117 protein-coding genes and 2 pseudogenes (2 of these 119 running past the window's edge) are annotated in these 113,669 nt (G+C 55.4%); 49 read left to right on the top strand and 70 right to left on the bottom strand.

The features are described 5' to 3' along the window. Positions 1–71, bottom strand: the start of a protein-coding gene (locus tag H1D41_RS05935) for a recombinase family protein (protein ID WP_228848020.1). The gene continues 562 nt to the left of window position 1, outside the view; 71 of the gene's 633 nt are visible here — the first part of the coding sequence; the start codon lies at positions 69–71; the stop codon falls past the left edge of the window. Positions 72–389: 318 nt separating this feature from the next. Here H1D41_RS05935 and H1D41_RS05930 point away from each other — a divergent pair, with 318 nt between their 5' ends. Beyond that, positions 390–929, top strand: coding sequence for a hypothetical protein (locus H1D41_RS05930; protein WP_228848019.1), 540 nt, complete (start codon positions 390–392; stop codon positions 927–929). 164 nt (positions 930–1,093) lie between these two features. Next, complete coding sequence (locus H1D41_RS05925; protein WP_228848018.1) at positions 1,094–1,942, top strand: hypothetical protein; 849 nt, start codon at positions 1,094–1,096, stop codon at positions 1,940–1,942. A gap of 458 nt (positions 1,943–2,400) precedes the next feature. Here the strand turns inward: H1D41_RS05925 and H1D41_RS05920 are convergent, their stop codons facing one another. After that, entirely contained in the window at positions 2,401–3,756 is a 1,356-nt protein-coding gene (locus H1D41_RS05920; RefSeq protein WP_228848017.1) for a tyrosine-type recombinase/integrase, read from the bottom strand. 300 nt (positions 3,757–4,056) lie between these two features. Here H1D41_RS05920 and H1D41_RS18470 point away from each other — a divergent pair, with 300 nt between their 5' ends. The 3 genes from H1D41_RS18470 (at position 4,057) to H1D41_RS05910 (ending at position 6,278) form a co-directional block, all read left to right on the top strand. After that, positions 4,057–4,278 (top strand): DUF6538 domain-containing protein, encoded by a 222-nt coding sequence (locus H1D41_RS18470; RefSeq protein ID WP_394355387.1) that lies wholly within the window; start codon positions 4,057–4,059, stop codon positions 4,276–4,278. Between the two features lie 417 nt (positions 4,279–4,695). Then, a complete protein-coding gene (locus H1D41_RS05915; protein WP_228848016.1) occupies positions 4,696–5,832 on the top strand; it encodes an Acg family FMN-binding oxidoreductase in 1,137 nt (378 codons plus the stop codon). Then, positions 5,829–6,278 (top strand): MarR family winged helix-turn-helix transcriptional regulator, encoded by a 450-nt coding sequence (locus H1D41_RS05910; RefSeq protein ID WP_228848015.1) that lies wholly within the window; start codon positions 5,829–5,831, stop codon positions 6,276–6,278. The genes H1D41_RS05915 and H1D41_RS05910 overlap by 4 nt, the downstream gene beginning before the upstream one ends. 230 nt (positions 6,279–6,508) lie before the next feature. Here H1D41_RS05910 and H1D41_RS05905 read toward each other — a convergent pair whose 3' ends face one another. After that, on the bottom strand, positions 6,509–7,759 hold the full coding sequence (locus H1D41_RS05905; RefSeq protein ID WP_324250264.1) for an MFS transporter: 1,251 nt from the start codon (positions 7,757–7,759) through the stop codon (positions 6,509–6,511). Between H1D41_RS05905 and H1D41_RS05900 the strand changes: the two are divergent. Beyond that, positions 7,760–9,099, top strand: a pseudogene (locus tag H1D41_RS05900) (aminotransferase-like domain-containing protein). Between the two features lie 92 nt (positions 9,100–9,191). Here the strand turns inward: H1D41_RS05900 and H1D41_RS05890 are convergent. Continuing rightward, positions 9,192–10,220, bottom strand: coding sequence for an alpha/beta hydrolase family protein (locus H1D41_RS05890; protein WP_228848012.1), 1,029 nt, complete (start codon positions 10,218–10,220; stop codon positions 9,192–9,194). 128 nt (positions 10,221–10,348) lie between these two features. Between H1D41_RS05890 and H1D41_RS05885 the strand changes: the two genes are divergently transcribed. Together H1D41_RS05885 and H1D41_RS05880 are read left to right on the top strand one after the other, a co-directional pair. Beyond that, the gene (locus tag H1D41_RS05885; RefSeq protein WP_228848011.1) at positions 10,349–11,347 is read left to right on the top strand and encodes an AraC family transcriptional regulator; all 999 of its coding nucleotides are present in this window, start codon (positions 10,349–10,351) and stop codon (positions 11,345–11,347) included. Between the two features lie 569 nt (positions 11,348–11,916). Continuing rightward, positions 11,917–12,069: pseudogene (locus H1D41_RS05880) on the top strand (IS256 family transposase); the annotation flags it as partial. Positions 12,070–12,368: 299 nt separating this feature from the next. On the opposite strand, the gene H1D41_RS05875 reads toward H1D41_RS05880, so the two are convergent. From H1D41_RS05875 to H1D41_RS05865, 3 genes are all read right to left on the bottom strand, one after another. Further along, positions 12,369–13,826 carry a Hint domain-containing protein gene (locus tag H1D41_RS05875; protein ID WP_228848010.1) on the bottom strand — a complete coding sequence of 486 codons (1,458 nt, stop codon included), beginning with the start codon at positions 13,824–13,826 and terminating at the stop codon, positions 12,369–12,371. An 84-nt stretch (positions 13,827–13,910) separates the two neighbouring features. Further along, a complete protein-coding gene (locus H1D41_RS05870) occupies positions 13,911–14,051 on the bottom strand; it encodes a helix-turn-helix domain-containing protein (protein ID WP_267473598.1) in 141 nt (46 codons plus the stop codon). A gap of 3 nt (positions 14,052–14,054) precedes the next feature. After that, positions 14,055–14,294 (bottom strand): recombinase family protein, encoded by a 240-nt coding sequence (locus H1D41_RS05865; protein WP_228848009.1) that lies wholly within the window; start codon positions 14,292–14,294, stop codon positions 14,055–14,057. A 68-nt stretch (positions 14,295–14,362) separates the two neighbouring features. Between H1D41_RS05865 and H1D41_RS05860 the strand changes: the two genes are divergently transcribed. The 4 genes from H1D41_RS05860 to H1D41_RS05845 all read left to right on the top strand — a co-directional run bounded on the left by H1D41_RS05860 (position 14,363) and on the right by H1D41_RS05845 (position 16,792). Next, positions 14,363–15,253 (top strand): DMT family transporter, encoded by an 891-nt coding sequence (locus H1D41_RS05860; RefSeq protein ID WP_228848008.1) that lies wholly within the window; start codon positions 14,363–14,365, stop codon positions 15,251–15,253. Between the two features lie 131 nt (positions 15,254–15,384). Then, entirely contained in the window at positions 15,385–15,966 is a 582-nt protein-coding gene (locus tag H1D41_RS05855; protein ID WP_107496946.1) for a GcrA family cell cycle regulator, read from the top strand. Between the two features lie 107 nt (positions 15,967–16,073). Continuing rightward, positions 16,074–16,424 (top strand): YigZ family protein, encoded by a 351-nt coding sequence (locus tag H1D41_RS05850; protein WP_228848007.1) that lies wholly within the window; start codon positions 16,074–16,076, stop codon positions 16,422–16,424. Next, a complete protein-coding gene (locus tag H1D41_RS05845) occupies positions 16,421–16,792 on the top strand; it encodes a diacylglycerol kinase (RefSeq protein ID WP_228848006.1) in 372 nt (123 codons plus the stop codon). The genes H1D41_RS05850 and H1D41_RS05845 overlap by 4 nt, the downstream gene beginning before the upstream one ends. Before the next feature lie 5 nt (positions 16,793–16,797). Here H1D41_RS05845 and H1D41_RS05840 read toward each other — a convergent pair whose 3' ends face one another. The 5 genes from H1D41_RS05840 to H1D41_RS05820 all read right to left on the bottom strand — a co-directional run bounded on the left by H1D41_RS05840 (position 16,798) and on the right by H1D41_RS05820 (position 22,856). Further along, positions 16,798–17,988 carry a FliM/FliN family flagellar motor switch protein gene (locus H1D41_RS05840; protein ID WP_228848005.1) on the bottom strand — a complete coding sequence of 397 codons (1,191 nt, stop codon included), beginning with the start codon at positions 17,986–17,988 and terminating at the stop codon, positions 16,798–16,800. A 53-nt stretch (positions 17,989–18,041) separates the two neighbouring features. After that, positions 18,042–20,720, bottom strand: a complete 2,679-nt coding sequence (locus H1D41_RS05835; RefSeq protein ID WP_228848077.1) for a sensor histidine kinase — start codon at positions 20,718–20,720, stop codon at positions 18,042–18,044. Next, positions 20,707–21,024: a hypothetical protein gene (locus H1D41_RS05830; RefSeq protein ID WP_107496951.1), complete on the bottom strand. Its 318-nt coding sequence runs from the start codon at positions 21,022–21,024 to the stop codon at positions 20,707–20,709. Before H1D41_RS05830 ends, H1D41_RS05835 begins: the two co-directional genes overlap by 14 nt. Continuing rightward, a complete protein-coding gene (locus tag H1D41_RS05825) occupies positions 21,024–21,392 on the bottom strand; it encodes a response regulator transcription factor (protein ID WP_228848004.1) in 369 nt (122 codons plus the stop codon). The genes H1D41_RS05830 and H1D41_RS05825 overlap by 1 nt, the downstream gene beginning before the upstream one ends. Positions 21,393–21,494: 102 nt before the next feature. Beyond that, positions 21,495–22,856, bottom strand: a complete 1,362-nt coding sequence (locus H1D41_RS05820; protein WP_228848003.1) for a helix-turn-helix domain-containing protein — start codon at positions 22,854–22,856, stop codon at positions 21,495–21,497. Positions 22,857–23,077: 221 nt separating this feature from the next. Between H1D41_RS05820 and H1D41_RS05815 the strand changes: the two genes are divergently transcribed. From H1D41_RS05815 to H1D41_RS05775, 9 genes are all read left to right on the top strand, one after another. Then, positions 23,078–24,424, top strand: a complete 1,347-nt coding sequence (locus H1D41_RS05815; RefSeq protein ID WP_228848002.1) for a substrate-binding protein — start codon at positions 23,078–23,080, stop codon at positions 24,422–24,424. A 118-nt stretch (positions 24,425–24,542) separates the two neighbouring features. Next, positions 24,543–25,574: a branched-chain amino acid ABC transporter permease gene (locus H1D41_RS05810; protein ID WP_228848001.1), complete on the top strand. Its 1,032-nt coding sequence runs from the start codon at positions 24,543–24,545 to the stop codon at positions 25,572–25,574. A 2-nt stretch (positions 25,575–25,576) separates the two neighbouring features. Continuing rightward, positions 25,577–26,779, top strand: coding sequence for a branched-chain amino acid ABC transporter permease (locus H1D41_RS05805; RefSeq protein ID WP_228848000.1), 1,203 nt, complete (start codon positions 25,577–25,579; stop codon positions 26,777–26,779). Positions 26,780–26,793: 14 nt separating this feature from the next. Beyond that, entirely contained in the window at positions 26,794–27,555 is a 762-nt protein-coding gene (locus tag H1D41_RS05800; RefSeq protein WP_228847999.1) for an ABC transporter ATP-binding protein, read from the top strand. Between the two features lie 11 nt (positions 27,556–27,566). Next, complete coding sequence (locus H1D41_RS05795) at positions 27,567–28,301, top strand: ABC transporter ATP-binding protein (RefSeq protein WP_228847998.1); 735 nt, start codon at positions 27,567–27,569, stop codon at positions 28,299–28,301. Positions 28,302–28,364: 63 nt separating this feature from the next. Next, the gene (acs, locus tag H1D41_RS05790; protein WP_228847997.1) at positions 28,365–30,314 is read left to right on the top strand and encodes an acetate--CoA ligase; all 1,950 of its coding nucleotides are present in this window, start codon (positions 28,365–28,367) and stop codon (positions 30,312–30,314) included. A 307-nt stretch (positions 30,315–30,621) separates the two neighbouring features. Next, the gene (locus H1D41_RS05785; RefSeq protein WP_228847996.1) at positions 30,622–31,695 is read left to right on the top strand and encodes an efflux RND transporter periplasmic adaptor subunit; all 1,074 of its coding nucleotides are present in this window, start codon (positions 30,622–30,624) and stop codon (positions 31,693–31,695) included. A 3-nt stretch (positions 31,696–31,698) separates the two neighbouring features. Beyond that, the gene (locus tag H1D41_RS05780) at positions 31,699–34,749 is read left to right on the top strand and encodes an efflux RND transporter permease subunit (RefSeq protein ID WP_228847995.1); all 3,051 of its coding nucleotides are present in this window, start codon (positions 31,699–31,701) and stop codon (positions 34,747–34,749) included. A 121-nt stretch (positions 34,750–34,870) separates the two neighbouring features. After that, positions 34,871–35,764, top strand: coding sequence for an alpha/beta hydrolase family esterase (locus tag H1D41_RS05775; RefSeq protein WP_228847994.1), 894 nt, complete (start codon positions 34,871–34,873; stop codon positions 35,762–35,764). A 34-nt stretch (positions 35,765–35,798) separates the two neighbouring features. On the opposite strand, the gene H1D41_RS05770 is transcribed toward H1D41_RS05775, so the two are convergent. The 5 genes from H1D41_RS05770 to H1D41_RS05750 all read right to left on the bottom strand — a co-directional run bounded on the left by H1D41_RS05770 (position 35,799) and on the right by H1D41_RS05750 (position 42,101). Further along, positions 35,799–37,301 carry a class I adenylate-forming enzyme family protein gene (locus H1D41_RS05770; protein WP_228847993.1) on the bottom strand — a complete coding sequence of 501 codons (1,503 nt, stop codon included), beginning with the start codon at positions 37,299–37,301 and terminating at the stop codon, positions 35,799–35,801. A gap of 126 nt (positions 37,302–37,427) precedes the next feature. Further along, a complete protein-coding gene (locus tag H1D41_RS05765; protein ID WP_228847992.1) occupies positions 37,428–38,897 on the bottom strand; it encodes an NCS1 family nucleobase:cation symporter-1 in 1,470 nt (489 codons plus the stop codon). Positions 38,898–39,019: 122 nt separating this feature from the next. Next, positions 39,020–40,483 carry a dihydropyrimidinase gene (hydA, locus tag H1D41_RS05760; protein ID WP_228847991.1) on the bottom strand — a complete coding sequence of 488 codons (1,464 nt, stop codon included), beginning with the start codon at positions 40,481–40,483 and terminating at the stop codon, positions 39,020–39,022. Positions 40,484–40,497: 14 nt separating this feature from the next. Beyond that, on the bottom strand, positions 40,498–40,842 hold the full coding sequence (locus H1D41_RS05755) for a barstar family protein (RefSeq protein ID WP_228847990.1): 345 nt from the start codon (positions 40,840–40,842) through the stop codon (positions 40,498–40,500). After that, a complete protein-coding gene (locus H1D41_RS05750) occupies positions 40,839–42,101 on the bottom strand; it encodes a Zn-dependent hydrolase (protein WP_228847989.1) in 1,263 nt (420 codons plus the stop codon). The genes H1D41_RS05755 and H1D41_RS05750 overlap by 4 nt, the downstream gene beginning before the upstream one ends. A 216-nt stretch (positions 42,102–42,317) precedes the next feature. Here H1D41_RS05750 and H1D41_RS05745 point away from each other — a divergent pair, with 216 nt between their 5' ends. Then, complete coding sequence (locus H1D41_RS05745; protein ID WP_228847988.1) at positions 42,318–42,938, top strand: TetR family transcriptional regulator C-terminal domain-containing protein; 621 nt, start codon at positions 42,318–42,320, stop codon at positions 42,936–42,938. A 59-nt stretch (positions 42,939–42,997) separates the two neighbouring features. On the opposite strand, the gene preA is transcribed toward H1D41_RS05745, so the two are convergent. Further along, the gene (gene preA, locus H1D41_RS05740; RefSeq protein WP_228847987.1) at positions 42,998–44,302 is read right to left on the bottom strand and encodes an NAD-dependent dihydropyrimidine dehydrogenase subunit PreA; all 1,305 of its coding nucleotides are present in this window, start codon (positions 44,300–44,302) and stop codon (positions 42,998–43,000) included. 14 nt (positions 44,303–44,316) lie between these two features. Beyond that, positions 44,317–45,651, bottom strand: a complete 1,335-nt coding sequence (locus H1D41_RS05735; protein WP_394355386.1) for an NAD(P)-dependent oxidoreductase — start codon at positions 45,649–45,651, stop codon at positions 44,317–44,319. Positions 45,652–45,927: 276 nt separating this feature from the next. On the opposite strand from H1D41_RS05735, the gene accB reads away from it, so the two are divergent. Genes accB through aat form a run of 3 tightly spaced genes read left to right on the top strand, consistent with a single transcriptional unit; the run spans position 45,928 to position 48,465 of the window. Then, on the top strand, positions 45,928–46,425 hold the full coding sequence (accB, locus tag H1D41_RS05730; RefSeq protein ID WP_228847986.1) for an acetyl-CoA carboxylase biotin carboxyl carrier protein: 498 nt from the start codon (positions 45,928–45,930) through the stop codon (positions 46,423–46,425). A 12-nt stretch (positions 46,426–46,437) separates the two neighbouring features. Beyond that, positions 46,438–47,784 carry an acetyl-CoA carboxylase biotin carboxylase subunit gene (gene accC / locus H1D41_RS05725; RefSeq protein WP_228847985.1) on the top strand — a complete coding sequence of 449 codons (1,347 nt, stop codon included), beginning with the start codon at positions 46,438–46,440 and terminating at the stop codon, positions 47,782–47,784. Positions 47,785–47,823: 39 nt separating this feature from the next. Further along, positions 47,824–48,465, top strand: a complete 642-nt coding sequence (gene aat / locus H1D41_RS05720) for a leucyl/phenylalanyl-tRNA--protein transferase (protein WP_228847984.1) — start codon at positions 47,824–47,826, stop codon at positions 48,463–48,465. On the opposite strand, the gene H1D41_RS05715 is transcribed toward aat, so the two are convergent. The 10 genes from H1D41_RS05715 to H1D41_RS05670 all read right to left on the bottom strand — a co-directional run bounded on the left by H1D41_RS05715 (position 48,408) and on the right by H1D41_RS05670 (position 56,599). After that, complete coding sequence (locus H1D41_RS05715; RefSeq protein ID WP_228847983.1) at positions 48,408–48,788, bottom strand: DUF2155 domain-containing protein; 381 nt, start codon at positions 48,786–48,788, stop codon at positions 48,408–48,410. The genes aat and H1D41_RS05715 overlap by 58 nt on opposite strands. Further along, complete coding sequence (mlaD, locus tag H1D41_RS05710) at positions 48,785–49,237, bottom strand: outer membrane lipid asymmetry maintenance protein MlaD (protein WP_107497140.1); 453 nt, start codon at positions 49,235–49,237, stop codon at positions 48,785–48,787. Before mlaD ends, H1D41_RS05715 begins: the two co-directional genes overlap by 4 nt. Positions 49,238–49,280: 43 nt before the next feature. Further along, positions 49,281–49,655 (bottom strand): NADH:ubiquinone oxidoreductase subunit NDUFA12, encoded by a 375-nt coding sequence (locus H1D41_RS05705; protein WP_228847982.1) that lies wholly within the window; start codon positions 49,653–49,655, stop codon positions 49,281–49,283. An 88-nt stretch (positions 49,656–49,743) separates the two neighbouring features. Beyond that, a complete protein-coding gene (locus H1D41_RS05700) occupies positions 49,744–50,130 on the bottom strand; it encodes a RidA family protein (RefSeq protein ID WP_228847981.1) in 387 nt (128 codons plus the stop codon). Positions 50,131–50,197: 67 nt separating this feature from the next. After that, positions 50,198–51,469, bottom strand: a complete 1,272-nt coding sequence (clpX, locus tag H1D41_RS05695) for an ATP-dependent Clp protease ATP-binding subunit ClpX (protein ID WP_228847980.1) — start codon at positions 51,467–51,469, stop codon at positions 50,198–50,200. Between the two features lie 151 nt (positions 51,470–51,620). Further along, positions 51,621–52,244, bottom strand: a complete 624-nt coding sequence (locus H1D41_RS05690) for an ATP-dependent Clp protease proteolytic subunit (RefSeq protein ID WP_107497143.1) — start codon at positions 52,242–52,244, stop codon at positions 51,621–51,623. Between the two features lie 110 nt (positions 52,245–52,354). Then, positions 52,355–53,404 carry a GGDEF domain-containing protein gene (locus H1D41_RS18395; protein ID WP_324250262.1) on the bottom strand — a complete coding sequence of 350 codons (1,050 nt, stop codon included), beginning with the start codon at positions 53,402–53,404 and terminating at the stop codon, positions 52,355–52,357. Beyond that, on the bottom strand, positions 53,397–53,996 hold the full coding sequence (locus H1D41_RS05680; protein ID WP_228847979.1) for a heme NO-binding domain-containing protein: 600 nt from the start codon (positions 53,994–53,996) through the stop codon (positions 53,397–53,399). The genes H1D41_RS18395 and H1D41_RS05680 overlap by 8 nt, the downstream gene beginning before the upstream one ends. Before the next feature lie 155 nt (positions 53,997–54,151). Continuing rightward, positions 54,152–55,705 carry a trimethylamine methyltransferase family protein gene (locus H1D41_RS05675; RefSeq protein WP_228847978.1) on the bottom strand — a complete coding sequence of 518 codons (1,554 nt, stop codon included), beginning with the start codon at positions 55,703–55,705 and terminating at the stop codon, positions 54,152–54,154. A gap of 201 nt (positions 55,706–55,906) precedes the next feature. Continuing rightward, positions 55,907–56,599, bottom strand: a complete 693-nt coding sequence (locus H1D41_RS05670; protein WP_228847977.1) for an HAD family hydrolase — start codon at positions 56,597–56,599, stop codon at positions 55,907–55,909. A 120-nt stretch (positions 56,600–56,719) separates the two neighbouring features. Between H1D41_RS05670 and H1D41_RS05665 the strand changes: the two genes are divergently transcribed. Both H1D41_RS05665 and H1D41_RS05660 read left to right on the top strand, forming a co-directional pair. Next, positions 56,720–57,169, top strand: coding sequence for a MarR family winged helix-turn-helix transcriptional regulator (locus H1D41_RS05665; protein ID WP_228847976.1), 450 nt, complete (start codon positions 56,720–56,722; stop codon positions 57,167–57,169). A gap of 30 nt (positions 57,170–57,199) precedes the next feature. Next, positions 57,200–60,394: a reductive dehalogenase gene (locus H1D41_RS05660; RefSeq protein WP_228847975.1), complete on the top strand. Its 3,195-nt coding sequence runs from the start codon at positions 57,200–57,202 to the stop codon at positions 60,392–60,394. Between the two features lie 48 nt (positions 60,395–60,442). Here the strand turns inward: H1D41_RS05660 and H1D41_RS05655 are convergent, their stop codons facing one another. Further along, a complete protein-coding gene (locus H1D41_RS05655) occupies positions 60,443–60,727 on the bottom strand; it encodes a DUF3572 domain-containing protein (RefSeq protein WP_228847974.1) in 285 nt (94 codons plus the stop codon). An 83-nt stretch (positions 60,728–60,810) separates the two neighbouring features. Here H1D41_RS05655 and H1D41_RS05650 point away from each other — a divergent pair, with 83 nt between their 5' ends. Then, positions 60,811–62,226: a diguanylate cyclase domain-containing protein gene (locus tag H1D41_RS05650; protein WP_228847973.1), complete on the top strand. Its 1,416-nt coding sequence runs from the start codon at positions 60,811–60,813 to the stop codon at positions 62,224–62,226. A 4-nt stretch (positions 62,227–62,230) separates the two neighbouring features. Here H1D41_RS05650 and H1D41_RS05645 read toward each other — a convergent pair whose 3' ends face one another. The 4 genes from H1D41_RS05645 to H1D41_RS05630 all read right to left on the bottom strand — a co-directional run bounded on the left by H1D41_RS05645 (position 62,231) and on the right by H1D41_RS05630 (position 64,351). Further along, a complete protein-coding gene (locus H1D41_RS05645; RefSeq protein ID WP_228847972.1) occupies positions 62,231–62,731 on the bottom strand; it encodes a periplasmic heavy metal sensor in 501 nt (166 codons plus the stop codon). 4 nt (positions 62,732–62,735) lie between these two features. After that, positions 62,736–63,119, bottom strand: a complete 384-nt coding sequence (locus H1D41_RS05640) for a hypothetical protein (protein ID WP_228847971.1) — start codon at positions 63,117–63,119, stop codon at positions 62,736–62,738. A gap of 4 nt (positions 63,120–63,123) precedes the next feature. Then, positions 63,124–63,714 carry a sigma-70 family RNA polymerase sigma factor gene (locus tag H1D41_RS05635; protein WP_324250261.1) on the bottom strand — a complete coding sequence of 197 codons (591 nt, stop codon included), beginning with the start codon at positions 63,712–63,714 and terminating at the stop codon, positions 63,124–63,126. 85 nt (positions 63,715–63,799) lie between these two features. Further along, a complete protein-coding gene (locus H1D41_RS05630; protein WP_228847969.1) occupies positions 63,800–64,351 on the bottom strand; it encodes an EF-hand domain-containing protein in 552 nt (183 codons plus the stop codon). Positions 64,352–64,547: 196 nt separating this feature from the next. Here H1D41_RS05630 and H1D41_RS05625 point away from each other — a divergent pair, with 196 nt between their 5' ends. Both H1D41_RS05625 and H1D41_RS05620 read left to right on the top strand, forming a co-directional pair. Further along, entirely contained in the window at positions 64,548–64,940 is a 393-nt protein-coding gene (locus tag H1D41_RS05625) for a DUF983 domain-containing protein (protein WP_228847968.1), read from the top strand. 23 nt (positions 64,941–64,963) lie between these two features. Further along, entirely contained in the window at positions 64,964–65,728 is a 765-nt protein-coding gene (locus tag H1D41_RS05620) for an NUDIX hydrolase (RefSeq protein ID WP_228847967.1), read from the top strand. Here H1D41_RS05620 and H1D41_RS05615 read toward each other — a convergent pair. From H1D41_RS05615 to H1D41_RS05605, 3 genes are read right to left on the bottom strand one after another with little or no spacing between them, the layout of a single operon-like run. After that, positions 65,700–66,605, bottom strand: coding sequence for a DMT family transporter (locus H1D41_RS05615; RefSeq protein WP_228847966.1), 906 nt, complete (start codon positions 66,603–66,605; stop codon positions 65,700–65,702). The genes H1D41_RS05620 and H1D41_RS05615 overlap by 29 nt on opposite strands. 36 nt (positions 66,606–66,641) lie before the next feature. After that, the gene (locus tag H1D41_RS05610) at positions 66,642–67,547 is read right to left on the bottom strand and encodes a fatty acid desaturase (protein WP_228847965.1); all 906 of its coding nucleotides are present in this window, start codon (positions 67,545–67,547) and stop codon (positions 66,642–66,644) included. After that, on the bottom strand, positions 67,544–67,777 hold the full coding sequence (locus tag H1D41_RS05605; RefSeq protein WP_228847964.1) for a DUF2061 domain-containing protein: 234 nt from the start codon (positions 67,775–67,777) through the stop codon (positions 67,544–67,546). Before H1D41_RS05605 ends, H1D41_RS05610 begins: the two co-directional genes overlap by 4 nt. 105 nt (positions 67,778–67,882) lie before the next feature. Here H1D41_RS05605 and H1D41_RS05600 point away from each other — a divergent pair, with 105 nt between their 5' ends. Next, positions 67,883–68,743 (top strand): helix-turn-helix domain-containing protein, encoded by an 861-nt coding sequence (locus H1D41_RS05600; RefSeq protein ID WP_228847963.1) that lies wholly within the window; start codon positions 67,883–67,885, stop codon positions 68,741–68,743. Between the two features lie 138 nt (positions 68,744–68,881). Next, positions 68,882–69,187: a hypothetical protein gene (locus H1D41_RS05595; protein WP_107497159.1), complete on the top strand. Its 306-nt coding sequence runs from the start codon at positions 68,882–68,884 to the stop codon at positions 69,185–69,187. On the opposite strand, the gene H1D41_RS05590 is transcribed toward H1D41_RS05595, so the two are convergent. The 4 genes from H1D41_RS05590 to rpmB form a co-directional block, all read right to left on the bottom strand. After that, a complete protein-coding gene (locus H1D41_RS05590; protein WP_228847962.1) occupies positions 69,172–69,621 on the bottom strand; it encodes a low molecular weight protein-tyrosine-phosphatase in 450 nt (149 codons plus the stop codon). The genes H1D41_RS05595 and H1D41_RS05590 overlap by 16 nt on opposite strands. Positions 69,622–69,670: 49 nt before the next feature. Beyond that, positions 69,671–70,180, bottom strand: a complete 510-nt coding sequence (locus H1D41_RS05585; protein ID WP_228847961.1) for a copper chaperone PCu(A)C — start codon at positions 70,178–70,180, stop codon at positions 69,671–69,673. Positions 70,181–70,229: 49 nt separating this feature from the next. Next, complete coding sequence (locus H1D41_RS05580) at positions 70,230–70,586, bottom strand: hypothetical protein (protein WP_228847960.1); 357 nt, start codon at positions 70,584–70,586, stop codon at positions 70,230–70,232. Positions 70,587–70,708: 122 nt separating this feature from the next. Continuing rightward, complete coding sequence (gene rpmB / locus H1D41_RS05575; protein WP_107497163.1) at positions 70,709–70,996, bottom strand: 50S ribosomal protein L28; 288 nt, start codon at positions 70,994–70,996, stop codon at positions 70,709–70,711. 319 nt (positions 70,997–71,315) lie between these two features. Here rpmB and H1D41_RS05570 point away from each other — a divergent pair, with 319 nt between their 5' ends. From H1D41_RS05570 to H1D41_RS05560, 3 genes are all read left to right on the top strand, one after another. Beyond that, entirely contained in the window at positions 71,316–73,343 is a 2,028-nt protein-coding gene (locus H1D41_RS05570) for an AsmA family protein (RefSeq protein ID WP_228847959.1), read from the top strand. Positions 73,344–73,472: 129 nt separating this feature from the next. Then, complete coding sequence (locus H1D41_RS05565; RefSeq protein WP_228847958.1) at positions 73,473–73,733, top strand: hypothetical protein; 261 nt, start codon at positions 73,473–73,475, stop codon at positions 73,731–73,733. Between the two features lie 26 nt (positions 73,734–73,759). Continuing rightward, positions 73,760–74,038, top strand: a complete 279-nt coding sequence (locus H1D41_RS05560) for a hypothetical protein (protein WP_228847957.1) — start codon at positions 73,760–73,762, stop codon at positions 74,036–74,038. 111 nt (positions 74,039–74,149) lie between these two features. Here H1D41_RS05560 and H1D41_RS05555 read toward each other — a convergent pair whose 3' ends face one another. The 5 genes from H1D41_RS05555 to H1D41_RS05535 form a co-directional block, all read right to left on the bottom strand. Next, on the bottom strand, positions 74,150–74,608 hold the full coding sequence (locus tag H1D41_RS05555) for a c-type cytochrome (protein ID WP_228847956.1): 459 nt from the start codon (positions 74,606–74,608) through the stop codon (positions 74,150–74,152). 40 nt (positions 74,609–74,648) lie between these two features. After that, positions 74,649–74,993 (bottom strand): hypothetical protein, encoded by a 345-nt coding sequence (locus tag H1D41_RS05550; RefSeq protein WP_228847955.1) that lies wholly within the window; start codon positions 74,991–74,993, stop codon positions 74,649–74,651. A 91-nt stretch (positions 74,994–75,084) separates the two neighbouring features. Then, positions 75,085–75,687 (bottom strand): nitroreductase family protein, encoded by a 603-nt coding sequence (locus H1D41_RS05545; protein ID WP_228847954.1) that lies wholly within the window; start codon positions 75,685–75,687, stop codon positions 75,085–75,087. Positions 75,688–75,758: 71 nt separating this feature from the next. Next, positions 75,759–76,910 carry a class II histone deacetylase gene (locus H1D41_RS05540; RefSeq protein WP_228847953.1) on the bottom strand — a complete coding sequence of 384 codons (1,152 nt, stop codon included), beginning with the start codon at positions 76,908–76,910 and terminating at the stop codon, positions 75,759–75,761. Positions 76,911–76,991: 81 nt separating this feature from the next. Further along, a complete protein-coding gene (locus H1D41_RS05535; RefSeq protein WP_228847952.1) occupies positions 76,992–77,243 on the bottom strand; it encodes a hypothetical protein in 252 nt (83 codons plus the stop codon). 114 nt (positions 77,244–77,357) lie between these two features. On the opposite strand from H1D41_RS05535, the gene H1D41_RS05530 reads away from it, so the two are divergent. From H1D41_RS05530 to H1D41_RS05515, 4 genes are all read left to right on the top strand, one after another. After that, positions 77,358–78,116, top strand: a complete 759-nt coding sequence (locus H1D41_RS05530; protein WP_228847951.1) for a M48 family metallopeptidase — start codon at positions 77,358–77,360, stop codon at positions 78,114–78,116. 70 nt (positions 78,117–78,186) lie between these two features. Continuing rightward, positions 78,187–78,441, top strand: a complete 255-nt coding sequence (locus H1D41_RS05525) for a DUF6455 family protein (RefSeq protein ID WP_228847950.1) — start codon at positions 78,187–78,189, stop codon at positions 78,439–78,441. 87 nt (positions 78,442–78,528) lie between these two features. Continuing rightward, a complete protein-coding gene (locus tag H1D41_RS05520) occupies positions 78,529–79,281 on the top strand; it encodes a M48 family metallopeptidase (protein WP_228847949.1) in 753 nt (250 codons plus the stop codon). A 76-nt stretch (positions 79,282–79,357) separates the two neighbouring features. Then, a complete protein-coding gene (locus tag H1D41_RS05515) occupies positions 79,358–80,047 on the top strand; it encodes an EI24 domain-containing protein (RefSeq protein ID WP_324250260.1) in 690 nt (229 codons plus the stop codon). Here H1D41_RS05515 and H1D41_RS05510 read toward each other — a convergent pair whose 3' ends face one another. From H1D41_RS05510 to mce, 3 genes are all read right to left on the bottom strand, one after another. Next, positions 80,048–80,317, bottom strand: coding sequence for a hypothetical protein (locus tag H1D41_RS05510; RefSeq protein WP_228847948.1), 270 nt, complete (start codon positions 80,315–80,317; stop codon positions 80,048–80,050). It lies immediately after the preceding gene. Positions 80,318–80,381: 64 nt separating this feature from the next. Beyond that, on the bottom strand, positions 80,382–80,675 hold the full coding sequence (locus H1D41_RS05505; RefSeq protein WP_228847947.1) for a DUF1467 family protein: 294 nt from the start codon (positions 80,673–80,675) through the stop codon (positions 80,382–80,384). Next, complete coding sequence (gene mce, locus H1D41_RS05500; RefSeq protein WP_228847946.1) at positions 80,675–81,079, bottom strand: methylmalonyl-CoA epimerase; 405 nt, start codon at positions 81,077–81,079, stop codon at positions 80,675–80,677. Before mce ends, H1D41_RS05505 begins: the two co-directional genes overlap by 1 nt. 192 nt (positions 81,080–81,271) lie before the next feature. Here mce and H1D41_RS05495 point away from each other — a divergent pair, with 192 nt between their 5' ends. Then, positions 81,272–81,988: a response regulator gene (locus H1D41_RS05495; RefSeq protein ID WP_228847945.1), complete on the top strand. Its 717-nt coding sequence runs from the start codon at positions 81,272–81,274 to the stop codon at positions 81,986–81,988. A gap of 256 nt (positions 81,989–82,244) precedes the next feature. Here H1D41_RS05495 and H1D41_RS05490 read toward each other — a convergent pair whose 3' ends face one another. After that, positions 82,245–83,636 (bottom strand): multicopper oxidase family protein, encoded by a 1,392-nt coding sequence (locus tag H1D41_RS05490; protein ID WP_228847944.1) that lies wholly within the window; start codon positions 83,634–83,636, stop codon positions 82,245–82,247. Between the two features lie 127 nt (positions 83,637–83,763). Then, positions 83,764–85,548: an aspartate--tRNA ligase gene (gene aspS / locus H1D41_RS05485; RefSeq protein WP_107497402.1), complete on the bottom strand. Its 1,785-nt coding sequence runs from the start codon at positions 85,546–85,548 to the stop codon at positions 83,764–83,766. A gap of 227 nt (positions 85,549–85,775) precedes the next feature. On the opposite strand from aspS, the gene H1D41_RS05480 reads away from it, so the two are divergent. Then, positions 85,776–86,438 (top strand): outer membrane protein, encoded by a 663-nt coding sequence (locus H1D41_RS05480; RefSeq protein ID WP_228847943.1) that lies wholly within the window; start codon positions 85,776–85,778, stop codon positions 86,436–86,438. Between the two features lie 26 nt (positions 86,439–86,464). Here the strand turns inward: H1D41_RS05480 and H1D41_RS05475 are convergent, their stop codons facing one another. The 7 genes from H1D41_RS05475 to H1D41_RS05445 form a co-directional block, all read right to left on the bottom strand. Further along, entirely contained in the window at positions 86,465–87,100 is a 636-nt protein-coding gene (locus tag H1D41_RS05475) for an aminotransferase class IV (RefSeq protein ID WP_228847942.1), read from the bottom strand. Beyond that, the gene (locus tag H1D41_RS05470; protein WP_228847941.1) at positions 87,073–88,191 is read right to left on the bottom strand and encodes an aminodeoxychorismate synthase component I; all 1,119 of its coding nucleotides are present in this window, start codon (positions 88,189–88,191) and stop codon (positions 87,073–87,075) included. The genes H1D41_RS05475 and H1D41_RS05470 overlap by 28 nt, the downstream gene beginning before the upstream one ends. A gap of 70 nt (positions 88,192–88,261) precedes the next feature. Beyond that, positions 88,262–89,302, bottom strand: coding sequence for an ACP S-malonyltransferase (locus tag H1D41_RS05465; RefSeq protein ID WP_228847940.1), 1,041 nt, complete (start codon positions 89,300–89,302; stop codon positions 88,262–88,264). Next, entirely contained in the window at positions 89,303–91,489 is a 2,187-nt protein-coding gene (locus H1D41_RS05460; protein ID WP_228847939.1) for a dehydrogenase E1 component subunit alpha/beta, read from the bottom strand. It lies immediately after the preceding gene. Positions 91,490–91,578: 89 nt separating this feature from the next. Further along, entirely contained in the window at positions 91,579–92,793 is a 1,215-nt protein-coding gene (locus H1D41_RS05455; protein ID WP_228847938.1) for an acyl-CoA dehydrogenase, read from the bottom strand. Positions 92,794–92,796: 3 nt separating this feature from the next. Continuing rightward, the gene (locus H1D41_RS05450; protein ID WP_228847937.1) at positions 92,797–94,005 is read right to left on the bottom strand and encodes a pyridoxal phosphate-dependent aminotransferase; all 1,209 of its coding nucleotides are present in this window, start codon (positions 94,003–94,005) and stop codon (positions 92,797–92,799) included. 2 nt (positions 94,006–94,007) lie between these two features. After that, positions 94,008–95,072 carry a saccharopine dehydrogenase family protein gene (locus H1D41_RS05445; protein WP_228847936.1) on the bottom strand — a complete coding sequence of 355 codons (1,065 nt, stop codon included), beginning with the start codon at positions 95,070–95,072 and terminating at the stop codon, positions 94,008–94,010. 113 nt (positions 95,073–95,185) lie between these two features. On the opposite strand from H1D41_RS05445, the gene H1D41_RS05440 reads away from it, so the two are divergent. The 3 genes from H1D41_RS05440 (at position 95,186) to H1D41_RS05430 (ending at position 99,206) form a co-directional block, all read left to right on the top strand. Then, positions 95,186–96,088, top strand: coding sequence for a LysR substrate-binding domain-containing protein (locus H1D41_RS05440; RefSeq protein ID WP_228847935.1), 903 nt, complete (start codon positions 95,186–95,188; stop codon positions 96,086–96,088). 172 nt (positions 96,089–96,260) lie between these two features. Beyond that, entirely contained in the window at positions 96,261–97,775 is a 1,515-nt protein-coding gene (gene amaB, locus H1D41_RS05435; protein ID WP_228847934.1) for an L-piperidine-6-carboxylate dehydrogenase, read from the top strand. 144 nt (positions 97,776–97,919) lie between these two features. Continuing rightward, a complete protein-coding gene (locus H1D41_RS05430) occupies positions 97,920–99,206 on the top strand; it encodes a glycosyltransferase family 87 protein (protein WP_228847933.1) in 1,287 nt (428 codons plus the stop codon). On the opposite strand, the gene H1D41_RS05425 is transcribed toward H1D41_RS05430, so the two are convergent. Next, positions 99,176–99,865, bottom strand: a complete 690-nt coding sequence (locus tag H1D41_RS05425) for a CPBP family intramembrane glutamic endopeptidase (protein WP_228847932.1) — start codon at positions 99,863–99,865, stop codon at positions 99,176–99,178. The two genes, H1D41_RS05430 and H1D41_RS05425, sit on opposite strands and share 31 nt — an antisense overlap. 349 nt (positions 99,866–100,214) lie before the next feature. Between H1D41_RS05425 and H1D41_RS05420 the strand changes: the two genes are divergently transcribed. Together H1D41_RS05420 and carB are read left to right on the top strand one after the other, a co-directional pair. Continuing rightward, complete coding sequence (locus H1D41_RS05420; protein ID WP_228847931.1) at positions 100,215–101,435, top strand: hypothetical protein; 1,221 nt, start codon at positions 100,215–100,217, stop codon at positions 101,433–101,435. A gap of 265 nt (positions 101,436–101,700) precedes the next feature. Next, entirely contained in the window at positions 101,701–105,036 is a 3,336-nt protein-coding gene (carB, locus tag H1D41_RS05415; RefSeq protein WP_228847930.1) for a carbamoyl-phosphate synthase large subunit, read from the top strand. Positions 105,037–105,114: 78 nt separating this feature from the next. Here the strand turns inward: carB and H1D41_RS05410 are convergent, their stop codons facing one another. The 7 genes from H1D41_RS05410 to H1D41_RS05380 form a co-directional block, all read right to left on the bottom strand. Beyond that, complete coding sequence (locus tag H1D41_RS05410; RefSeq protein ID WP_228847929.1) at positions 105,115–105,720, bottom strand: hypothetical protein; 606 nt, start codon at positions 105,718–105,720, stop codon at positions 105,115–105,117. A 518-nt stretch (positions 105,721–106,238) separates the two neighbouring features. Continuing rightward, the gene (locus tag H1D41_RS05405) at positions 106,239–106,796 is read right to left on the bottom strand and encodes a F0F1 ATP synthase subunit B (protein WP_228847928.1); all 558 of its coding nucleotides are present in this window, start codon (positions 106,794–106,796) and stop codon (positions 106,239–106,241) included. 4 nt (positions 106,797–106,800) lie between these two features. Further along, a complete protein-coding gene (locus tag H1D41_RS05400) occupies positions 106,801–107,355 on the bottom strand; it encodes a F0F1 ATP synthase subunit B' (RefSeq protein WP_228847927.1) in 555 nt (184 codons plus the stop codon). Positions 107,356–107,434: 79 nt separating this feature from the next. Further along, positions 107,435–107,659, bottom strand: a complete 225-nt coding sequence (locus tag H1D41_RS05395) for a F0F1 ATP synthase subunit C (RefSeq protein WP_107497195.1) — start codon at positions 107,657–107,659, stop codon at positions 107,435–107,437. A 49-nt stretch (positions 107,660–107,708) separates the two neighbouring features. Further along, positions 107,709–108,464, bottom strand: a complete 756-nt coding sequence (locus H1D41_RS05390; RefSeq protein WP_228847926.1) for a F0F1 ATP synthase subunit A — start codon at positions 108,462–108,464, stop codon at positions 107,709–107,711. Between the two features lie 2 nt (positions 108,465–108,466). Then, positions 108,467–108,829: an AtpZ/AtpI family protein gene (locus H1D41_RS05385; RefSeq protein ID WP_228847925.1), complete on the bottom strand. Its 363-nt coding sequence runs from the start codon at positions 108,827–108,829 to the stop codon at positions 108,467–108,469. 198 nt (positions 108,830–109,027) lie between these two features. After that, positions 109,028–109,924, bottom strand: coding sequence for a LysR substrate-binding domain-containing protein (locus H1D41_RS05380; RefSeq protein ID WP_228847924.1), 897 nt, complete (start codon positions 109,922–109,924; stop codon positions 109,028–109,030). Positions 109,925–110,027: 103 nt separating this feature from the next. Here H1D41_RS05380 and H1D41_RS05375 point away from each other — a divergent pair, with 103 nt between their 5' ends. Further along, positions 110,028–110,222, top strand: coding sequence for a hypothetical protein (locus H1D41_RS05375; RefSeq protein WP_228847923.1), 195 nt, complete (start codon positions 110,028–110,030; stop codon positions 110,220–110,222). 79 nt (positions 110,223–110,301) lie between these two features. Further along, positions 110,302–110,655 carry a DUF4377 domain-containing protein gene (locus tag H1D41_RS05370; protein WP_228847922.1) on the top strand — a complete coding sequence of 118 codons (354 nt, stop codon included), beginning with the start codon at positions 110,302–110,304 and terminating at the stop codon, positions 110,653–110,655. On the opposite strand, the gene H1D41_RS05365 is transcribed toward H1D41_RS05370, so the two are convergent. From H1D41_RS05365 to H1D41_RS05350, 4 genes are all read right to left on the bottom strand, one after another. After that, positions 110,639–111,526, bottom strand: coding sequence for a DMT family transporter (locus tag H1D41_RS05365; RefSeq protein ID WP_228847921.1), 888 nt, complete (start codon positions 111,524–111,526; stop codon positions 110,639–110,641). The two genes, H1D41_RS05370 and H1D41_RS05365, sit on opposite strands and share 17 nt — an antisense overlap. Positions 111,527–111,679: 153 nt before the next feature. Then, positions 111,680–112,693: a putative phage abortive infection protein gene (locus H1D41_RS05360; RefSeq protein WP_228847920.1), complete on the bottom strand. Its 1,014-nt coding sequence runs from the start codon at positions 112,691–112,693 to the stop codon at positions 111,680–111,682. 38 nt (positions 112,694–112,731) lie between these two features. Next, the gene (locus H1D41_RS05355; RefSeq protein WP_228847919.1) at positions 112,732–113,166 is read right to left on the bottom strand and encodes a BrnA antitoxin family protein; all 435 of its coding nucleotides are present in this window, start codon (positions 113,164–113,166) and stop codon (positions 112,732–112,734) included. 157 nt (positions 113,167–113,323) lie between these two features. Continuing rightward, the gene (locus tag H1D41_RS05350; protein ID WP_228847918.1) at positions 113,324–113,557 is read right to left on the bottom strand and encodes a hypothetical protein; all 234 of its coding nucleotides are present in this window, start codon (positions 113,555–113,557) and stop codon (positions 113,324–113,326) included. 111 nt (positions 113,558–113,668) lie between these two features. Between H1D41_RS05350 and H1D41_RS05345 the strand changes: the two genes are divergently transcribed. Further along, position 113,669, top strand: partial view of a LysR family transcriptional regulator gene (locus H1D41_RS05345; protein WP_228847917.1) — a 1-nt sliver only. 857 nt of this gene lie beyond the right edge of the window; only 1 of the gene's 858 nt is visible here; its start codon straddles the right edge of the window (only 1 of its three bases is visible, at position 113,669); its stop codon lies beyond the right edge, outside the window.

Here is a 113,669-nt window from a genome sequence, read left to right as displayed (position 1 = left end):
TCGGCTTGAGTGATTTGGTGTTCGAGTGTTTGATCCCGGGTTGAAACTCGTGCGTATAAGATTGTCTGCAAATTGCCTCCATGGATGTCCGTATGATTCCTGTCCGTTTATATCAGTGTCCGTAAGGAATTTGAACGTCTAACGGACATTATTTCGGGGAAGTGTGGGATGTCCGCTACGGCATACTCTAACGGATACCCCGCTTATCTAATCAACAAGATAGTTGGTGGGGATATTGAGTAAAAACACGCCATCACCATATTCCCACAAACCATTGCCTACCCCCGGGGATTTAAGTTGAAAAAACGCGATTTTATCTCCCTTACCCAAGTTCGTTCGGTCCTGTCATTTGTTGAGCATCAACGTTCAAACATGAAAGGAATGAACAAATGAAACACACAAATACACAAACGCATGGTACGCCAGAATCTCGTAATGAACTGCGGATGAAAGCCCTTCCGATGCTCCTGGCATTGGAACTGGCAGAGATGGAAACATGCCATTCACCTGAGGAACTCATCTCTCACGAAGACCTAGAAACCGCAATGGTAGAAAAGCTTGGATTGGAGCCAAGTGAACTGGGGGGCTATTCTTTGGCCCTTTCCGGAGAGATTAACCAGTTGATGTATGCATGGAACTGGCAATGTTTCACCTTTGATGGAGGTATGCTAGAGCTTTATGCCCGACCTGAAACACAATGGGCACGTTCTTTTACCCTCTGGGGCAATGACAGACTTCTACAATCTGGTCAGTGTTTTCCAAGAGACCATGAATGCGTTGCAGTAGGTTTTTGGGAAAGCGATTTTGCCGAACCGTTCCTTCAAGAACACGCTTATGACGCTCTGGACTGTCGTCATGAAGCGGGCATGGATGTAGTAGTGATAAACTCATACCTAAAAGCCCACATGATTTCACACCAGCTTAGCTGATACCAAACGAGGACTGGCCGTGCAGTGATCACTGCACGGCCAGTCTAATATGCAGTTCACTCATTCAGACATCAGCCACACTTTGTTTTTAACCAATTGTCGTTGTGGAACCAGTATAATTGCCGTTAGACATAGGGAAATTTACTATATTTGGTTTCTTCTAAATGACTGAAAAAATTCTTGCTCTGAATGTGCCGACCGACTTTCTGATCCACGTAGATTTCGCGAAGCGTAACATCACGCTCCAAGATAGGTTTCGCAGGTTCGACAGAGACGCGGACGGCTGGGCATTAAAACGCTATGAAAAATGTTTGCGCTTGTTAGGCAGGGAAACCGATGCGGCCCTTGCCCTCAGGTTACTGGAAATCGAATGCCGATTTGTCGCTTTGCTGCGAACGGTCGATCATAGCGTTCCCGTCGCACCACTATTCAAAAAATATTCATCCCTCGCAAGAGCTACTCAAAAACGTGTCGAGGTGGATGGGGAGGATGATTACGTCGCTCAGTCCCTTGGGTATGATGATGTCCGGGCCGTTCCTCATACTCTGGACGATTTTCGCAACGCATCAACTTTGGCCGAGAAGGCCCTAATAGCCGACCTCATCACCGAGGATTTCGCGATGGCTGCGGCTGAATTGGCTAAGCATTTTAATTACAAGCGACAGATGTTCGGTCGAGGTGCAGCCCGGACCTATTCCCTGATATATGCGGTGTTAGCTTTGGTGGCACCGTTCGAGGCCCACAGCCCCACTGGTCATGTTGCCGCTGTGACCATTTCAGCGGATGGCTCTCGTCATGAAGGGGCGTTTTTAGATTTTGTCTTGGCGTTCACGTTTATTGTAGATGCAGGCACCATTGGGCTACGCCCAACAGACGGGTTCAATGAACGTGTCCGAAAGATTGCCCAGAAACGTGCGGTTGATGTTGATCTTGTTGCCCTGTTGGATCGCGAAAACATCGATGCAGATGTCATGCTGGATTTCATGGCTCGAGCCGATGCATTAAAGTCGTAGTCGGCACCAAATATTATCACTCTGGCAAGCTTAATCATTCACCGCAGCGTCGCGGCGTTTGTCAGGGTTTGTTCGGTCAATATCCACCATGAAAGGGCGATACTGATCTAGGGGTTAGGTGCAAAATGGGGGAATTCATGAAAACTCGGGAATTCACCCATCGAATGCTCCAAAAACTGTTAACTATTCCAGAAGAGCATCCGCGTAGTCCAAGAAACAAGGGGCCTCAAGGCTGACATCGGCGGACCAGTTCTTTACTAAGGCCAAAGTATGAAGGAAACGATCACCTATGGTAGTACCAAGTTTGATCCATTTATTTGGCTTCTGAATGACCTTGATGACCCCTGACCTCCACACATGTAGAAACCACTCAGCATAAGCTTTGTCATTCTTATTTCGTTTAACCCATTCAAGACGCTCAATCAGCAGAAGCTCTTCAATACGATCATGATCAATTTTCACTCCGGTGACGGAAAGAGGCTTCCCCATGGAAAATGATTTATTTCGCTTAGACCATGTTGCAGCCAAACGGGCATGTGCCACTGTGGCCTCTTCACGTTGCTTTGATTTATCAAGCTTGATCTCAACCTTATCCATGGCTGCGTATTCCAGATATGCCCCATCAGATCACGTCTAATGCGCTCATCCACTGTAGGTTCTTCCAACATCCTGTCTTCGAAGGAGTGACGGAGGCCATAAAGGGTGTGTTTAGGTGTTTCCTTGAGATTGTTGTTACGAAAGTGCTTGTTCACGATGCCAGACAGACTGGCTGATGAGTTTGCATAACGCGGAAACCCATCAGGAAACCCTCGCAATGCCTCCAGCGAAACACCCGTGACTGGAATGATGCGTTTGGCGACCCTGTTTTTTAGCTGATGCCCGTCATAGGGTTCAATTGCTATATGGGGAATGTTGTGCGTAATGCGGATATCTTCGCGCCGTAGTCCCGCTAACTCCGATGGTCGTGCGCCCGTATTTATCATCAGTAACACGATACATCGTGCCTCGTCGTTCAAACCATCCAGTGCGCCATCGGCCAGAATCTTCTCTTTGATCCATTTGTCGCTGAAAGGCAGGCGTGTTTCACTGCCATCGTCTTCGAATGAGAGATCGGAGAGCGGAAGATTTAGTCCAAGTCGTTTCTTGGTGTTAACTGTGTTTAGAACAGCACTCATGTGGGTGATGTCCTTGTTGGCGCTACCGGCAACAATTTCGCCATCTTGGATGCGGGAGGCAAGCCAGTCCCTGAAATCCAAAGTGTCATCTGGTTCGATATCGGAAAGCTTCTTGTCGCCAATCACGCCGATCAGGTTTTTAATGGCCTTAATGCGAGGATTACGCCACTTCCGTATTTGGTCATCAGATTTTCCAAAAGTCTTATCTTTGGCTAACTTCCAGTACATTTCCAATGCTTGCGAAATGGTCAGGCTGGGTTGTTCTACGCCGCCAAGCAACGCAGCCGCGTCTTGCGTTTGTAGCTTTCCGTTTTTAACTGGGACAGCATCGATCCTGTCCAGCATTTCGACGGTGGGCAGTGTTGCTACACGATGGGCGGGTAGGAATTTGAACCCACGTGCTGATGCAAGTTCACGTGCAGCATCGATTTTTTCTTGAATGTCATACGTATCACCAGCGAGTTGAGCCTCCCAAATCGCCAGTTGATGCTCCCAGACTTCTGGGGCCTTACGATTGGCCTCACTTTCGCTATCGGTATGAAGGTTGAGCCAGACCTGCGCTCGTTCATCCACCGCTGTATATTTCTTCGGAACACGTCTAACTATGTAGAAGATTTTATTCCGTTTAGTTAGCTTCATGCTAGAATGCCTGACGATGCAATTGTTTAGCATAATGTTTAGCATAATGTTTAGCAAATCTGCAACCTTGAGACGTTTGTTGCTAGGTGAAATACTTACAACCAATTGAAATTATTAAATATTCATAATTTCAGCTAGATAAAAATTGAATCCCTTCGTCTCCGCCATTTCACAAAAGCGGCCTTTAAATACTGGTAACCCTTTAAAATAAGGGTCAATCTCCCTATGTGTTACTGTTGGATGCTACAGTACACAACAGGAGAGCACATGTAGATACGGGTCGCCCCCCCCAAACCGTTCTTGCGCCGAAAGACCTGGTTTATCCGGGTACAGGTGCCGAAAGAGATGCAGGAATCCGTGGGGCGCAAGGAATTCTGCAGGTCGCTGAAGACGACGAGTCATCGTGAGGCGATAGCCAGAGCGCCTGATGTCACTGCAGAGATCAGGACCGAGATCGAAAACCTGTACTACCGGTCTCAGCAAACCCGCAGGACGATAACGCGACTTACCGACCGCGAATAGGCTTCTAAACGGGGAAAAAGCCTTGTCAGAAGAGGAACTCGCAAATCATCTTCACGCAAAGGCGAACGAATGGATGTTTTTGCAGACACGGGTAAGTTTGGTGTTTGCATGGCGGATCCTTCGATCCGCCATGCCCTCCCACAACGACATCCCGACGGTGACCGGTTCAGCTTATCACGTGAAGCTGCACTGCATCAGAGGTCTGCAAGGAGCCCTGGGTGACAGAGGCTGCGGTGCGTTTCAATGACCGATTTGCCAAAACGAAATAGAAATCGTCGCACTACTTAAAGGTGAATGCGACAACCCGGGGAGATCACTCATTTCCCTCTGAACGACGATTTTTTAGAATAACTCAAGCTCCCTTTACTAGTTCCATATCGTACTATATAATTCCACATAGAACTATAGGAGATTACAATGAACCGTAGAAACTTTCTCAAAATATCCGGCGGGGGCGTTATCCTTGCCGCTGGCGGTGCTGGTCTTTTTGCTGCGACCCGCACGCCGAACGATGCTTTGAAGCCTTGGGAGCTGGTCGGCAGCTATGACGACCCACGCAAAAATGCGCTCTCGCACGCCATTCTCGCGCCAAACCCGCATAATCGGCAGCCGTGGATCATCAGCCTTGACGGCGATGACGGGCTCACATTGCATTTCGACACCGAAAAGCAGTTGCCGCACACCGACCCATTTGATCGACAACTTACCATTGGTCTCGGCTGCTTTCTTGAGCTCATGCGGATGGCTGCGAACGCCGATGGCTATGATGTCGACGTGACGTTGTTCCCTGAAGGTGAGAATATGGAGGGGCTGGACAATCGCCCGATTGCCCGCGCCACGTTCGCGGAAGGGACGGCTGTGCGCGATCCGCTGTTCGATCACATGCTGAGCCGTCGCTCCAATAAGGAGCCATATGATACGTCACGTACAATCCCGCCCGAAACTCTCGCACGGATATTGACCGTTGCCCGTCAAACCCAAATCGGAGGTTCCATCGACACAGATGACATCACCTACTGGCGGCAGCTCACTACACAGGCACTCACAATCGAAATTGAAACACCCCACACCTTCAAGGAAAGCGTAGATTTGATGCGGATCGGCAAGGCAGAGATCAACGCCAATCCTGATGGTATCGATTTTAGCGGCGCGTTATTCGAAACCCTTGCCATTACAGGCGTTATGACACGGGAGGCGTTGCTGGACACATCTTCGACCGGGTTTGCGGAAGGAATGAAAGCTGTTCTTGCAAATACGAAATCGGCAATGGGGCATCTGTGGATGGTAACGCAAACCAACACCAGGCGCGACCAAATTGCAGCCGGGGCGGATTGGCTGCGGGTCAACCTTGCCTGCACTGCTGAGGGTTTAGGCTTCCAACCGCTAAGCCAGGCGCTGCAGGAGTATCCGGAAATGGCAGAACTTTACGGCGAAACGCACGAACGCCTTGCTTCGGAAGGCGGAACCGTTCAAATGTTGTCGCGGATCGGGTATGGCCCGGAAATTGCGGTCAGTCCTCGCTGGCCGATAGAGGCAAAGATCGGAACAGCGTGAGTGAAGACAACGACAATGCGGATGAAGTCTTCGGCTTCTTTACGGAAATTGGAATTATTAACCAGTTGTCGACGGCCATGTTCGCCAAGAGCCTGCCCGACGGTGTTCACCCATCGCATTTCGCAATCCTGAACCACTTGGCACGCATGGGCGATGGAAAAGCGCCCATGCGGATCGCATCGGCCATGCAGGTGACAAAAAACACGATGACCCATTCGCTGAAAGTGCTGCAGGATCGTGGGTATATCGAAGTGCAGCCCGACCCAGAGGACGGTCGCGGAAAACGGGTTTTCTTGACCGAAACCGGACGCGCCTTTCGCGAAGAGGCAATTGCTCTGGTAGCTAAGGAACTCAGGCATGTGATCGGTGCTGATCAACGCGCGATCATGCATCGCATACGTGGCGATTTGAAGCAGATGAGAAAGCACCTCGACGACAACAGATAGCGTCACTTTGAGTATGCTCAGGGTGGTCCAACATCGTGGTAGGTAATCCGTTTCTGGCCGGCGTCACGTTCATCCTGGGACCAGCCTCGGCCGACGGCCGTGTCGCCCCCAATAGTCGACCTCCGACTGCAAAAAATGCTGCGCCGTGTACGAAGTTCCGGATTGGGGAATGTGGCTGACCGACTTGTCTAGGCCGCAAATGTCCGGTTGGGGCCGTTTTCGTTTTGAGTTTACCGGAATGCCGGAGCAGATCGGACTGACCATCGCTTCCACATCAAAACGATCGCCATTGTCGATATGATCTGAGCCAGCGCGAAGATAATCAGAGCCATCAGGAGGCCGAACCAATCAGCCAATGCGCCGCTGGCAATTACGGGCAATGAGAAACCGAAATAGGCATAAACGAACAAACCTGCTGTGGCGCGCGCCCGGTCAGTTGGGGCGCGCAGGGAAACCTCGGCCAGTGATGCGAGATATGTAAAACCGTAGCTTGCGGCACTGGTGATACAGGTTCCTGCCAGCACCAACACAAGCGCGTTCAACCATACGCCAGACAGCAGGATAAGAAAGCCAAGTGGAATGAGAACAAACCCCAATGCGAGCGCTTGATTATTGGTCATGCGGCGGGCCATGGGCTGGCACAAGAAACCAGCAAATATCGCCAAGAATATCACAAGACCAGTCCACCCGCCCAGATCGTTTTCAGCCAGTTCCAGTGGCACAACAGCGATGGTCATGCCTGTCGTGGACCACGCCAACGCCATGGCCGCCCCAAACATCCAGGTTCCGGCTGGGAAAACTGGTAAGCGTAGAATTGAGACTTTCCTAGGAAGGTCGACACGGGGCAGTCCGAAAGCAATCAGGGTCAACATCGGAGCCACGCCAAACAGAGCCAGGTAACTATAAGGCATAAGTGTGGGCCCCTGGATACCCAAACTTATACCCGTCGCCAATGCACCACCGCCGAATCCAAGGGATGTGGCGGATGTTACAATCAGTGCCGCAGTGCGGGCCCGGTGCTCCCCAAGAATTTCAGTCATATAGGCGGTTCCTGCCGTGGTCGCGAGCCCCGTTCCCACACCAAGCAAGACCCGCGCAATAACAAGGCTCGACCAGCCCGGAATATGCACCAATAACGCGGTTGCAACCACACCAAGAACAAGCGCCAGGGCAATTGGCACCCTGCGCCCAATGCGGTCAGACAACCCGCCGAGCAACATTAACGTCGGCATCAGCCCCCCGACATATGCTGCAAAGGCAACCGTCACCGCCGTGGCCCCAACGTTACTTTCAACTGCATAGACATCATAAAGCGGGGCCTGAAGATTAACGGCGAATGTGACAGTAAACAGACTCAGGGCAAGCAGCAGAACGGAAATTGGTCGTGGCATCGGGGGAACCTCAAAGATTGACTTAAGGTTGGATTGGCATGAGATGTATTTGCATGACAATTTTTTAATTGCACTAAATACAGTGAGCATATGGCAAAAGCACGATATATCCAGTTGGCAAACATGCTTGGAACGTCGATCCAAAATGGGAAGCTGGCCCCGGGAACCAAACTGCCAACGCACCGCGCGTTTGCAGAACAGTTTGATATTGCCCTTGCTACGGCAACCCGGGTTTACGCGGAACTTGAACGTCGTGGCCATGTGATCGGAGAGGCTGGACGTGGCACCTATGTACGTGACCCAGGACTGCCCATGGCACTTGGCGTTCATCAGACGGCGCAGGATGGGCTGGTCGATCTTGTTTTCAATATGCCGGGCGAAACCGCGGATGCAGACTTTTTACGCGCAGGCTTACGGCAACTCGCGACGGCTGGCGATCTGGAGGCGATGCTGCGCTATCACCCACATGGCGGGCGGCTCCACGAACGTAAGGTCATCGCCGCTAGCCTCAGACATTCCCTTGGCCCTATTGATCCCGAGCATTTGCTGATCACATCAGGCGGTCAGCATGGTTTGGCGATCACCGGGTTTGGGCTATTCAAACAGGGCGACGCGATTGCTGTGGATGCCCTGACCTATCCCGGGTTTAAATCCGTTGCTGCGCTGCAGGGAATTGATCTTATCCCCATTCACGGAAAATCGGGTGTCATGGACCCTGATGATCTGGATCGTCAATGTAGGGTGCAAAACCTTCGCGCCGTCTATCTGATGCCGACCGTCCACAATCCATTGGGATCTGTCATAAATGCGCAAATCCGCGCACAGCTGATTGATGTCGCAAGACGGCATGATCTGCTCATTATCGAAGATGCAGCCTATGCGTTTTTAGAACCAGATCCGCCCCCCAGCCTGATCGCCCTTGCGCCAGAGCGAACCATCCATGTTGGCGGTTTTCTAAAAGCATCGCAACTGGTTTGCGCCTTGGTTATGTCATCGCACCTGAGCACCATTTGGTGTCACTGCTTGAGGCAATACGCGCGACAACCTGGAATACGCCCGCTTTGATTTCCGCACTGGTGACGGGATGGATAGAAGATGGAACGTCAGAGCGTTCCGGGGCGGCGCGCCGGGACAGCGGTGCAAAACGGCAGAAAGTATTGCGAGAGGCCTTCGGCGAAATTCCGATTGCCTCACATCCCAATGCCGGTTTTGCATGGGTGCCCCTCAAACCCGGCCTTCGGGCTGAGCCAATCGTTGCGCACCTGAAAACACAAGGTATCTCGATATCCGGCGCCGAAGCATTCGCAACGAACACAGCCGCACCGCAAGCCTTACGCCTCGCCTTTGGTGGCCTGCCGCAAAATAAGCTGCGGGATATATTCGAAACGGTTGCCACAGCCATCATAACAGCACCTGCCGAGCAAGTTTAGTTGTACAAAGGCCCACTCAGTAAATCGCACTATATTCCACATCAATGACCGCTAAAGGGCCGATCCAGTAGAACGACCCTGCAAAGCTGGATTTAAAGGTTCGAGAACTCAGTTATAAATTTTACGATCTCGAGATGTACTGCCTCACGGTCTGTGCTGGCTGGATCTGTGCAGATGGGATCCTCGCCTTCTTCTGCCAACATCCCTTCAGCGCCGTCATGGCAAGATGCGAGGAAAGTGAAGTGATTGGCTGGCGCGATTTCTGTATAAGACGCATTGGACAAACGCGATTGAAGCGCGCTGCCATTGTCGCTGACATCTGCCGCATGTAATCGGTCATCCCTTCCCAGATTGATAAGCCCGACTGGCAAGTCCATATCAGCAATACTGTCATCTGTGGCCACATAGGTGAAGGCCGGATCAATCGCGATAGCCGCGCTCACCCGTGTGTCACGCATATCCGCTTCAAAGCCCCCCGGCAGGTTTTCAAAGTCGACGTCACCTTTGCGAAAGAACGCGCAATCAGCGTAAATGACGTCACCGCTGCCATTGCAATACGGCGCATAGGCATTTGCATCCAGACGCATCCCGGCAAGGTTCAGCGCAGTTGCCCCGCCAAGGGAAAACCCAACGGTGATGATGCGATCCAGATCCACCCGTGAGGCAAAATAAGGATCTGCCAGAAGCGCATCCAATGCGGCGGACAGATCTTCGGCGCGGGCATCAAGCATAACAGAGCGTCGTGGTGATGAATCACCTGATGTGCTGCCCTGATGATTGACGGACAAAACCATTGCCCCCCGTTGCGCCAGAGCCGAAGACAGCCAGGATACCGTATCCATGTTGCCCCCAGACCCGTGGGAAAACAAAAACAGAGGGAATTTACCTTCGGTCACTCCGGCGCCAATAAAGGCTGGTGTGCCCCGGAAAATGGGGTTGTTACCAATTGGAGCGACATAGGTCTGGCTGCCGGCCGGATACCAGAGAGAGGCCGCGATGGGATAAGCGCGATGTTCTGCGCGCACATCCAATCGATCATATCCCGCGATGGGGCTTGTGGTTTCGGCAAATGCAAGGGGGGCGGCACACAGGGCCAATGTGGTGAAGATAGCCGTTTTCATAACGTGTTCCTTTTGTTGCGATACCTGTGTTTCGCGCCATTAGGAAAAACATGCGTCCTTGAACCGGTTTGAGGTCGTTTGAAACCGGATTTGGGACTAGGCTTTGATGAAACAACATAGGATCGGCCATGATCGCGCTTCCCATCCCCTTAATCGTATCCTTCACGACCTTTTATCTGCTGATGCGAATGATACTGCGGGGCACTCGGTTTTATCTTTTCATTGGGTTGCTGGGGGCCTGTGCGGTGCAAGGCGTATTGATTTCACTGGTGCATCATTATGGCGTCAAACAGCTTTTTCTGTTCCTCCCCATCACGGCGTCACTGATCCCACCCCTGGCCTGGCTTGCTTTTCGGCATTCTCTGATTGCGCCCTTTCGCTGGCCGCTGGATAGCATTCATCTTTTGGTGCCAGTGTTCACCGTGTTTTGCGTCTTGTTTGCTCGCGTCACTGTTGATGCGGTCCTGTCCTTGAATTTCACCCTTTATGGAGGGGCGATATTATGGGTCCTCAGCCGCAATGACAGTCTGCCTTTAGCGCGTTTGGATGCGGGGCAGATCCCGGTTTTTATCTGGCGTGCGCTCGCGATTGCCCTTTTGTTGTCTGCTGCAACCGATGTACTGATTGCCACGGCAATTGCCTTTGGTTATGCAAATTTCATGCCTTGGATCGTCAGCAGCTTTTCATCGTTCTCCCTGCTGGCGATTGCCATACTTGGGCTGATAGGCGAAAGCCTTGCCCCGCCAAACGATCAGCAAGAACCCGTCAAACATACTAAGATCGAAACCCGCCGGGATCAGGATCTGATGGTGCGCCTGGATGAGGTAATTCAGAACGAAACACTATACCTTGATCCGGATCTGACCCTGACGCGTTTGGCGAAACGGTTGCATGTACCAATCAAACAGCTGTCGAGCACAATCAATCGTCACACCGGGGAAAACGTGTCGCGCTATATCAATGCTCATCGTATTCGCCATGCCTGCGCTCTAGTGCAAGCCGGAGAAACGATCACAAGATGTATTTACGCCAGCGGGTTTAACACCAAATCAAACTTCAATCGGGAATTCCTCCGTGTTACAGGAGCCACTCCCCGCGACTGGCAACAGAAACATTGTCCAGAATGAACGACCGCTTTGATGAAGCCGCACCGCAGCAATTGCTGGAATGATCAACGGCAGGTTTGGGCCGATAGTAGACTGGTTAATTGTATGCCCCCTAAGAATAGGGGCAGATCTGGTGGCCCTTTTTTGCAATGCAGGCTGTGCGCGAAACTGTTACTCAAAGCTGTTTAGACTTGTAGACGACGGCCACATTGCAGTCCACGGAACCTGTAGTCGGACCGAAGCGGAGGAATTAGCTGAATTAGCCTCTGCGTAGCCGGCGAATGTGTCATCAACAGGAACGTAGGCGTCGTACCAAAGGGTCACGCTAAACATATTGAACTCGTCTCCACGGTCTCGCAAAGGAAGCTCTCGTTCGCTTTCAAATCGATAACGCCCCAGTGTTGCATGATAGAAAAGCTCATTTTTATGAGCCGCGGGATACCCTCTAACGACAAATTCCATGGTGCTTTCTGTGGCCCAACTCCAAGTTCGATCCTCAAACTGGATTGGGCGGCCGGTCCCATCGCCGCCAACATCGGAAAGATCTGAGAATTTATATGGGCTTCCGTCACGCGTCACAATTCCTGTACCTCAGTCGCAAAACCGGCCTCGCCATGGCCTTCAAATTGATGATCTCAGCGCAAGGCAAATGGTGCAAACTCGACGGCGCGAACCGAATGCCTGAGATCATTGAAGGGGTGGAATTCAAGGACGGGATCAAACACATTAATCAAGCCGCCTGATCAGACCGTCACCGACTTTCGGGCATAGCTCAGTTTTTTCCGGTCCATGGTCATACGTTTACTTCCTGTGAACCTATTCCACTCTTGTCCCGGCCTTACTGTTCACATGTTATCTGGCTTTTCGCCTGAAAGTCACGGAGTTTGTTGTGGGCACGCCTTGGCCCGCTCAAGAACACCTTAATCCGCAAAGGCTTTACATCAATTTGCCTACACTGTCGCGACGAGAGAAGGGGAACACCGAATATCAGGATCAGGTGCGGAGGTATAATACCTCCACACCTGTTTAGAAAAACGCATTCTCAGCCCTGGGGTGAAAACAGATGTTGGCCCAGTAAGACACCATCGGCATGTTTCAGACTGGTTCGGGCTGATGCTCCGCAGCCAAATTGAATGTTTTCCAATTGCGGGAATAATTCCAGAAGCTCATCACGTGTTTTTGTATCCAGTGCATCCAGGCTTTCTTTGCCCGGATTAAAACTTTCCGTTAGAGCGCCCTCTGCATAAATGATTTCATGGTTATCAAACATGACGTGATAGTATTCAACCATTTCACCTTCTTCGCGGACGATTGAGCTGTCATTCAACAGAGATTTTGCTGTCGTAAGGACTTCTCCTTCACCGAACAGTAACTCCGCTTGCCAACTCGAGACGAGAACCCTGTGCTGGGGGGAAACCCTCAGATCAGAGGTATTTCCTAACGTGCCTTTACGGATCAGGATCGGTGCCAGATGGCCAGCGGCTCGCCGGATAGAGGAATGAATCCAAAGGATTTTCTGAAATCCATTATCTTTGGTACGTACCAGAATATTCGACCGAAGATCTTCAACCTTCATCATTCCGTCGATGGTTTCAATTCGGGTGCCTTTTACAAAACATAGAGCCGCTGGGGAATTCAGGCCTAAAGTTCCGGAATATCCGCCATACGCGCTTTGACCCGCACTAATACCAGTAATGCTAAACGATCTCATCACTTTGCCCAGCTCAAACCCGGTTGTGGGAGATAAACTGGGATCAAGGGAAGGGTTCGTTGACAGCAAAACTATACTACCATCCGCCAGCTGAATCGCACGAAGTCTGCTGACAGAGCTGGTCGTCCCATCAGCATAAGTTGCAGTTCCATCCAGAAACAAAACATTGGCAGAAGTGTTTTCGTTCACACTTGTCGTTGTCCCGGTAACAAGATTGGTGAGTGTGATAGCTTCGCCATTAACGGATGCGCCACTGTTATCTGAATCAATATCTACCCGATATCTGTCATGACCGTCAAAGGCTAGGATTTCACCGACACCAATTGTAGTACCCGAATCTAAAACAACGGTTGTAACTTCTCCGCCGGAAGCGATATTATTTTGCCCGGCGACGGAAGATCCCGCTTCAGATCCTAAGCCACTCGCGGAAGATGTGATCCCCTGAGTCCCTGCATATGAGCCGAAAAATATTGTAAAATCGGGTGTCGCATACAGATGCAGGGAAGCGATTGATTTCGATGTGTCAATGCCAGACGTCGAAACAGGGTATGGCGGTGATGTGTGTAACAGAATCATCCGGCCATCAGAGAGATTGAGACCCCGTAAAGTTGAAAACGTATCAGTTGTACCATCTTCATACGTAACTTCGCCCGACAAGTTGAAAATATTGCCAGCGGGAGTTGTAAAAGTGGTGTCGCCCGTTGCCTGATTGGTTAGCTCGATTACTTCGTTATTGCCAGGACTCGGAGCGCCAGGCACATCGTCTCCGTCTATATCCGCAATGAACATGTCGTTTGCGCTGAAATTAATTACTGCATTCGGTTCAACTGAAGCTGCGGAATCGATTACAAGTGTAAGAAACGCGACATAGAACTATGCTTGGGATCTGACGCGCATGATTGTTTGCCTACTGGTTTCGAAATGGCGTGCGATGGCTGAGATTGCCTCGCCGTTTTTGATTTTTTCCTTCACTTCCACCTGCTGATCCGCTGATAGGGCTGATGGCCGCCCCAAAAGCTAACCTTCAGCTTTGGCACGGGCGAGGCCAGATTGCGTACGTTCGAGGAGCAGATCACGTTCGAACTGAGCTACAGCGTTAATGACGTTCATCGTCATCTTCCCAGCTGAACTGGTGAGGTCAACGCCACCCAATGCGAGGCAATGAACGCGGATGCCTATTTCTTCAAGTTTTGCGACGGTGGTGCTGACATCGATGGCGTCACGGCCGGGTGGGCAGGCGCGTTCCAGCTTCCTCATTCATAAAAACACTTGCGCAGAAAAAATCCGAAAGCATAACAGACAGGAACATAGCATAAGGCTGCCCCATGCTTCACCGTCTGTCTCCGCAATTGACATCTATCCTGTTTATGTTGCTCGCGTCCTTTCTCCTGGCAGGAACAAGCATTCTGGCGAAAACCCTGGGACAAGGCGTGTTTTCCCCGGATGGTAACGGACTGCACGTGTTTCAGATCAGCTTTGGGCGCTTCGCCTTTGCGTTTCTGGCCATCGCAGCCACGGTGGCGATACTACGCCCGAAGTTCGGCCCGCTGGAAATCCCCCTGCATGTCGCGCGCACAATGGCAGGCTGGAGTGGCATAACCCTTGCGTTCACGGCTCTGATCTGGATTCCACTGCCTGATGCCCAGGCGATCAATTTCCTCAATCCTGTGTTCGCAATGGTCTTTGCCATCCCGATCCTCGGGGAACGGGTCGGACCCTGGCGCTGGCTGGCTGCTGGCGTATCCCTTGCAGGTGCCCTGATTCTTTTGCGGCCCTCTGGCGCCAGCTTCCAGCCTGCAGCATTCTTTGCGCTCGCATCTGCAGCGATTACCGGATTTGAAGTCATCCTGATCAAACGGTTAAGTGGACGCCAGGCACCCTTACAGATCCTGTTCACAAATAATGCCCTGGGATTCTGCATCGCATCTCTTGCCGCTTTGTTCGTCTGGTCTGCGCCTGCGCCTGCGGAATGGGGGGGCATGGCTGCGCTTGGCCTGACAATGATCTGTGCACAGGCCTGCTTTATTCAATCCATGCGTCGCGCAGAAGCAAGCTTTGTGATTTCAGTTTCACTGTCTTCCCTGCCCTTCGCAGCGTTAATGGATTACTTCGCTTTCAACGCAGTTCCTGACCGGATCAGCCTGATGGGTGCCGCGATTATCCTTTCGGGCGTGCTTCTGCTTTTCTTCCGGGAGATGCGGGCGAAATCGACATAGAATTTAAATTCACCCAGAGTCCTTGTATCCGCCAGCCAGAGCGGTAAAATAAGCGATCTGTAATTCCTGCGGCCCCTGTCGGCAACCTTCACCACAGGCCCCGCATCACACGCGAGATAAAGGAAGACTGCATGTCCTGGACTGACGAGCGCGTCGAAATTCTGAAGAAAATGTGGGGCGAAGGCCAGTCGGCTTCTGTCATCGCAAAAGAGCTCGGCGGCGTGACCCGTAACGCAGTCATCGGTAAGGTACACCGCCTGGGCCTGTCTAACCGTGCAAGCTCCACCAAAGCCGCACCGAAGAAAGAGGCCGCTGCAAAACCTGCAGCCAAGCCTAAGGCCGCCAAGGCAGCACCAAAGCCCAAGGCTGAACCTGCTTCCGAAGGCCCGGCGACACAGTCTGCCGCACCGCAACCAACTGCGACACCGGCGCGCCGTGCAATTATTCCTGCGGGCCAGCCTCTGCCACCGCAACCTTCCGCAAATGAAATCAGCCCCGAAGCGCTGGCTTCTGTGCGTGAAGTGGAAAAAGGTGCAAAGAAACTGTCCCTGATGGAACTGACCGAACGCACCTGCAAATGGCCGATCGGTGATCCGGCAACGGATGAGTTCTGGTTCTGTGGCCTGGCCACGCAAACCGGCAAACCATATTGCGAAGCCCATGTCGGCGTCGCCTTTCAGCCGATGACCAGCCGCCGCGACCGCCGCCGCTGATCTCTGTGAAGATCTAAAAATCAGCCCCGGGCCGGACACGGTTCCGGGGCTTTTTCCTGTCCTGTCGGGGCTTCCCCTTTTCACCGCATCACGATACACCCCTGGGAATGGAAATTTTTGACGGCATCATAAATGACCGCGGCAGTAAATATGCGGTCTCCGGCGGAGCGGTGAACAGCAAGGCTGATGCTCTGGCCTTTCTGAAGCAGCTGAAGCGTCGGAAGAAATTCGCCAAAGCCACCCACAACACCTGGGCCTGCCTTCTGGATGACGGGCCGCTGAAGAACGATGACGGTGAAAGCGGCGCGGGCATGGTGATTGTCCGCATGCTGGAACGGGAAGAACTGCGCAATCATATCGTTGTCGTCACACGCTGGTATGGCGGCACAAAACTGGGTGGCGATCGTTTCCGCCGGGTGCAGGATGCCGTAAATCACTATATCGGGGAACGATCATGAAGAACTGGCTGAACGCGCAATGGGACCGGTTTAAATGGCGCTGCATCTGGTCCTGGGAAGGTTGGGTCAATTGCTGGCAGGAAGAACACAGCCTGAAACAATGGATTGTGGCCAATGCGGTTTCCATCCCCTTTGCTCTGCTCTTACCCTTAACCGGTGGCGAACGCGCCGTGATCCTGGCCCTGGGGGTTCTGGTCCTTGCGGCAGAACTGTTCAACACTGCGATTGAGCGCTGTGTTGATCTGATCACACAGGAAAAACATGATCTGGCGAAACAAGCCAAAGATCTTGGCAGCGCAGGTGTCGCCGTAACCGCCCTTGCGGCAGGTGTGGCATGGGCTGCCATTCTGGTCCGACTGTATCTCTGACCCGACTACTCCGCCGTCAAGGCTGGCAAATTTGGTAAATCCGGCAGATCAGGAAGACCCGGCGCAGCGCCGGCATCAGGTAGCCCTGCAGGCAGATCCGGCAAACCTGGCAATCCTCCCCCTACGGGCAGATCAGGTAAATCCGGCAATCCCTGCTGAACACCAGACGGACCATCTGGCACAGCCATCCCCGGCAGATCCGGCGGCAGGTTTTCCCCTGCAGGCGCCACAGGGATCTGAGGTGGCGAAGAAACCGGGGATCCTCCTCCAGACCCGGCCACCCCGACAACAGGTGGCGGTTCTGACCCCCGCGAAGTAACCCTGATCGCGCGCTGACCCGCCGCCTGTCCAAGCCTGGCAGTTCCCACAATGCGCGCACCACTGTCTTCAATTACAAGCTCTTCAAGCTGCCGGCCAGGAATGCTCATGACCTGCCCTTCCTGCAATGACATCAGCCAGGACAACGGTACGCGCTCCCTGTGTAAAACAGCATTCAGCTGTACAGTACTGCCCAACACAGCCGAACGCAGCCCGCTCTGCCAGTCCTCATTCTCGGGGCCAACTTGTCCGCCCGTCGTCGCATGTCGCACGGAATCCGGCAGGGCCAGCCACATCATCCCGGTTTTCGCACCATCGCCGAGTTCAACTTTGCAGGCATAAAAAAGGTAACGGGTTTCTTCCAGCGTCATCGCAAGCTTACGCCGATCATTTACTTTGCGGGCAAAGCGATAACCATAGAACCAGGGACCACGCCCATCTGCATCAAGCAGCAGTTCAAGCACGTCAAACACGCGATCAATAAAGGGTTCACACATCTGCCCATCCGTGATCGTCCAGGCCCGGACAACCGCAGGGGCAGAACTGACCTGCCCCGTGGTTTGCACCTCAATCAGTGCCGCCAGCAATTGCGGATCAAATCCAGCCAACCCCTGCGCGCCATCCCGCGCCTGAAGGATGGTTAAAAGGCAGTCCTCGGGAATGCCTTCCATCATGGCCTGCGTTTCCAGCACACCTTCCTTAGCTTCCTTAACCGTCAGCCTCATATTCATCTCAAGCTCAGCGGCTTTCGGCAATGCGGCCTTCAGGGCCAGAACCGGGTTCATGCGTTTCGCTGACCCCACAAGACGACGTGAAGCGATCTTGCGAACCACAGAGATTTCATTTTCAGTGCTTGTGATACTGTCTGCGTCTGACATCGGCCTGCCCCTGATAAACAAGCCTATCTTCGGGGAAACTGGTTACCAAAGCGTTAGGATTTCAACGGCACCACCACCCGAAACGCCGCACCACCCTGCTCAGGCAGATAGGCAACAGAACCACCAAGGTTGTTCATAATTTCACGGCAAATCGCCAGCCCCAGCCCTGCCCCACCTGCCCGCGCATGATCCGTCAACCGGGCAAATTTTTCAAAAACCAGGGGTTGCTGATGGGATGGGATGCCGTCCCCATTATCGGTGAAATCAATCCACACGTCATTCCCTTGTTTCTGGATCGCAACCTCAAGCACCGGATCGGAGGCTGTGCAATATTTCCGCGCATTGGAAATCAGATTGATGAACACCTGACTCAACCGATCCCCATCGCTGATCAGATCCACATCCTCCTGCACAATATTACGCAGAATGCGGATCGGAACATCGTCTTGCGGCGCAAGGGCTGCACTGACGGCGCGGTTCAGAACGTCGTGCAGGTTCACAGGTTCCATATTCAGCGCGACCTGTCCGTTTTCCAGCACGGACAGATCCAGAAGATCATCCAGAAGCCGCGTCAGGCGCAGGGTTTCATCATGAATGATCGACGCATAACGCGTCTGATCCGCGGGCGTCAGCGCATCCATATCCCGCAAAATTTCAGAAAACGCCCTGATCGACGTCATCGGCGTGCGCAGCTCATGGCTGATCTGGGACAGAAAGGCATCCTTTTGTACGGACAGCCGTGTCAGTTTCTCATTCGCCTCTGACAACTGTTTCGCAGTATGGCCCAGCTCGGCAGATTTGGCCTCCAGCTGGCTGGAATATTCCATGATCTGCGCAGCTTCATCCGCCACCGCCATCAGATCCTGTACAGATACCGACGCGCCCTCCGCGATCTGCCCGATCATCGCATGGGCCGTGGCAGAGCCGACAGAACCGGCCAGCTCGCGTTCCAGCCGTTCCAGAAAGGCGGGGGAACTGTCTGGCAGATGGTCAAGTTTGCCCTGCGCCCGTGCCTCTGCTTCAAACAACCTCTGTGCCTGCTGCGCCCCGAGAATTCGCTGAGACATCACCAGCAGATCTTCCGCCCCGGCCCCGGCCGTTGTCCAGCCACGCGGGCCCTGACTGTGTTCAAATACATTCACGAACTGCACCCCCTGAAGACGTTCCAGGGGTTTGGGGAAGGTAAAGAGAGAAACCGCAAAGAACACCAGTGAGTTCAGGAACATCGACCAGAAAATCGCATGCACCACCGGATCAAGGCCGCCCGTGCCAAACAGCGCCTGTGGTCGCAGAACCGACAGGCCGAACAACCCGTCCTGCATCACCGATTTTGACAGCACGCCTGCCCCACCGATGGACGGCAGGAAAAGCGTATAAAGCCAGATCGCAAAGCCCGTGATCAGACCGGCAGCAGCAGCCACTTTCGTCGCCCGTCGCCAGAAGAGACCGCCCAGCATCACCGGCAGAACCTGCGACACACCTACGAACGAAATAAGGCCAATGGACGCCAGCGCAGCGCCTCCGCCGGAAATGCGGTAATAGAGATAACCAAGCCCGACAACCACCATGATCGACACCCGCCGCGCAGTCAGAACCACCTGACGCAGATCCCCGGATACCGTCGCGCCGGGCGCGCGCAGCGACACCCAGACCGGCATCACAATATGGTTCGAAACCATAGTCGACAGGGCAATCGCAGCGACAATCACCATGGACGTCGCAGAAGAAAACCCCCCAAGGAAACTCAGCAATGCGAGCCCATCCCAGCCTTGCGACAAGGGAAGTGTAAGTACGAAAAGATCCGGGTTAGAGCCTTTGGGCAGCAGTTCCAGCCCCATCACTGCGATGGGCAGAACAAACAGGCTCATCAACATCAGATACAGCGGAAAGGCCCAGCCCGCCATGGCGAGGTTTCTTTCATCCGCACTTTCCACGACCATAACCTGAAACATACGCGGCAGACACAGGAAGGCCGCCGCCGACAGAAAAATCAGTCCCGCCCAGCGCCCGGGGCGGATTTGCCAATCGGCAATCGGGCTGGCATCCATGCGGGTCAGAATATCTGCCGGTCCATCTGCAAGCCCCCAGACCACAAAAGCACCAACAGACAGCAGCGCGACCAGCTTTACAATCGCCTCGAAGGCAATCGCGGTCACAACCCCGTGGTGGCGTTCATTGGCGTCAAGGTTACGCGTGCCAAACAACACTGTGAACAACATCAGGCCCACCGCGACCCAAAAGGCGGTTGAAGCCAGGTCCACCTGCATAAACCCTGCCGACATGTCCCGCGAGAAGACCGAGAACGACAAAGTAACCGACTGAAGCTGCAGCGCGATATAAGGCGTTGTACCAACCACAGCCAGCAGTGTCACAAGCACGCCCAACAGGTTAGATTTACCAAAGCGTGACGAAATAAGATCCGCGATTGATGTAATCCGCTGCGCCCGGCCAATGCGTACAAGCCGCCGCAAAAGCCACCACCAGCCGACCATCACAAGGCTTGGCCCCAGGTAGATCGTCACAAATTCAAGCCCCGTGCGCGCAGCGTTCCCCACGGCACCATAAAACGTCCAGGCCGTACAATAGATCGACAGCGACAGCGTATAGACCAGAGGAGAACGCAGAAATTTCAGACGTCCGCGCGCGGCCTGGCGATCCGCATAAAAGGCGATACCAAAAAGAAAGGCCACATAGGCAAAGCAGACCGCAATCAGGATATTAAAGCTGACCATCATCCCGCCCGTCTGTATCTGATGTCTCTGGCTGGCTCAGCAGGCGTGACAACCAGACCGATAAAGCAATCAGCACGCACCAGGCGGCAAAGACATAAATCATCGCTCCGGATACCGGCAGGCTTTCACGGCCACTGGCAATCAGGATTGGCAGGAAAAACAGGATCACGCCCAGAACCGGAACAAGATTGCCCGCATCCATTGCCCGTTTCCGCCGGTAACTTTCCCATTCAAGAAACAGGCGCGATCCCGGCCCGCGCACCAGGGGATCTTCTGGCAATTTTCCGTCGGGCTTCTCGTCCATCAGGCCTCTGCCAGTTCACGCACCGCGTCCAGCATTTCCGTGTTGGAAAACGGTTTGGTCATGAAACGTGACACGCCGTATTGTTCAGCCATTTCACGATCTTTACTCTGGCCGCGTGCCGTCAGCATCATCACCGGCAAATGCCGCGTATCTTCCGCCGCACGCAGATCCCGCAAAATATCAAAACCGGATCGTTTCGGCAGCATCACATCCAGCACAATCAGATCCGGCCGGTGTTTCGCCACGGCATCCATCGCCGTATCTCCACGGCCATGGGTTTCCACCCGCCAACCATCCCGGGCCAGCAGAAAGCGGATTGCCTCAACAATATTTGGCTCATCTTCGATAAGCAGTACCGTTTTTGCCACTTGTCCTCCCCTCGCTCTCTCCCCAGAGCGATTGTGCCTGAATGGTCTGCTTTGTCGCAGATCATCGCCGGTGGCTCACTATTGTCAGAAAAAGCCGCTCTGTCAAAAGGCAACTTCGGTCTTTTGACGGCTGAGGATTGCGGCCTCACGCCGCGCCGGGCAGGCAGCTTGCAGACAGATACGACAGCTTGCCCCGGCATCGATGAAGGGTGGGGCAGTGTCAGAACCCTCTGCCAATCCTTGTGGGATCAGCAACATATATGCCTGCCGCAACACCGGTGCGCCCAGTTTCTCAGGCAACGTCTGCACCCCGCAGGACAAAGCCGTAAAACGCGGCACATCTTCAGAACCGCGCCCCTGACTTTGAGAAACATCATGCACCAGCATGCTATCGGGCCGCGCAAGGGCCTCAAACAACGGCCAAAGCGCGCAGGCCCCGTCAAAACGCGGCACGCTGAATCCTTCGGGGGCCTTACGGAAAGTCAGGTTTCCCGCACCATCACAGCCGACCAACCCGATCCCGCCTGCGGGCGATGTGGCAGGCAGCATTGCAAGACGATGCATCACTTCGGCAATCGGCTGGCGAAAACGGGACGCCAGCGCCAGCGGATCCCAGTTGCACTCAGCCGCCGCCTGCAGAAAAGCACCAAGCGGCATCTGTACGGCCCGGATGCGGTATTCTAACAAATGGCGCATCATGCGGGCACGGGTGCCGTCAGATCGCAGATCCTTACTGTCCCGGACAATTTCCTGCGCGATATCCTGAACATCTGACGCAGGCGTGTCAGGCTGCTCCAGGGCCTCAAAATGCCAGGAATGTCGCGCAAAACAGGCGTCGATCTCTTCTCCGGCGGAAGAGATCCCCTGATCTGGCCGCCCTGCCCCATCCAGATACTGCACAAGGCTTTCCGCGCTTTCGGCCAGACGCCGGGCGTCTTCATCAATGTTTTTCTGAAACCGCTCTTGCCAGACTGCATCCAGATTTCCACCTCCGGCCAGAATACCGGAACTCGACCGGATCGCCGTCACAACCGTCAGAACTTCATGCAAAGCATCGGAAAGATGCGGATCATGTGTCAGCCGGTCAGACAAGATTTCAACTGTCCGTTCAAGTTCGGTCACACGTTTCTGACTGTGCGTCAGATGCTGGGCCCATCCCGGAAAGCGACTTGCGAAATCCCCGACACGATCAATCTCTGCGATGCTTTCAACTGCACCATTGCGCAGCTCATTCAACAGCGCACTCTGCGTGTCTTCAGACAATTGCGACGGGTCAATTGACAGCACCGCAGCAATATCCACCAGAAGCTTGCCCGCGATTCTGCGGCGGTTGTGTTCAATCAGGTTCAGATAAGATGCCGATATCCCGGCCCGCTGCGCCAACACCCCCTGCCGCATACCCAGATCCATACGCCGCTGCCGGATCCGCGCCCCGGTTGAGTAACCTGCCTCCTGTTGCGCCATACCTAACCCTCTGTTTTCCTTTACCCCACGTAACAAATTTACAAACATTTTACAACATTCCGCACCTGCATGACGATTTATTTACATAAATTTCTTTTTATATAAGCCACTTATTGCGAAATTTTCATACCGCAAGCGATAATACATCACGCCTGTAAAGGCAGCATTCCGTGCGGCGGAGGAGCCGACATAAGAATGCGAACCATAAATGGGAGGAATACATGTCTAAACTTCTGACGACCCGCCGCAGCGTTCTGCGCACTGGTGCCGCCGCTGGCGCCGGTCTGGCGATGCCTACGATTTTCACCGCGTCTTCGGTTGCGGCCTTTACCAATGACCCCACCGGATCTTCTGTAACCCTGGGCTTTAACGTACCACAGTCCGGCCCATACGCCGATGAAGGCGCGGATGAGCTGCGCGCCTATGAGCTTGCTGTTGAGCACCTGAACGGTGGCGGCGACGGCGGCATGATGAACACCTTCAGCTCTAAGGTGCTGGACGGCACAGGTATCCTTGGTAAAAAAGTTGAATACGTTACCGGCGACACCCAGACCAAATCTGACGCGGCGCGCGCATCTGCACGTTCCATGATCGAAAAAGACGGCGCTGTGATGATCACTGGCGGGTCTTCTTCGGGTGTTGCGATTGCGGTTCAGGGCCTGTGTCAGGAAGCTGGCGTGATCTTTATGGCCGGTCTGACCCATTCCAACGACACAACCGGCAAAGACAAAAAAGCCAACGGTTTCCGTCACTTCTTTAACGGATACATGTCTGCGGCTGCGCTTGCACCTGTTCTGGCAGCACGCTACGGCACCGACCGGACCGCCTATCACCTGACAGCTGACTATACATGGGGCTGGACGCAGGAAGAATCCATCGCAGCGGCAACCGAAGCCCTGGGCTGGAACACCGTTGAGAAAGTGCGCACGCCACTGGCATCGACTGATTTCTCATCCTACATTGCACCGGTTCTGAATTCCGGCGCTGACGTTCTGGTTCTGAACCACTACGGCGGTAACATGGTGAATTCCCTGACCAACGCTGTGCAGTTTGGCCTGCGCGAAAAGGTTGTGAACGGCAAGAACTTTGAGATTGTTGTGCCGCTGTATTCCCGCCTGATGGCGCGTGGTGCGGGTGCAAACGTGAAGGGCATCTTTGGATCCACCAACTGGCACTGGTCCCTGACTGACGAAGGGTCTCAGGCCTTTGTGCGCAGCTTTGGTACAAAATACGGCTTCCCGCCAAGCCAGGCAGCACACACTGTTTACTGTCAGACACTTCTCTATGCGGATGCGGTTCAGCGCGCGGGTTCTTTCAACCCATGTGCAGTTGCAGAAGCGCTGGAAGGCTATGACTTTGACGGTCTGGGCAACGGTCCGACACATTACCGCGCTGGCGACCACCAGTGTTTCAAAGATGTGCTGGTTGTGAAGGGTAAAGAGAACCCTGAAAACGAATTCGACCTTCTCGAAATCGTTGAAATCACACCACGTGCGCAGGTTGAATATGCGGTTGATCACCCAATGTTCGCCGGTGGCGATCTGGGCAGCTGTAACGGCGGCGCATAAGTTTCCCACCCCGCCGCACTGAACCTCCGCGGCGGGCACTTCAAGACGGAGCCAGGCACGCCTTTATGTCCTGGCGCGCGGGCTCCGTCCCTTTTTTCCAAATTCCGGGTGGCATGAGATGGACGTGATCCTTCTGCAAATTCTCAATGGTCTGGATAAGGGATCGGCATACGCGCTGATTGCCCTTGGCCTGACCCTGATCTTCGGCACACTTGGCGTTGTGAACTTTGCCCATGGCGCATTGTTCATGATCGGTGCCTTCTGTTCCGTAACCTTACAGCGCATTCTGTCGTGGTCTTTCGAAACCATTGACCCAGATAAGACCGATTTCCTTGGCAACCCTGCCACGGTGAAGACGCCCTATGTGGTGGAATGGTTCGGCGAAAGCACGGGCCTTGCGATCATCGACTGGTCGGTACCGCTGGCGATCTTGTTTTCGATCCCGATCATGATTGCCTTTGGTTTCATTATGGAACGCGGGCTGATCAAACATTTCTATAAACGCCCCCATGCGGATCAGATCCTTGTGACCTTTGGTCTGGCGATCGTTCTGCAAGAAGTGATCAAAGCGTTCTACGGTGCCAACCCGATCCCGACCCCAGCGCCTTCTGCCTTTACGGGCAGCTTTGATTTCGGCCTGCTGCTGGGTTTTGCTGAAAACACGATCATCTACCCCTACTGGCGCATGGTTTACTTTGCCTTCTCGCTGGTTGTGATTGGCGGCGTCTTCAGCTTCCTGCAGTTCACAACCTTCGGCATGGTCGTGCGTGCAGGCATGGCAGACCGTGAAACCGTGGGCCTGCTGGGCATTGATATCGACAAGCGTTTTACGTTCATGTTTGGCCTTGCCGCCGCCGTCGCAGGTATCGCGGGTGTCATGTATGCGCCGATCAATTCCCCGAATTATCACATGGGCATGGACTTCCTGGTTCTCAGCTTTGTGGTGGTGGTTGTCGGCGGCATGGGCAGCTTGCCTGGTGCGGTTCTGGCCGGGTTTATGCTGGGCATTCTCGAAAGCTTTGCGTCGATGAACATCATCAAAAGCTTCATCCCCGGTATTGACCAGATCATCATCTACCTGGTCGCAATTCTGATCCTTCTCACGCGTCCGCGTGGTCTGATGGGTCGCAAAGGTGTGATGGAGGAATAATCATGCTTGGTCTTAATCAACGGGACACTAAGTTCCTTCTTATCGTGATCGCGCTGACATTGTTCACCCCGATCCTTCTGCAACCCTTCCCGGCGGACAGTGGCCTTGCACAATTCAACGCGGGCTATCCTGACCTGATGCAACGCTTTGCGATCTTTGGGATCTTCGCCATTGGATTTAACATCCTCTTTGGTCTGACAGGCTATCTGTCCTTCGGTCATGCAGCCTTTCTGGGTGTGGGTTCTTATTCCACCGTCTGGATGTTCAAACTGTTGAACTACAATGTGTTGCCTGGTCTTGTGCTGGCGATCATCGTGTCCGGCCTGTTTGCCCTGCTGATTGGTTATGTCAGCCTGCGTCGCTCTGGGATCTACTTTTCGATCCTGACGCTGGCTTTCGCACAGATGAGCTTTAACCTTGCGTATTCTGTGCTGACCCCGATCACCAACGGTGAAACCGGTCTGCAGGTTTACAACGACGATCCGCAAATCCTGATGGGCGAAAACGGCATCACCACGACGCATTTCTTCGGCCTCAAGATGAACGCAAGCCACATTATGGATGTCGGTCCCTGGCAGTTTACCTTTAACTTTGGTTACTACTTCTGTGCTGTCATCGCGATCCTGGCGTTCTATCTTAGCCTGCGCATCTTCCGGTCGCCTTTCGGCATGATGCTGCGCGCGGTGAAATCGAACCAGCAACGCATGAATTACACGGGCCTGTCTTCACGTCCTTACACGCTTGCGGCCTTTGTGATCTCTGGCATGTATGCCGGTCTGGCTGGTGGTCTGCTGGCGTCCATGGACCCGCTGGCCGGTGCGGAACGTATGCAATGGACCGCCTCTGGTGAAGTCGTTCTGATGACGATCCTTGGCGGTGCTGGCACCATGATGGGGCCAATCCTTGGGGCGGGTTTCATCAAATATTTTGAGAACATCTTCTCAAAGATCAACGATCAGGTTCTGCATGGCTGGTTCGCCTTCCTGCCGGATGGTCTGGAAAATGCATTGGTCTGGCTGCTGCATCCGTTTGTCGGCAAGGGCTGGCATCTGACATTGGGCATTCTGTTCATGCTGGTTGTGGTGTTCCTGCCAGGTGGTCTGGTGGAACTGGGACAACGCATCCGCAACATGTTCCGCAAAAAACCGAAGGCTGACAATGACGGAAGCCATAAACCGCAACAAACGCCACATGTGGCCGAATAAGGAGGGCTGATCTTATGGGTCTTCTCGAAGTCAAAGACGTTGGCAAGCGGTTTGGAGGTCTCCAGGCACTGTCAGATGTGAACCTTTCCGTTCAGGAAAACACGGTTCACGCCATCATCGGGCCGAACGGGGCGGGCAAGTCCACGCTGCTGAACTGCCTGATTGGGAAACTGATCCCCGACACGGGTTCTGTCACCTTTCAGGGGCAATCCGTTCTGGGGCGCAAACCGCATGAAATCAACCAGATGGGTATTTCACGCATCTTCCAGACCCCGGAAATTTTCGGGGATCTGACGGTGCTGGAAAATGTACTGATCCCCTGCTTCGCCAAGCGTGACGGATCCTTCCGTATGCATGCTTTTGAAACGGTTGAGGCCGAAAAAGACCTTAACGAAAAAGCCGTCGCCATGCTGGAAGACGTCAACATGCAGGACAAGCTGCAGATGCAAGCCTCCAGCCTGTCGCGCGGGGATAAACGGCGGCTTGAAATGGCGATGTCACTGGTGCAGGATCCAAAGCTTTTGCTGCTGGATGAACCGACTGCGGGCATGGCGCGTGCCGATACAAACAGCACGATTGATCTGCTGAAAGAGATCAAGGAAAAGCGCGACATCACCATGGCGATCATTGAACATGATATGCATGTGGTGTTCTCGCTAGCAGAACGCATCACGGTTCTGGCCCAGGGCACGCCGCTGGTGGAAGACACGCCAGACAACATCCGTGATCACCCCAAGGTGCGTGAAGCATACCTTGGCGAAACCCAGCAGACATAAAGGACGCGATCATGTCAGTAAAAGCAAAAACCGCATCCGCACCCGCCTATTTCTCTGTCTGGGATCTGCACGCTTATTATGGCGAAAGCTATATCGTGCAGGGCGTGTCTTTTAACGTCCACGAAGGTGAAATCCTGGCATTGTTAGGCCGCAACGGGGCGGGCAAAACCTCCACCCTGCGCGCCATTTCCCGCCTTGATGACCCGATGGTCACGCATGGCGAAATCTGGCTGGACCACCAGCATCTTCACAGCATGAAAAGCCATGAAGCCGCCAAGGCAGGTATGGCACTTGTGCCCGAAGATCGCCGCATCATCCAGGGCCTGACGGTGGAAGAAAACCTGCAACTGGCGCAGATCGTTGAACCTGTCGGCTGGTCGCTGGAACGTCTTTACGATCTGTTCCCGCGTCTTGGGGAACGTCGCAAGCAAGAAGGCACCACGCTGTCAGGCGGCGAACAACAGATGCTCGCCATCGCGCGTGCCCTTGCACGTGATGTGAAAGTCTTGCTGTTGGATGAACCTTATGAAGGCCTGGCCCCTGTTATCGTTGATGAAATCGAGAATACCCTCAACATCATCAAAGAACAGGGCATCACCACCGTGATCGTGGAACAGAACGCCGTGCGCGCGCTGAACCTGGCTGATCGCGCGGTGATCCTTGATACCGGCAGCGTTGTATTTGATGGTTCAGCACAGGAAGTGCTTGATAACGAGGCGCTGCGCGCTGAATATCTCGCTATCTGACCGGAAAACAATTCCGGCAGCGGGGGCATGTTCCCCCGCGCCCACAACAGGGAAACGGAAGAAATGACTGATAAAATGTACCCTCCTGCGGCGGATTTCGCTGCAAACGCCCATGCTGACAAAGCGTCTTACGAAAAAATGTATGCGGAATCACTGGCGGATCCTGATGCGTTCTGGGGCGAACAGGGCAAACGTATTGACTGGATGAAGCCTTATACAAAGGTGAAAAACACCAGTTTTGAACCGGGCAACATTGATATTCGCTGGTATGAAGACGGCACGATGAACGTCGCGGCCAACTGCATTGACCGTCATCTGGCGGAACGTGGCGACCAGACTGCGATCATCTGGGAGGCCGACAGCCCCGACACACCCGCACGCCATATCAGCTATAAAGAGCTGCATGACAACACCTGCCGCATGGCGAATGTGCTGAAGGATCTGGGCGTAAAGAAAGGCCATCGTGTCATTCTGTATCTGCCGATGATCCCCGAAGCCGCCTATGCCATGCTGGCCTGCGCCCGTTTGGGTGCAGTGCATTCCATTGTTTTCGCAGGATTTTCCCCGGATGCCCTGGCGAACCGAATCAATGATTGTGACGCGCGTGTCGTGATCACAGCGGACGAAGCCCCCCGTGGCGGTCGTGTGACGGCGCTGAAATCCAACACCGATGCGGCCCTGCTGCACTGCAAAGACAGCGTGAAAATGCTGGTCGTGAAACACACCGGCGGCCAGACCACCTGGACCCAGGATCGCGACTATGATTACAACGCGCTGGCGGCGGAAGTATCCGCCGATTGCCCTGCGGAAGAAATGAACGCCGAAGATCCGCTGTTCATTCTTTACACATCCGGTTCCACCGGCAAACCAAAGGGCGTTGTGCATTCTTCCGGCGGCTATCTGGTCTATGCGGCAATGACGCATCAGTACACGTTTGATTACCACGATGGCGATGTGTTCTGGTGTACTGCTGACGTGGGTTGGGTCACGGGCCACAGCTATATTGTCTATGGTCCGCTGGCCAATGGCGCGACGACTTTGATGTTTGAAGGTGTGCCAACCTACCCAGACGCAAGCCGTTTCTGGCAGGTCTGTGAAAAGCACAAAGTCAATCAGTTCTACACCGCCCCAACAGCCATTCGTGCGCTGATGGCGTATGGCGAAGACTTTGTTACCAAATGCGATTTGTCCGATATCAAGGTTCTTGGCACCGTGGGTGAACCGATCAACCCAGAGGCCTGGAACTGGTACAATGACGTGGTTGGCAAGGGCACAAAACCCATCGTGGACACCTGGTGGCAGACCGAAACCGGCGGGCATCTGATGACGCCGCTGCCGGGGGCGACGGCGACGAAGCCGGGGTCTTGTACGCTGCCGTTCTTTGGCATTACGCCTGTGATGCTGGATGCCACATCCGGTGAGGAAATCACCACGACGGAAGCCGAAGGCGTGCTGTGTATGCGGGACAGCTGGCCTGGTCAGATGCGCACGGTTTATGGCGATCATGAACGGTTCGAAAAGACCTATTTCAGCGACTATAAAGGCTATTACTTCACCGGTGATGGCGCGCGTCGTGACAGTGATGGCTACTACTGGATCACCGGGCGTGTGGATGATGTGATCAACGTGTCTGGACACCGTATGGGCACCGCCGAAGTTGAGTCAGCTTTGGTTGCCCACGCCAAGGTCGCAGAGGCTGCGGTTGTTGGCTATCCCCATGATATCAAAGGACAAGGCATCTATGCCTATGTCACGCTGATGAACGGGGTAGACCCCACGGATGAGCTGCGCAAAGAGCTTGAAAAATGGGTACGCACCGAAATTGGCCCGATTGCAAAACCGGACCTGATCCAATGGGCACCGGGCCTGCCAAAGACCCGTTCCGGCAAGATCATGCGCCGTATTCTGCGCAAGATTGCTGAGGATGATTTTGGTGCCCTTGGGGACACATCTACACTGGCGGAACCGGCCGTTGTGGATGATCTGATCGCGAACAGGATGAACCGCAGTTAAGGCGCGACACATCCAAATGAGAAACCCGCCGCTCCTCTCCCCGGCGGGTTTCTTTTTGCCTGTATTCAGGCGTATTTTCCCCATGCACACTCCATGCACATCTTATGCACATTCCATGCATATACGCAGAACGCCCCATTTACCCTTTCAAAACTGCACAACCGGTTTTTCACCCCTGCACCTAACTGAACTTGACAGTTCACTTTTTCAGGCGCAGAGACTGGACAAACGCGCGAAGTTGCACCACTCAAGGTGGATTGCTACGCTATGAGCGCACCCCTGGTCTTGTTTTCGCAAAGGACAGCTTATGAATTCTGCACTCTCCCGCAGCACCTCGATGCTTTCAGCCGGGGCAATTGCCCTGACACTGGCACTTCCCCTGCCCCTTTCTGCGCAGGAGGCTGAAGCAAAGATCCGTCCCGCGCGTCTGATCGAAATCGCTGAAATTGATCCACTGACGCACATCAACCTGCCTGCGGTGATTGAACCTGCAAAGGAAGCGACACTGACCCTTCAGGTTGGCGGGGTTCTGACCGAACTGCCGGTGATCGAAGGTCAACCGGTGGCGGAAGGGGATCTGATTGCCCAGGTGGATCGCACGGTTCTTCTGAACAATGTTGCCCAGGCACAGACACAGTTTGAGAATGCTGAACTGGAATTCACCCGCGCCGAAAGCCTGCTGCCGCAACAGGCGATTGCGCAAAGCACCTATGACCAGCGCAAGGTGCAGCGCGATATTGCAGAACTGTCCTTGCAGGCGGCGCAGAAACAACTGGATGACGCCACGCTGAGTGCACCGTTTTCAGGTGTGATTTCATCGCTGAATGTCAGCCAGTTTCAGACCGTTTCGCCGCAAACTGCAGTGGCCACCCTGCAAAGCAATGACACATTTGAAGCCATCGCCCACCTGCCTGCCCGCGCGTTGCAGAACCCGGATCAGATTGACGTGCAGCGTACAGAAATCATCCTGGATATTGCACCTCTGAACCCGATCACCGCCGTGTTCAAATCCATTGACCCGCAGGCGGACCCGGCCAGCCAGACCTTTGAAGTGCGTTTCTCTTTTGATGCGCCGTCCGATTTCCTGGTGCTGCCGGGCATGACCGGCGAAGTGCAGGCCGATCTGCTGTATACCGGGAATGCAGCCAGCAATTTCAATGTGCAGGTGCCACTGGCTGCCGTGCAATCCGCCGCGGGCCAGACATTTGTCTGGATCGTTGATACGGACACAATGACCGTTTCCCGCCGCGATATCACAGTGGCCGAAGCCATTGGTGCCAGCCTGCCGGTTGTTGAGGGTCTGGAAGCCGGTGACACGATTGTTGGTGCGGGTGCCTCTTACCTGCACGAGGGTCAGCAGATCCGCCGGTATGAGGATTGATCCATGAGCATCGCTGAATTTTCGATCAGGAACCGCCTGATCGCCGCCATTGTGATCCTGGGCAGCCTTTTGGGTGGCTGGATTGCCTATGAAAAAATGCCACGGTTTGAAGACCCGGAATTCACCATTCGCACGGTTGAGGTTTTCACCCAATACCCAGGTGCAACCCCGGAAGAAGTGGCGAATGAAGTGTCTGAAGTGCTGGAAAGTGAATTCCAGCAGATGCAGGAAGTCGAAGAAGTCCGGTCTGTTTCCACAGATGGCCTGTCACGTCTGTCGATCGACATTAAGTTCGATTTCTCACCCAATAAAGATTCCCTGCAACTGATCTATACCAAGATCCGCAACCGCGCCCGCGATGCCGCGCGTCAACTGCCCCCCGGCGCAAGTGATCCCATCGTAAATGACGATTTCGCGGATGTGTACGGGCTGTATTATGTGCTGACCAGCGACGGGTTTTCCCCGCGCGAGATGCATGAATACGCCAAGAACCTGCGCCGCGCACTGCTGACTGTCGATGGTGTTGGCAAAGTGTCGATCCAGGGCGCTTTGAACGAAGCGATCTATATCGAATTCAGCCAGGAACAGATCGCGGCAGCCGGTACCTCTGTGGATCAGATTTTTAACCAGCTCAGCAAACATTCTTCGGTTGCTGCTGCCGGTGAGGCCAGCCTTGATGGCCGCCGCCTGACCATTCAGCTGCCCCCCACAACCGAAACCATCACTGCACTGGAAAATACGATTGTGTCTGTTGGCAATGATGGCCGTGTGCTGCGCCTGCGCGATATGGCCAGCGTGACCCGCGGCTATCAGGACCCGCCCCAGCAGCTGATGCGTTATAACGGCCTGCCTGCGCTTGGGATTGGTGTATCTGCCGTTTCCGGTGAAAACATCGTGCGCGTGGGCGGTCTTGTGAACGCACGACTGGCCGAAATGGAAAGTGAACGCCCGATTGGTCTGGAGCTTGAAACCTATTACGACCAGGCCGGGATCGTGGATCTTTCCGTGAAAGATTTCGCCGTCAACGTGGCCATGGCGCTGGCGATTGTTCTGGTGACCCTTGGCATCTTCATGGGCATTGGCCCGGCGGTTGTCATCGGTGGCGTGCTGGTCCTGACCATCGCGGCCACCCTGACGGTGATGTATCTCTGGGGCGTGCCGATGCACCGGATTTCCCTTGGTGCGTTGATCATTGCGCTGGGGATGCTGGTGGATAACGCGATTGTTGTGACTGAGGGCATTCTGATTGGTGTGAAAGCCGGGAAGAAGAAACTGGACGTTGCGATTGATATTGTCGCGAAAACCAAATGGCCCCTGCTGGGTGGCACGATTGTCGGCATCATCGCCTTTGCGCCCATTGGCTTTGCGCCCGGGGCAACTGCGGAATTCACCGGCGATCTGTTCTGGGTGATCTTTATCTCGCTGTCTTTCAGCTGGATCTTTGCGATCACCGCTGTGCCCCTCTTTGCTGATATCCTGTTTAAGGAAAGCAAAGGCGAGGTTGAAGTGAAGCCCGAGGGCGTCTTCATGCGTGGATACAAAGCCTTTATGGTTGTCGTTCTGCGCCTGAAATACCTGGTTCTTGCCGGCGCTGTCGGGGCCTTTGTTCTGGCGGTCATGGGCTTTGCCTATGTGATCCCGGGCTTTTTCCCGGCCTCAACCAGCCCGCAGATTGTGGTTGATTACCGCCTGCCGGAAGGCGCGGATATTCAGCAGACGGACGCAGATATTCAGGTGATCGAAGACTTCGTCGGCGGACTTGAAAACGTCAGCGATGTGCATGCTCTGGTTGGATCGGGCACATTGCGTTTCATGCTGGTTTATGCGCCGGAAAGCGCCAATGCGGCCTATGGGCAGCTGTTGATCAAAGTGTCTGAATATGAAGCGATTGATCACCTGATCCCGGAAATCCAGACCTGGCTTGATCAGAATATGCCGGACAGCCAGGCAAAAGTCTGGCGCTTCCAGCTTGGGCCAGGTGGCGGATCCAAGATCGAAGCCGAATTCCATGGACCCGACCCAAAGGTTCTGCATGAACTGGCCGCCGAAGCGACCGCAATCATGGCCGCCAACCCGGATGCGATTTCGGTGAAAACCGACTGGTACAATCCGGTGCCTGTGATTGAACCCGTGATCAATGAAGTCCGTGCCCGTCGCCTTGGCATCACCCGCGAAGACATTGCCAATGCGATCAATATCAGCTTTTCCGGTCGCACCATGGGCACCTTCCGGGATGGTGACACGCTGATCCCGATTATTCAACGTGCCCCGGAACGGGAACGCCGGGGGATCGACAGCATGGGTTCCATCCAGATCGCAAGCCAGGTCACGGGGGCCACTGTGCCGCTGGATCAGCTTGTGGATGGCTATCGCACGATCTGGCGCGATGCGATGGAAATCCGCGTGAACCGCGTGCCGGTGATCACCGCGCAAAGTGACCCCGCCTCCGGTGTGCTGGCGGGCGATCTGCAGAAGGCCTTGCAGGCGGATATCGAAGCGATCGAACTGCCCGCCGGATATTCCATGAAATGGAGTGGTGAATTTGGTGACAGCGCCGAGGCAAATGAAGACCTTGCCTCAACCATCCCCGTGGGTTTTGTCGCGATGGTTCTGACTGTGGTTCTGCTGTTCAACGCGATCCGTCAGCCAGTGCTGATCTTCCTGACCATGCCTCTGTCGATCATCGGGGTTGTCATTGGCCTGCTTGTGATGGGCGTGCCGATGGAATTCATGGCGATCCTGGGCGTGTTGTCCCTGTCCGGCCTGCTGATCAAAAACGCGATTGTGCTGGTCGATCAGATGGATCTTGAGATTGGCGAAGGCATGCCGCGTTTTGATGCGGTAGTCGACAGTGCCGCCAGCCGGGTGCGCCCGGTGATGATGGGGTCACTGACCACGGTGCTGGGGGTTTTGCCGCTGCTTGGGGATGCGTTCTTTAAGTCCATGGCGGTGGTTCTGATCTTTGGCCTGAGCTTTGCAACGCTGCTGACGCTGATCGTTGTGCCCGTGCTTTATGTGATCTTCTTCCGCATTAAGGCGACCGAACGCGCCTGATCCGCATACCAACACACAAACGCCCCGGAGATTGTAAAACCCCCGGGGCGTTTTCTTATGGTTTTCAGGCGAATTGAAGGGTAACCATTCAACCATAAGAAATTTCACATGAGCATTTTCCATGATCACCCCGCTGCGCCTTGCGACCCTGCTTGTCCTTCTGACAGCCGCGTGGCTTGGGATATTCAGAAGCTATATCTTCCCGGAGCTTGCGGATCTTGTGCAGGAAACCACCTGCGGTGCCCCCGGCCAGGCCTGCCCCCTGATGGATCGCAACTACAACGCGTTGATCCCTACAGGCGATGGCCCCTTTCCCGTGGTCGTGTTTTTTCACGGCTCTGCCCTGACTGGCAAAGACATCATCACGCGGGAACATCTGGTGCGCCCCTTCATTGAACGCGGCTATGCTTTTGTGGCCCCCACTGCGGGGCTGGTCAGATATGGCGATGGCGGTATGAGAACCGGCTGGCGACATGATGGTACGAACGGAAACAATAACGACTATGCGTTCATACAGGCTCTGCTCAATGATGTGACGGATCGCTTTCCATTGGATGACGCCCGCATATTGATCGCAGGGCATTCGAATGGCGGGATTTTCTCATGGTATCTGGCCTGCGCGGATATCGATCCCCGCCTGACGGCTTTCGCCCCGGCCTCAGGCACGCCGATTGTCAGGTACCCGGGCAATTGCCAGACAGATGTGCCGGATTACCACCTGATGCATACCCATGGCTTAAGTGACCCGGTTGTGCCTTTTGAGGGGCTGCCACGCCAGAACGGATATCAGGGATTTGTTTCCACAGAAGAGGCAACTTCAACCCTGGCGCAACGTGCCGGATGCGTCGGGGCCATCAAGACCAGTGCAGGGTCGTTTCAGGCGACCAACTGGCAAAGTTGCCGGGAAGGGCTGTATATCGGCTTTGCAACATATGACGGCGGGCACAGCATCACGCGTGCATGGCCGGATTATATCCTGGACTGGTATGAGGCCCTGCCCGCCGGAAATTTCTGAAGTTTCCGGGACGTTTTCTTTCAAAGAAAACGGGTCACAACCGCGCGCGTAGTTCTGTTTTCAGGACTTTACCATAATTGTTCTTCGGCAGTTCCGGCACAAAGAGGTAATCTTTGGGACGTTTGAAACGGGCAATGTTGTTAAGACAGTGAGCCTCCAGCACCGTCACATCAGACCTTACGCCAGGCGCGACAACCACAAAAGCCACCACCTCCTCGCCCCATTCCGCGCTCACGCGGCCAACGACAGACACCTCATGCACAGAGGGATGGGTCAGCAGGCATTCCTCAACCTCACGCGGATAGATGTTTGAGCCGCCGGAAATAATCATATCCTTGCTACGATCCTTAAGGGTCAGATAGCCATCTTCATCCAGCGCCCCCATATCCCCGGTCATCAGCCAGCCGTTCACCAGGGTCTTTTCCGTCGCAGCATGGTTGCGCCAATACCCGGGCATCACCGGCAGGCCCTGCACCATGATCTCGCCTGTCTGACCCGCTGGCAGGGGCCTGCCAGCGGTGTCACCAATCATGACATCCACAATACTCTGGGCGCGTCCCACAGATCCCAGCCGTTCCCGCCAGCGGGAATGGCTGCGATCCGCCACTTCACAACGCGACAAAGCCGTGATCCCCATCGGACATTCACCCTGACCATAGATCTGCACAAAGACCGGGCCGAAGTGATCCACCGCTTCAATAATATCGGCGTTATACATCGGGCCACCGGCGTAAACGATTGTACGCAGGCCTTCACCTTTGCGACCGCAGGCCTTTGCTGCATCCAGCAGATAGCGCACCATGGTCGGGGCCATGAACATCTGGACCGATCCGAAATGCGCCGCCAGGTCCAGGGTTTCGCCTGCATCAAATCCACCGGACAGTGGGCAAACATGGCGGGCACCGGCGCGAATATGCAGCATGGAGTAAATCCCGGCCCCGTGTGACATGGGCGCGCCGTAGATCACCGCGTCTTCCGCACGGACCTCATCCACATCATTCGTGTAGGCCAGCGACATGGCCGTCAGCATGCCGTGGGTCATCATCACCCCTTTGGGCTGGCCCGTGGTGCCGGAGGTGTAGAACAGCCAGGCAAGGTCATTCGCCCCGCGCGGGGTGATGGGCAGGGGATCAGCGGAACAAAACCCGGTGAACCGATCTGAGGTCACATCCACCAGAGCCACATCCGTGACCTCGCCCAGCGCCTGTAGCAGATCAGATGTCACACAGCACAGCTTCGCCCCGGCATTTTCCAGGATCCAGGCCGCTTCGCGTGCGTGCAGTTTATTGTTGATAGGCACAATCGCAGCACCGGCAATCCAGGCGGCGTACTTCACCACCAGATATTGCGGGCAGTTCTTCACAAAAGTCGCGACACGATCACCCGGCGCTACGCCCATATCCCGCAGACTGTGGGCCAGACCAGCCGCCCGGGCATAAAACGCCCCGTAATCCGCAATCAGATCCTGCCCCAGAAACAGGGCCGGGCTTTGCGGGTGTTCACGCGCCGTGCGCTCCAGCCAATGTGCAAGGTTCATGATGTTGCCTCCTCCTCTTCCCCGCTGCGATCATGTCCCCGCGCGACCAGCCCCGCAACCCCTGCGCCGCAACGTAAAACGCGGCACCCAAGAGCACCGCGTTTCATAAGGTTTATAAAGACCGGTTTACTTGCCCAAGGCTTTCGCCAGCACAAGATACGCCGCACCTGCAACAAACAGACCCACGAACCAGGCATAGGTGTAGATCGTCGCAAAGATACCTGTCGCCGGATCCGCCAGCCCAACAGAACCCAGGAAGCCCGGAAGGTTCGGCAGAATACCGATGATCAGCGCGCCCATTCCGGCCCAGTTGATACCGTCACCATAGATACCGGAACGACGGAACAGATCGCCGACGTTCAGCTCTTGCTTGCGGTGGATATAGTAATCCGCCAGCATGATGCCTGCGATCGGACCCAGCAGCGCGGAATAGGCAATCAGCCAGCCGATGATGTGGTTCACAAGGATCCATGGGAACATCACCAGACCAATCGCCGCGGTGATATAACCACCTTTACGCAGGTTGATTTTGCCCGGTGCCAGGTTTGAGAACCCATGCGCAGGCGCCACAACATTGGCCGCAAGGTTGGTTGTCAGGGTTGCAACGATCAGCGCAAACAGCGCGATGATCACGGCGAAACCGCCCATCTTTTCGGTCAGGGCAATCGGATCCCAGATTGGTTCGCCAAAGATCACCACGGTCGCAGATGTCACCGCAGAGGCAATGAACGCAAACAGCGCCATTGGGATCGGCAGACCAATCGCCTGGCCTTTGATCTGATCCTTTTGCGATGCCGCATGACGGGTGAAATCCGGGATGTTCAGGGCAAGTGTCGCCCAAAAACCAACCATGCCCGTCAGGCTTGGCCAGAAGACGCCCCAGAACTGGCCTTCTTTTTCACCACCGGGATCAAACGCACTTGGGGTCGACAGCATTTCGCCAAAACCACCGGCGCTGACCCAGGCCCAGGCCAGAAGGGCAAAGCCCATGGCCAGCAGGAAAGGTGCCGCATAGGTTTCCAGCCAGCGGATGGATTCTGTGCCGTTTTTGATGAAATACAAATGCAGCGCCCAGAAGGCGAGGAAGCAGATAAACTGCCCGAGATTGATACCAAGGAAGCCAATAATGTCACCATCAATCGCACCACCGGTCAGCTTGTTGATGATCACATAGATCGCAGAACCACCAACCCAGGTCTGAATGCCGAACCAGCCACAGGCCACAATGCCCCGCGCCACCGCCGGAATTTTCGCGCCAACAGGGCCAAAGCTTGACCGCAAAAGAACCGGAAACGGGATACCGTATTTCGTGCCCGCATGGCCGACAAGCACCATAGGAATAAGCACGATGAGATTGGCCAGCAGGATGGTCATCACTGCCTGATCCCAGCTCATGCCTGCGCCAATCAGATAAGACGCCAGCAGATAGGTCGGAATACAAACAACCATCCCCACCCAAAGTGCGGCGATGGACACCCAGTCCCAATTGCGCTGTTCGCGCGTCGTTGGCAACTGGTCTTCATTATAAAGGTCACTGTCCAGCCCGCTCAGGCTGGCATAGTGGATCCCCTCTTCCACTTCATAACTGTCACTCATGTTTCTCCTCCCGAGATGCGGCCTTTGCGGCCTGATTTATTTTCTGTCCTTCTTATTGCAACTGCCCGCCCGTTTCCTCCCGGCGGACAGTTGATTGGTATTCAGACCGGGGGGATCTCTCCTCAGATGCCCGCCGGAATGTTCATGGGATCGCGCTGAATTTGCTTCGGCGCGGTCAGTTCTTTCCATTTGCTCAGCGCAACGTTCGCGCTTGGGAACGCCGGGCGCGGCACGAATCGGCCACGGCCTGGCTGGGGCTGGCTGTTCTGCCCCCAGGCCCAGATCACATCGCCACGCGACAGGGTGTAACGGGCCTGGGCTTTGACGTTGAAGCCCTCAAACACGTTGTAATCCAGCACAGAATGATGGTTCGCCTGTGAAATGGTTTTAGAAATCTTCGGATCCCAGACGACGATATCGGCATCCGCCCCTTCAACAATCGCACCCTTTTTCGGATAGATGTTCAGGATCTTCGCCACATTGGTTGAGGTCGCTGCAACAAATTCATTCGGCGTCAGACGGCCGGTTTCCACCCCTTCGGTCCAGAGCACGGCAAGACGTTCTTCCAGCCCGTTTGACCCGTTCGGGATCAGGCAAAAGTTGTCCTTGCCCATCAGTTTTTGTTCGCTGGTGAAGGCCGCGTGATCGGTTGCAACAACCTGCAAAGACCCGCTTTGCAGACCGGCCCAGAGACTGTCCTGATGTTCCTTATTGCGGAAGGGCGGCGACATGACGCGGCGGGCGGAATGCATCCAATCGCCTTTGAAATACTCGCTTTCGTCCAGCGTCAGAAACTGAATCAAAGGTTCGCCATAAACGCGCATACCTTTTTGGCGCGCACGGCGGATGGCTTCATGGGCCTGCTCACAACTAACGTGCACGATATACAAAGGCACGCCGGCGGCATCGGCAATGGTGATCGCGCGGTTGGCGGCTTCGCCTTCAAATTCAGGCGGGCGGGAATAAGCGTGGCCTTCCGGGCCAGTGATGCCTTCGGCCATAAATTTCTGCTGCATTTCTGCGACAAGATCACCGTTTTCCGCATGCACCATTGGTAACGCGCCAAGCTCGCGACAACGCTTGAAAGAGGCGAACATTTCATCGTCCTCGATCATTAAGGCACCCTTGTAAGCCATGAAGTGTTTGAAGGAATTGACGCCCATATCGACCGCGTCTTTCATCTCGTTAAAGACGTTTTCATTCCAGCCGGTGATCGCCATGTGATAGCCGACGTCGGAACAGATCTGCGGCGCAGATTTACGGTGCCATTCATTGATCGCGTTCTTGATGGAGCCATCTTCGCCAGGCAGGCAGAAATCAACAACCATCGTCGTACCACCACAGGCCGCGGCCCAAGTGCCAGATTCGAAGGTTTCCGCCGCAGTCGTCCCCATGAAAGGCATTTCCAGATGCGTATGCGGATCAATCCCGCCGGGGATCACATAGGCCCCTTCCGCATCAATATATTCATCGCCCTTCAGATCCTCACCGATCTGCTTGATGATTTCGCCTTCGATCAGAACATCGGCTTTATAAGTGCGATCCGCCGTGCAAACCGTGCCGCCCTTGATTACTTTCGTGGTCACTTTGTTTCTCCTCCCTAATCGTAGAAAGCGAGCGCAATAAGCGGGTTCAATCCCGGTTCAGTGCATCTGTAATTCACAAATGCACTACATTCCAAAAGATCGAGCCATTGCTTCGGGCCAGCTTTCTTGAAGTATTTATAATTTCTGATTTTGATCGTCAGAACGTTACCACGCGCCACGTGAATTTTCGTCATTCCAGCATTGGGTTCGTCGACAGACGTCATGCAATCAATCCAGGCGTCCATATTCCGCCCATAAAAGTCGGGAAAACCCATCACGTTCGCAAACGTATCGTGAAAACCGTCGCTTCCAACGAGTTTCTTCCCGTCTAATTCTATGACCACACTCTTTGCTGTCACCCAACGATCCCCGCCGTTTCCACCACCGCATGCAGCAGCACATCCGCACCGGCTGTGGCCCACTCTTTGCTGATCTCTTCAGCCTCATTATGGGACAACCCGTCCACACAGGGACACATGATCATCGCGGTGGGGGCAACATCATTGATCCAGCAGGCATCATGGCCCGCACCGGAAATAATATCCATGTGGGAATAGCCCAGACGTTGCGCCGCATCACGTACAGCACCCACGCATTTTTCATCAAAGGCAGGCGGGTTGAATTGGCCGACGATTTCACATTTGAAATCAACGCCGATCCCCTCGCAAAGGCCCGGCGCGCGGGCGTTGAATTCATCCACCATACCCTCAAGCTTATCTAAAAGATGCGTGCGCATATCAACGGTGAAGACCACCTTACCCGGGATCACATTGCGGGAATTCGGATAGACATCAATATGTCCGATCGCCCCCACCGCACCCGGTTGGTTTTTCATCGCGATTTCATGCACAAGTTCCGTCACAAGTGCCAATCCACGCCCAGCATTTTTGCGCATATGCATGGGGGTTGAGCCGGTATGGCTATCCTTGCCCGTGACCGTACATTCGATCCAGCGCAAGCCCTGACCATGGGTGACAACGCCGATGTCTTTCTTCTCGGCCTCAAGAATTGGGCCTTGTTCAATGTGCAGCTCAAAAAACGCATGCATTTTACGTTCACCCACAGGTTCGTCGCCGCGCCAGCCAATGCGTTTCAGCTCATCCCCGAATTTTTTACCTTCGGCATCCTCAATGTCATAGGCCCAGTCTTCCGTATGACGACCGGTAAACACGCCAGAGGCCAGCATGGCAGGCGCAAAACGTGTGCCTTCCTCATTGGTCCAGTTGGTGGCAACGATGGGATGTTTTGTCTTGATGCCAAGATCGTTCAGGGTGCGGATCAGTTCCAACCCGCCAAGCACCCCGAGAATACCGTCGTATTTACCGCCCGTTGGCTGTGTGTCCAGGTGGCTGCCCACATAGACCGGCAACGCATCCGGATCGGTGCCAGCGCGCTGCGCAAACATATTTCCCATGGTGTCGACACCCATGGTGCAGCCCGCATCTTCGCACCATTTTTGAAACAGCGTGCGGCCCTCGGCGTCTTCATCGGTCAGGGTCTGGCGGTTGTTGCCACCCGCCACGCCCGGCCCGATCTTCGCCATTTCCATAAGGGTTTCCCACAGGCGGTCCCCGTTGATTTTCAGGTTCACACCGGGTGCGATTGCGTCTGCTGGCATGGTTTCTCCTCCCCCGCTTGCTATGTGGACAGTGGCCAGAACGGGGGCTGAGCAATGCTTATGTTTCAGACCCCATTTTGACCAAATGGTCAGGATCAAGCTATCACGGCGCTGTGATCAGTCAATAAAAAGCGCGCCCAGACGGTGTATTTTTCCACCACCTTGCATTAAGAGCCGCCGACAGGCATAAATTTATCAGTGAATAACAGGCTTACAGTGACAAAATCAGCGGATAAAAACGGCAAAACCCGGATACAGCGCGAAAAGCGTAAACAGATACTTGAGGCCGCTCTGGATGTGTTTTCGCAGTTTGGCTATCGCGGTTCAACCATTGATCAGATCGCGAAAGCTGCGGGTCTGTCAAAGCCGAATCTTCTGTATTACTTCCCTTCCAAAGACGCGATCCATGCGGAACTGCTGTCGGGCCTGATGGACAGCTGGCTGGATCCGATGCGGGCCCTGAATGCGGATGGCGACCCTAAAGAAGAGATCCTGTCTTACGTGCGCCGCAAACTACAAATGAGCCGTGATTTCCCCCGCGAAAGCCGGTTGTTTGCCAATGAAATCATCCAGGGCGCGCCACGCATTCTTCCCGCGATTGAGGGAGAACTGCGCGATCTGGTTGCGGAGAAATCCGCGATAATACAAGGCTGGATTAATACGGGTCGGATTGCCCCGCTTGATCCGCAACACCTGCTGTTTTCGATCTGGTCGCTGACCCAGCATTACGCTGATTTTGAGGTCCAGGTCCGCGCGATTATGCCAAGTGAAGAACGGGTTTATCCCCGTGCCGAAGAACATCTGGAAACTTTGTTTACCCGGATGCTCTCCGTTTAGGGCCCATTTTCTTTGAAAGAAAATGACCCGGAGTTTTTGAAAAACTCCGGGATGCTTCACTATTCCGCTGCCGTTGCAGACGGATTGTTGGGGTGTTGCGTCCAGTTGCCGTAATCTGGGCTGACCGGCGTGTTGGTGCGTTCATCCATCATGCCAGGCTCCAGTGTTTCCATGGTGATACAGCCTTCCACCGGACAGACGTTCACGCAAAGATTACAGGCCACGCATTCGCTGTCATCCACATCAAACACACGGTCCTCTGACATGGTTATCGCCTGATGCGAGGTATCTTCGCAGGCCGCATAACAACGACCGCAGGAAATACAGGCATCCTGATCAATCCGCGCTTTGGTGACATGGTTCAGGTTAAGATACTGCCAGTCGGTGACGTTTGGCACAGCTTTGCCTGAGAATTCATCGGTGCTGTAATAGCCCTTTTCATCCATCCAGGCGGACAGGCCTGCGGTCATTTCTTCAATGATCCGGAAACCATAGGTCATCACGGCGGTACACACCTGCACGTTGCCTGCGCCCAGCGCCATGAATTCCGCCGCGTCACGCCAGGTGGTTACGCCACCGATTGCCGAGATCGGCAGGTTTGCGGTTTCTGCGTGTCGCGCAATTTCCGCCACCATATTCATCGCGATTGGCTTCACCGCCGGGCCGCAATAACCGCCATGCGTGCCTTTGCCGTCAATCATCGGTTCGGGGCACATCGCATCCAAATTCACAGAGGTGATTGAATTGATCGTGTTGATCAAACTAACCGCATCTGCCCCGCCCCGCATTGCGGCTTCGGCCGGGTGAATGATGTTGGTGATGTTTGGCGTCAGCTTTACGATCACCGGCATGCGGGTGTTTTGTTTGCACCAGCGGGTCACCATTTCGATGTATTCCGGCACCTGGCCAACAGCCGCGCCCATGCCACGTTCCGCCATGCCGTGGGGGCAGCCAAAGTTCAGCTCGATCCCGTCCGCACCGGTTTCTTCCACCACGGGCAGGATCGCTTTCCAGGCCTCTTCTTCGCAGGGCACCATCAGGGACACCACAACCGCGCGATCCGGGTAGTCATTCTTGACCGCTTTGATTTCGCGCAGGTTCTGCTGCAGGGGCCGATCTGTGATCAGCTCGATGTTGTTCAGGCCCAGCAAGCGCCGGTCTGCACCAAAGATCGCGCCGTAACGCGGACCGTTGACGTTGACCACGGGCGGGCCTTCGGAGCCCAGAGTTTTCCAGACAACACCACCCCAGCCCGCTTCAAAGGCGCGGCGCACGTTGTATTCCTTATCCGTCGGCGGGGCCGAGGCCAGCCAGAACGGGTTGGTGGATTTAATGCCGACAAAATTTGATCTCAGATCAGCCATATCGTTTTCCTCCCTCAGCCCATCAGGCTTTTGTTGATATCTTCCGCAGCATCCCGGCCCTCGGCCACCGCTGTCACGGTTAGATCGTCGCCACCGGATGCACAATCACCGCCAGCCCAGACACCGCTAAGGCTGGTCGCGCCGCTGTCAGTCACAGCGATCTTGCGCCCTTCCAGTTTCACCCCCTCAGGTGTTTCACCCAGTGTCTGACCAATGGCCTTGAAGATCTGATCCGCTGGCAGGGTCACGATTTCGCCGGTGCCTTTCAGGCCGGATCCATCATCCGTGGTGTATTCCAATTCAATGCCTTCGCATTTTCCGTTCCCCAGCACGCGTTTGGGCTGGGTGTTTTCCAGAATGCGCACGCCATGTACGGCGGCGAGATCCTGTTCAAAACCAGAGGCCCCCATTTTATCGCGGGTACGACGATAGGAAATTGTGACGTTTTCTGCGCCGAGCAGTTTGGACTGCACGGCGGCATCCACCGCTGTCATGCCGCCACCGATGACCACCACATTGCGCCCAACGGGCAGTTTTGCCAGATCATCCGCCTGGCGCAGATCAGAGATAAAATCGACCGCGTCACGCACGCCGTCTTTGTCTTCGCCATCCGCACGCAGAGCATTCACCCCGGCCAGACCGATAGACAGGAACACGGCGTCATAGTCACTTTGCAAGGTGGCCAGATCCAGGTTTTCACCCAGACGTTTGCCATATGTCAGGGAAATCCCGCCGATAGACATCAGCCATTCGACCTCACGCGCGGCGAAATCATTGGTGGATTTATAAGCGGCAATACCAAATTCATTCAGGCCACCCGCTTTGGCGCGACCATCAAACATATCAACGTCGTGACCATGTGACGCCAGACGATGCGCACAAGACAGGCCCGCAGGTCCGGCGCCAATCACGGCGATTTTTTTGCCGGTGCTTTCAGCGCGGGTAAAAGGCTGATCCGCGTGGGACATCAGGCTGTCGGTCGCAAAGCGTTGCAAACGACCAATTTCCACGGGCTTGCCTTCGGCGGTTTCCCGGACGCAGACCTCTTCGCAAAGGGTTTCGGTTGGGCAGACCCGCGCACACATGCCGCCCAGGATATTCTGGCTGAGAATGGTTTTCGCTGCCTCATCCGGCATGCCCGCCTGGATCTGGCGAATGAACATCGGGATGTCGATATCTGTCGGACAGGCCGTGGTGCAAGGCGCGTCATGGCAGAAATAACATCTGTCCGCCGCCACCAAAGCTTCATGCGGGGCATAGCCCGGATGAAGGTCGCTGAAGTTGTCCTCATATGCGCCGTCTTCAAGGCGCGCCGGGGCTATGCCCGGAGTCATCTGGCTGTTTGGCATCGTGGCCTCCCCGCTGGATTTACAGTTCTCCTCTGACAAAAATCGTGACACAGGTTCAATTTTTTATCAATTGGTAAAATTTACATATTCCGCCGCAGCGCAGCAATTACACGGAATGCCCATATTTATAGATAGTTGAGGAAAAACAGGCGAAATTCCCCCGCTGACCTATGGGAAAGCAGGGTTTGCAGCCGGGCTGTTGTAGCGTATAAGCGGCAGAGAATTGAAAGCCTGCGACAGTAAAAATGCGGGCGAAAGAGGAAACCGGGGACACCCATGACAAAAGATAAACATAGTTCTGACGTTGAATTCATCCGCGCTCTGGCGGAGCTTCTGGAAGAAAACGACCTGAACGAACTGCAGGTTAAGCGCGAATACAGCGACCACGATCACCTGAACGTCCGGATCAGCCGTGGCGCACAACAGATCGTTACACAGATCGCCGCACCTGCTGCCGTTGCGGCCCCCCTTGCGGCTGCCCCGGCTGCAGCACCTGCCGCCGCCGCAGCTGCTGCGGAAGAAGCTGATCCGGCAAACCTGCCTGGCGCTGTGACATCCCCAATGGTAGGCACCGCTTATCTGGCGGCTGAACCTGGTGCTGCACCTTTCGTGACCGTCGGCCAGACAGTTGCTGAAGGCGACACTGTTCTGATCGTTGAAGCTATGAAAACCATGAACCACATCCCGGCACCGAAATCCGGCACCGTGAAGCGCATTCTTGTCGCAGATTCCGATCCTGTGGAATATGGCGCGCCACTGATGGTCATCGAGTAAGGCGGGTCAGGTATGTTCAAAAAAATCCTGATCGCAAACCGGGGTGAGATTGCCCTGCGTGTGATCCGCGCCGCGCGTGAAATGGGCGTTGCCACTGTGGCTGTTCATTCCACCGCTGATGCGGATGCCATGCACGTACGGATGGCGGATGAAGCCATCTGTATCGGCCCGCCCCCGGGCACAGACAGCTATCTGTCTGTTTCTTCCATCATCGCAGCCTGCGAAGTCACCGGTGCCGAAGCTGTGCATCCGGGCTATGGTTTCCTGTCTGAAAACGCTGGCTTTGTGCAGGCGCTGGAAGACCATGACATCGGTTTTATCGGCCCGACAGCGGAACACATCCGTATGATGGGCGATAAGATCACCGCGAAAGACACCATGAAGAAGCTTGGCGTGCCTTGTGTGCCTGGGTCTGACGGTGGTGTGCCTGATTACGAAACAGCCAAAAAGATCGCGGATGACATGGGTTACCCTGTGATCATCAAGGCAACTGCCGGCGGCGGTGGCCGTGGTATGAAGCTTGCGAAAACGGCTGATGATCTTGAGGTTGCTTTCCGCACCGCACGGTCTGAAGGCAAATCTGTTTTCGGCAACGACGAAGTTTACATCGAAAAATACCTGACAACCCCAAGCCATATTGAGGTTCAGGTCTTTGGCGACGGCAAAGGCAATGCGGTACACCTTGGTGAACGCGATTGTTCCCTGCAGCGTCGTCACCAGAAAGTGTTCGAAGAAGCCCCGGGCCCCAACATCACCCCGGAACTGCGCAAGCAGATCGGTGAGACCTGTGCCAAAGCTGTTGCAGGTATCAACTATATCGGCGCGGGCACCATCGAATTCCTGTATGAAAACGGCGAGTTCTATTTCATCGAAATGAACACCCGTCTTCAGGTGGAACATCCTGTAACTGAATGCATTTACGGCCAGGATCTGGTGCGTGAACAGCTGCTGGTTGCTGCGGGTGAACCGATGACCTTTGGCCAGGATGATCTGGTGCTTGATGGCCATTCTATCGAGGTCCGGATCAACGCGGAAAAGCTGCCGAACTTCTCGCCCTGCCCGGGCAAAGTGACAGCATTCCACGCGCCTGGTGGCCTGGGTGTGCGTATGGATTCAGCCCTTTATACCGGTTATTCCATCCCACCTTATTACGACAGCCTGATCGGCAAGCTGATTGTGCATGGTCGTGATCGTCCGGAAGCGCTGGCACGTCTGAAACGCGCCCTGGGCGAGCTGATCATCGATGGTGTCGACACCACTGTGCCGCTTTTCCACGCACTGCTGGAAGAAGACGATGTTCTGACCGGGGATTACAACATCCACTGGCTTGAAAAATGGCTTGAAACCAATATGGGCTAAGGCCTTCCCGGCCCGCCCCGCATAAGGAGCGGGCCACACATGTCCGAGGACATCACAGCGCATCTATTGCTGAATGCCTATGCAAATGGCGTCTTCCCCATGTCCGAAAGCCGCGATGATCCGGAACTTTTCTGGGTCGATCCGCGCATGCGGGGTGTGCTGCCGCTGGACGATTTCCACATCTCAAAAAGCCTGCGCAAACATATCCGTCGCGGCGGGTTTGATGTGACGCTGAATGGCGATTTTGAAGGTGTGCTGGAAGGTTGCGCTGACCGGGATGACACCTGGATCAACGACACGATCCGCAGGCTTTACTGTGAGCTGCATGAAGCCGGGTTCGCCCATTCTATCGAGGTCATCGCAGATGGCGTACTGATCGGCGGGGCCTATGGTGTTTCCCTTGGCGGGGCGTTTTTCGGGGAAAGCATGTTTTCGCGCCAGGTGAATGCATCAAAGGTCGCGCTAACCTATCTGACGGCACATCTGACGCGCTGCGGATTTACCCTGCTTGATACCCAATTCATCACCGACCACCTGGCAAGCCTTGGTGCGGTTGAGATCCCGCGCGCGCAATACCACCGGCAACTACAGGCAGCCCTGGATACAGATGCAGATTTTCTGGCTTATTCAGATGCGCCGGACACAGGTTCCGTGCTGCAACGCAGCACCCAGACGTCGTAACGCGGGTGATCCAGCGCATTCAGCGCGGGGGAAGACGCCACCATCCAGCCCGCAAACAACTGTGTGTCATCGCGCGAATCAGTGATATTCAGATAAGCCCAGGCATCGCCAGACGGGTTGCCTGTGGGAAAGCGGCATTCTTCCAGAGTCACATTCAGACGTCCGAATTCCGCTGTTGCGCCATTGTTCAGTTCAATATCGCTGAGGTTGCCATTGACCTTATCCAGCCCGCGCAGCACGCCTCCCGCGCCCAGTGACGCTTCCTGTGCGGAAGCGAAAGAGGCCGTCAGAGCAAAAAAAAGCGCAGGGATAAGGTTTTTCATTCGCCGCCGTCCCCGGCCACGAATTTCACCAAGAGGGAAATCAGACTGACAGAGCCTTGCGTATCTTCGATCTCGCCGCCTGCTTCCAGATTGAAGGGCGAGCCGCCTGGGATCAGTTCAACAAAGTTCCCACCCAGTAGGCCTTCAGACGAAATCAGGATGGATGTGTCTTCTGACAGCTCAATACCGTCCTGCACCGCGATCTGAACATCTGCGCGATAGTTCTGCGGGTTCAGTTCCATGCCGGTGACTGTGCCGACTTTCACGCCAGCAAGGCGCACGTCGGTCCCCACACTGATGCCCTCCGCAGAACGGAAACTGGCGGTCAGTGCGTAATCACTGCCAGAAGCGGCGGAAAGGCCTGCGACCTGCCCCATATAGAAAAGGAAGCCAACAGCGGCGGCCAGCACGATACCGCCGGCCAGAACTTCGGATTTATTCTCAGACATTGCTGAACCCTACAGATTTACTGATAATTATTCAGGTGACGGTTTATTCAGGTGACCAGGCTTCGTAATCGCGACGATCCGCTGGCTTTGCCTGACGCAAAGAGCCCGCAGGCGCATAGGCCAGTGCGGTACCGGTCAGGTTTTCCTGATGTTCTTTTTCCCAGGGCTTATGTTCCAGCGGCTTGTCTGTCGGCGGCTCATCCCAGGTGTGATGCAGCCAGCCGTGCCAGTCAGGGGACACCCGGGATGCTTCGGGTTCACCGGCATACATGACCCAGCGGCGCTTATCATCCCGGGTGCGGTAATAGACATTGCCCAGCTCATCTTCGCCAACCTTCACGCCATTGCGCCAGGTAAACAGCTGAAAGCCGACAGTCTGACCACGCCACCATGTAAGAAGCGAAAGAATAAAGCGCATAATGCCCTCCGGGTTTGGTTCTCTTTCATATGGACCATCTGCCTGCCAGGGTCCAGTCACTTTGCGATTTCACGCAGGGTCGGCGATATTATGGCAACCGTGCGGTGACTTCGATTTCGATCTTCATTTTCGGATCAATCAGCCCGGCGACATACATGGTGGCCGCCGGTTTTGCCTTTGCAAATGCTGCACGCAACAGAGGCCAGCAAGGTTCAAAATCCGCACCATCCGGCAGGATATAACGCACCCGCACCACATGATCCAGGCTGCTGCCCGCCGCCTTCAACGCCTGATCAATATTGTTCAGCGTGTTGCGACACTGGCTTTGCACATCATCCGGCAGGGTCATGGTGCCGTAATCCATACCGGTTGTGCCCGACACAAACACCCAGCCATCCGTCACAACGGCGCGGGAATAGCTGACGGCAGCCTCAAATGTGGAACCCGAAGTGATATGCGTCACATCTGTTGTCATGATTCGCCCCTGCGACATAAGAAAAGCCCCGCGTCACTTTCGTGCGCGGGGCCTGGTATCTGGTTGATCAACCGGCGCTGGCCGGTTCTTCCTGTTTGGCGTCGCCATGCACCAAAAGCGGTGCCGCCTCGGAATTGACGGCCTCTTCGTTCACAACGACCTCTGCAACGCTTTCCAGCCCTGGCAACTCAAACATGGTATCCAACAGGATGTTTTCCATGATGGAACGCAGGCCACGGGCACCGGTTTTGCGGGTAATCGCCAGGCGGGCAATTGCAACCAGGGCTTCGTCGGTGAACTTCAATTCTGTTTCTTCGATCTCAAACAGACGCTGATATTGCTTCACAAGCGCGTTCTTCGGCTTGGTCAGGATGGTGACAAGCGCGTCTTCATCCAGATCCTCAAGCGTCGCAATCACTGGCAGACGGCCAACGAATTCCGGAATCAGACCGAATTTCAGCAGATCTTCCGGTTCGAGATCTTTGAAATGCTCGCCTACAGATTTTTCGTTTTCTTCACGTACATCCGCGCCAAAGCCCATGGCAGACCCTTTGCCACGTTGCCCGATAATCTTATCAAGCCCGGCAAATGCGCCGCCGCAGATAAACAGGATATTTGTGGTGTCGACCTGCAGGAATTCCTGCTGCGGGTGCTTCCGGCCACCTTGCGGCGGAACAGAGGCCACAGTGCCTTCCATGATTTTCAACAGCGCCTGCTGCACGCCCTCACCAGATACGTCACGGGTGATGGACGGGTTGTCGGACTTGCGGGTAATTTTATCAACTTCGTCGATGTAAACGATGCCGCGCTGCGCACGTTCCACGTTGTATTCAGACGCCTGCAACAGTTTCAGAATGATGTTCTCAACATCTTCACCAACGTAACCGGCCTCGGTCAGAGAGGTGGCATCCGCCATGGTGAACGGCACATCCAGAATGCGTGCAAGTGTTTGTGCCAGAAGAGTTTTACCACAACCGGTCGGACCAATCAGCATGATATTGGATTTGGCCAACTCAATATCGCTGCCGTTTTTGCTGGCGTGATTCAGACGTTTGTAATGGTTATGCACCGCAACAGACAGCACGCGTTTCGCATGGGCCTGACCGATGACATAATCATCCAGAACCTGACAGATTTCCAGCGGGGTCGGCACGCCTTCAGATGATTTCAGACCGGCAGATTTTGTTTCTTCACGGATGATATCCATGCAGAGTTCCACGCATTCATCGCAGATAAAAACCGTTGGGCCGGCGATCAGCTTGCGCACCTCATGCTGGCTTTTGCCGCAGAAGGAGCAGTAGAGAGTGTTCTTGCTGTCGTTACCAGAATTATTCGCCATCTTCATCCTCTGAGGCTTTTGCCCCGTTGCGGCCCTTTTGAGCCCCGGTGCGTATTTCGCCCGGCCGGAGCGCCCTTTACATGAGTTTAGGGCACCCCTTGATCTTCTACAATCGCAAAATCATCACTTTCCAATGATCCTGCGGTCAGGGTTAATCAGCCGATTTATCGCGGTTTTCCACGATTTCGTCGATCAGACCCCATTCTTTTGCGTCTTCTGCGGACATGAAGTTGTCACGTTCCAGCGCATCCACAACCGCTTTCATCTTTTGACCGGTGTGTTTCACGTAAATCGCGTTCAGACGATCTTTCAGTTTCTGCGTTTCCTGGGCGTGAATCATAATGTCAGTTGCCTGGCCCTGGTATCCGCCGGATGGCTGATGCACCATCACGCGGGAATTCGGCAGGGAATAACGCATACCGGCTTCACCAGCGGCCAGCAGAAGCGACCCCATGGACGCGGCCTGACCAACACAAAGGGTAGAAACCTTTGGCTTGATGTACTGCATCGTGTCGTAGATCGACAGGCCGGAGGTCACAACACCGCCGGGGCTGTTGATATACATGGAAATTTCCTTGGTCGGATTTTCTGCTTCAAGGTGCAGAAGCTGCGCGACGATCAGGCTGGACATGCCATCATGCACCGGGCCGGACAGGAAAATAATCCGTTCCTTCAGCAGGCGTGAGAAAATATCATAGGCCCGTTCGCCGCGGGATGTCTGTTCGACAACCATAGGAACAAGGGTGTTCATGTAGAATTCATGTGGATCGTTCATCAGTACCTGCCTGCTTCTGTCACTTGATCGATAGAGCTATAGTCTTAACAGAGTCTTAGTATCGACCAGACCCGGCTGCAAGGGGCGCTGTATTTTTCGCATGCCAGCAACTAGTGGCGGGTTTCGCGAGACGGGGGCGCATTGGCCATTTCTGCCTGGGTTGCCGCCGCCAGATGTTCGGACCAGACCGTGGCTTGTGCGCGGCCTTTATGCTTGGACGCATAAAGCGCCACATCTGCATCCGCCAGCATCCGTTCCGCCGTGGGGGATTTATAGAAGTCAGAAACCGTTGTGCCAACCGACCCGGAAATTCGGCAGGTTTCCCCTTCAAATTCAATGGGCTGTTCCAGTTTCGCAATAATACGATGCGCGATATCGTTCAGGCGTTCCGTATTGGTCAGCCTTGGAAAAAGCAGTACAAATTCATCCCCCCCGGCGCGCGCCACCATGTCCCCTTCACGAGTTTCGTCGCGCAGGATTTTGGCAACGATCTTTAACACATGATCACCGGCGGCATGGCCCAGGGTGTCATTCACATCTTTGAAATAATCCAGATCAATATGCATGAGACCAAAACGTTCGTTCCGCTCCATCAGGTCTGCCAACTTCAGATCCATCCCGCGTCGATTGCCAAGCCCCGTCAGCATATCTGTCGTTGCCTGCGCCTCAGCCACGACGCGCGCACCTTCCAGCCGCCCGTTCAGCTGTCGCAACTCATCCAGCACAGCGGTTTTTGCTTCCACCAGAAACAGCATCTCAACAGCAAGATTGGTTGGTTCAAAATCAGCACTGGTCAGATTGTAATTTTGCACCGCTTCGATCACGGAGATGCCGAAAGACATATTTACGATCAGATCTTTACCGTCACCCGCCCCGACAGCCAGGGCCTTGAACCGGCCAGCAGGGTCATGGCGGAAGGTCAGGTGCAACACCCGCCCCGTGGCCTTCTGCAGCGCGGTGACTGAATTCACGCCGCCCGGACGTCGGACCTCAAAGACCTCAAGAAAGCGCATGCCTTCCAATGACGCATCGCCGAATATCTTCTGAACCGTCGGCCCGGCATGCGTGATATGACCGGTTTCGCTGACGTGAAGGTTCATTGGCATAAGCTGATCAAGCGCCTCCATATCCTGCAACTGCATTTCATTTTCCTCAGCCATGCGCAGCCTCCGCATCAGATCCCAGCATGAAGGAACGGCCTTCGGCGAAATCCGCCTCCACAACCTCGATGGAAATCACTTCGCCGTATTTGGTAACCCCCTGATGATCCATGAAAACAAGGGCCCCGTAATCATCCGCCATGCCGCGCAAAAGCCCCATGACAACATAACCAAAATCCGGATGTTCCCAGGCGGAATGAAGACTGAAACGCCCACTGGCATGTTCCTTCAACGTCAGTTGCGGCACGATAAGTTCGGGCACAGCAAGGCGCACGCGTTCGTGTAATTCATCAAGGGAGTGCAGAAAATCGGCGAAAGTCACACCACTGAAACGCAACAAACGACGAACAGCCCCGATTTTTTCATGGCTGACCAGATAGGTCCCGATATCTTCCATCACTTCCTGGCGCGTCCGGCTCAGCACCAAAGCGAGGGCGTCGAGCACCTGATAGCTGACATCATCTTCATAGCTTAGCATCGCTTCGAATCCGACATAGCCGGTATCCGCCCGTTCCATCACCTGCGCCCAGACCTGTTCGCCATAGGTATCGCGGGTAAAACACTGAATTGATCTGTTAATCAGCCCATGCATAGAAAACCCCTTTTCCTGGGATCACAGTCGCAGAGACCTGTTAACAGGAGCCTTAATTTTCAAGGGTCTGTAAAGGTTGAACTACTTTTCAGATCTGGCAGTCACAGACAAAAAAGGCCGCAGTAAAGCGGCCCTTTTCCCGGATTTACAACAGATCAGAAATCGGTTGGCGCACCGCCCTCGCGTTTGCGGCGTTCAACAAATTCGCGCAACTCATCCGCAATCGCCACATCCATCGCAGGTGCCTCAAATTCCTCAAGGATCTGCTTATAGGTGCGATGGGCACGTTCGGCCGTCCACATGCCGCCGGTTACTTCCCAGGCCTCAAAGTTGCGCCAGTCAGACACAAAGGGCTGATAGAAAGCAGTTTCATAGCGTTCCTGGGTGTGGTCAATCCCGAAGAAATGCCCGCCAGAACCAACCTCTTTGATCGCATCAAATGCGATTTCATCCGGTCCCGCAGCGGTGATCGCGGGTTCCATATAGCGTTGGATCATCTGGATCACTTCGCAATCCATGATGAATTTTTCGGGGCTTGCGATCAGACCGCCTTCCAGCCAGCCCGCCGCGTGATAAACGATGTTTGTGCCGGATTGCACAGCAGACCAAAGCGCGTTTGAGGTTTCCCACATCGCCTGCCCGTCCGGTACGTTGGCCGCACAGGAGCCGCTTGCGCGCATCGGCAGTTTGTAGAAGCGCGCCATCTGGCCGGTCATCTGCGTGGCGCGCATATATTCTGGCGTGCCAAACGCCGGTGCGCCGGATTTCATATCGACGTTTGAGGTGAATGTCCCGATCACACAGGGCACGCCCGGGCGCACGTATTGGAACAGGACAATGGCCGCCAGGGCCTCGGCAATAGACTGCGCCACAGCGCCTGCCATGGTCACAGGTGCCATCGCACCCGCCAGGGTAAACGGCGTCACAAAGATCGCCTGACCGCGACGTGCAAGGCGCAGACAACCATCAATCATTGGTTCGTCATGCTTCAGGGGCGAGGTGGAGTTGATGTTGGTGTACATATGCGGACGGGCGTCGAATTCCTCATGCGTCATACCACCGGCAATGCGCACCATTTCCATCACGTCTTCAACGCGCTCTTTGCCCAGAGAATAGGCATGCACGACTTTATCGGTCAGCAGCAGCTTGTCATGCACCACGTCCAGGTGACGGACCGATGCATGCACATCCACAGGTTCCACAGGATAACCACCTGCGAAGTGGATGCAGTTGAAATACTGGGTCAGTTTCAGCAGATTGGCGCATTGTTCACGGGTGCCCGGGGTTTTGCGACCCTGTTCGATGTCGTAATAATTCGGGGGGGAAGACACATTGCCGAACAGCATGGTTTTGCCGCCCACGTGAATTTGTTTATCCGGGTTGCGCGGGGTGATGTGAAAGTCGGATGGGGCATGGGACAGCATCTCCATCACCCATTCACGATCCATCTTCACGTTTTCGCCGTCAACTTTGCAGCCCGCTTCTTTAAAGATCTCAATCGCTTCCTCATTCAGGAAATCAATGCCGATCTCTTCCAGAATACGCATAGCGCCATCATGAACGGCCTCCACGCCTTCCGGTGTCAGAGGCTCGGTCGGGCGGTCAATATTCTGCGGCAGACGCCAGGGCATCTGGTCAATCGCTGCGGCCTCGCGCCGGGTGTTGCCTGCGCGGCCACCCGACCGTTTTCTGCGTTTGGGATCTGCCATGTTGCGCTCCGTTCATAACTGTTGCGAACAGAAGACCCGCTGCGTCACGCCAAATCGCAGACATTCGCGACAGAAAATGTCGCTTTCAAAATCCGAAGCTGCGCTTTTCGCCGCTTAAAATTCTTATGCGCAACATCCGGACAACCCCGGCAGCGCCACGAAAAAAGGGCAGAGTGATCTCTGCCCTTTTAAAATTCTGGATTATTCTGCCAGCCAGGCCGGAATGTGGCTGATATCCGGCAGGACAACATCCGCGTAAGGGGCAAGCTCTTCCGTCGGTGCAACGCCCGTCAGCACTGCAATGGTTTTCATGCCCGCCGCGCGGCCGGATTGCAGATCATGCAGACTGTCGCCCACCATGGCGCAACGCGCGGGATCAACGCCCACATGTTTCGCAAAAACAAACAGGCCATCCGGCGCGGGTTTGGGCACATGGCCGCTGTCCGCACCAAGCACCAGGTCAAAGTCATCGCGCACCCCGGCATGGGTCAGATTCGCATAGGCTGGTTCCAGGGTGTCATTCGTACAAACACCCAGCTTCATCCCCATATCGCGGAACGTTTTTAACAGCGGTGGCAGAGGCGTGACCTCAACCGGGATCACCTCTGTCGCGATTCGATTAATGGTTGTGTAAAGTTCATCCGCATCAAAATCCGGACGCAACTCCCGCGCTTTGGCAACGATTTCATGCGGCGTGCCTGCGATGATCACAGATCCGGGCTGAAACTTTCCGGTTTCCGCATCCACGCCCATATGTTCGCCCAGCGCCTTGGCTTCTTCCGGTGTGGCGGTGATTTCCGCCAACGCCCGCACGGCCCACTGCCCCCAGGTGCCTTCAAAGTCAAATAATGTGCCGTCCTTATCAAACAGCAGCGCCCCAATATCTTTTGCCATTCGGCTTCCTCCTCTTCCGCCCTGATGGGCGGTCTCGTTGGGTGAATCTTTAGGTTGTACCGGGACGTCTTGCCAGAATTATCTTGACCGATCTGCATTTAATTGACATTGTCAATCACCATGACTGAACCCTATGACCTTCACGCCTCTCTTGGCTATCAGATTTCTGTAACCGCGCGGCAGCTTGAACGCGGTTTTGAAAATCGCCTGAAAGAAATCGGCCTGACCCGTATCACCTGGTGTATTCTGTTGGCCGCCGGGCCGCAGAGATTGTCACAACCTTCCGACATCGCGGATTTCGTTGGCATTGACCGCACCGCAACCTCGCGCGCATTGCGCCAGATGGAAGCGGGCGGGTTGATCGAACGGCAGGGTGGCGACAAAGACAAGCGCACAACCCGCGTGGGCCTGACGGCAGAAGCCGAAAAACGCCTGGATCTCGCCAGCCAGTTCGCAGCCAGCAACGCCGCACATTTCGAAGATAAACTGACAGCAGGGGAAAGCACGCAGTTGCGCGCGCTCCTTTCAAAATTGCGCACGGGTGAAGACGACCCGCTGCAACGTCTCTGACCCCACACAGCCAGCCGAAAGATCCGATCCATGGGCAAGCTCTTTTCCTATAAAAACCGTCCCTTTCATCAGGGCGCTTATCCGCTTGAGAAACTGACACGTGTTGTGCGCGCTGAAAGTGCCGATCAACTTGCGCCCCAGGCCGGGCTTTCCTTCCGTCGCCCGGATGATCCCCTGTCGATTGTCAATGCGATGCAGGAATATCAGGCGATGCTGGATGCGACGCGCGAAGGGCTGGTCAAAAAGGAAATCGCAGAGATCCCAGCAGATTTGCAGGAACGCAGCGGCCACCTGAAAAGCTTTGCGTATTTCTGTGACACACCTATGGCCGGTGTCTGTGCGATCCCGCAGGGGGCCTGGCTGCCGGAACCCATTGAAAACCCAGATGTGGCGCGGTTGGGTAATAAGCTTGAAACCATGCAGGTGAAAACCCTGGCCGCTGGTGTTGATGTGGTGATGGCCAACCTGCGTGAAGCCCTGCGCACGCCAAACCCTGACTGTCACCATCACAGCCACGCGATTGTTATGATGTATGACCATCAACGCGATCCGCGTGTGGATGAAACCGGCAGTGACTGGATCCGGGATGCCCATGAACAGCGCGCCGCCCTGCGTGGGATGGAAAGCGCTGTGACGCTGGCCAGTTATATCCGCTCCCTTGGTTATGACGCCCGCGCGCATTCCATGGCTGCGACGGATGTGCATCTTGATCACCTTGCGCTGGAAAGCGGGCTGGCGGCGATGGATGATGGCCAGCTGACGAACCCGTTCATCGGGCGGGACTTCACGATTTCCGTTGTGACAACCACGCTGGAAATGGCCCCGGATCAGCCCATTGCACCGGGGCAAAGCGGTGGGATGTCCTGGACGCAGGGGCTGGGCAAACAGGCGAAGAACGCAAAGAACCGCGATCCATACGCCAAACGCGATTACGTGAAAGGCACGCATCCGTTTGAAACGCTGAAACGGGTGGAAGATACGACCACTTATATTGACGCCGTGAATGTCGCCCGCGTGCCAAAACGCGCAAATATGTTTGCGCGTTCGCTGTTTGGTGACCTTGGCAAACATGTGCAGGACGGGGCGAAGAACGGGAATTTCATGCGCAAATCGGCGTCTGCATTTGCCTTTCGCCCGTCTCTTGGGGCGTTTATTCTGTTGCAGGATGGCGAAGCGGCAGAGGTGCATCCGTCGACCCTGGACCCCGATAAAAACGCCACCAATATCAAAGCTGCGCTGTATTGGCTGGGCGTCGACGCCTGCGGTCTGTCGGCCTGCCCCGATTACGCCTATTATAGCCATGACGCCGCCGGGCAAGTGATCACGCCTTACCATGACAACGCCATTTCCATGGTGATTGATCAGGGCCACGAAACCATGGAAGGCGCGTCTGGCGACGACTGGATCGCCTGTGCGCAATCGATGCGGGCCTATCTGCGGTTTTCCCTGTTGGGCGGGGTTCTGGCCGAACATATCCGCCGCCTGGGTTATACCGCGCGTGTGCATAGCGTGATGGATGATGAGGTTCTGCACCCGCCGCTGTTATTGCTGTCCGGTCTGGGTGAGGTATCCCGCATTGGCGAGGTCATCCTGAACCCCTTCCTGGGTCCGCGTCTGAAATCCGGCGTTGTCACCACCAATATGCCGATGACCCACGACAAGCCGATTGATTTCGGCCTGCAGAAGTTCTGCGAAGCCTGCAACAAATGCGCCCGCGAATGCCCGTCTGGTGCCATTACCGCCGGGCCAAAGCTGATGTTCAACGGCTATGAAATCTGGAAATCCGACAGTCAGAAGTGCACGACCTATCGCATCACCAATAAAAACGGGGCCATGTGCGGGCGTTGCATGAAGACCTGTCCCTGGAACCTTGAAGGCCTGTTTAAGGAAGAACCCTTCCGCAAACTCGCCATGACTGCGCCGGGATCTGCGAAACTTCTGGCAAAGCTTGATGACTTTGTTGGCAATGGCGAAGTCGTTCCCGGTAAGAAATGGTGGTGGGATCTTGAGATGCTGGATGACGGGGCCTACCGCGCCCCGGCCGCGCCTGTGAATGCGCGTGCGCTACAGAAAAATCTGGATCTGAAATATGAAGATCAGACCCTGGCCGTTTATCCTGCGCCGCTTGCCCCGCCACCCTGGGGCTGGCCTGCGCCGATGGATCGGGAGGCCGGCATTCAGGCTTATGGCGAAATGATCGCAGCCGACGAACACAAAACCCGCCGCGCGCAGGGCCTGCCGCCGGAACATATCTACACCGCGGACCAGGCGGAAAGCCCGGTGATGCAGGTTGTGATCTCTAAGGCTGAGAAAATGACCGAAGGCGTGACGAAATATGAATTCAGCCTGCCCGATGGATCCGACCTGCCGCCTTTGACGGCGGGTGCCCATATTGACGTGGTGGTCGCGCCAGAGTTCTTCCGGCAATATTCCCTGTCCGGCAATCCTGCGGATCGCAGCAAATATCAGATCGCGGTTCTGCGGGAAGACAGCGGGCGTGGCGGATCAAAACTAATGCACCGGATCTTTGAAGAAGGGCGCAAGGTCTTTATCTCGCACCCGATCAACCACTTCCCACTAGCGGAAGACGCCAGCTTCACCTTCCTTATGGGCGGCGGCATTGGCGTGACCCCCATGATCGCCATGGCGCATCGCCTGCACGCCCTGGGCAAAGATTTCGCCCTGCATTATTCCTGTTCCAAACGCGCCAATGCGGGTTTCCTTAACGATCTGCCGAATATGCCTTGGGCGGATAAAGTACACCTGCATTTCTCAGATGAAGACACCCGCGCCGATCTGAATGCCCTGCTGCAATATAAGCCGGGCATGCATGTTTATACCTGTGGGCCGGATGCCTATATGAATGGCGTGATGGACGCGGCAGAGGCCGGCGGTTTCCCGGAAGAGGCGCGCCATCTGGAATATTTCGCCGTGCCCGACGCGCCGGACTATGAGAACCACGATTTCACTCTGAAACTGGCGAAATCCGGTAAGGTGATTGAAGTCAAAGCAGATGAGGCCCCGACCGACGCCATCCTGGCCGCGGGCGTGCATATTGACGTGAAATGTTCCGACGGTCTGTGCGGGGTCTGCAAATGCGGGCTGATTTCAGGCGAAGCCGAACATCGCGATTTTGTGCTGTCCAATAAGGAACGCGAAAACGCGATTATCCTTTGTCAGTCCCGCGCGGCCAAACCAGGCGGCGTGCTTGAGGTGGATCTCTGAAACAGGAGAATCACCCCAAAACGTGGTTACCCATTTATGGTGAGTTGATCAGGTCCAGTTAACAATTTCACCACCCGGAAGACTCATCCGGGCCTGCATCAACCGTTCATAGGGTAGATTCTGCCCGTCACAGAACTGCGTGACCCAGGCGTCATCCATCAGGATAAAATCCAGAACAGATCCGAGAAACTCAGCGTTTCCAGCCTGTTGACGGATGTCTGCCTCCGACGCGCCGGAAGCCCCAAGGAAGACCGGAAGCAGGTCTTCATTGCCCACCAGCCAGGCCAGAACCTGTAAACCAATTGTCTCGGCGGACTCCCGCGTCATCGTCATTCTGTTAACCCTTGTGAAAGCTTTTTTTAAGTATTCTGCCGGAGAAGAGATCAACAGTAAATTCGAAATAGGTGAGAAACAGTATGGCAGGACGCATCCTCATTGTTGACGATGTAGCGACCAATCGCATTATGCTGAAGGTCCGCCTGACGGGTGCCTGTTATCACGTTTCTCAAGCGGGCACCGGCGCAGATGCGCTGGAGATTGCCAAAAGGGAAAACCCGGATCTCATCATCCTCAGCCATGAGCTGCCAGATATGTCAGGTGACGCTGTCTGCGCACAACTGCAGAAAGACCCGCTGACCCGGGATTGCCCGGTGGTTATGTCGATTACCTGCAACAGCGCAGAGGCACGCATCGCCGCCCTGCGTGCAGGTGCGCAGGATTATCTGCCAAAACCTCTGGATGAAATGACGCTGCTTGCACGTGTACGCAGCCTGCTGCGTGCCCGGGAAACAGAAAATGAACTGCGCCTGCGCGATGATACATCCCGCGAACTGGGCTTTGCAGAGATTGCGTCTGACTTTGTAAAACCTGCCAATGTCGCCCTGATTGCGCCAGGCGGGGATGCGGTATCCTGGAAGGCTGCCCTGGCCTCTGTGGACAGTCGGCACAACACCCGGGTCATTGCCCCGGAAAACGCACTCTCCTGGCCTGCGCCGGCCCGGGAGGAACCGAAAGGCAGCGATACCGGGAAAGCCCCGGATGTGTTTGTCATTTCGGGCGATCTGACACGTCAGGACGAAGGATTGCGTCTGCTTTCGGAACTGCGCTCGCGTCCGGCGACCCGCCATGCAGGGATCATCATGGTTCTGCGGGAAGGCGCCCCACAACAGGCAGTGATCGCACTGGATCTGGGTGCAAATGATCTGATCACCGGCGGTTTCACCCCAGAAGAACTGAAAATCCGCATTGATGCCCTGGTCACCCGCAAGCGTCGTTCTGATCAGCTGCGTAATTCTGTACGTGACCGGTTGCGCCTTGCGATGCAGGATTCTTTAACGGGCCTCTATAACCGCCGGTATGCTTTCACACACCTGACACGGATCAGCGAACATTCCCGTACATCCGGCCATTCCTTCGCGGTGATGATGATGGACATTGATCGGTTCAAACAGGTGAACGACACCTGGGGGCATCAGGTCGGGGATCAGGTGCTTTGCGCGGTGGCACATCGCCTGCGGGATAATCTGCGCGATGTGGATCTGATTGCGCGTATCGGGGGCGAAGAATTCCTGGTGGCTATGCCGGATACGACGATGGATCAGGCCCGGGGCGCGGCAGAACGCCTGCGCCGTCTTGTTGAAGAAATTCCCATTGTTCCCGCGCCGGGCATGGAACCAATCCACGTGACCCTGTCGATTGGTGTGTCTATGGGGCCTGGAGGCCAGGGCAACCAACAGCACCCGGAAGGCTTGTTGCAACAGGCAGATCAGGCACTTTACGCGTCAAAGAATATGGGGCGCAATACCGTCAGTTTCTGCCGGTCCGCTGCGTAACACTTTATCGGCGTTGGCGGCGCCGGCGTTCTGCAAGGCGCTTGACTTCTTCAAGATAGGTCGCCCGTTCAGCCTCAGTCATCTGGTCAATCACTTCTGTCAGCGCCGCAGCGCCGCCTGTGAGGCGGCCTTCTGATTTATCGGCCTGCTGGTTCAACACGGCTTCGAACCCGGCCGCGTCAAAAGGCTCAACCGACAGAAGCAGAAGGATATCCTGAAACTGCTGACGTCGACTTTCCGCGCGGGTCACACGATCACCCGGATTATGGCGTTCAAAAGCATCGCGCAGCTGGCTGCGATGGCTGTCCGGCAGCGCCCGGATCAGGGTCACCGCCCCGCCCGCCGGATGGTGATCACGCCCATAACGGTCCCCATCCCAGCGCATGATCATCGCAGTTGCTGCGGCAATCACCAGCAGGTTCAGCGACAGGGACACCCCAAAAAGAACCCTGATCCAGGGGCGCATTTTCTTTGGTTCAGAGTCTGTTGTGCGTGTTTCAGTCATAATCTCAGCTCCCGCCCAGCAGGGTTTCAAATCCGCTGGTCAATCCATAGTCAGAGGCCAGCGCCGCGCTGTCATATTCGCCCGTGCCTGTCACCGCAAAATCAGCAAGGGCCGATGGGCCTACAACCCCGATCCAGACCCCGGCCACCGTCGCCACGGCCATGCCCGCCAGCGAAGGCCAGCCCCCGACAGCATCCAGCAGGGCTACATGCCAGGGGCGGCGCGCAGCGGGCTGTACAACGGGGGCCTGTGCATCCTGGACATCAAATGCATCATTCAGCATCCGGGCCATAAAATCACCTGAGGGCTCAGCATCGTGCGCAGGCGCACGGGCAGCATCAAAGAAGCCCTGCAGCATTGCGTCATCTGACTGATGTGGATTTGTCATTTTGTCATCCATCCTGAAACCCCAGTTCATCCTGTTTCTCTGCCAGCACTTTTGCAAGGGCCCGTTTGCCCCGTGCCGTCAGGCTTTCCACCGCTTCAACACGCGTGTCCAGTGCCGCGGCAATTTCCGGGTTTGAGAACCCTTCAATATGGCGCATTTCCACCGCCAGACGCTGTCGCTCCGGCAAAGTCATCAGCGCCGCATTCAATGCCACCAGCCGTGCCTGATGCTGCAACTGTGCTTCTGCCCCGGCATGTGTCTCGTCCACAACCTGCGACAAGTCATCATCTCCAGCCTGACCATAGTCTTTCCGACGTCGGAACCAGTCAGTGCAAAGGTTCGACACCACCTGATACAGCCAGGTCGAAATACGGGCGCGCCCTTCCTGCCAGTCCGGCGCGGTTTTCCAAAGCCGCAGCATCGCATCCTGGGCGATGTCTTCCGCAACAGAACGATCCCCAAGCCGCCGCATGGCATAGCCAAAAGCAACAGGGGCAAAACGCTGTGTCAGCACGCGAGCAGCGTTGCGGTCACCCGATGCAAAATGCATCAGAAGCCGCGCTTCATCTTCCGCCGTGTCACAATCAAAAGGCATTGCCATTCCTGAACGCTAATCCTGCCTGCCTGGTTTTTCAATCTGCCCCGGGGGAAGTAAAGCCCCCCGGGGCGGTCCGCCGCAATTAGTCCTGGTGACGGCCGTTACGCCCGCGGCGTTCCTGCATGTGTTCTTTCGCCGCTTCGAACTCAGCTTCACTGATGGAACCATTGTTGTCCTCATCAAAGCGTTCCATGAAGCTTTCGCGGTCATCATCATCGCCACCCCGGTGCCCCTGCCCGTGTTCCGGCAGCTCATCCATGGACAGCATGCCGTCATCATTCGCATCAAAACGATCAATCATGCGCGAGGCACGGCGACCGGCGCGGCGACCACCGGCTTCTTTGATTTCATCTTCAGACAGCAGGCCGTCATTGTTGGTGTCGGTTGTTTCAAAACGCTCGGTGCGTTTGGCGGCACGATGTGCGGTGAATTCAGCCTCGGTGATTTCGCCATCGCCATTTGCGTCAATGTCAGAAAAGGCAACCGGTTCACGGTCACCATGCGGACCAGCAGCAACCGGACCAACAGCCGTGATCATCAGGCCAAGGGCAATTGCACCGGTTGTCGCCCACAGGCGGGTTGCATCAGAAGTCAGTTTACCAAAGCGTGTCATTTTCATTGTCTTACCTTTCATTCATCAGCGCCGCGATGCTCTCTCTGTGGCGCTTTCATAAGGTAAAACGCAGCCCGCCAGATTTTCCGTCGCAGAAGTTTAAACTTTTTCAGAAATTGTTTTTCGCAGGACCAGGGCTGCGACATTCACACCCTTCGCAATTCCTGTCGTGATGGGCTATGTGATGCGTCAGCTTAGAGATCCTGAGGAAACGCGAATGACAGATTCAACAAGCATTGCCGATGTCGCAGACGAACGTCCGATCAAGCCCGCCCTGCTGCGTGGCTGGCGTCGTCGTTGCCCCAACTGCGGTTCAGGGCCACTGCTGCAGGGTTATCTGAAGGTACGCGACACCTGCCCCAACTGTGAACAGGAACTGCATCATCACCGCGCAGATGACGGCCCGGCCTATCTGACGATTTTGATTGTCGGCCACCTGATGGTGCCGCTGATCATGTTCGTTTTTGAAACCTTCCGCCCGGAACCTCTGGTGCTTGCCACAATTTTCACCGTGGTCTGTGTTGCAATGTCCCTCTATCTCCTGCCAAGGTTGAAAGGAATTGTAGTCAGCTATCAGTGGGCCAAACGCATGCATGGGTTTGGTGACTGACACCACCTGTGCAGGAGAAGGCAATGACCATCGACAAAACGGCGATTCGCAACGCCTCGACTATCATTCTTGTGCGCCCTGCCCCTGATGGGGATGCGGGGAAGGCCCGGGTTCTGATGGGCCAGCGCGGGGCGAAGGCGGCCTTTATGCCGAATAAATTCGTCTTCCCCGGCGGTGCCGTAGATGCTGAGGATGCTTCGGTGGCTCTGGCCGCCGAAATCCCGGAACCCTGCCGCACCCGCCTGGATGAGGATGCCGACCCCGGTCTTGTCAGCGCATTGCAGGTCGCCGCCGTGCGCGAACTCTGGGAAGAAACCGGCCTTGTTCTTGGTCAGCCTGGTCAGATGGAAAACCCCTCAACTGACTGGCAGACCTATGCAAAAACCGGTTTTGCGCCTTCAGGCGATGCGCTGAAATTTGTATTCCGCGCCATCACGCCACCAGGCCGCCCCCGCCGGTTTGATGCGCGGTTCTTTATGGCGGATGCTTCTGCGCTGCATGGCGACCCTGATGATTTTTCCCACGCCAGTGATGAACTATCTTCACTTCAATGGATCGCCCTGAATGACGCACGCGGCTTTGATCTGCCTTTCATCACCGAAGTCGTTCTGGCAGAACTGCACATCCGCCTGTCCGGTCAGAAGCGTGAACCCGGCGTACCGTTTTTCCGCAATGATGATGAAGAAAGTCTGTTCCTGCGCCTGGGTGGCTCCCGTCCGCTGGATGTTCAGATGGCCGATAACAGTCTGACCGGCCGTTTTACGTCACAAGGATCAGCAGCAGAATAGAAGCGGTGATCAACCCCATCGCCGCCAGTTCCCGTCCACTGGTTTTTTCCTTAAACACCACAAGCCCCGTGATAAAGCTGAACAACAGTTCAATCTGCCCGACCGCTTTCACATAGGCGGCATTTTGCAGCGTGAAGGCTGCGAACCAGCAGAAGCTGCCGATCATCGACGTGATCCCCACAAGCCCGGCCACGCGCCAGTGCCGCAGAACTTTGGTGATCTCGCCACGTTCGCGCCAGGCCAGCCAGACCGCCATAATCAGCGCCTGATAGCTGGCAACAATCGCCAGCGTCGTACCCGCGGACAACACCACATCATCCAGACCAAGTGACCGTGACGCACCACGGTAACCAACAGCCGAGAACGCAAACAAAACACCAGATCCCAGACCCAGCGCAGAGGCGCGGTTAAACAGACGTTGGGACCAGTGCGTGACCTTGCCCTTTGGCGGATCAGACAGCAAAATCACCCCCCAGAAGCCGATGCCAATGGCGATCAGGCCCGGGGTGGTCACGGCCTCGCCCAAAACGATGAATCCCACCAGTGCGGTCTGCACGACTTCGGTTTTCTTAAATGTGATGCCAACAGCAAAGTTGCGTTCCGCAAACAACGCGACGACGCACATAGTTGCCAGGATCTGCGAAAGCCCCCCGATCAGCGCATAAGGCCAGAAAACGGAAGGGATCGCAGGCAGCGCCTGATCACTGATCCGCGCATAAAGAAAGATCAGCACACAGACCAGCGGCGCGGAATAGATAAAACGCGAAAACGTCGCCCCCGCCGTGCTGAAACTGGTCGATTTCAGGTGCTTCTGCAGCATAAAGCGCAGATTTTGCGAAAAGGCGGCGGCGATTGATATCCAGATCCAGGCTTGCATGAACGCTTACTGCCAGCCGCGCTGTTGAATGTCGAGTTAATCCTGGTCTTGCGTCCACAGCGGATGTGGCACCGGGTCTTTGCGGGCGAAGAAATAACGCCGGAAAACCTCACCGTAGGAAGTGTAAAGATAGCCATCATTGCGGGCGAGATAGCGATCTTTATTCTTCCTGTAATAGTCCCACAAACGATACCACGGCACCGCCGGATGCATGTGATGCACCACATGCAGATTGTTGTTGAGAAACAGAAACGCCAATGGCCCCCGGTCTTCAATAATCACGGTGCGGGCACGTGCCCGTTCATGCGCCTGATGTTCCAGGAAGGTGCGGATTTTCAGGATTGAGAACCCAAAATAGGCCGCCAGAAAATACAGGCCTAGCGGCATCTGACCGTATGCGATCAGCCAGGTCAGCACCATGACAACACCCGGAATATGCCAGAGCCAACCCATCAGAACAACGCGATCCCCCGCCCGGATCGCACGCAGATCAGAGGCAGCGAAAAAGATCACTGACAGGCCCGGACCAAAAATCAGACGTCCCGCCAGCGTGTTGTTCATCAACAGGATTTTCTGCTGCCAGGCCGGGCGTTTCGCCCAAATCTCCGGATCCTGAAAGTTGCTTTCCGGGTCATCATAGGGATCGGTCAGAATGGAGTCCTGGTGATGCGCCAGATGGGTATCACGAAAACGCTGATAGGGAATGAACAGGCCAGGCGCTGGGAAAACCGTGGCCTCTGACAAGAAACGGCTGGCGAATGGATGGCCATGCAGAATTTCGTGCTGAAGCGATGAATGCAGAGTGATCGCCAACATCGTCACAACAAACCCCAGCGGCAGCCAGAGCGCCGACAAATATGTCGTGCCCAGGCCCCAGGCCATGTAGCAGAGAATCAGCAGCGACAAAGTCGGCCATTCAACACGGGGCAGATTTTTTTTCATTCCAGGCCTTCTTTCAGGTCTTCGCTTATGGGGATGCGCCCCCAGCTGATCCGGTTCCAGGCCCGTTCAAACAGGATGTAAACGGTAAGCCCGATCAGGGCGTTCACAACCGCCATCGCCCCGCCAACCGCAATGGACCCTGTGAACAGAAATCCAACAACAAGCATCGAAAACAGACCAAGAGCCTGCCAGAGAATTGCTTTTGTCCAGGTGCGTTTCGGGGTGTCCATCAGTTTCCGGATCTTTGTTTCTTTTGTTTTTCCTCGCATGAATTCACGACTTCGGGTATCAGGGGCTTGGTAAACAAAATCCAACAAAGTTGTATTTTTTAAACAATGCAGAATAAAATTGACAAACGTGCCCGCGCCCTGCTGTTTCGCCAGCGTCTGGGCGAAGCCCTGAAACAAACCCAGCTGAACCGCAGCAGCCTGGCGCTGGCTGTGGGCGTGGATCGTTCTACCATTTCGCAGCTTTTGTCCGGTGACGGTCCACGCCTGCCCAATGCTCAGGTGGTCGCGGAATGCGCCTCTGCGCTGGGGGTCTCTGCTGACTGGTTGCTTGGGCTGACAGACCGGCATGAACGCACATCAGACCTGCTGGCGTCTTCAGTTCAGATGACCGCCGCCCCCCGCGCCATGGTTGATGAACAGATCCTTGCCTGGCACCAGGAAGCCGCCGGTTACAAAATCTGCCATGTGCCCGCGACCATGCCGGATGTGCTGAAGACCCGTGAAATGCTGCGTTGGGAATATGCCCCACAACTGGCCCGGACCGCACGTCAGGCGATTGGGGCTGCCGAAGACCGGCTGAATCTGATGCGTCAGAACCTGTGGGATTTTGAAATCGCCATGCCGGTGGATGAACTGACAGCCTTCGCCCGCGCCGAAGGTTATTATCACGGGTTACCCGTAGAACATCGCCTGAACCAGATTGATCACATGCTGGAGCTGCATGAGAGATTTTATCCGAAACTGCGGATCTATCTGTTTGATGCCAAAAAACTGTTTTCCGCACCGGTCACAATCTTCGGCCCCTTGCAGGCGGTGATCTACCTGGGACAAAGCTATCTGGCCTTCCGCGACAAGGAACGGGTAGAATCGATCCGCAACCATTTCGACAGCCTGGTACGGGAAAGCGAATATGACAGCCGGCAACTGGCAGACCGCCTGAAATCGCTGCGTGATTCGATCCGTTAACCAGCGGTATTCGGCCACAGCACCCGGGGCACAAAATCTGGTGGATTGAATTTTCCACAGATCTGATTCATAGTTTCCTCAGATTTTACACATATCCAAGAGGGCAGAAGCCCCGTGGTGTAAGCAAAGAGGCAAGAAATGAACCGTATATTTACCCTGGCGCTTGTCGCCACTGTTACTTCCAGTTCCACCGTTTTCGCGGGCACAATTGAAAACGCCTGCAACCGGTCTGATCGCGATGCCGCAAACCGCCAGCTGTGTGGCTGCATTCAGGATGTTGCTGATCTGACGCTGGAAAATGGCGATCAGCGCATGGCCGCATCTTTCTTTTCTGATCCGCACCGCGCACAGGAAATTCGCCAGTCAGATCGCGCAAGCCATGAAAGCTTCTGGCGCCGTTACAAGAACTTTGGTCAGACGGCTGAAACTTACTGCCGCGGCTGATCTTTCAGCGCATCAACAAAAGCATCGGCGGCCTGCCGGATCAATTCAAAGGCCGCCGGATAATCCCCCGTGTGCCAGGGGTCTGCGATTTCCGACACAGTCGCGCCGGGCATATAATCCATAAAACCTTCCATCTTTGCCGTGGCCCCGATCGGGCGCAGCCTTTTCAATTGCGCCAGAACGTCATAATCCATGGCGATGATCAGATCAAAATCCTTAAAATCACCTGGTGTGATCCGGCGTGCCTGAAGGTCTGACATATCAACACCCTCTGCTTCCACCAGCGCCCGCATCGCAGGCGTCGGCGGCGCAGTCACACGATCTGCCGAGACACCCGCACTGTCGGTTTCAATATGAGGGCAGGTATGACGCACAAGCGCCTGGGCGGCGGGGGAACGGCAGGTGTTTCCGTGACAGACAAAAAGAACGCGCATTTTTCCCCCAAAGAATCAGAGCCCGGCACTGCGAACCCTGAAAGATATATCAGTGGCTGTGACCTTCGTCAGCTTCACCCTCATCACCGTTTTGATCCCCATGGGACATCGCGCCGTGATCGGGCTGACGTTCCAGATCAACCGGGATCTGAACTTCAACCTCACCGGCGTTTTCAAACACCAGCGTTACAGTCACGCTGTCCCCATGGTTCAGGCTTTCGTTCAGCCCCATGAACATCACGTGATCCCCGCCGCGCGCCAGCATATGGGTTTCGCCGGCAGGAATGGCAAAGCCGCCCTCGACCTGGCGCATCTGCATAACGCCATTGTCGCCTTCAATATGGGTATGCAGTTCGGTGCGTTTCGCAACATCAGAGCGCACATCAATCAGGCGATCACCGCTATCACCGTGGTTCATGATCTGCATAAAGGCGGCACCGGCCATCGCAGACGGGCTGGCAGCGCGCGCGTAGGAATCATGCACCATAATGTCCTGGGCAAAAGCAGGGACAGCAGTCAGGGCAAGCGCAGCAGCGCCAAAGAAAGTTTTCAGTTTCATAGTCTTATTCTCTGTTTTCGGGGATAGCCCCCGGAAGGATTGGGAAGGGTTACAGAGAATATTCAGGCGGCCCCCGGGCAGGCACGGCCAGGTGACATGCTGGCTGATAGGACTGCGCGTGAATGGCCGTAAAGCGGACAGCTGTGACACGGGAAGGGCTGCGTACCTCCGGCAGACCTGGGGCCACCAGATCCATGAACGACAGGGCACAATCCGGGCAATAATGCACAGGACCAATGGGCTGATTGTCAGAATCGACGTTGATGACCTTCAGGCCATAACCGGTACAGATCACAATCTGCCCCGCCATCATCGCATGGCCCCGCGCCACAGCCATCTGTGCGCTGGTCACGAAGATCAGCGCAGACAAAAGCCAGGCAAGGGATGTGGTCAGATGCCGTTTCATAGGGGATGTGTAACGGGGTTTTCTGGCAGGGAAAAGCGCGACGCGGGGACGCAGCGATGTTCTGCCAAAGAAAAAGCCCCGCCAGATGGCAGGGCTGATCTCATTCGCATGTCAGCGGGCGCTTATGCAGCAGCCTGTGCCTTTGCGATGTCTTTTTTGATTTTCAGAGCGTTTGCAGACAGCTCAACATCTTTTGCTTTTGCCAGGAACGCGTCCAGACCACCACGGTGATCAACAGTACGCAGCGCTGCAGCAGAGATGCGCAGGCGGAAGCCACGGTCCAGTGTTTCGGACTGCAGAGTAACTTCGTTCAGGTTCGGCAGAAAGCGACGCTTGGTTTTGTTGTTAGCATGGCTGACATTGTTGCCAGACATTGGGCCTTTTCCGGTCAATTCGCAACGGCGTGACATATGTGTCTTCCTTGTCTTCTGGAGGGGCGATCTGCCGCCCGCGATCTGTTAAGGCCGCGGAATCTCCGTGCCCATAAATTCATCTGCTGGCTCTTAATGGGAATCACCGGGGGCGTCAACCGCTCCCTGTGAATTCACAGCATATAAGCCTGCGTCCGGGTGTCATAACAAAGCCGCGGGGCAGAGGAAAGGGCATTTCTGATAACATACACCGAACGGGATAACGGGCGACAGATTGCCGAAGCGGGCCGAACACGCTTGTTCCCCGGTGTGCAGATGCTTAGATTCAAAGGAAATGAATGGTGTAAGGGACGGTTTTATGCGCTGGATTGTCAGGTTTTTCGTGTTTTTGGTTGCGGTCATCGGGATCGCCATTGTCGGGCTTCTTATGATCCCGGGCGAACGGATCGCAAAAATTGCCAAAGAACAGTTTGAGGCTGCCACAGGCCGTCCGATAGAAATTTCTTCTGACGTCAGTACCACGATCTGGCCGGTTCTCGGTGTCCGCACCGGCCGGGTCGAGATCGCCAACGCCCCCTGGTCTGATAATGGCCCGATGCTGGCGGCGGATGAATTGCTGGTCGGCGTAAACGCCCTGTCCCTTCTCAGCGGCAACATCGACATCCGCCGGATCGAAGCCGTCGCCCCCGAAGTTCTGCTCGAAGTTCGCTCCGATGGCACACCGAACTGGGCCTTTGAAGGGGTGACTGCAGCGGAAGGCACATCAACTGGTGGGGACAGCAGCGGTGGCGCAATCCCGGCCTTCACCGTCGGCAAAGGCATTGTGTCGGATGGCTCTGTGCGCTGGCTGGATCACCAGACCGGCACCGATGTTGCCCTGAATGACGTGAACATGGAACTGCGCCTGCCAGACTTTAACGGTGAAGGTTCTGTGCAGCTTGATCTGACGATGAATGGCGTGAAACAGGTGCTGGATGCGAAAATCGCAGAATTCGGCCCCTTCCTGAACGGCGCGGTCACCACCCTGTCTGCCAATTTGTCTGTCGGCGGATCCACTGCGGGCTTTACTGGCCGGGGTGGCTGGCTGCCGCTTTCGCTGGAAGGGCAGGTTAACGCTGACTTTGGTGACATGGCCTCTGTTTACAGAACCGCAGGTCAGACCCCGGCTTCCGTACCGCGTGGGTTTGGGCAGACCATCACTGCAAACGGCAACCTGACCGTGACAGAACAACAGACCATCCATCTGCGCGGCGCAACCCTGACACTGGATCAGAACAGTCTGACTGGTGACATCGACGTGGCCCTGGCCGGGGACCGCCCCGATGTGACCGCAAATCTCACCGCCAATGCCCTGGATTTCTCAAGCCTTGCGGCCTCTTCCAACGGCGCGGCACCCGCCAATGGCGCATCCGGCGGCACAGGCTGGTCCCGCGATGTGATTGACGCATCCTTCCTGTCCACCGCCAATGCGAGTGTGAATTTCAACGCTGAAAGCATTGATCTGGGCACCCTGAAACTTGGCCCGACGCGCACCTCAGCCGAACTAAGCAATTCCCGCATCGAATTCACGATCAACCAGATCGCCGCCTATCAGGGCGCTGTGTCCGGGAACTTTGTGATGAACAACCGCAGCGGCCTGTCCATGGGCGGCAACCTGAACTTCAGCCAGATCGCCCTGCAACCGGCGCTCAGCGATCTTGCTGGTTATGAACGCCTGATTGGCAACGCCGATTTCCAGATGAGCTTCCTCGCCGTCGGCAACAACATGCATGACATTATGAATGGCCTGTCCGGCAGCGGGCGCTTTGCCATTGGTCAGGGCGAATTGCGGGGCCTGGATCTGGCCGGAATGCTGCGTAATCTTGATCTGTCCTTTGAGGGCGAAGGCAAGAAAACGATCTTTAACGAGGCCGGCGCAAGTTTCACCATCGACGGCGGTGTACTGCACAATAATGACCTGGCCCTTGTGGCCGATCGCATCCGTGCGGATGGGGCCGGACAGATTGGTCTTGGCGCACAGACACTGGATTACCGCGTCACCCCTGCCGCCTTCCTGTCCGGCGATGAAAGCCAGGGCATCACCGTGCCGGTGATCATTGAAGGCACCTGGGCCGATCCAAAATTCCGCCCGGACCTTCAGGCGCTGATTGATCAGAACCTGGCTGAGGAAAAAGCCGCGCTGGAAGCCCGCCTGGCCGAAGAACGTGCAGCGGCAGAAGCCCGCCTGCAACAGGAACGCGAAGACCTCGAAGCCCGCGCGGCTGAAAAGCTGGAAGAGGAACTGGGCGTCACTCAGGAAGAAGGCGAAGACCTGCAAGACACATTGCGCCGAGGCCTCGAGAACGAAGCCCGCGACGCCCTGCGCGGCCTCCTCGGCGGCAACTGACACCACCATCCACAAACAAAAACAGGCCGGGCATCCCACCCGGCCTGTTTTGCGTTCATCTGTTGTTGCGCTAATGATACCATTGGCGAACCAGCCGGAAGCGCCGGAGGAGGCAATAGGAGCAATAATGTGATTGAGCACGAAGGCTTGCTGATTATAGTCGGTATGACAACCGTAATTTCCGCAATCATTTTAGCAACCGCAGCAATGAAGATTGCAACCTACTATGCAATCGCCCGCATTATGTTAGTCTCAAGTATACTAGGTAGCATATTTCTTGGAGAGATGCATGTTTCAGGCCGCTATGGAAACCTGTTCTGGCCAACAATAGTTTACTTTGGGGCAATTGCACTCGCGCTGATTGCCGCTTACCGGATCCGCACCAAGTAACGGCAATACACGTATGGGATGCATCGATGATTGAGATAACTCGCGAATATGCAAATTGGATACTAGCCCTGCCCACGGCGCTTATATTTTCAGGTGTACTTCTGGCGGTCTCCAGGATGAAACCTGAGTACCATGTTCTGGTCGGTCGTCTGATGTTAGTGCCTTACGTTGCAGGCATAGTACTACTTGGCGAACTGAATATTACCGGCCAATATGAAGATCTCTGGTGGCCGGGAATAACCTATTTGACTATTTATTTGGTCGTTATCTTTTATTCGTGGCATATTTGGGAAAATAATACGTAAAAGGCAGCACCGGACTAAGCTCCGCTGTAGCATCGCGATCTGGCACAGATCTCGATTCAGCCCACCTTTTTTCCAAACCAGGCCGGGCATCCCACCCGGCCTGGTTTCTGTTCAGCCCCCGGCTTGACGCGCTTCATAGGGTACGCGGACTTCATCGGGCCATTGGGACTGGATGTAATCCAGCACCTCGTTGATTTCCTGATCATTCAGCACGCCTAGGAATCCCGGCATATCTGTCGGGTAGTCCGGGTCTCCAATCATCTCGGCCACGCCGTATTTCGTCAGGTTAAACAGCGTCGCGCGGTCATGGTGCCAGGTATGGCCGGTTTCATCATGGGGTGGCGCGGGCAGACGTCCATCCGGCCCGCGTTCGCGCCAGTTCGCCTGCCCTTCCAGATTGGTGCCGTGACAGGCCGCGCAGAAGGATTGGTACAGTTCCTGCCCGGCGGATGAGCTGGCGGGTTGCGCGACGGTAAGGGGCGGGGTTTGCACCGCACCAGCGTCAGAGCTATCCAGGGTCAGATAAAGTGCCACAGCCGCCAGACTGGCAGAGATTACGATAAGTTTCATATGGAATAGTCCGTTTGTTGTGTGAAGTGAGAGGTGAAGCTCAGATCACACGCGGCGGCCCATGGGGCGGCGGCCCCTCCCACCCGGACAAAAGGGAATGCGCCAGCGGTGTAACATCCCCGGCGTTCAGATGTTCCACCGGGACATTTACCGGTTCCCGCATCACAACACAGATCGCGCAACCCGCCATATCATGCCCTTCTTCCCCGCCTTCACAGCCGGTCACATCAACAACCATCCCGGCCATCTCTGAAGGCAGCGCACAGCCTGGCAGATCAGCCGCACACAGCTGGCTTGCAAAGATCGTCAGAAGAAGTGCGAAGAGAATTCTCATATCCCCGATATAGGTCGGGGTCAGGAAAACGACAAGCGCCCCGAAATGCATCGGAGCGCTGCAAATGTCCCTGGACGCCACTTTAAAGTTTGTAAATTCTGGCCTTCCGGCACTTTAAAGAATTTACATTTTCAGGTCGAAATCAGGCCGACACCCATTCGGTGATCTCTGCCAGATCCGGGCGTTTGCGATCAGACGGCACGGCCCCCTCACTTCCCAGGTGGATATATCCGGCCACATAATCATCGCCCTCAATCCCCAGGCCTTCGCTCAGGAAGCCCTTGTGAAACGCTGTAAATCCGGTCAGCCAGTTGGCGCCCCAGCCGGATGCCTGCGCCGCGTTCAGAAGGTTCATACAGACTGCACCTGCCGACAGATCCTGTTCAATCCGCGGGAAATCATTGCATTCTTTATAAGTGCAAACCACTGCCACAACCAGGTTCGCATTGCCAAAAAAACCGGTGATATTGTCGATCTTTTTCTGTTCAATTCCAGCAGCTTCGCCATATTTCGCAACCAGGGGAGTCAATCGTTGCAGGGCGTCGCGTTCCAGCACAATAAAGCGCCAGGGCACCAGCATTTTGTGATCCGGCGTGCGGGCGGCGGCCTTCAGGATGGTCTCCAGGTCGTCCCGTGACGGCACAGGGGCCTGAAGGCTGCGCACCGGGCGGGAACGCCGCGTCTGCAGAAAGTCCAGCACAGCGTCATTGCGTGTAAGGGGTTTGATTTCGATCTCATCGCTCATCGCGCGTATCCTTTTCACTTCATTGCAGAAAACTGCAACATGTCATCTGGCTGGCTTACCGCTGGCGCTGTTCACTCATCCGCCAGAAGCATCTGAGCCATCTCATCAATCAGCCCTGAAATAAATGCGTCAAAACGACGTGAAGGTTGACGCGCCTTCACTGTCGCGCCCAGGGGATCTTCCACCGTAATGCTGCTGCCCGACAGTTCTTCAATCACCGCATGACCACAGAAGGGCACGTAAGCTTCGGAATAGCCGCCTTCATGCACCAGCAGAAGTTTACCGTCGCACAGCGTCTCGGCGGCCACTTTCACCTGACGTGTCATCAGGCGGAAAGTTTCTGCCGAACAGGACATGCGTGACAGGGGATCCACGGCGGCAGCGTCATAACCACAGGCGACAATGATCACATCGGGGTTATGGGCTGTAATGACGGGCAGAATGATCTTTTCCATCGCCTCAAGATAACTGACATGACCCGGCCCCGGAGGCAGAGGAATATTGATGTTTTTGTTCAGCCCGGCGCCCTTGCCGCGATCGTCCAGATCACCGGTGTCCAGCGGATAGTTATATTCCTGATGGATGGAAATCGTCAGCACATCATCACGCTCATAGTAGATCGCCTCGGTGCCATTGCCGTGGTGCACATCCCAGTCAAGAACCACAACACGTTGCGCCAGCCCTTTCGCCTGTACCGCCTCAATCGCGATGGCGATATTGTTCAGCAGGCAAAACCCATTGGGCCAGTCCGGCAGGCAGTGGTGCCCGGGCGGGCGCGAGAGAGCATAGGCGTTCTGCACCTCACCCCGCATCACCGCTTCAAGCGCGGCCTTCGCCAGCCCGGCTGACAGCGAGGCCAGATCAAAGCCCCCACGCCCAAACGGCGTGCGCAGGCCCAGCTCGCCCCCACCTGTGTCAGACATCTCGCGAAAAGCCGTGACATAGGTTTCGGGGTGCACCCGCAGCAGGTCTTCTTCCGTGGCCGCAGGCGCAGACCGCACATCAAGTTCCGCCAACAGGCCAGACACTTCCAGCAGGTTCTTCAGACGCCGTTTTGTTTCAGGGTTCTCCGGCAAACCACCCGCCGCCAGAGGTTGCACAAAACCGCCCATCGGGCCACCCACAGGCAGGGTCAGCGCATATTGCCCGCCCGTATGCCAGAAACAGCGTTCATCATGGAAAAACCCGGTTTTCGGGAGCCGGTTCTGGGGCTGGCTGGTCATATGCCATATCTCCTGTCAGATTTGCGCCAGACTGGCAAACTGCCCGGGATTTGACCAGAGGAAAGAACACCCTGCGCAGGCTTACCCCTGCCCGGGCGTGTCATCCGGTATCAGACGATAGACCCCTTCCGGCAGGTCAAGCGCGGCGGCCAGATCCCGCAACTGCGCCATAGAAAACGTGACCTGTTCCACCCGATTGGTCTGTGGGTTCAGCTGTTCAACGGTCACACAGCTGGCAAAAGCGTTAATGGTGATGTCTTCCTGACGATGGCTGGCGGGTTCATCCACAAGGGTGACAACGGTGGCATCAAATTCGTGTTCAATGGTAAACATATCTTCAGGATGCGGCGCCCGACCCGCTCGCGCAAGGGAATTTTGAACTTGCGCCCTCCGGGTCAAAGTCTATCGTTCGCGGAAGTATAGCGTTTAAATCAGACAGGGTTTCACATGTATTACCGGCTTTTCATGCTGCTTGGCCTTATCGTCAGCCTGGGGGCGTGCGTCAGTGAGGTACCGACAGGCCAGACCAACGCCACCGTGACGGGCAGTAAGCCCGCACCGGGCAGTAAACCTTCTGCCGGGGATGGCGCGACAGGTTCGCGCGGCGTGCCTGCGGAACTGATCCCGGCGTCTGACCGGGCCACCCCGACCTATTACGCAATCGCCCAACGGATTGAACCCGTGGCGCGCCGCCACTGCCGCGCCGCCGGACTGCCAAACTGCAACTTCACCTTCCTCGCAGATATTGCCCTGGGCCGGCCGTCAAACGCCTGGCATACACGCGACGGCACCCGGCCAATTGTCATTGTCTCGCTGCCCTTCTTTGAAGAAGTCGAAAACATTGATCAGCTCGCCTTTGTTCTGGGGCATGAGGTGGCGCATCACATTCTGAACCACCAGCCCCGCGGACGGGTTGATATTGAAACCTCTGCTCTGACAGAGGCGCTGGATGCCCATCGTGAAGGAGGCAATGTGACCGAAGCCCATCAGCGCGGGGCTGTGGCCGGGCGGCTGCAATACAGCCAGGAATACGAACTGGAAGCAGATGCACTGGGTGCACGGATCGCCTGGGAATCGGGATTTGATCCGGCAGCAGGGGCCACCTATTTTGCCCGACGCCTGAATGTACCAAGCCCTGTGCATTCGACCCATCCGCCCAATGCCGCCCGCCTTGCCGCCGTGCGCCGGGTGATTGCCGGGTTCTGATTTGATTCAGATCAGGGTTTTCCTTTTGCACCCGTGCCTGACTGGCAGACGTAAAAGGGAGACCCTGACCATGTTTGAAAAATATGACCGTCACGCAGAACTGTCCGGCAAAATGGCCGGGAAACTTGGCGTGGATCTGACTGAAAAATACCTGGAAGGCAAAATCAGCGCCCAGTCCCTGCGTGGCACAGTCATGCAATGTATGCGCTGCAAGAAACCAGGGACCTGTGAAAAAATGCTGGCGGGTCTTGAAGATGCGGAACTGGTGAAGGCACCGGACTATTGCGAAAACCGGGTCATGCTGGAAGCGTTGCGCAAAAGCTAACCCCGGGCGCAAAGACATTTCACGGCCATTGTTCTGCGGGGCTTTCCTTTTATAGTGACGGAAAGTCAGAGAATCCGGAGAGTTAAAGTGCGCCGTACCCTATTTGCGATTATGTCCGCCCTGCCGTTTTTAGCGGGCTGTGTTGATGTCGAACAGACATCCCAGACCAACAACAGACCCACATCCCCTGCCCCGGTACAAACCGGCGAAAGCGGGGATACGGCTGCGGAACGCATTGCTGCAAAGAACCCTCATCTGATCCCGGCCCGACGTGGATCCCGGCATTACAGAACGGTGCTGGCCCGTATTGAACCTGTGGCCGAAGCCGAATGCCGCGCCCGTGGTGTCAGCCGGTGTGACTTTGCTTTCCTGGAAGACATCAATCCTGAAGCCCCGGTCAATGCCTTCCAGACGCGCGATGGCAATCAGCCTGTGGTGATCATTACACGGTCACTGCTGAATGACGTGCGTGATCCCCATCAGATCGCCTTCATCATCGGCCACGAAACCTCACACCACATCCAGAACCACCTGCCCCGCCAGCAGCGCAATGCCCAGGCTGGCGCGATCTTTGGGGCAATTCTGGCCAACCAGATCGGCATCAATGTGAATGATGGTGCACAAATCGGCGGATTCTTTGGATCCCGCAGCTATAGCCAGAACTTTGAACTGGAAGCTGACAGCCTTGGGGCACGCATCACCCATAACGCAGGCTATGACCCGGTTAAGGGCATTCAGTTCTTTGCCCGGGGCAGCAACGGACGCCAGCCGATCTTCGCAACCCACCCGCCGGATGCGAAACGGATCGAAAATGTCGAGGCCGTCGCAGCCGGTCTCTGATCCGAAACGCCCTCCCCTTGCGGAGGGCGTTTTTCTTTCCCATATCCTTGGCAGGACTTTTAACCGGGACAGTATCGTGATTTTTTCAGACTTCAGTAAAACCCTGGCTCAGGCCGGTGACCGCCGTTTTCGCCGGGTGATCTTCCTTGGTATCCTGCTGGCCTTTGCGCTTCTGGCGGCGGTGTATGGCGTTCTGATCCTGATCCTCAGCCTGCTGACCCCGGATCAGATCATTCTGCCCTGGGTCGGTGAGATCGGCGGCATCCACGAAGTCCTGTCCTGGGCGTCCTTGCTGATCATGCTGGTCTTATCCGTCTTCCTGATGGTGCCTGTGGCCTCTCTGTTCACAGGTTTCTTCCTGGATGAAGTTGCAGACGCCGTGGAAGAAAAACACCACCCCCACCTGCCGCTTGTCCGCCATCGCAGCCTTGCGGAAAGCACCGTGCAATCCCTGCGGTTTCTCGGGGTTCTTCTGGCGGCAAACCTGATTGCGCTGATCTTCTGCCTGCTGCTGCCACCTCTGGCACCCTTCATCGGCGTGGCTGTGAACGGATACCTTCTGTCACGCGAATATTTCACCATGGTCGCGGAACGCCGCCTGCCCCCTGAAGACGTACGAGCCCTGCGCAAACAGCACAGGGCTTCGATCTGGTTTGCGGGGTGCCTGATGACAGTGCCCCTGATGATCCCCTTGTTCAGCCTGGTGATCCCGGTGCTTGGCATTGCCACCTTCACCCATATGTATCACCGGTTGCTGCAGCGATAGTTATCCACCCTGCCCATTGTCCAGCCCACGGCAAAGACCTTCGGTGAAGTAGTATTCACCGCCTGCCATAGCGACCAGGACCACAACACTGACAGCAATCAACAGAATACGCTGTTGTCTTAGAAAGATTGCAGCAAAAAGAACGACCGTCAGAACAGCCAGACCGTACGGGACCAGATCCTGAAAAGGGTCCATACACAGTTGGAAATCTGTCCTGTAGCCATCCGGAAACCCGCGAAACATCCTGGCCTGCAAAAGCACAAAAGCCATTGCAGAGGTCCCTAAGGCACATCCGCCCAGAACATATCGCCTGAGAGTTTCCATCAGCGTAAGATCAGTAGTCCTGCAGCACCTCGGGTTCCGGGTTCATCCGGTTCTGAAAATCAAAATCCCGCACGGTAACAATTTCCCAAACGATGATCCAGAACAGGATCGCCCAGATCACCCCAGCAATCCCCGTCGTGATCAACGCCCGTTTCTTCAGCTGTGGATCAACAGGCGCGCCCGCATGGGTGCCACGCAGAACCTTGCCGTCTTCGCCCTGGGTTTTCAGGCGCACGGGCAGCACACAAAGGAACGTCATGAACCACACAACGGCAAACAGAACAATGGCAGAGGTAATCGCCATCAGACCTGCTCCAGCTCCACAAGGCAGCCGTTGAAATCTTTCGGATGCAGGAAAAGAACCGGTTTGCCGTGGGCACCGATTTTTGGTTCGCCCGTGCCCAGAACACGCGCACCTTCGGCTTTCATTTTGTCACGTGCTTCCAGAATATCATCCACTTCGTAACAGATGTGATGAATGCCACCGGCCGGGTTTTTCTCAAGGAAACCATTGATCGGGGAATCTTCGCCCAGAGGATACAGCAGTTCGATCTTGGTGTTCGGCAGTTCAATGAACACCACAGTCACGCCGTGATCCGGTTCATCCTGCGGCGCGCCGACATTGGCTCCCAGTGTGTTCTTATACTGCGCACTTGCAGCTTCCAGATCCGGCACTGCAATTGCCACGTGATTCAAACGACCGATCATAACTTTCCTCCGCGCTTAGGTTTCATGCGTTATGACGATGCACCCGCCACCACGCAAGCACCAGTCACGCGCATTTGGTCGCGGTTCTGGCATTTTGCTCTAAATACGCGCAGGTGAATTAACGATGTATTCACCCGACTCACGCCAGTCTGAATGCAGTTAGAGAATTCCCCAACCCCGAAAGGAAAGGAAATGGATGACCTGGAAAGCCTGATGGCCGCGCAGATTCCCACCGCAGAACGCCCGCTTGCCGGCCTGACCGTGCTTGTCGTGGAAGACAGCCGATTTGCCTGCGAAGCCATGCGACTTTTATGTCTGCGATCCGGTGCGCGTATCCGACGTGCCGATTGTCTGGCCTCTGCGCGCCGTCATTTGCAGGTCTACCGGCCCTCTGTGGTGATCATTGATCTGGGCCTGCCAGACGGATCCGGCGAAGATCTGATCCGCGAAATGAACAGTGCATCCCCTCGCGTTGGCGTGCTTCTGGGCACGTCGGGTGATCCGGGCGGGCGCGAATTGGCACTGGCTGCCGGGGCAGATGTTTTCCTTGAAAAGCCGATTACAGGCCTTGCCGCCTTTCAGGAACTGATCCTTTCTGCCCTGCCGGAAAACCGGATGCCGGATGGCCCGCGACCAATCAGTGAACATCATGTCCACCCCGATCCAATCGCCTTCCGTGATGATCTGGCTCATATCGCCACCGTTCTGAAAGATCAGCCAGATGAAGAAACTCTTGATTATGTTTCACAATTTCTGGGCGGACTTGCACGCAGTGCGGCCGATAAAGATCTTGAAACCGCCGCCAGAACCCTGGCACGTCACCGCCGCGCCGGGCAGGCTTTCGGCCCTGATCTGAACCGGCTGAACGGGTTGGTACAGGACAGAATCGCCGCGACCGGCACGATCTGAACTGCCGGACCCCGAGAGGACAGATCACGCCCATATTTTCGCCTCATTTCCATGGGAGTCTGAACAGGAACAACAGATTCCCAAACGGGCCCGATATGCAGCGACTTATGAAAACTCTGTCAGATGAAAGCGGCAACACCACGCTGGACTGGATCTGTCTGACCGTTGGTATCGTTGCCTTTGGCTTTGCCCTGATCTCGGCCACCATTCTGTAAGTCTCTGAGGCACCGGATCACGGTGCCCCAAACTGTCCTTGTCAGACCACTTCGATATAACCGGCAAGCCCGGTTTTCTGATGTTCAATCACATGACAGTGGAAGGCCCAGTTGCCGGGATTATCCGCAACCAGCGCAATATCCAGAACTTCATCTTTCAACAGCAACGCCGTATCCGTCATATTCGGAATGACCGCGCGTTTGTTGGAGCGGATCGGGCGGAAGGTCAGCCCATGCAGATGGATCGGATGCAGGTTCGGGCTTTCATTGCGCAGGCGCAGAACCACGGTTTCACCCATGTTTAAGGTCGCCAATGGCCCCACGCCCTTCGCCGCATCCCCAGCCCAGGGCTTACGGTTGATGGACCAGAACGTATAACCCAGCGTGCCACAAAGCCCATTGTTTGGCAGATCCCCTTCAGGCGACCAGCCAAAAACAAATTCTTCAACCCGAGGGTTGGACAGATCAGGTTCGGCCAGGGGATTACGGGGCAGCGGCGCAATTTCCGCAAGATCACGGCCAGCATCCGCACCAACCGCCCGCAGCACCGCCATTTCACGTGTACCGCCCGGCACCCGCGCCATCAGCTTCACGTCCTGACCCTCAGTGGAAGGCATGCGCAAAGCCACATCCATCCGCTGACCCGGGGACAGCAAAAGCGGCGCATCTGGCGAGATCGGATAAGGCACCGGGTAATCCACCGGATGCCCGTCCCATGCAATGATCTTCCCCTCCGCGCCTTCAAAATACAGCTTATAAATCCGCGTTGTGTCCGTCGCCGCCACCCGCAGGCGCACAAGGGATCCTGCCTGGTGATCGCTGCGTTGCACATCCTGCCAGTTCACCGCCATCACCGTGCCATGGGTGCCGCCACGGGCCGCGCCACGGCCCGTATAAAGATCAATAAACTGTCCGTCGTCATTCAAACGGAAATCACGCAGGTTCAACACTTCTTCACTGTCAAAACCGGGATCTTCCGCCTCTTCCACCACCATCACACCGGTCAGACCCAGGGCCATCTGGGTCATGGTCATGCAATGCGGGTGATACCAATAGGTGCCGGCATCCGGCGGGGTGAATTCATATTGAAATGTCTCGCCCGGACCGATGGGGAATTGCGTCAGGTAAGGCACGCCGTCCATCGCATTCGGAATACGCAACCCGTGCCAGTGCATGGCGGTGTATTCTTCCATGGCATTTTCCACAGGTAAGATCGCAGGCACGCCTTGTTTCAGGCGAAGAACCGGCGGTGGCGCATCAGCAAAGGTGCTGATCATGCCTTCGGTAATTTTCCCGGGCATCAATCCATATTTCGCGGGCTGCACCTTCAGCGGATGCGTGATCGGGGATGCCCCGCCCGCAAACAAAGCCCCGCCGCCGCCCATAAGCGCTGCGCCAGCAAGTGAAGTTTTCAGAAAGTCACGTCGTTTCATTTGCCATCTCCGTCAAAAGCGCCGGCTGGCTGCCTCCCGGAAGATACATCGGGAACGGAGAGGACTGGCTGCGACAGGGGCAGATCATCACCGCCCCCGTCGATATTCAATGCGACAAAATCGCGTATCAGCTGTCCTGCGGGATCACACGCAGGTTCAACTCGCGCAGCTGTTCGCTGGCCGGGTCAGATGGTGCGTTCATCATCAGATCTTCCGCACGCTGGTTCATCGGGAACATGATGACTTCACGGATGTTCTGCTGATCCGCCAGCAGCATCACGATGCGGTCGATCCCTGCCGCACAGCCACCGTGGGGCGGGGCGCCGTAGTGGAAGGCGTTGAACAGCGCACCAAAGCGGTTCTTCACCTCATCCGCGCCATAACCGGCAATTTCAAATGCTTTCAGCATCAGGTCAGGCTTGTGGTTCCGGATCGCACCGGACACAAGTTCATAGCCATTACAGGCCAGGTCATACTGATAACCCAGAACATCAAGCGGATCGCCGTTCAGCGCATCCATCCCACCCTGCGGCATAGAGAACGGGTTGTGTTCAAAGTCGATCTTGCCGGTCTCTTCGTCTTTTTCGTAGATCGGGAAATCCACGATCCATGCAAAAGCAAACCGATCTTTGTCGATCAGGCCAAGCTCTTCACCGATCACGTTCCGCGCACGGCCTGCAACAGGTTCAAACGCCTTAGGCTTGCCCCCCAGGAAGAAGGCCGCATCGCCCACACCCAGCCCCAGCTGCTGACGGATCGCTTCTGTGCGTTCCGGGCCAATGTTTTTCGCCAGCGGGCCAGCAGCTTCCATGCCTTCGCCCTGATCACGCCAGAAGATATAGCCCATACCGGGCAGACCTTCCTGTTGCGCGAATTTGTTCATACGGTCACAGAACTTACGAGAACCACCTGTCGGCGCAGGAATTGCGCGGATCTCAGTGCCTTCCTGTTCCAGAAGCTTCGCAAAGATTGCAAAACCAGAACCAGCGAAATGTTCAGACACAACCTGCATCTTGATCGGGTTCCGCAGGTCTGGCTTGTCAGACCCATACCAAAGCGCCGCGTCGCGGTAAGAAATCTGCGCCCATTCACCCGGCGCATCGACCTTGCGGCCACCGCCGAATTCTTCAAACACACCGGCGATAACCGGCGCGATTGTGTCAAACACATCCTGTTGCTCAACAAAGGACATTTCCAGGTCAAGCTGGTAGAAATCCGTTGGCGAACGGTCAGCGCGCGGGTCTTCGTCACGGAAACACGGTGCGATCTGGAAGTATTTGTCAAAACCAGAAACCATGATCAGCTGTTTGAACTGCTGTGGCGCCTGTGGCAGGGCGTAGAATTTGCCCGGGTGCAGACGGGACGGCACGAGGAAATCGCGCGCACCTTCAGGCGAACTTGCTGTGATGATCGGCGTCTGGAATTCGCGGAATTCACGATCCCACATGCGCTTACGGATGGAAGACACAACGTCAGACCGCAGCACCATGTTCTTCTGCATCTGGTCACGACGCAGATCAAGGTAACGGTGCTTCAGACGGGTTTCTTCCGGGTATTCCTGATCACCGAACACCATCAATGGCAGTTCCTGCGCCGCGCCCAGAACTTCCAGATCGCGGATGAAGACTTCGATTTCACCGGTCGGGATGTTGGCGTTCACAAGGCTTTCATCACGCGCCATGACGTTGCCGTCGATGCGGATACACCATTCAGAACGGACCTTTTCCAGCTCCGCAAACACAGGGCTGTCCGGGTCGGCCATCACCTGGGTGATGCCATAATGGTCACGCAGGTCGATAAACAGCAGACCGCCATGGTCGCGGATACGATGCACCCATCCGGACAGGCGGACATTATCGCCCACATTGGATTTGTTCAGTTCGGCACAGGTCTGGCTGCGATATGCGTGCATTTCGGACATCCCCTTCAGGGTAAAAGTATCGGCGTATTTTTCACTGGCCTGATACACAGGACGCAGGCACAAAAGTCAAGCAAACAACAACAGACCCGGCCTGAGAACACAAACACCAGCGATGAGGTATTTTTGTAAACTCAAAAATGAACCCGAAAAGTCCAATTCGCGCCGCATTCCTTAATTAATTCTTAATGATCGAAATAATTGTTGTGCAGGACTAAGAAATGAAGCGTCAGATTATCAAAGCAATACTGTTTTTCACAGCTTTAAATACTGCAGCGGAAGTTACTGCGGCTGACTGGAATGGTTACTACGGTGGCATTGTCGTTTCATCGCACACTGGTCATGATGCACCTGTAGATGGCGGCAACTCTCCTGCTGTTGCCGGAGAGGACTATCCCGTCAGTGGCACTGCCCTCGGCCTTACATTCGGTCGCAACTGGCGATCCGGAAACTGGGTCTTTGGTGCCGAAGCAGATATCAGCACATCAAATGCATCCGGTTCTGGCGATGGTGGCCCCAACTGGGGATGTGGAGTAAACAACGATTGCAGCACGGACATAAAATCTACAGCATCTCTGCGCGCACGTGCCGGCATCTTGCTTCAGGAAAACATCCTGTCCTATATTACCGCAGGAGTTGGCTCCGCGAGACTATACAACGAAATTGACGGTCATGCAGCCGACTGGAGCGGCGATACGACGGCCAACGGACTTACAATGGGTTTCGGCCTGGAATATCAGACAGCGAACCGTGTGAATTGGAAGATTGAACTTCTCAGAACCAACTATGAAGATTCCCGGATTTCCGTTGGGAATGGCGGCACCGGCTACCGAAACGATCTGTCCCTCACAGAATTACGCTTTGGTTTAAACTATCGGTTCTGAGGCAATCATCTAAACGTGCAGGTTCCTCAGAAACCTGCCGGAATCAGCCCGCGCAGACTGTTTCCGCAGAAAAGCCGTCCCTGATGCAGGTCTTCGGCACGCAGACGGGCAACTTTTGCCTTACCTTCAGCCAGAAGTTCCGCCCGCAAAATACCCGGCAAAGCCCCCGCAGACACCGCGGGCGTCAACAGAATGCCCGCGTCGTCTTCAACAAACACATTGGTGATGGTCCCCTCAGCGACATGTCCCCGACTGTTGAGAAAAATCACTTCATCCACGCCAGCGAGCAGGCTCGCGCGGGCCTTGTCATAGATCTGACGTTCCGAGGTTTTCATACCGCGCCAGGGGGATTTCTCATCAAGTGTTTCGGCCGCGATAGCAACCTTCCAGGAACGCGCCATTTCGCCCACCGGCGCAGTGGTCAGCTTCAGACCATTCCGCGTCAGGGAAAAGCGGCAACGCAGATCCACATTACCCGTAATTTCCGCCGCCATCTCCCGCGCTTTCGGGGCCGAAAAATCAAACCCCAGCTTGCGCGCAGTCAGACACATGCGGCCTACATGACGTTCCAGACGCGGCATCTCACCGGTGGCCAGGCGACCAAAGGTTTCAATGACTTCCAGGTCTTCCGGAATCAGATCTCCGCGTAGCGTGCTTTCCACAGGGCTTCCTCATATTCGCTCGGCGCGGTGCTGTCCCAGACGACACCGCCGCCGACATTCAGACGCACACGCCCCTGATTAAACAGGCTGAGCGTGCGGATCGCCACATTGAAACTGCGCCGCCCGCCCGGGCCGGACCAGCCAATCGCACCACAGTAAATCCCGCGCGGATCACCTTCCAGATCGTCAATGATCTCCATTGCGCGGATCTTCGGCGCACCGGTAATGGATCCACAGGGGAAAAGCGCATGGAAAATCTCAGACAGCCCCTGATCCGGGGTCAGTTCCGCGCGTACCCGGCTGACCATCTGATGCACGGTGGCATAGGTCTGCACCCGGAACAGCTCCGGCACTTTCACTGTGCCCGGCAGCGCCACACGGCTGATATCATTGCGCAGAAGATCAACGATCATCAGATTTTCCGCGCGGTTCTTTTCATCATTTTGCAACCATTTGATCCGGGCCGCATCCTCTTCCGGCGTTAGCCCACGCGCGATGGTGCCCTTCATGGGCAGGGTTTCGATCACGCCGCCTTCGGTGCGGAAAAACAGTTCGGGCGAACGGGACAGAAAGGTGGCCCCGCCCATATCGACATACGCCCCGTGCTTCACCTTCTGGCGGTCGCGCAACATGCTATACAGCACCTTCGCATCGCCAGACATCTCGGCATCCATCGGAAAAGTCAGGTTGATCTGGTAACAATCCCCCTGGCCGATATAGCGCTTCACCTCGTCAAAAGCCTCGCGATAGCGTGCAAGGTTCCAACGCGGCGCGGGGACCGTCAACGCAGCAGGCCCGGCATCTGACGCGCCGCCCGGCTGAGGTTCGTCAAAGACGCCAAAACACAAAAGAGGCGTATCGCGTTTCGCAGGCATGCGGTCGCGCAATTTATCAATCAGCGCATAGCCCAGCTCATAAGACGCATATCCCGCCAGCCATTCCCCGGCGGCCTCGGCCTCATTCAGCGCGGCCATAGCCCCAGGCACGTCTTCAGGTGTCTGCGCAGAAATGATACGTTTGGGCCCACGAAACCAGGTTCCGCCTACGTCCTGCCCCAGCGGGCCGTCATCAAAGAAAATCTCACCCTGCACGGCGCTTACCTTTCTGCTGCCGCCCCCTCATAGCGCGAAAGGACGTACCCGCAAGATGATAATGCGACGCTCAGCCAGTCACAAGCGCCCGCTGATCTTCACGCCCCATCGAAAGCAATCGTGGTGTCGCAGACTGTTCCACCTGGAACCCCGCCTTGTCAGACATGCCACGCCAGTTCGCGGACAACAGGCTTTGCGCCACCGCACCGCCCAGCGTGCCACCAGGACCCAGCACAATAAAGACATCCGGCATAAATTCCCGCGCTGCCACACGGATGGCCGCGGTGAAATCATAGGGCTGATAAATCTGATGGCCCAGGGTATAATCCCAAAGCGCCCGTTGGTTGCAGGCCTTCGGAGCCCAGATCGCCCCGCGACCATCAATCAGCGACACATCCGGCTGACCAAACAGATCGGCACCCAAACGCGCCCGCCCCTGTTCCGCCACGGGCTTCTGTAAATGCGTGTGAAAACCCGCGTGATTGGGCAAACGCATAGGAAAGCGATCGTCCAGACGCGGCATTTCACGTTCAAACGCAACAAGCCCCGCTTCATTTCCGGCCAGAACCAGCATCCCGCCCAGATCAATCGACAGGCCCAGAATATGATCTGCCCGCGCAGAAATATCCGCACATTTCGCAAACACCTCATCCCGGCGGCCCGGAATTTCCACCCAGTTGTCATCGACAAAAGGATAGATGATCTGTCCGCCGATCAGGTTTTCCTGCATCAGCGTGCCCATGGTGTTCACCACTTCAAACCCGCCCGTGGGCGACAGCGCACCACCACAGGCCAGCGCAATATACCAGCCCATCGAATTGCCGGTCACAGCCAGAGTATCGTATTTATCCCGATCAATCGCCTGATAATCCGCAAGTGCTGCCGCATAGATCAGCGGCGAGGCATGATCCCCGCGCGTGTGTTTACTGCCCTGAAAGCGTTCTGCGCCGTCCAGTGCGGTCACCGCTTCCTGCCCGGTTTGCGCGCGAAACGCGTCAAACTGCGCAAACATGTCGGCTTTATCCGCGTGGTGGCGAGCAATATAGCCAAGTTCCGCCTTATTATACGTGCCCCGTCCAGGTGCAACGACGACTGCAGTTTGTTTCGCCATTTACTTGCCCTCCCACAGCTTAATCGCTGCATCCGCAATGCTGTCACTTGACGGCATGGTCGCGGCATAAGCCGGCCCCGTCGCGATGAAACTATCCTCAGCCGCGATCCGCGACGAAGGCAAATCACAGCGCTCGTGCAACATCGAAAGCAGCGCTTCCGATTGGCTGCCCGTGGTACGACATTCATCAACAACCAAGACCTTTTCAGCCCCCCCAAGCGCATTCAGAATCCCGTCCACAGGCATCGGTGCCAACCAACGCATGTCAATCACACGCGTCTGAATACCTTTTTCAGCCAGCACCTTAGACGCATGCTGCGACAGGTAATTCCCGTTGCCATAGGTCACAATCGCCAGCGCACCATCCCCTGTCACGCCGACCTCGCCCAGCGCGATTTTCTCATCCGGTGCCGGGTACATATCCATCCAGGCACTGTCCTTGGCGTCATGCAAATCGCGCATTGGGTAAAGCGCGATGGGTTCTATAAACACCACAACCCGCTGCTCAACACGTGCCAATCGCACACATTCCCGCAGCATCTTTGCCGCATCCGCGCCGTGGCTTGGGCAAGCGATAATCACGCCGGGAATATCGCGCAGAACCGCAAGCGAGTTGTCATTGTGGAAATGCCCGCCAAAACCCTTTTGATAGCCAAGCCCTGCAATCCGCAGCACCATCGGGTTGGTATACTGGCCGTTTGAGAAAAAGCTCAGCGTTGCGGCCTCGCCCCGGATCTGATCTTCAGCATTGTGCAAATAGGCCAAAAACTGGATCTCCGGCATCGGCACAAATCCATTATGCGCCATGCCAATCGCGAGGCCCAGAATGGATTGCTCATCCAACAGCGTATCAATCACCCGGTCCGGCCCGAAACGATCACAGAGCTTCTGCGTCACGCCATAAACGCCGCCCTTGGCCCCAACATCTTCGCCCATCACGGCAATTTCGCGATGTTCCAGCATCAGATCGGTCAAGGCCCAGTTGATCAGGCGCGACATCGGTTGCGGCTCGCCCATCGCGCGCAAGTCGCTTTTGCCAAAGGCGTTCTCACGATCCGCAACCGCAACCCCATTGCTGGGCGCACAATCACGCGCCGGCGGAATGATACTGGCCATCACATCTTCAGCGGTTTTCAAACGTGGCCGCGTCACAACCTGTTCTGCCACCCGCGTGCATTGCGCTTCGGCCTCAAGGTAAATCGCCTTGATCTCATCCGCCGTCAAAACACCTGCATCCCGCAAAAGCCGCGCCGAATGCATCAATGGATCTTCGGCCTCCCAGGCCTCAAAAATGTCCTTCGACAGATAAGTCTGCTGCATATCCGATCCCGCGTGCCCATAGAGGCGCACCAAAGTCAGATGCAAAAACGCAGGTTTCTTGTGACAACGCACATACTCCGCCGCCGCCCGCGCCGCCCGCCAGGTGTCAAAAATATCAAGACCATTGGCATGGAAATACTTCAGCCCCGGACGGTTCTCATAATTCGCCGCAACCCAGCCGCGCGGGGTGCGGGTCGAAATACCGATGCCATTGTCTTCACAAACAAACAGCAGGGGCATCGGAACCGACTGAAAGCTGGTCCAACAGGCGGTGTTGATCGCGCCCTGTGCGGTGGAATGGTTCGATGACGCATCCCCAAAGGAACACATAACAATGCTGTCGTCCTTCAAAACCTGATGCTCAGGCCCAACCCGTTTCGCAAGCCCCACGGAATACGCCGCGCCAACAGCTTTCGGCAAATGCGATGCAATGGTTGATGTCTGCGGCGGAATGTTCAACGCCTTTGACCCCAATACCTTGTGACGCCCACCAGAAATCGGATCGTCCATAGATGTCGCAAAGCTCAACAACATATCCCAGGCCGGTGTTGTGCCCGGCACCTGGGCCGACCGGCGCGTCTGAAACGCCCCATCCCGGTAATGCAGAAACGCCATATCATCCGGTCGCAGGGCAGACGCCACCGCTGCCATGCCTTCATGACCAGAAGACCCAATCGTGTAATATCCCTGCCCTTGCGCCTGCATTTTACGCGAGCGCCGATCAAGGTTGCGCGAGAGGCATTGCGCTCGGAAGATCGCCACCGCCTCCTCAGCTTTCAGCGGCCCCTCGGCCGCTACGCCTTCCGGCAACACACCAGAACTCAGACGCTCCAGAAAGGCTTCATGCACAATATCCGCACGATCCATGGCTTATCCTTCCGGGGCGCACGGCCCCTTTCTTTTCAGTCTAAATATCCCGGGGGGGCGGGGCGGGGGCTGGCCCCCGCGCTCTGTTCTTAGAAAAACGCCTGCAGACCAGTCTGGGCACGACCCAGGATCAGCGCATGTACATCATGCGTGCCTTCATAGGTGTTCACAGTTTCCAGGTTCACCATGTGGCGAATGACGTGAAAATCCAGGCTGATCCCATTGCCGCCGTGCATGTCGCGGGACATACGCGCCACATCAAGGGCCTTGCCGCAGTTGTTGCGCTTCATGATCGAAATCATCTCTGGCGCGGCATTGCCTTCATCCATCAGGCGACCAACACGCAGAGACCCCTGAAGACCCAGCGTAATCTCAGTCTGCATATCCGCCAGTTTCTTCTGGAACAGCTGTGTCTGCGCCAGTGGTTTGTTAAACTGCTTGCGGTCCAGACCATATTGCAACGCTGCATGCCAGCAATCTTCCGCAGCGCCCATCGCACCCCATGAAATGCCGTAGCGCGCACGGTTCAAACAGCCAAACGGGCCTTTCAGACCTTCGACATTCGGCAAAAGCGCGTCTTCACCCACTTCCACATCCGCCATCACGATTTCACCAGTGATCGAAGCGCGCAAAGACATCTTGTTTTCAATCTTCGGCGCGGACAGGCCTTTCATGCCTTTGTCCAGGATAAAGCCGCGGATCTTACCGCCGTGCGCTTCGGACTTTGCCCAAACCACAAACACATCCGCAATCGGTGCGTTCGAAATCCACATTTTGGACCCGTTCAGCACATAACCACCATCGGTTTTCTTCGCGACGGTTTTCATGCCGGCCGGGTCAGAACCCGCATCCGGTTCGGTCAGACCAAAACAGCCGATAGATGTACCTGCAGCCAGGCCCGGCAGGTATTTCTTGCGCTGCTCTTCTGACCCATAAGCATAGATCGGATACATCACCAATGATGACTGCACAGACATCATGGAACGATACCCTGAATCCACACGTTCCACTTCACGCGCAACCAGGCCATAGGCCACATAGCTTGATCCAAGCCCGCCGTATTCTTCAGGGACCGTAATACCCAGCAGGCCCATCTCACCCATTTCCGCGAAAATCGCAGGATCGGTTTCTTCATTCGCAAAAGCATTGGTGACGCGCGGCAGCAGCTTTTCCTGCGCATAGGCTTTTGCGGAATCGCGGATCATGCGTTCGTCTTCGGACAGCTGCTCATCCATGCGGAAGGCATCATCCCAGGTGAATTTACCCAGGTCAGGCTTGCTTTGGGGGGACAGATTTCCAGCCATGGTTCAGGCTCCTTTAAGTTCGTTCACGGCGCGCGCGATACGCGCACAGCCTTCAGTCAAATCAGCATCAGAATAGGCATATGACAGGCGGAAATGCCCCGGCAGACCAAAGGCCCGGCCCGGAACAAGCGCAACATTGCCCTCATTCAAAATGTATTCGCAGACGTCCGCGTCATTTTCGATAAGTTTCCCGCCAGATGTCGTGCGGCCAAACAGCCCTTCACAGTTCGGGTAGACATAAAACGCACCACCCGGCACTTCGCAGGTGATCCCGTCCACCGCGTTCAACGCATCGACAACCATATCGCGGCGCGCCCGAAACGCATCACAACGTTCCGCCAGCAGGTTCTGTGGGCCAGTCAGGGCTTCCAGAGCAGCGGCCTGGGAAATGGAGGACGCACCAGAAGTACACTGCCCCTGGATCGCTGTCATGGCTTTGATCAGTTCAACAGGGCCAATGCCCCAGCCCAGACGCCAGCCGGTCATCGCGTAAGATTTCGACACGCCATTCACAATCAGCGTGCGATCCGCCAGATCCGGCGCGGCTTTGCGGAAAGACGTGAACGGCGCATAGGTGATATGCATGTAAATCTCATCCGCGATCACCCAAACCTGCGGGTGTTTGCGCAGAACTTCAGCCAGCGCCTCAAGATCCTCACCGGAATACATCGCACCCGACGGGTTGCCCGGCGTGTTCAGCATCAGCCAACGGGTTTTATCGGTGATCGCCGCCTCAAGCGCATCTGGCGTCAGGCGAAATCCCTGATCCGCACCGCAAGGCACAGTGACCATTTCACCCTGGCAAAAATCCACGATATCCGCATAAGACGTCCAATATGGCGCGGGCATGATGACTTCATCCCCAGGGTTCACCGTCGCCGCAAAAGCATTGTGAATGACCTGTTTCGCACCGGTCGACACCATGATTTCCGCAATCTCAGGACGGAACCCACAAAAGCGTTCCGCATCCATGGCAATCGCTTCGCGCAGGGCAGGTTTACCAGCGGTGGGCGGGTAACCCGTGTCACCGGCCAGGGCCGCTTTATGTGCGGCTGCGATCACGTTTTCCGGTGTCTTGAAATCCGGCTCACCCGTGCCAAAGGTCAGCACAGGATGCCCTTCGGCCTGGCGGGCGCGTGCCGCCTCTGAGATTTTCACAATCTCGGACAGCTGCAGCGACGCCGCGCGATCTGATCGGATAAGTTCAGCCATGTTCAACCCTTTGCGGCGTAAAGGCCGCCTGTTTTTGTCGCAAGGAATGCCTCCAGCGGGATGTCTTCCTGCTTCAGGAACCCCTTCGCCGGCAGCACGCCATCACGCACCATTTCAATCACGCCCACCACGCTTCCCGCAGTGGTCCAGGCAATGGCGGTGCGCATCTCGCCTGCGACCTCAATCGGGCGGTAGCCGCGCACAAACTCTTTACGCTGCATCCGCCCATCTGCCATGCCTTCCGCGGCAACATGAACGTAAACCACATCATCCTCAACAGGTGGTTTGGCGTTCACAAGGATTTCACCGGCCTCCGCCCGACGATCGCGCATCAGCAGTTCATGGAAGAAGAAATTCATCTGATCCATGTGACCAGGATAACGCATAGTTTTGTAGTCAATGTTACCAACCTTGCCGAGGTATGTGTCACACATGGTGCCCAGTCCGCCAGAGGTCGTGAAAGCTTCCAGCTTCACACCGTCAATATACAGCATTTCCAGCCATTCCATCGGCGAAACCCATTTGCGCTCACCACCTTCAATGACTTCACAATCGTTCAGATATTCGTTCACCACGCCCTCAGGCGACCAGTTGAACGCATAGCCCATCAGGCCCGTCGGGTTCTGCGGCAAGGCACCGACGCGCATTTTACAGCTGCGGCAGTCACCAAACTGTTCAATCAGATCCGCGCCAACAATCCCGATAAAGCCCGGTGCCAGGCCGCACTGCGGCGCCATCAGGCCTTTGGACGTCTTAGACAGCTCAATAATCGCCTGGGTCGTTGGCACGTCTTCCGTCAGGTCGAAATAATGGATGCCCGCCGCATGGGCCTCGCCCGCGATCGCGGTGTTCAGGTGATAAGGCAGACAGGACAGAACCGCGTCAACTTCGCCGAACAGGGGGCGCAGGTTGGTCGCGTCAGACAGGTCCAGCGCCTGCGTGTCAAAAGGAAGATCACGACCACCAAGGTTCATATCCACGCCGGTCACCTCAAACCCCGCCTCTTTCAGAAGCGTCGCTGCCAGTGTGCCAACCTTACCCAGACCAAGTGTCGCGATCTTTTTCATGCCATATCCTTATGCGCAGATTTCCGTTCTGACGTGACGATAGCAATTGCCCCTTCATGCCGAAATAACTAAGTTCGCAATAATCCATGAGTTTCAGGAATGAAGGATCTCCGATGATTCCCACACGCTCCCTGCCGTCTCTCGCCGCTCTGCGTGCGTTTGAATGTGCCGCCCGTCACGGGTCTTTCACCCTGGCTGCGGAAGAGTTGCACCTGACCCAAAGCGCCGTTTCACGTCAGGTGAAAGACCTTGAGGCGCAGCTTGGCTTTACCCTGTTTCGCCGCAATGGCCGACGGGTTGCATTGACTGATGCCGGGGGTGAATTTGCCCATGCGCTGGCCCTGGATCTGGATCGCCTGAAGCAAACTGTCAGCCGCGCGGTTGCCGCTGGAAATGAACGCACCAGCCTGCGCATCGCGACATTGTCTACTTTCGCCAGTCGCTGGCTGATCCCGCGCCTGCCGGATTTTGAAGCAAAATTCCCCGAGGTTGAAATCAGCCTGTCCACCCGTCTGCGTCCGTTTTCTTTTGATGCAGAACGATTCGATCTGGCGATCCACCACGGATCAGCGGACTGGCCCGACACCCAGATGTCGCGTCTCTGTGGCGAAGAAATCCTCGCTGTCGGTTCCCCCGAATTTATCAAAGCTCACAACCTGACCAGCGCCACAGCCGATGACATTGCAAATGCGCCCCTGCTGCATCTGGAAACCCGCCCTGGCCAATGGGCCGACTGGCTGCGGATGCAGAGTGTCGAAAGCCCGGATTTCCCGCGGGGCAAATTGTTTGATCAGTTCTCCATGATCATCTCCGCCGCCACCCATGGCCTGGGCGCTGCGCTTTTGCCGCGCTATCTGATCGAAAACGAGCTCGACAGCGGCGCGCTTGTCACCCTGCCCGGCGAAACCATGATCACAGAGAATGCCTATTGGATCGTGACGCCAGCCGGCATGGCCTCCCCCATTGCACAGGCTTTCTCACGCTGGGTCAAGACCAAGGTTTCAAAGGGGATCTGACCATAGGTTTCAGCGGCAGATCAGATTTTTTCAAAAAATCTGTGCCGGAGTTTTTGAAAAACTCCGGGCCTCTCATTACATTTACGCATCCATACGGGAATTTTCCTTTGTTTTCCTCCTAAGAGATACCTGCTACACTCACTGCAAATTCAGTCTTTCAGAGGATCCTCACATGGACGTCTCCCAGGAAATCGCAGAAATCCTTTCCCGCCTCGGCGTGGATAAATCCGCTTACACCGGCGGCTCCCGCAAAATCATCAGCCCGGTCACCGGCGAAGAAATCGCTGCAGTGAACGATATGACAGCGGAGGATGCCAAAGCCGGTATCGCCAAAGCCAAAACCGCGTTCAAAGCCTGGCGCATGGTCCCGGCCCCGCGCCGTGGCGAGCTGGTCCGTCTGCTGGGCGAAGAGTTGCGCGTTGCAAAAGAAGATCTGGGTCGCATCATTTCCATCGAGGTTGGCAAAATCACCTCCGAAGGTCTGGGCGAAATCCAGGAAATGATCGACATCTGCGATTTCGCAACCGGCCTGTCTCGTCAGCTTTACGGTCTGACCATTGCGACTGAACGCCCCGGCCACCGCATGATGGAACAATACCATCCGATCGGCCCGGTTGGTGTGATTTCGGCCTTTAACTTCCCGGCGGCGGTCTGGTCCTGGAACTCAGCGCTCGCGCTGGTTTGTGGTGATCCGGTGATCTGGAAACCATCCGAGAAAACTCCGCTGATTTCCCTTGCCTGTGCCTCTGTTCTTGACCGCGCTATCGCACGTTTCGGCGATGACGCACCCGAAGGTCTGCACACACTTCTGTTGGGGGATCGCGATCTTGGCGAAGCCCTGGTCGACAGCACCGATGTGCCTGTAATTTCCGCCACCGGTTCCACCCGTATGGGCCGTGAAGTTGGTCCACGCGTTGCGGCACGTTTTGGCAAATCCATCCTGGAACTTGGCGGCAACAACGCCGGCATCGTCTGCCCATCCGCCGATCAGGACATGGCACTTGCCGCCATCGCGTTTGGCGCCATGGGCACGGCTGGTCAGCGCTGCACATCCCAACGTCGCGTTTTCGTGCATGACAGCATCTGGGACGAATTCGTGCCACGCCTCGCGGCGGCCTATAAATCCGTCACCGTGGGTTCACCCCTGACAACCGACAGCCTTGTCGGCCCGCTGATTGATGAGAACGCCTCCAAAGCCATGACTGCTGCGATTGAAGCGGCAGAGGCCATGGGCGGCAAAGTCACCGGTGGTGAACGCGTGGATGCAGGCCATCCGAACGCTTATTATCACCGCCCGGCGATGGTTGAACTGAAGGAACAGAAAGGCATCGTCTGCGAAGAAACCTTCGCGCCTGTTCTATATGTCATGCCTTACAGCGACCTGGAAAACGCGATCGACATGCAAAACGACGTGAGCGCCGGCCTGTCTTCCACCATCTACACCCTGGATGTACGCGAAGCGGAAACCTTCCTGTCGGCCATGGGTTCTGACTGTGGCATTGCCAATGTGAACATCGGTACATCCGGTGCGGAAATCGGTGGTGCCTTCGGCGGCGAAAAGGAAACCGGCGGCGGGCGCGAAAGCGGATCAGACGCGTGGAAAGCCTACATGCGCCGTCAGACCAACACCGTGAACTATTCACGCGAACTGCCGCTGGCGCAGGGTGTGTCTTTCGACATCGGTTAAACTCCCTTAACCGTTGCTGCGAAGCCCGTCTCTGCAAAGAGGCGGGCTTTTTCGTATCCCTGAATGGATGTAGACATTCACCCGCCACAAGCCTAAGTTGCCCCGTGAATTCAGAACTACATTTGAGACAATGATCGGACCTGCATGCAAAATCGGATACATGTGCTTATTTCAGTGATTTTTCTTCTGATATTCTTCACATTTACACTGAACATGCTTTACGGCATCCGCCACGGCGATCTGAGTGCAATCTACCAGGCTGCTGATCATTTCAGCAAAGGAAATTACACCCTTATTTTCGGCCCTCCTGCCGCCGGAGATATATCACACCCCTCAGGCATCCTTATTTCATCTCTGGATTTCCAGGACAGTGTTTTTGGGAAATACCGATCTCCGGAACTGCCCTATGTTTACCCGCCGCTCTGGGCCGCTCTGCTGGCGCCGGTAACCAGAATTATGGATGTGCAGAGTTTTTCAAACATCACCCTGATCATCCAGCTGAGCCTTCTCACACTGTCGCTCTATCTCTGCTTCCAACTGTCTCCTGCCCGCAAGCCACGCTTTCCAATCTGGATCCTGCTCGTTTTGCTGGCCGGTGTGTTCACTCTGCCTCTGTTTCTTGCACTGCTCCACAATCAGCCACAGATTACAATTTTCGCCCTGACGATACTGGCGTTCTGGCAGTACAGTGAGGGCCGTGCAGTCCTGGCGGGCACAGTCCTTGGCATTGCCGCAGCCATCAAACTTCTGCCCCTGTTTTTCATTGTCATTTTCATTGCAGACCGCAAGTGGCGCGCCCTGATGGCTTTCCTGATCTGCAGCGGTTCACTGGCCGTCCTCAGCTTTGTCCTGACAGGTGTGCAGCTGCATCTGGATTTTCTGCACGAACTTTCAAATCTCAAAAATACTGTTGTCCTCAGCTCTCTGAATTTTAATCTTGAAGTGCCTCTGTATATCGGGGCCTCTGTTTTAGATCTTGCGCCACCACTGCCAGACCATCTGCCTGGGTTGTTTACTGTGGCAAAACCGGATTGGATGAAATTTGCCCCCCCTCTTCTTATGGTCTCCGGACTGGTGTTGATCCTCCGGGCACCCACCCTGCACCGGGGAGTCGGCAGGCAGGAACGCCTGCTGCGGATGATGATCGCAATCACTCTCTGGTCCGGATTTTTCGCCCCTTTCAGCTGGGCACATTATTACCTGATGCCACTGTTCCTGTCCCCCGCATTCCCGGCATTGATCCGGCATGGGGTCTGGGCCTCAGTGGGCTGTCTGGTTTTCCCGGCATTCTCGCTGTTGAATCTGACAATACATCCGATTGAAAGTCTTCACTGGGTTCACGGCACGCTGGTCTCAACGACCTATTACCTGATCTTATTTTTCTGGGTTGTTCTGATGCCTCAGAACGGCCGCACCACCGCGCCGGAATAGAAATAAACGCCCATACCGAAAGCGAACAGGACGACACCTGCAACCGAATGCAGAACAATCGCCAGCGGCAGGCTTTCACGGGTTTTATAGGCCCAGGCAAAGATCAGACCGCCAATAAAGGTCATAATCGCGACAACCCAGCTCCAGTACATCAGATGCGCCAGTGAAAACAAAGCCGCATTCAACCAGACACCCCGTGCGCCTGCCGGGATCACGGGTTTATAGCGGCGGAAGAACAGCACCCGAAAGATCAGCTCCTGCGGCAGGGCCGACACCAGCGGATAGAACACCGCGATCACCAGCATCATCTCCGGGCGGTATTTCAACATCGCGAACAGGCGCTCTGGTGCGCTCTGCATCAAAATCGCGTAACTTGCCCCCGCAACCGCGAAAGCAATTGCCACCACCGGCCCGATCTGCATGTTTCGCCAGCCCTGAAACATGATGCGCCAGGAAAATCCGGGCGTCCGCCAGAGAAGCACCAGCCCCAGCAACATGAACACCCCAAGTGCCGCAAACATGCGTGTCGGCGGCATCCAGACCGCCACCACCACCGGAACAGCGACGAACAACAACAGAAACTCTGCCAGCAACCCACGCCTCTGCCGGGCGCAATTGTGGTCTTCAATCCCAAAGTCTTCATGAAGGGCGGCGGACATAGGCAGAGTGCTCCCGGAACAGAGGTGTCTCCCTTAAGTAGGGGGGCGGATGCAAAAGGCAACCTGCTGTGAGCGACTATTTGCGACAAAAACTGACCTATCCAAAGTCCACCAGATTTCTACACCCAATGACGGCACTCAACCTAATTCTGTTGAAAGGCTCGTATTTTCTGAGGATGTGAGGCGATGCACCCAGTTCTTGATAATACCCACCTCCATTGTCGAACACAGTCGCATACTACTGATCTTGCGGTAGCGATTACCAGCAATGCTGGTTGCACTCCAGGCGAGTCTTCGGCAAACATTCCATAAACCGGCAACCTCAAAATATCGTGTAGGAGTGCATGGAGTGATTAGATTTTCAGTCGTCGTTATTTTATTTATGACGCAAAATGTTAGCGCAGAACAATACTCTGAACGGTTTTGCATTCAGGCCGTTCACACGCCATTTGAGATAGAGAGCGGCTATGGATTTAGTATTAGCTCAGTTGTTCAGACCGCTATTCCGAAAAATGATCTATATGTTCTACGCACTGGCAGGAATGATTTTGAGGTTGCGAGACTGGTTGGCAACGAATTTGTAACCATAACCGCTGATTTCCCGGACTTGTCTGACAGTCCTTTTGTTTTTGTGACACCGGAGAATGATGTCGTTGGATTAGGTGGTGCTTTTGGGCAGCGCGAATTCTTTCGGCAAAACCCCGAGACGGGAGAGTTCTCCAGGACCGAGATCGCAGCGCCAGAAAACTTGAGATTTGCGAAAAAACTTTGGTGGTCTACGCCATTGAATGCAATACTAACCACAACACAGAGCTTCGAAAATTCCAGCATAAATACGTCTCAACGTCTTCCTTCTGTTTTGAAAATTCAGAATGAAACAGCGACCCGAATTGATGGCCTTGACGAATGGATAACAACAGTCTTTGATTTTCCGGAGTTAAATTTAACTTTCTTAGGGTCAGAAGTTGACAATCAAATTTATCTGATCGACGCAAATCAAACCATTCACTATGTCGGATCGCTGGATCTGGGAGAGCGGGATTTTTTTAAAAACGCAGTGTTTCTCAACAATCCCCCGAGGTTGCTGATTGATGTGCATATGACTGCACCGGATACCGGGCGATATCTGGTTCATCTGGAACGTTCTGAGGGAGTCTGGCGGCCCCAAAATGAGCAGAATTTTGATAATGTTTATGCAGATTACATGAGACTTGGGGAAGGCAGATTAGCCGGGGTTGATGATGCAGAGGTCGGTGAATTGTGGGTTTTACCACGTCGACAGGCTGCCGATGCAGTTCCTTCGGAACATGTGCATGATGACCTGTTTGCGGTGACAACTGACATGCCATTGTCTGACGCTCGTTTGACATTGCGGGAGGAAGAATTTGTCGTCGTCGATGAAGCAGGGCGCATTCATGAGCTGGACACCAGCCTGGTCGTTACGAGAGAGCGAAGAACAGAGACGCAATATATGTATCTCGCCAGTCGCGGGGAAGTTCTCGTGGGCGAACTCAACGGGTACTTCTTAATTAAAGATCGGCGTATGTCCGGCGTTGGTGCATGCGATTAATCCACTGCTATTCTGTAAATGCTCACACATTTTCTGTTTTGCAAATTCCGGTATCTGCTCACTGCACACCCTAATACCCGGCAGCCTCCGCAGCGCCAGCGCTGCCCTCAATATCCGCCTGACCAGCAAATCGGATCTCACACCGCCCTATATGGTGATCATTCACTGATACCCCCATGTTTTCCTCCCAGAAAAACGATTCCCCCTTGCACCTTCTCTTCATGTAATTATACACCACGACAATTTGTGATTCCGGGAGCCTACCATGCCAAAGCGCGACGATATTTCATCCATCATGATCATCGGGGCGGGCCCTATTGTTATTGGCCAAGCCTGCGAGTTTGATTACTCCGGTGCCCAGGCCTGTAAAGCCCTCCGTGAAGAAGGCTACCGTGTCATCCTCGTGAACTCCAACCCGGCGACGATCATGACCGATCCGGAACTGGCGGATGCAACCTACATCGAACCCATCACCCCGGAAATGGTCGCCAAGATCATTGAAAAGGAACGCCCCGATGCGCTGCTGCCAACAATGGGCGGCCAGACCGGGCTGAACACTTCTCTTGCGCTGGAAGAAATGGGCGTTTTGGAAAAATTCGGCGTGGAAATGATCGGCGCGAAACGCGAAGCGATTGAAATGGCGGAAGACCGGAAACTGTTCCGCGAAGCCATGGATCGTCTGGGCCTTGAGAACCCGCGCGCAACCATCGTCACCGCACCTAAGAACGCAGACGGAACTGCCGATCTCGATGCGGGTGTTCAGATCGCTCTGAACGATCTGGAAGACATCGGCCTGCCCGCCATCATCCGCCCGGCCTTTACCCTTGGCGGCACCGGCGGCGGTGTGGCGTATAACCGTGAAGATTACATCCACTTCTGCCGCACTGGCATGGATGCGTCACCCGTGAACCAGATCCTCGTGGATGAAAGCCTTCTGGGCTGGAAAGAATACGAGATGGAAGTTGTCCGCGACAAAGCCGACAACGCCATCATCGTCTGCGCAATTGAAAACGTCGACCCAATGGGTGTGCATACCGGTGACAGCATCACTGTCGCCCCGGCCCTGACCCTGACCGACAAAGAATACCAGATGATGCGCACAGCATCCATCAACGTGCTGCGCGAAATCGGCGTCGAAACCGGTGGATCCAACGTGCAATGGGCCGTGAACCCAAAAGACGGCCGCATGATCGTGATCGAGATGAACCCGCGCGTATCCCGTTCTTCTGCACTCGCGTCCAAAGCAACCGGTTTCCCGATCGCCAAGATCGCGGCGAAACTGGCCATTGGTTACACGCTGGATGAACTCGACAACGACATCACCCGCGTGACACCGGCATCGTTTGAACCAACCATCGACTATGTCGTCACCAAGATCCCGAAATTCGCATTTGAAAAATTCCCGGGCTCTGAACCTTACCTCACCACCGCGATGAAATCCGTCGGTGAAACCATGGCGATTGGCCGGACCATCCATGAGAGCATGCAAAAAGCACTGGCGTCCATGGAATCCGGTCTGACCGGTTTTGACGAGGTCGAGATCGAAGGCGCACCCGACAAAGCCGCCGTGATCAAAGCGATCAGCAAACAAACCCCAGACCGCATGCGCACCATTGCACAGGCAATGCGTGAAGGTCTGACCAATGATGAAATTCAGGCGACCACCGCTTTTGATCCATGGTTCCTCGACCGGATCCGTGAAATCGTGGATGCGGAAGAAGGCGTGAAGCAAAACGGCCTGCCATCAGATGAACGCGGCCTGCGTGATCTGAAAATGCTTGGCTTCACCGACGCCCGCCTGGCCATCCTTGCTGGTATGACCGAAACTGAAGTGCGCAAAGCCCGCGTACTGAAAAACGTCACCGCCAGCTTCAAGCGCATCGACACCTGTGCTGCCGAATTCGAAGCCCAGACCCCTTATATGTATTCCACCTATGAGGCGCCTGCTCTTGGCGACGTGGAATGCGAAGCCCGCCCAAGTGATGCGAAAAAAGTCGTCATCCTTGGTGGTGGCCCGAACCGTATCGGTCAGGGGATTGAGTTTGACTACTGCTGCTGTCACGCCTGTTACGCGCTGACAAAGCAGGGCTATGAAACCATCATGATCAACTGTAACCCGGAAACAGTTTCAACCGATTATGACACATCAGACCGTCTGTACTTTGAGCCGCTGACATTCGAACACGTCATGGAAATCCTGCGCGTTGAACAGGAAAACGGCACGCTGCATGGTGTGATCGTGCAGTTCGGCGGCCAGACACCACTGAAACTGGCAAATGATCTGGAAGCTGCAGGCATCCCGATCCTGGGCACCACGCCGGACGCGATTGACCTGGCCGAAGACCGTGAACGTTTCCAGGCCCTGGTGAACTCTCTTGACCTCAAGCAACCGCACAATGGCATCGCATCCACCGACGCAGAAGCCCTTGAGATCGCCAAAGAAGTCGGCTTCCCACTTGTGATCCGCCCGTCTTACGTTCTCGGTGGCCGCGCCATGGAAATCGTGCGCGACATGCCACAGCTGGAACGCTACATCAAAGAGGCTGTGGTTGTATCCGGCGACAGCCCTGTTCTGCTCGACAGCTACCTTGCAGGCGCAGTTGAACTCGATGTGGATGCGCTGTGTGACGGCACTGACGTGCATGTCGCAGGCATCATGCAGCACATTGAGGAAGCCGGCGTTCACTCAGGTGACTCCGCCTGTTCCCTGCCGCCTTACAACCTCGATAAAAACATCATCAACGAGATCAAGCGTCAGACCGTCGCCCTTGCTCTTGCTCTCAACGTTAAGGGTCTGATGAACGTGCAGTTCGCCGTGAAAGACGATGTGGTCTACCTGATCGAGGTCAACCCACGCGCCTCCCGCACCGTGCCGTTTGTGGCCAAATCCACCGACAGCGCCATCGCATCCATCGCGGCGCGCATCATGGCCGGTGAATCCCTGTCGAACTTCCCGAAACGCCCGCCCTACCCTAAGGACGCTGCAAAGGGTGACCCAGAGCCAATGGGCGATCCAATGCGCCTGGCCGACCCGGAAGAAATGCCCTGGTATTCCGTGAAAGAAGCGGTCCTGCCCTTCGCACGCTTCCCGGGCGTCGACACGCTGCTTGGCCCTGAAATGCGGTCCACCGGTGAAGTCATGGGCTGGGATCGTTCCTTCCCACGTGCCTTCCTGAAAGCCCAGATGGGCGCTGGCATGGAACTGCCATCGACAGGTCGTGCATTTGTGTCGATCAAGGATGCGGATAAAACTGAAACCATGATTGATGCAGCCCGTATTCTTGCGGATCTGGGCTTCACGCTTGTCGGCACACGCGGCACCGCTGCCTGGCTGTCAGAACAAGGCGTCACTTGCGACACGGTCAATAAAGTCTATGAAGGCCGTCCGAACATCGTGGATATGCTGAAAAACGGTGAAATCCAGCTGGTGATGAACACCACAGAGGGCAATCAGGCCGTATCAGACAGCCGCGAAATCCGCGCGGTGGCCCTGAACGACAAGATCCCTTACTTCACCACCGCCGCCGGCTCCCACGCCGCGGCTCAGGCGATCAAAGCCATGCGCGAAGACGCCCTCGGGGTCCGTGCCCTGCAAGGCTGATCAGCCTGACATAAGACATGAAAAACCCGCTGCGCCATCCGGCCAGCGGGCTTTTTTTCTGTTCAAACCCGCAACCGATCAAAGTGTAGGCGGCACGCCACGGGTAAAACATCCCAGCAAACGGTAGCGTTCATTCTGTATTGCGGATTCTCGTCCCAACTCCGCTTCAATACGCGTGCGTTCTGCCTGTGCCCGCTGCTGGTTTTGCAGCATAGCAACAGTTGCCTTAAGCTCTCCTTCCTCACTGCGGCTGATCATGTCTGTCACCAGCCTCACAACGCCCAGTGTTGGCCGGATCAGACTGCGTGACAGATCCGCCCGTACCCGCAACGACATTTCCCAAAGGGCAGTGCGCACAGCTTTGTCGTTGTACTCCAGCTCTAATATGTTTCGATTTTGGCTGGTTTCCACTCTGCGCGCTGTGCCTGTGCCAGACTCTGTTGTTGTGGTCGACGTTGTAATGACCTGCGTCTTTCCCAACATCTGCGTTGCGGTTGATGCCAGGCAGGCGGCTTCTTCTGAGGCTATTGTGAAGGCGTTTGCGGTACTGTCGAGCTTCAGATAGCGCACCGCCTGAGACCAGCCAAGCGCGATCAGTACAGCATCTGACAACGCATCAGAATCTCCCCCCAGACCACCGTCATGCACGACGGATAAAGTTGCCAGTAGAAGAACACCATTCAAAACGCCCTGCCGTTGTGAAAGTCCATCCGCTTCTTTAAGAAGCTCCTGCGCCAGCCGGGCGTTGAAATTGATCAGTTCAACGGATGTAGCAGCTTCCGCATTCGGGCCGCAAACCGCTTCCCCGACCGCCCCCTCTGTATCCGATGAAGTTTGTTCAGTATTACCTTCGTTCTGATTGCTTTCGTCCGGAGGTTGGGTCGTTTGCTCGGTATCATCTCTAGGTCAAGCTGTTAAGGCGCCCAGCTGGTCCCCTCCAGCTGCTCTCCAGGCACTTTCCGGCGGAGAACACCCCAGAAGACTGACAAACAGGACAAAGGCAGCAAGATTTTTCACAGAGGTTCTCCCAAAAATTAAATTAAAGATTCACCCTATGATACCTCCGTTGTTTTTCGAAACAACCCGTGCGTATATACGGCCACGATCCGGTAACCATATTGCCTTTCGCGTTTCCCCCTACAAAAAAGAAAAACCGGCCCGCGCAGAACGCAGACCGGTTTTCTAATTCGCTTTTGAACGTCTTAGTTCAGACGCTGTTCTGCTTCTGCAATCGCTGCATCAATCATTGCGTTGCCTTCCGCAGCGGTCATGTTCTTCACGAACAGATCACCAGCGGCGCCAACAGCAACGGAAACCGCACGATCGCGGACTTCCTTCACAGCTGCAGCCTGTGCAGATGCGATCTGATCTTCAGCAGACTGCAGACGACGTGCGATAGAAGCTTTCAGCTCCTCTTTCGCCAGCTCTGCAGCTTCTTCAGCTTCCATCTTTGCATGCGCAACGATGCGGTCAGCCTGCTCTTTCACTTCTTCCTGCTTGCGCTCGTAAGAGGCCAGCAGTGTCTGTGCTTCTTCACGCAGCGCACGGGCTTCGTCCAGCTCGGAACGGATGCCCTCGGCACGCGCGTCCAGCTGACCACCCAGCAGACCCGGAACCTTGGCAACCAGCAGGATACCAACGAAAGCCAGGAAAGCGATCAGAACAACAAAGTCAGTGTTGAACAGAGAGAAAAACGGAATGTCACCCGCGGCAAAAGCCGGCGTGGCAGCAAGTGCAAAAAGAACGGAAAGTTTTTTCATGCTCTTACCCTTTCATCCGCGCAGTCACAGCAGAGGTCACGGTACGGCCGTCAGCCTTACCACCCAGTGCAGCGATGATTTCTTTGGCAGTGTCTTTCGCGACTGCTTTCACAGCCTCTTCAGCACCGGCGCGGATGTCAGCGATAGCAGTTTCGCTTTCCGCGGCTTTGGCTGCAATCTCAGCGTCTGCTTTCGCAATCGCTTTATCAAGATCCGCCTGAATTTCTGCTTTGGTGTCTGCAACAATCTGTGCAGCTTCCGTGCGGGCATCTGCGAGCGCCTTGTTATAGGTCTCTTCAGCTTCCAGCGCTTTGGCTTTCAGATCTTCAGCAGCAGCAATGTCATTTGTGATGGTGCCACGACGTTCAGCAAGAACAGATGCAATCCGTGGCAATGCCACTTTGGACAGCACAAAGAAAATGACAACAAGCGTGACCGCAAGCCAGAAAATCTGGTTTGGGAAAGTTGACAGTTCCAGCTGTGGCAGGCCACCGGCAGCTTCTTCAGCTGCACGAAAAGCATCCTGAGACGCGTCCGCCGTATTTGTTGTATTAGCCATGTCGTCCCCTCAGAGCCTTCGTATACATCGGGTGGATCTTAGCAGACCCACCCGTGCGTAAGGAATGTTCTGTCAGGTCTTAAACAGCGAACATCAGCAGCAGTGCTACGAGGAAAGAGAAAATCCCCAGAGCTTCTGCAAAAGCGATGCCGATGAAAAGGTTAGCAGTCTGGGAAGCAGCTGCGGATGGGTTGCGCAGAGCGCCAGCCAGGAAGTTGGCTGCAACATTACCAACACCAAGTGCTGCAATACCTGTGCCCATGCCTGCGAGGCCTGCGCCGATGTGTGCGAGATCGCCTTCCATAATAATTCTCCTTACGATTGGAAGTTGAGGTAGTAGTTCAGACCAGCCCTTAGTGTGATGGGTGCAGTGCATCTTTCAGATACACACAGGTCAGAATGGTGAACACGTAAGCCTGGATAAAGGCTACGAGAACTTCGAGTGCATATACCGCAGTGATCATACCGATTGGCAGGATCGCCCCGATGCCCATGGCACCGGCAAAGCCTGCGAATACTTTGATAACCGCGTGGCCGGCCATAACGTTACCCGCAAGACGGATAGAATGGCTGACAGGACGCACGAAATAAGATGTGACTTCGATGATGGCCAGGATCGGACGCAGGGCCAGTGGTGCGGAAGACACCCAGAACAGGCCAAGAAAGCTGACGCCATTTTTCACGAAACCGATGATGGTCACGCCCAGGAACACCAGCATCGCCAGAACCGCAGTCACTGCGATATGGGATGTTGTGGTAAAGCTCATCGGCAGAAGACCAAGGAAGTTTGAGAACACGATAAACATGAACAGGGTCATGATATATGGGAAGAAGCCAACCGCATCTTTACCGGCAACGTCTTCAACCATTTTATAGATGAAACCGTAAGCCATCTCTGCAACGGACTGACGACGACCCGGCACAATCGCGCGGCTGCTTGTACCCACAACCATCAAGACAACAATCGCAACAATGGCCAGAGCCATCCAGAGTGTCACGTTGGTTGGTGTGTAGAAAGCGATTTCACCATTCCCGAACAACGGCTTGATCATAAACTGATCCATCGGGTGAATTTGCAATCCGCTCGGTCCTGCTGCTTCCGCTGCCATGGTCAATCCTTCGTCGTCTCTGCGGCGGGTTCATCCGCCTGTGTCTCATCCGCAGCAGCCGCTGCTTTCATTCTCTGTTCCTGGAGTTCCTGCGCGGTTCCGATCATAACCCGGATACCTGCAGCAAAGCCCACCAGCAAAAATATTATCATCAGGAATGGCTTCGTTCCAAAGACCGCATCCAATCCCAATCCAATCCCAAAGCCGATCCCCAGACCAGCCACAAGTTCCGTCACCATCCGCCAGGCAACTGAGGCCATCGAGTGATGATATTCCTTGCGTGGGGCATCTTCCTGCGTCTGCTTCAGCGCGTCGATCCGGCTTTCAAGCGCCTTAAGGCGGTCGGGATCGGGCTGGTCAGACATCAAGATGGCCCCTTTGGAAACTCGCGGTGAACCTAGGGGCGCAGTGGTTCAGAGTCAACAGAGTATTGAGGAAAGTTTTCACTCGATAAGTCATTGTAAACAAATATAAAAAATAGACCCGAAGTTACACACGGTTCACACCGGAACGCCTGTTGCACGCTAACAGCCGGAATCCCCGTTACTTAACTTTCCGGTTGACTATACCGCACCGGGCCCTTCCCGAAACTGCCTGGCCTCCTCCAAAAGCCACTCGGTAAACCGTCGCACACCACGCCGGCGCGCGGCCCCTTCGCGCAACACCAGATTATAACTGCCCGCCTGTATCGTCACATCTGACAGGTGGATCAACCGGCCGTCTGCCAACTCGCCAGGGATCAGTTCCGGCCCGGTCAGGATCACCCCCTGCCCGGCCAGGGCCGCCGCAATCGCCAACGGGGGTGATTTCAGGGAACGTTTTGTGTCCGGCACATCACCTGCAGGAATGCCCGCCGCCTGCAACCAGTCCCGCCACGGGTCACCATCCCGATCCACAAGACGCTGTACCGATAAAAACCAGCGCGGATCCCGGGCAGCATCACCTAACGCCTGAAGCCCATACGGACTCAGCGGTGAATCAAACAACAACGGCGCCGCACCCGCCGCCTCAGAATAGCGAAAAAACCGCAGGGCCATATCGGCCTCATGCTGATCCAGCCGCGCCAGACGGGTTGAGGTTTCCAGCCGGATCTCAATATCCGGATGCAACTGGTGAAACGCCCCCAGCCGGGGCATCAGCCACTTTTCTGCCAGCAAAGGATCACTGTTCACGGTAATGCGGCTCTGGCTCCGGGGATGCAGACTGTCCGTTGCTTCGGCAATCGCATCAAACGCCGGTGAAAGCTGCGCCAAATAAGCCTGCCCCTGATCCGTCAGAACCACCCCGCGCGACTGTGGCCGGAACAACTGCACCTCCAGGCGCAGCTCCAGCCCCCGGATATGACGGCTGACAGAGGAATGACTAACGCCCAGCTCCACTGCCGCGTCCGAGAAACTGCCATGACGGCCCGCAGCTTCAAACGCCCGCAACGCATTCAGAGACGGAAGGTTCCGATACATATGACTTGTGCCTTTTTTGCACATGTTGTGTCGCATAGCAGCTTTTGTCAACGCCAGGCAGGGGCGGCAGACTGGCATCAGAACAATAACATTCAGGTCTCTGATGAAACTTTCACATATTAAATCCGCATCATCGCACTGGTTTCGCAACCTCATCTGGCTACAACGCCATCCCCGCCCGTATCGCACCGGCAACCCGGATCACCTGGCCCGGCGGCTGGGCACGCATCTGGCCCGCGACATCGGGCTGACACCCCCGCCCCGTCAGACACCAGCCCCCAGGCATCCCATGCTGTGACACGAGGGAACTTGCGCGATGTTTTCCCCTCACACCGGAAATTCAGCTGACTACCCTGCCAGGAGATAAAGGAATCTCCATGACCCGACTGCGCCTCACACCCCTTGCCCTGCTTCTGACAACCGCCCTCAGTGCCTGTACGGAAGATGCGGGCAATCCGTCCGGTACAAATGCGCTGAAGGCAGAAGTGCCCCAGCGCCTGACAGTATCCGTCGCCCCGCAACGCGCAGATTGTCAGGGGCTGATCCCGATGAAATGTCTCGTGGTGGACGGGCAGTTTTTCTACGAGGGCATCGAAGGCTTCACCCATGAAGCCGGCACAACCTATGAGCTGGAAATCGAACGCAGCCTGCGTGCCGCGCCAGGCGAATACATTGCGGATGCCGGATATTACCGCTACCGCCTGATCCGCGTGATCAGCGCGCGCCCCTGATCCGCTTCAGGATCCGCCCATCGATCGCCAGCAGCCCACAGAAGATCACAGCCATGCCCAGGGCCTGCTCAAAACGGATACTTTCGCCCAGCAGATATACCCCCAGCAGCACCGCGGAAATCGGCGCGATAAAGGTCACGGTTGACGTATTCGTCGGCCCGACCCGTGGCAGCACCCAGTAAAAAGCAATGAAGGACGCTGAGGTCAGGACAAAGCCGATCACCATCAGCGCGCCCCAGGTTTCCGCCCGGGTGATCATGGGCCAACCATCGTGCCAGATCGCCAGCGGCGCAATCAGAACCGTCGCCCCCGTCAGGCCCAGCGCCGCCAGAACCGCCGGATCAATCGCCTTATACCGCCGCGCCAGATTGCCGGAAATCCCGTAACAGACCGGCGCGCCAATGGTGATCAGGATCGCCAGAAAAGCAGAGCTTTCCCCCCGCTGCAACACCGGCAGCGCCAGGATCACGATCCCCAGGAAGCCAAACAACACGCCCAGGGTCTTCGGCCCGGTTGCGCGTTCGCCCTCTGGCCAGAAATGCGAAATCAGCACCACCATCACCGGCGTCATCGCATTGATGATCCCCGCCATACCGGCAGCGATACTTTGCTGGCCCAGGGCATAGATCGCGAAAGGTAAAGCAAAACTCAGCGCGCCAAAGCCCAGCATTTCCATCGCCAGGCGTCGTGTCAGGGGCACGTTGCGGCGCGTCAGCAAGACCCAGGCCCAGCACCCCGCCGCCCCGAAGCTCACCCGTCCCAGTGACACAGTCACCGGCCCAAGCTCGCGCAACAGGATCTCGTTGAACACAAATGACATCCCCCAGCCAATGCCGAGGATGATGATCACCATCCAGTCTTTAAAAGCCATATCCCGCGCCCCTCATTTTGCCGCAGAACAGGCTTTTCCCGGGGGAATGTCAATGCGTGAATGACACCCGGTTCGGGCAAAGCCCGAACAGCCCCCGACCCTCCCCACGGGAGGGGGTTTCACCCCCACCCAGGGTCAGGGGCTGCGCCATTATTATTCCCGGTCAGAATTTCGGCTCGTGCTCCGACGCATCGCATCCTCTACTGTGTCGTACCGATCGCCAAACGCCTCAGGGTCGTAAGAGGTTACAAGGAATGGATAGCCCTCAACATCTTTAGTCTTCAGATATTTGATCAACTGATAGCGCGCGATGTTTTCATCTCCGACTTTTCTGCCAACTTCAGACAAACCATAGAGCGCTAGAAGCTTCACTTCTGCAGGTGACAAAGTCGAACGGAGATACCGTACGAAACCAAGCTTTTCTTTGTCGTTCATATCATGGGTTTTCTGCTCATCCACCAGACGCACGCAGTTCCAGAGAAGCCTGAAATAAGGCCCAAGGAAAAAATCGCCGCATTCGTCGTACCACGCTTTGAACTCCCTCAGGGTTTTACCCTCAAATTTATCTAAATCAGCTTCCCTAGGGAACTTGCCTTGTACACTCTCCGCAGCCAGTTCGCGCAAAAGTGCCTGACCGGTGAACACATCTCTGCGGGTATTCACAGCACAACGATTGCTAAAATCGCCCCTTTGACAACTCGTAGTTTCGGCATAATCACGAAACAGCTTCAGAAGATGAAAATATGTACTTTCAAATTTCTGCCTTTGGAAAACATTGCGAGTTTGCTCCAACTCTTTGCGCTGCAGCGTCAGCTCTTTCCGCTGCGTGATCAACTCCTGCCTTTGGGTGAACAGCGCCGCAATCAGTCCCGCAAAGGCCAATCCTGAGAACAACGCAGTAAGGCCCCCAAACATATCTCCGGCCTGTCCGGCAGCTTCTGGGGTCTCCCAATATTCTTCTGCGCCAAAAAACACCGCCCCACAGGCGAGAATTACCATCCCACTCAGCAGTAACAGACCCCATGCAGTCGCCAGAAAATGAACTTTCTCGTCCGTCTCTTCTTTTTTCATAATCCCCTCAATCACCGCGATCCCGGCCAGTGAGGTGATCACTCCGATTACAGAGATCAGCGGCAGGGTCAGACATGGGTGTGTAAAATCAATCATTCACACAACCCATACACGAAACCACCCGCCTCGCCAGATCAATCCTTATCCTGTTCCGCCTGCTCTGCTTTCAGGGCCTCAAGCCGGGCCTCGCTTGCGTCAAGATTGCGCTGCATATCGCCCCATTGCGGCTGCTCTTTCACGAGATCACGATAGGCCGTCGGGGTTTCCAGCATTTCCAGGAAACCAGCCAGGCGGGCATACATGAAGGCCAGCAGCACCTCATTGATCCGGGTCTGATAGCCCGTGCCCATGCTTTTGAAAAACTTCAGCACATTCTCATCAATGCCAATGGTGATGCGCTTTTTGCGGTGTTCCGCCCGCTCTGCCCAGATGTCACGCCATGCCCGGGGGATGCGCTGACGCACGCCGATTTCATGGTGCATATCCCATTCCAGCCGCGCCATCGCATCCAGCATATAGCCTGTGTAAAGTTCGTTCTTTTTGCGCGGCACCCCTGGAGGTTTCGGCATCTCGCTTCCGTAAAAATGTGACATTTCATTCCCGCCTGTCTGATCCTTCGCAGACATCATGGCGGGAAAAGATTAAAGCCACGTCAGACCACCGCGCGCCCGATATGCATAGGTTGTGCATATAATGTGCATGGGATGTTTACGGCGATATTGCCCCTCAGCCCCAGCGGATCAGCCCGATGATTGCAGAGGTGGCATAAAAGAACTGCAACGCCAGAAACGCCCATCTTTTGTCGAGATACCCCCACCCCGCAAACAACAGGGCAGACAGCAAAAGCAGTGAAAAGCCAAGCACTTCGTTGCCCGTATTGGACGCAATCAGCAGCGCATAAATCATCGCCAGCACGGAACCAGTGACTTCAAAAATGCTGACAAGACGGGATTTATTCATGTTTTCAGTCCTTTAAACGGGGTTTCCATGTGTTTTTGCATATGTCATGATATGAATCAAATGGGACATTTTCATATTCACATCTGATTTTGTCATATACCGGAGATTACCA

Source organism: Halocynthiibacter styelae (assembly GCF_016123485.1).
GTDB classification, from domain to species: domain Bacteria; phylum Pseudomonadota; class Alphaproteobacteria; order Rhodobacterales; family Rhodobacteraceae; genus Halocynthiibacter; species Halocynthiibacter styelae.
This window is presented reverse-complemented; position numbering and strand designations above follow the sequence as displayed.

Excerpts from the sequence above, each read along its gene's own strand:
- H1D41_RS05930 (WP_228848019.1), top strand. The coding sequence starts at position 390 with ATGAAACACACAAATACACAAACGCATGGTACGCCAGAATCTCGTAAT.
- H1D41_RS05925 (WP_228848018.1), top strand. The coding sequence starts at position 1,094 with ATGACTGAAAAAATTCTTGCTCTGAATGTGCCGACCGACTTTCTGATC.
- H1D41_RS05920 (WP_228848017.1), bottom strand. The coding sequence starts at position 3,756 with ATGAAGCTAACTAAACGGAATAAAATCTTCTACATAGTTAGACGTGTT.
- H1D41_RS05915 (WP_228848016.1), top strand. The coding sequence starts at position 4,696 with ATGAACCGTAGAAACTTTCTCAAAATATCCGGCGGGGGCGTTATCCTT.
- H1D41_RS05905 (WP_324250264.1), bottom strand. The coding sequence starts at position 7,759 with ATGCTCACTGTATTTAGTGCAATTAAAAAATTGTCATGCAAATACATC.
- H1D41_RS05890 (WP_228848012.1), bottom strand. The coding sequence starts at position 10,220 with ATGAAAACGGCTATCTTCACCACATTGGCCCTGTGTGCCGCCCCCCTT.
- H1D41_RS05885 (WP_228848011.1), top strand. The coding sequence starts at position 10,349 with ATGATCGCGCTTCCCATCCCCTTAATCGTATCCTTCACGACCTTTTAT.
- H1D41_RS05875 (WP_228848010.1), bottom strand. The coding sequence starts at position 13,826 with ATGTTCATTGCGGATATAGACGGAGACGATGTGCCTGGCGCTCCGAGT.
- H1D41_RS05865 (WP_228848009.1), bottom strand. The coding sequence starts at position 14,294 with ATGAGGAAGCTGGAACGCGCCTGCCCACCCGGCCGTGACGCCATCGAT.
- H1D41_RS05860 (WP_228848008.1), top strand. The coding sequence starts at position 14,363 with ATGCTTCACCGTCTGTCTCCGCAATTGACATCTATCCTGTTTATGTTG.
- H1D41_RS05855 (WP_107496946.1), top strand. The coding sequence starts at position 15,385 with ATGTCCTGGACTGACGAGCGCGTCGAAATTCTGAAGAAAATGTGGGGC.
- H1D41_RS05850 (WP_228848007.1), top strand. The coding sequence starts at position 16,074 with ATGGAAATTTTTGACGGCATCATAAATGACCGCGGCAGTAAATATGCG.
- H1D41_RS05845 (WP_228848006.1), top strand. The coding sequence starts at position 16,421 with ATGAAGAACTGGCTGAACGCGCAATGGGACCGGTTTAAATGGCGCTGC.
- H1D41_RS05840 (WP_228848005.1), bottom strand. The coding sequence starts at position 17,988 with ATGTCAGACGCAGACAGTATCACAAGCACTGAAAATGAAATCTCTGTG.
- H1D41_RS05835 (WP_228848077.1), bottom strand. The coding sequence starts at position 20,720 with ATGGTCAGCTTTAATATCCTGATTGCGGTCTGCTTTGCCTATGTGGCC.
- H1D41_RS05830 (WP_107496951.1), bottom strand. The coding sequence starts at position 21,024 with ATGGACGAGAAGCCCGACGGAAAATTGCCAGAAGATCCCCTGGTGCGC.
- H1D41_RS05820 (WP_228848003.1), bottom strand. The coding sequence starts at position 22,856 with ATGGCGCAACAGGAGGCAGGTTACTCAACCGGGGCGCGGATCCGGCAG.
- H1D41_RS05815 (WP_228848002.1), top strand. The coding sequence starts at position 23,078 with ATGTCTAAACTTCTGACGACCCGCCGCAGCGTTCTGCGCACTGGTGCC.
- H1D41_RS05810 (WP_228848001.1), top strand. The coding sequence starts at position 24,543 with ATGGACGTGATCCTTCTGCAAATTCTCAATGGTCTGGATAAGGGATCG.
- H1D41_RS05805 (WP_228848000.1), top strand. The coding sequence starts at position 25,577 with ATGCTTGGTCTTAATCAACGGGACACTAAGTTCCTTCTTATCGTGATC.
- H1D41_RS05800 (WP_228847999.1), top strand. The coding sequence starts at position 26,794 with ATGGGTCTTCTCGAAGTCAAAGACGTTGGCAAGCGGTTTGGAGGTCTC.
- H1D41_RS05795 (WP_228847998.1), top strand. The coding sequence starts at position 27,567 with ATGTCAGTAAAAGCAAAAACCGCATCCGCACCCGCCTATTTCTCTGTC.
- acs (WP_228847997.1), top strand. The coding sequence starts at position 28,365 with ATGACTGATAAAATGTACCCTCCTGCGGCGGATTTCGCTGCAAACGCC.
- H1D41_RS05785 (WP_228847996.1), top strand. The coding sequence starts at position 30,622 with ATGAATTCTGCACTCTCCCGCAGCACCTCGATGCTTTCAGCCGGGGCA.
- H1D41_RS05780 (WP_228847995.1), top strand. The coding sequence starts at position 31,699 with ATGAGCATCGCTGAATTTTCGATCAGGAACCGCCTGATCGCCGCCATT.
- H1D41_RS05775 (WP_228847994.1), top strand. The coding sequence starts at position 34,871 with ATGATCACCCCGCTGCGCCTTGCGACCCTGCTTGTCCTTCTGACAGCC.
- H1D41_RS05770 (WP_228847993.1), bottom strand. The coding sequence starts at position 37,301 with ATGAACCTTGCACATTGGCTGGAGCGCACGGCGCGTGAACACCCGCAA.
- H1D41_RS05765 (WP_228847992.1), bottom strand. The coding sequence starts at position 38,897 with ATGAGTGACAGTTATGAAGTGGAAGAGGGGATCCACTATGCCAGCCTG.
- H1D41_RS05750 (WP_228847989.1), bottom strand. The coding sequence starts at position 42,101 with ATGCCAGCAGACGCAATCGCACCCGGTGTGAACCTGAAAATCAACGGG.
- preA (WP_228847987.1), bottom strand. The coding sequence starts at position 44,302 with ATGGCTGATCTGAGATCAAATTTTGTCGGCATTAAATCCACCAACCCG.
- H1D41_RS05735 (WP_394355386.1), bottom strand. The coding sequence starts at position 45,651 with ATGCCAAACAGCCAGATGACTCCGGGCATAGCCCCGGCGCGCCTTGAA.
- accB (WP_228847986.1), top strand. The coding sequence starts at position 45,928 with ATGACAAAAGATAAACATAGTTCTGACGTTGAATTCATCCGCGCTCTG.
- accC (WP_228847985.1), top strand. The coding sequence starts at position 46,438 with ATGTTCAAAAAAATCCTGATCGCAAACCGGGGTGAGATTGCCCTGCGT.
- aat (WP_228847984.1), top strand. The coding sequence starts at position 47,824 with ATGTCCGAGGACATCACAGCGCATCTATTGCTGAATGCCTATGCAAAT.
- H1D41_RS05715 (WP_228847983.1), bottom strand. The coding sequence starts at position 48,788 with ATGAAAAACCTTATCCCTGCGCTTTTTTTTGCTCTGACGGCCTCTTTC.
- mlaD (WP_107497140.1), bottom strand. The coding sequence starts at position 49,237 with ATGTCTGAGAATAAATCCGAAGTTCTGGCCGGCGGTATCGTGCTGGCC.
- H1D41_RS05705 (WP_228847982.1), bottom strand. The coding sequence starts at position 49,655 with ATGCGCTTTATTCTTTCGCTTCTTACATGGTGGCGTGGTCAGACTGTC.
- H1D41_RS05700 (WP_228847981.1), bottom strand. The coding sequence starts at position 50,130 with ATGACAACAGATGTGACGCATATCACTTCGGGTTCCACATTTGAGGCT.
- clpX (WP_228847980.1), bottom strand. The coding sequence starts at position 51,469 with ATGGCGAATAATTCTGGTAACGACAGCAAGAACACTCTCTACTGCTCC.
- H1D41_RS05690 (WP_107497143.1), bottom strand. The coding sequence starts at position 52,244 with ATGAACGATCCACATGAATTCTACATGAACACCCTTGTTCCTATGGTT.
- H1D41_RS18395 (WP_324250262.1), bottom strand. The coding sequence starts at position 53,404 with ATGGCTGAGGAAAATGAAATGCAGTTGCAGGATATGGAGGCGCTTGAT.
- H1D41_RS05680 (WP_228847979.1), bottom strand. The coding sequence starts at position 53,996 with ATGCATGGGCTGATTAACAGATCAATTCAGTGTTTTACCCGCGATACC.
- H1D41_RS05675 (WP_228847978.1), bottom strand. The coding sequence starts at position 55,705 with ATGGCAGATCCCAAACGCAGAAAACGGTCGGGTGGCCGCGCAGGCAAC.
- H1D41_RS05670 (WP_228847977.1), bottom strand. The coding sequence starts at position 56,599 with ATGGCAAAAGATATTGGGGCGCTGCTGTTTGATAAGGACGGCACATTA.
- H1D41_RS05665 (WP_228847976.1), top strand. The coding sequence starts at position 56,720 with ATGACTGAACCCTATGACCTTCACGCCTCTCTTGGCTATCAGATTTCT.
- H1D41_RS05660 (WP_228847975.1), top strand. The coding sequence starts at position 57,200 with ATGGGCAAGCTCTTTTCCTATAAAAACCGTCCCTTTCATCAGGGCGCT.
- H1D41_RS05655 (WP_228847974.1), bottom strand. The coding sequence starts at position 60,727 with ATGACGATGACGCGGGAGTCCGCCGAGACAATTGGTTTACAGGTTCTG.
- H1D41_RS05650 (WP_228847973.1), top strand. The coding sequence starts at position 60,811 with ATGGCAGGACGCATCCTCATTGTTGACGATGTAGCGACCAATCGCATT.
- H1D41_RS05645 (WP_228847972.1), bottom strand. The coding sequence starts at position 62,731 with ATGACTGAAACACGCACAACAGACTCTGAACCAAAGAAAATGCGCCCC.
- H1D41_RS05640 (WP_228847971.1), bottom strand. The coding sequence starts at position 63,119 with ATGACAAATCCACATCAGTCAGATGACGCAATGCTGCAGGGCTTCTTT.
- H1D41_RS05635 (WP_324250261.1), bottom strand. The coding sequence starts at position 63,714 with ATGCCTTTTGATTGTGACACGGCGGAAGATGAAGCGCGGCTTCTGATG.
- H1D41_RS05630 (WP_228847969.1), bottom strand. The coding sequence starts at position 64,351 with ATGAAAGGTAAGACAATGAAAATGACACGCTTTGGTAAACTGACTTCT.
- H1D41_RS05625 (WP_228847968.1), top strand. The coding sequence starts at position 64,548 with ATGACAGATTCAACAAGCATTGCCGATGTCGCAGACGAACGTCCGATC.
- H1D41_RS05620 (WP_228847967.1), top strand. The coding sequence starts at position 64,964 with ATGACCATCGACAAAACGGCGATTCGCAACGCCTCGACTATCATTCTT.
- H1D41_RS05615 (WP_228847966.1), bottom strand. The coding sequence starts at position 66,605 with ATGCAAGCCTGGATCTGGATATCAATCGCCGCCGCCTTTTCGCAAAAT.
- H1D41_RS05610 (WP_228847965.1), bottom strand. The coding sequence starts at position 67,547 with ATGAAAAAAAATCTGCCCCGTGTTGAATGGCCGACTTTGTCGCTGCTG.
- H1D41_RS05605 (WP_228847964.1), bottom strand. The coding sequence starts at position 67,777 with ATGGACACCCCGAAACGCACCTGGACAAAAGCAATTCTCTGGCAGGCT.
- H1D41_RS05600 (WP_228847963.1), top strand. The coding sequence starts at position 67,883 with ATGCAGAATAAAATTGACAAACGTGCCCGCGCCCTGCTGTTTCGCCAG.
- H1D41_RS05595 (WP_107497159.1), top strand. The coding sequence starts at position 68,882 with ATGAACCGTATATTTACCCTGGCGCTTGTCGCCACTGTTACTTCCAGT.
- H1D41_RS05590 (WP_228847962.1), bottom strand. The coding sequence starts at position 69,621 with ATGCGCGTTCTTTTTGTCTGTCACGGAAACACCTGCCGTTCCCCCGCC.
- H1D41_RS05585 (WP_228847961.1), bottom strand. The coding sequence starts at position 70,180 with ATGAAACTGAAAACTTTCTTTGGCGCTGCTGCGCTTGCCCTGACTGCT.
- H1D41_RS05580 (WP_228847960.1), bottom strand. The coding sequence starts at position 70,586 with ATGAAACGGCATCTGACCACATCCCTTGCCTGGCTTTTGTCTGCGCTG.
- rpmB (WP_107497163.1), bottom strand. The coding sequence starts at position 70,996 with ATGTCACGCCGTTGCGAATTGACCGGAAAAGGCCCAATGTCTGGCAAC.
- H1D41_RS05570 (WP_228847959.1), top strand. The coding sequence starts at position 71,316 with ATGCGCTGGATTGTCAGGTTTTTCGTGTTTTTGGTTGCGGTCATCGGG.
- H1D41_RS05560 (WP_228847957.1), top strand. The coding sequence starts at position 73,760 with ATGATTGAGATAACTCGCGAATATGCAAATTGGATACTAGCCCTGCCC.
- H1D41_RS05555 (WP_228847956.1), bottom strand. The coding sequence starts at position 74,608 with ATGAAACTTATCGTAATCTCTGCCAGTCTGGCGGCTGTGGCACTTTAT.
- H1D41_RS05550 (WP_228847955.1), bottom strand. The coding sequence starts at position 74,993 with ATGCATTTCGGGGCGCTTGTCGTTTTCCTGACCCCGACCTATATCGGG.
- H1D41_RS05545 (WP_228847954.1), bottom strand. The coding sequence starts at position 75,687 with ATGAGCGATGAGATCGAAATCAAACCCCTTACACGCAATGACGCTGTG.
- H1D41_RS05540 (WP_228847953.1), bottom strand. The coding sequence starts at position 76,910 with ATGACCAGCCAGCCCCAGAACCGGCTCCCGAAAACCGGGTTTTTCCAT.
- H1D41_RS05535 (WP_228847952.1), bottom strand. The coding sequence starts at position 77,243 with ATGTTTACCATTGAACACGAATTTGATGCCACCGTTGTCACCCTTGTG.
- H1D41_RS05530 (WP_228847951.1), top strand. The coding sequence starts at position 77,358 with ATGTATTACCGGCTTTTCATGCTGCTTGGCCTTATCGTCAGCCTGGGG.
- H1D41_RS05525 (WP_228847950.1), top strand. The coding sequence starts at position 78,187 with ATGTTTGAAAAATATGACCGTCACGCAGAACTGTCCGGCAAAATGGCC.
- H1D41_RS05510 (WP_228847948.1), bottom strand. The coding sequence starts at position 80,317 with ATGGCTTTTGTGCTTTTGCAGGCCAGGATGTTTCGCGGGTTTCCGGAT.
- H1D41_RS05505 (WP_228847947.1), bottom strand. The coding sequence starts at position 80,675 with ATGGCGATTACCTCTGCCATTGTTCTGTTTGCCGTTGTGTGGTTCATG.
- mce (WP_228847946.1), bottom strand. The coding sequence starts at position 81,079 with ATGATCGGTCGTTTGAATCACGTGGCAATTGCAGTGCCGGATCTGGAA.
- H1D41_RS05495 (WP_228847945.1), top strand. The coding sequence starts at position 81,272 with ATGGATGACCTGGAAAGCCTGATGGCCGCGCAGATTCCCACCGCAGAA.
- H1D41_RS05490 (WP_228847944.1), bottom strand. The coding sequence starts at position 83,636 with ATGAAACGACGTGACTTTCTGAAAACTTCACTTGCTGGCGCAGCGCTT.
- aspS (WP_107497402.1), bottom strand. The coding sequence starts at position 85,548 with ATGCACGCATATCGCAGCCAGACCTGTGCCGAACTGAACAAATCCAAT.
- H1D41_RS05480 (WP_228847943.1), top strand. The coding sequence starts at position 85,776 with ATGAAGCGTCAGATTATCAAAGCAATACTGTTTTTCACAGCTTTAAAT.
- H1D41_RS05465 (WP_228847940.1), bottom strand. The coding sequence starts at position 89,302 with ATGGCGAAACAAACTGCAGTCGTCGTTGCACCTGGACGGGGCACGTAT.
- H1D41_RS05460 (WP_228847939.1), bottom strand. The coding sequence starts at position 91,489 with ATGGATCGTGCGGATATTGTGCATGAAGCCTTTCTGGAGCGTCTGAGT.
- H1D41_RS05455 (WP_228847938.1), bottom strand. The coding sequence starts at position 92,793 with ATGGCTGGAAATCTGTCCCCCCAAAGCAAGCCTGACCTGGGTAAATTC.
- H1D41_RS05450 (WP_228847937.1), bottom strand. The coding sequence starts at position 94,005 with ATGGCTGAACTTATCCGATCAGATCGCGCGGCGTCGCTGCAGCTGTCC.
- H1D41_RS05445 (WP_228847936.1), bottom strand. The coding sequence starts at position 95,072 with ATGAAAAAGATCGCGACACTTGGTCTGGGTAAGGTTGGCACACTGGCA.
- H1D41_RS05440 (WP_228847935.1), top strand. The coding sequence starts at position 95,186 with ATGATTCCCACACGCTCCCTGCCGTCTCTCGCCGCTCTGCGTGCGTTT.
- amaB (WP_228847934.1), top strand. The coding sequence starts at position 96,261 with ATGGACGTCTCCCAGGAAATCGCAGAAATCCTTTCCCGCCTCGGCGTG.
- H1D41_RS05430 (WP_228847933.1), top strand. The coding sequence starts at position 97,920 with ATGCAAAATCGGATACATGTGCTTATTTCAGTGATTTTTCTTCTGATA.
- H1D41_RS05425 (WP_228847932.1), bottom strand. The coding sequence starts at position 99,865 with ATGTCCGCCGCCCTTCATGAAGACTTTGGGATTGAAGACCACAATTGC.
- carB (WP_228847930.1), top strand. The coding sequence starts at position 101,701 with ATGCCAAAGCGCGACGATATTTCATCCATCATGATCATCGGGGCGGGC.
- H1D41_RS05405 (WP_228847928.1), bottom strand. The coding sequence starts at position 106,796 with ATGAAAAAACTTTCCGTTCTTTTTGCACTTGCTGCCACGCCGGCTTTT.
- H1D41_RS05400 (WP_228847927.1), bottom strand. The coding sequence starts at position 107,355 with ATGGCTAATACAACAAATACGGCGGACGCGTCTCAGGATGCTTTTCGT.
- H1D41_RS05395 (WP_107497195.1), bottom strand. The coding sequence starts at position 107,659 with ATGGAAGGCGATCTCGCACACATCGGCGCAGGCCTCGCAGGCATGGGC.
- H1D41_RS05390 (WP_228847926.1), bottom strand. The coding sequence starts at position 108,464 with ATGGCAGCGGAAGCAGCAGGACCGAGCGGATTGCAAATTCACCCGATG.
- H1D41_RS05385 (WP_228847925.1), bottom strand. The coding sequence starts at position 108,829 with ATGTCTGACCAGCCCGATCCCGACCGCCTTAAGGCGCTTGAAAGCCGG.
- H1D41_RS05380 (WP_228847924.1), bottom strand. The coding sequence starts at position 109,924 with ATGTATCGGAACCTTCCGTCTCTGAATGCGTTGCGGGCGTTTGAAGCT.
- H1D41_RS05375 (WP_228847923.1), top strand. The coding sequence starts at position 110,028 with ATGAAACTTTCACATATTAAATCCGCATCATCGCACTGGTTTCGCAAC.
- H1D41_RS05370 (WP_228847922.1), top strand. The coding sequence starts at position 110,302 with ATGACCCGACTGCGCCTCACACCCCTTGCCCTGCTTCTGACAACCGCC.
- H1D41_RS05365 (WP_228847921.1), bottom strand. The coding sequence starts at position 111,526 with ATGGCTTTTAAAGACTGGATGGTGATCATCATCCTCGGCATTGGCTGG.
- H1D41_RS05360 (WP_228847920.1), bottom strand. The coding sequence starts at position 112,693 with ATGATTGATTTTACACACCCATGTCTGACCCTGCCGCTGATCTCTGTA.
- H1D41_RS05355 (WP_228847919.1), bottom strand. The coding sequence starts at position 113,166 with ATGCCGAAACCTCCAGGGGTGCCGCGCAAAAAGAACGAACTTTACACA.
- H1D41_RS05350 (WP_228847918.1), bottom strand. The coding sequence starts at position 113,557 with ATGAATAAATCCCGTCTTGTCAGCATTTTTGAAGTCACTGGTTCCGTG.